This is a genomic window from Pseudocolwellia sp. AS88, from assembly GCF_030551755.1.
Taxonomy (GTDB): Bacteria; Pseudomonadota; Gammaproteobacteria; order Enterobacterales; family Alteromonadaceae; genus Pseudocolwellia.
Genome location: NZ_JAUPEC010000019.1, coordinates 1 through 82,390 on the forward strand (window position 1 = coordinate 1; position 82,390 = coordinate 82,390).

The 82,390-nt window shown below is 34.9% G+C and carries 62 protein-coding genes and 1 CRISPR repeat array; of the genes, 29 read left to right on the forward strand and 33 right to left on the reverse strand.

The features are described 5' to 3' along the window. The first annotated feature begins 49 nt into the window (after positions 1–49). Positions 50–917: direct repeats of the CRISPR family, unit length 28 nt; unit sequence GTTCACTGCCGCACAGGCAGCTTAGAAA. Between the two features lie 267 nt (positions 918–1,184). Then, the gene (locus Q5N69_RS13140; RefSeq protein ID WP_304369432.1) at positions 1,185–2,057 is read left to right on the forward strand and encodes a DMT family transporter; all 873 of its coding nucleotides are present in this window, start codon (positions 1,185–1,187) and stop codon (positions 2,055–2,057) included. A 9-nt stretch (positions 2,058–2,066) separates the two neighbouring features. On the opposite strand, the gene Q5N69_RS13145 is transcribed toward Q5N69_RS13140, so the two are convergent. After that, on the reverse strand, positions 2,067–2,969 hold the full coding sequence (locus Q5N69_RS13145) for a LysR family transcriptional regulator (protein ID WP_304369434.1): 903 nt from the start codon (positions 2,967–2,969) through the stop codon (positions 2,067–2,069). A 693-nt stretch (positions 2,970–3,662) separates the two neighbouring features. On the opposite strand from Q5N69_RS13145, the gene Q5N69_RS13150 reads away from it, so the two are divergent. Beyond that, a complete protein-coding gene (locus Q5N69_RS13150; RefSeq protein WP_304369435.1) occupies positions 3,663–5,588 on the forward strand; it encodes a GGDEF domain-containing protein in 1,926 nt (641 codons plus the stop codon). Positions 5,589–5,707: 119 nt separating this feature from the next. On the opposite strand, the gene Q5N69_RS13155 is transcribed toward Q5N69_RS13150, so the two are convergent. The 5 genes from Q5N69_RS13155 to manD all read right to left on the reverse strand — a co-directional run bounded on the left by Q5N69_RS13155 (position 5,708) and on the right by manD (position 12,380). Continuing rightward, on the reverse strand, positions 5,708–7,108 hold the full coding sequence (locus Q5N69_RS13155) for an MATE family efflux transporter (protein ID WP_304369436.1): 1,401 nt from the start codon (positions 7,106–7,108) through the stop codon (positions 5,708–5,710). Between the two features lie 151 nt (positions 7,109–7,259). Continuing rightward, positions 7,260–8,060 carry a hypothetical protein gene (locus tag Q5N69_RS13160; RefSeq protein WP_304369492.1) on the reverse strand — a complete coding sequence of 267 codons (801 nt, stop codon included), beginning with the start codon at positions 8,058–8,060 and terminating at the stop codon, positions 7,260–7,262. A gap of 169 nt (positions 8,061–8,229) precedes the next feature. Next, positions 8,230–9,975 (reverse strand): transporter, encoded by a 1,746-nt coding sequence (locus Q5N69_RS13165; protein ID WP_304369437.1) that lies wholly within the window; start codon positions 9,973–9,975, stop codon positions 8,230–8,232. Positions 9,976–9,985: 10 nt separating this feature from the next. Continuing rightward, entirely contained in the window at positions 9,986–11,125 is a 1,140-nt protein-coding gene (locus tag Q5N69_RS13170) for a Gfo/Idh/MocA family protein (protein ID WP_304369438.1), read from the reverse strand. A 37-nt stretch (positions 11,126–11,162) separates the two neighbouring features. Continuing rightward, the gene (manD, locus tag Q5N69_RS13175; protein WP_304369439.1) at positions 11,163–12,380 is read right to left on the reverse strand and encodes a D-mannonate dehydratase ManD; all 1,218 of its coding nucleotides are present in this window, start codon (positions 12,378–12,380) and stop codon (positions 11,163–11,165) included. Positions 12,381–12,516: 136 nt separating this feature from the next. On the opposite strand from manD, the gene Q5N69_RS13180 reads away from it, so the two are divergent. Together Q5N69_RS13180 and Q5N69_RS13185 are read left to right on the forward strand one after the other, a co-directional pair. Continuing rightward, the gene (locus Q5N69_RS13180) at positions 12,517–13,524 is read left to right on the forward strand and encodes a LacI family DNA-binding transcriptional regulator (protein WP_304369440.1); all 1,008 of its coding nucleotides are present in this window, start codon (positions 12,517–12,519) and stop codon (positions 13,522–13,524) included. 471 nt (positions 13,525–13,995) lie between these two features. Beyond that, on the forward strand, positions 13,996–16,848 hold the full coding sequence (locus tag Q5N69_RS13185) for a TonB-dependent receptor (protein WP_304369441.1): 2,853 nt from the start codon (positions 13,996–13,998) through the stop codon (positions 16,846–16,848). Positions 16,849–16,953: 105 nt separating this feature from the next. On the opposite strand, the gene Q5N69_RS13190 is transcribed toward Q5N69_RS13185, so the two are convergent. From Q5N69_RS13190 to ettA, 5 genes are all read right to left on the reverse strand, one after another. Continuing rightward, entirely contained in the window at positions 16,954–18,474 is a 1,521-nt protein-coding gene (locus Q5N69_RS13190; protein WP_304369442.1) for a Ppx/GppA phosphatase family protein, read from the reverse strand. Positions 18,475–18,489: 15 nt separating this feature from the next. Beyond that, the gene (gene ppk1, locus Q5N69_RS13195) at positions 18,490–20,607 is read right to left on the reverse strand and encodes a polyphosphate kinase 1 (RefSeq protein WP_304369443.1); all 2,118 of its coding nucleotides are present in this window, start codon (positions 20,605–20,607) and stop codon (positions 18,490–18,492) included. 120 nt (positions 20,608–20,727) lie between these two features. Then, positions 20,728–21,225, reverse strand: coding sequence for a glycine cleavage system protein R (locus Q5N69_RS13200; protein ID WP_304369444.1), 498 nt, complete (start codon positions 21,223–21,225; stop codon positions 20,728–20,730). Positions 21,226–21,288: 63 nt separating this feature from the next. Further along, complete coding sequence (locus tag Q5N69_RS13205) at positions 21,289–21,663, reverse strand: PilZ domain-containing protein (RefSeq protein WP_304369445.1); 375 nt, start codon at positions 21,661–21,663, stop codon at positions 21,289–21,291. Positions 21,664–22,062: 399 nt separating this feature from the next. Then, positions 22,063–23,736, reverse strand: a complete 1,674-nt coding sequence (ettA, locus tag Q5N69_RS13210) for an energy-dependent translational throttle protein EttA (protein ID WP_304369446.1) — start codon at positions 23,734–23,736, stop codon at positions 22,063–22,065. 508 nt (positions 23,737–24,244) lie between these two features. Here ettA and Q5N69_RS13215 point away from each other — a divergent pair. Continuing rightward, a complete protein-coding gene (locus tag Q5N69_RS13215; RefSeq protein ID WP_304369447.1) occupies positions 24,245–25,570 on the forward strand; it encodes an NAD(P)/FAD-dependent oxidoreductase in 1,326 nt (441 codons plus the stop codon). A 44-nt stretch (positions 25,571–25,614) separates the two neighbouring features. After that, entirely contained in the window at positions 25,615–28,356 is a 2,742-nt protein-coding gene (locus Q5N69_RS13220; protein WP_304369448.1) for a nitrate reductase, read from the forward strand. A gap of 87 nt (positions 28,357–28,443) precedes the next feature. On the opposite strand, the gene Q5N69_RS13225 is transcribed toward Q5N69_RS13220, so the two are convergent. After that, positions 28,444–28,869 (reverse strand): CBS domain-containing protein, encoded by a 426-nt coding sequence (locus Q5N69_RS13225; RefSeq protein ID WP_304369449.1) that lies wholly within the window; start codon positions 28,867–28,869, stop codon positions 28,444–28,446. 213 nt (positions 28,870–29,082) lie between these two features. On the opposite strand from Q5N69_RS13225, the gene Q5N69_RS13230 reads away from it, so the two are divergent. The 7 genes from Q5N69_RS13230 to Q5N69_RS13260 all read left to right on the forward strand — a co-directional run bounded on the left by Q5N69_RS13230 (position 29,083) and on the right by Q5N69_RS13260 (position 37,584). Then, entirely contained in the window at positions 29,083–29,445 is a 363-nt protein-coding gene (locus Q5N69_RS13230) for a DUF2750 domain-containing protein (protein ID WP_304369450.1), read from the forward strand. Positions 29,446–29,955: 510 nt separating this feature from the next. Beyond that, on the forward strand, positions 29,956–32,064 hold the full coding sequence (locus Q5N69_RS13235) for an ABC transporter permease subunit (RefSeq protein ID WP_304369493.1): 2,109 nt from the start codon (positions 29,956–29,958) through the stop codon (positions 32,062–32,064). 53 nt (positions 32,065–32,117) lie between these two features. Continuing rightward, entirely contained in the window at positions 32,118–33,755 is a 1,638-nt protein-coding gene (pstA, locus tag Q5N69_RS13240; protein ID WP_304369494.1) for a phosphate ABC transporter permease PstA, read from the forward strand. A gap of 89 nt (positions 33,756–33,844) precedes the next feature. Next, positions 33,845–34,669: a phosphate ABC transporter ATP-binding protein PstB gene (gene pstB, locus Q5N69_RS13245; RefSeq protein WP_304369451.1), complete on the forward strand. Its 825-nt coding sequence runs from the start codon at positions 33,845–33,847 to the stop codon at positions 34,667–34,669. An 84-nt stretch (positions 34,670–34,753) separates the two neighbouring features. Then, a complete protein-coding gene (phoU, locus tag Q5N69_RS13250; protein WP_304369452.1) occupies positions 34,754–35,455 on the forward strand; it encodes a phosphate signaling complex protein PhoU in 702 nt (233 codons plus the stop codon). 173 nt (positions 35,456–35,628) lie between these two features. Then, positions 35,629–36,309 (forward strand): TIGR00153 family protein, encoded by a 681-nt coding sequence (locus Q5N69_RS13255; RefSeq protein ID WP_304369453.1) that lies wholly within the window; start codon positions 35,629–35,631, stop codon positions 36,307–36,309. 9 nt (positions 36,310–36,318) lie between these two features. After that, positions 36,319–37,584 carry an inorganic phosphate transporter gene (locus Q5N69_RS13260; protein ID WP_304369454.1) on the forward strand — a complete coding sequence of 422 codons (1,266 nt, stop codon included), beginning with the start codon at positions 36,319–36,321 and terminating at the stop codon, positions 37,582–37,584. Between the two features lie 202 nt (positions 37,585–37,786). On the opposite strand, the gene Q5N69_RS13265 is transcribed toward Q5N69_RS13260, so the two are convergent. From Q5N69_RS13265 to tkt, 10 genes are all read right to left on the reverse strand, one after another. After that, the gene (locus Q5N69_RS13265) at positions 37,787–38,065 is read right to left on the reverse strand and encodes a peptidylprolyl isomerase (RefSeq protein ID WP_304369455.1); all 279 of its coding nucleotides are present in this window, start codon (positions 38,063–38,065) and stop codon (positions 37,787–37,789) included. Positions 38,066–38,905: 840 nt separating this feature from the next. Then, positions 38,906–39,346, reverse strand: a complete 441-nt coding sequence (locus Q5N69_RS13270; protein ID WP_304369456.1) for a hypothetical protein — start codon at positions 39,344–39,346, stop codon at positions 38,906–38,908. 632 nt (positions 39,347–39,978) lie between these two features. Then, positions 39,979–40,698, reverse strand: a complete 720-nt coding sequence (locus Q5N69_RS13275; protein WP_304369457.1) for an LrgB family protein — start codon at positions 40,696–40,698, stop codon at positions 39,979–39,981. A gap of 8 nt (positions 40,699–40,706) precedes the next feature. After that, positions 40,707–41,084: a CidA/LrgA family protein gene (locus Q5N69_RS13280; RefSeq protein ID WP_304369458.1), complete on the reverse strand. Its 378-nt coding sequence runs from the start codon at positions 41,082–41,084 to the stop codon at positions 40,707–40,709. Positions 41,085–41,103: 19 nt separating this feature from the next. Next, complete coding sequence (locus Q5N69_RS13285; RefSeq protein ID WP_304369459.1) at positions 41,104–42,039, reverse strand: LysR family transcriptional regulator; 936 nt, start codon at positions 42,037–42,039, stop codon at positions 41,104–41,106. A gap of 312 nt (positions 42,040–42,351) precedes the next feature. Next, entirely contained in the window at positions 42,352–43,122 is a 771-nt protein-coding gene (locus Q5N69_RS13290) for a YdiY family protein (protein ID WP_304369460.1), read from the reverse strand. Between the two features lies 1 nt (position 43,123). After that, positions 43,124–43,942 carry a mechanosensitive ion channel family protein gene (locus Q5N69_RS13295; protein ID WP_304369461.1) on the reverse strand — a complete coding sequence of 273 codons (819 nt, stop codon included), beginning with the start codon at positions 43,940–43,942 and terminating at the stop codon, positions 43,124–43,126. Positions 43,943–44,490: 548 nt separating this feature from the next. Then, positions 44,491–45,663, reverse strand: a complete 1,173-nt coding sequence (locus Q5N69_RS13300) for a phosphoglycerate kinase (protein WP_304369462.1) — start codon at positions 45,661–45,663, stop codon at positions 44,491–44,493. Between the two features lie 38 nt (positions 45,664–45,701). Continuing rightward, entirely contained in the window at positions 45,702–46,727 is a 1,026-nt protein-coding gene (gene epd, locus Q5N69_RS13305; protein ID WP_304369495.1) for an erythrose-4-phosphate dehydrogenase, read from the reverse strand. Positions 46,728–46,785: 58 nt separating this feature from the next. Continuing rightward, positions 46,786–48,765: a transketolase gene (gene tkt / locus Q5N69_RS13310; RefSeq protein ID WP_304369463.1), complete on the reverse strand. Its 1,980-nt coding sequence runs from the start codon at positions 48,763–48,765 to the stop codon at positions 46,786–46,788. A 210-nt stretch (positions 48,766–48,975) separates the two neighbouring features. On the opposite strand from tkt, the gene Q5N69_RS13315 reads away from it, so the two are divergent. After that, positions 48,976–51,669, forward strand: a complete 2,694-nt coding sequence (locus Q5N69_RS13315) for a CHASE domain-containing protein (RefSeq protein ID WP_304369464.1) — start codon at positions 48,976–48,978, stop codon at positions 51,667–51,669. Positions 51,670–51,957: 288 nt separating this feature from the next. On the opposite strand, the gene Q5N69_RS13320 is transcribed toward Q5N69_RS13315, so the two are convergent. The 8 genes from Q5N69_RS13320 to Q5N69_RS13355 all read right to left on the reverse strand — a co-directional run bounded on the left by Q5N69_RS13320 (position 51,958) and on the right by Q5N69_RS13355 (position 61,715). Beyond that, a complete protein-coding gene (locus Q5N69_RS13320; RefSeq protein WP_304369465.1) occupies positions 51,958–53,259 on the reverse strand; it encodes a response regulator in 1,302 nt (433 codons plus the stop codon). Next, positions 53,249–53,596: an Hpt domain-containing protein gene (locus Q5N69_RS13325; RefSeq protein ID WP_304369466.1), complete on the reverse strand. Its 348-nt coding sequence runs from the start codon at positions 53,594–53,596 to the stop codon at positions 53,249–53,251. Before Q5N69_RS13325 ends, Q5N69_RS13320 begins: the two co-directional genes overlap by 11 nt. Then, positions 53,589–56,402: a PAS domain-containing hybrid sensor histidine kinase/response regulator gene (locus Q5N69_RS13330; RefSeq protein WP_304369467.1), complete on the reverse strand. Its 2,814-nt coding sequence runs from the start codon at positions 56,400–56,402 to the stop codon at positions 53,589–53,591. The genes Q5N69_RS13325 and Q5N69_RS13330 overlap by 8 nt, the downstream gene beginning before the upstream one ends. 479 nt (positions 56,403–56,881) lie before the next feature. Next, on the reverse strand, positions 56,882–58,480 hold the full coding sequence (locus tag Q5N69_RS13335; protein WP_304369468.1) for an MFS transporter permease: 1,599 nt from the start codon (positions 58,478–58,480) through the stop codon (positions 56,882–56,884). A gap of 109 nt (positions 58,481–58,589) precedes the next feature. Beyond that, the gene (locus Q5N69_RS13340; protein WP_304369469.1) at positions 58,590–58,919 is read right to left on the reverse strand and encodes a hypothetical protein; all 330 of its coding nucleotides are present in this window, start codon (positions 58,917–58,919) and stop codon (positions 58,590–58,592) included. A gap of 401 nt (positions 58,920–59,320) precedes the next feature. Continuing rightward, a complete protein-coding gene (locus Q5N69_RS13345; protein ID WP_304369470.1) occupies positions 59,321–59,917 on the reverse strand; it encodes a peptidylprolyl isomerase in 597 nt (198 codons plus the stop codon). 53 nt (positions 59,918–59,970) lie between these two features. Continuing rightward, positions 59,971–60,552, reverse strand: coding sequence for a YajG family lipoprotein (locus Q5N69_RS13350; RefSeq protein ID WP_304369471.1), 582 nt, complete (start codon positions 60,550–60,552; stop codon positions 59,971–59,973). Next, entirely contained in the window at positions 60,549–61,715 is a 1,167-nt protein-coding gene (locus Q5N69_RS13355; RefSeq protein WP_304369472.1) for a methyltransferase, read from the reverse strand. The genes Q5N69_RS13350 and Q5N69_RS13355 overlap by 4 nt, the downstream gene beginning before the upstream one ends. Before the next feature lie 222 nt (positions 61,716–61,937). On the opposite strand from Q5N69_RS13355, the gene Q5N69_RS13360 reads away from it, so the two are divergent. The 14 genes from Q5N69_RS13360 to alaS all read left to right on the forward strand — a co-directional run bounded on the left by Q5N69_RS13360 (position 61,938) and on the right by alaS (position 77,705). After that, positions 61,938–62,258, forward strand: a complete 321-nt coding sequence (locus Q5N69_RS13360; RefSeq protein ID WP_304369473.1) for a BolA/IbaG family iron-sulfur metabolism protein — start codon at positions 61,938–61,940, stop codon at positions 62,256–62,258. A 679-nt stretch (positions 62,259–62,937) separates the two neighbouring features. Further along, positions 62,938–64,128, forward strand: coding sequence for an enoyl-ACP reductase FabV (fabV, locus tag Q5N69_RS13365; protein ID WP_304369474.1), 1,191 nt, complete (start codon positions 62,938–62,940; stop codon positions 64,126–64,128). A gap of 338 nt (positions 64,129–64,466) precedes the next feature. Continuing rightward, the gene (locus tag Q5N69_RS13370; RefSeq protein WP_304369475.1) at positions 64,467–65,804 is read left to right on the forward strand and encodes a Na(+)-translocating NADH-quinone reductase subunit A; all 1,338 of its coding nucleotides are present in this window, start codon (positions 64,467–64,469) and stop codon (positions 65,802–65,804) included. A gap of 2 nt (positions 65,805–65,806) precedes the next feature. Continuing rightward, a complete protein-coding gene (locus Q5N69_RS13375) occupies positions 65,807–67,018 on the forward strand; it encodes an NADH:ubiquinone reductase (Na(+)-transporting) subunit B (RefSeq protein WP_304369476.1) in 1,212 nt (403 codons plus the stop codon). Then, on the forward strand, positions 67,011–67,793 hold the full coding sequence (locus tag Q5N69_RS13380; protein WP_304369477.1) for a Na(+)-translocating NADH-quinone reductase subunit C: 783 nt from the start codon (positions 67,011–67,013) through the stop codon (positions 67,791–67,793). Before Q5N69_RS13375 ends, Q5N69_RS13380 begins: the two co-directional genes overlap by 8 nt. Next, positions 67,793–68,416: an NADH:ubiquinone reductase (Na(+)-transporting) subunit D gene (locus Q5N69_RS13385; RefSeq protein ID WP_304369478.1), complete on the forward strand. Its 624-nt coding sequence runs from the start codon at positions 67,793–67,795 to the stop codon at positions 68,414–68,416. Before Q5N69_RS13380 ends, Q5N69_RS13385 begins: the two co-directional genes overlap by 1 nt. Before the next feature lie 5 nt (positions 68,417–68,421). Further along, complete coding sequence (gene nqrE, locus Q5N69_RS13390; protein ID WP_304369479.1) at positions 68,422–69,045, forward strand: NADH:ubiquinone reductase (Na(+)-transporting) subunit E; 624 nt, start codon at positions 68,422–68,424, stop codon at positions 69,043–69,045. A gap of 63 nt (positions 69,046–69,108) precedes the next feature. Next, a complete protein-coding gene (gene nqrF, locus Q5N69_RS13395) occupies positions 69,109–70,332 on the forward strand; it encodes an NADH:ubiquinone reductase (Na(+)-transporting) subunit F (protein ID WP_304369480.1) in 1,224 nt (407 codons plus the stop codon). Positions 70,333–70,578: 246 nt separating this feature from the next. Further along, positions 70,579–71,592 carry an FAD:protein FMN transferase gene (locus Q5N69_RS13400; RefSeq protein WP_304369481.1) on the forward strand — a complete coding sequence of 338 codons (1,014 nt, stop codon included), beginning with the start codon at positions 70,579–70,581 and terminating at the stop codon, positions 71,590–71,592. Positions 71,593–71,764: 172 nt separating this feature from the next. Beyond that, positions 71,765–71,986, forward strand: a complete 222-nt coding sequence (gene nqrM / locus Q5N69_RS13405) for a (Na+)-NQR maturation NqrM (protein ID WP_304369482.1) — start codon at positions 71,765–71,767, stop codon at positions 71,984–71,986. A 26-nt stretch (positions 71,987–72,012) separates the two neighbouring features. Continuing rightward, complete coding sequence (mgrA, locus tag Q5N69_RS13410) at positions 72,013–73,029, forward strand: L-glyceraldehyde 3-phosphate reductase (protein WP_304369483.1); 1,017 nt, start codon at positions 72,013–72,015, stop codon at positions 73,027–73,029. 162 nt (positions 73,030–73,191) lie between these two features. Then, positions 73,192–74,253: a DNA polymerase IV gene (dinB, locus tag Q5N69_RS13415; RefSeq protein WP_304369484.1), complete on the forward strand. Its 1,062-nt coding sequence runs from the start codon at positions 73,192–73,194 to the stop codon at positions 74,251–74,253. Positions 74,254–74,803: 550 nt separating this feature from the next. Further along, positions 74,804–75,028, forward strand: a complete 225-nt coding sequence (locus tag Q5N69_RS13420) for a regulatory protein RecX (protein WP_304369485.1) — start codon at positions 74,804–74,806, stop codon at positions 75,026–75,028. A gap of 52 nt (positions 75,029–75,080) precedes the next feature. Continuing rightward, positions 75,081–77,705, forward strand: a complete 2,625-nt coding sequence (gene alaS / locus Q5N69_RS13425) for an alanine--tRNA ligase (protein WP_304369486.1) — start codon at positions 75,081–75,083, stop codon at positions 77,703–77,705. Between the two features lie 228 nt (positions 77,706–77,933). Here alaS and Q5N69_RS13430 read toward each other — a convergent pair whose 3' ends face one another. Continuing rightward, the gene (locus Q5N69_RS13430) at positions 77,934–78,299 is read right to left on the reverse strand and encodes a ribosome recycling factor family protein (protein ID WP_304369487.1); all 366 of its coding nucleotides are present in this window, start codon (positions 78,297–78,299) and stop codon (positions 77,934–77,936) included. A 235-nt stretch (positions 78,300–78,534) separates the two neighbouring features. Further along, positions 78,535–79,296, reverse strand: a complete 762-nt coding sequence (locus Q5N69_RS13435) for a hypothetical protein (RefSeq protein WP_304369488.1) — start codon at positions 79,294–79,296, stop codon at positions 78,535–78,537. A gap of 263 nt (positions 79,297–79,559) precedes the next feature. On the opposite strand from Q5N69_RS13435, the gene cysB reads away from it, so the two are divergent. Further along, positions 79,560–80,534, forward strand: a complete 975-nt coding sequence (gene cysB / locus Q5N69_RS13440) for an HTH-type transcriptional regulator CysB (RefSeq protein ID WP_304369490.1) — start codon at positions 79,560–79,562, stop codon at positions 80,532–80,534. A 145-nt stretch (positions 80,535–80,679) separates the two neighbouring features. Here cysB and Q5N69_RS13445 read toward each other — a convergent pair whose 3' ends face one another. Further along, on the reverse strand, positions 80,680–82,059 hold the full coding sequence (locus Q5N69_RS13445) for an L-serine ammonia-lyase (RefSeq protein WP_304369491.1): 1,380 nt from the start codon (positions 82,057–82,059) through the stop codon (positions 80,680–80,682). Between the last annotated feature and the right edge of the window lie 331 nt (positions 82,060–82,390).

Genomic DNA, 82,390 nt, shown 5'->3' on the forward strand with positions numbered 1-82,390 from the left:
CACAGGCAGCTTAGAAAATATCTCTACATGTAAAGTAGTCATATAAATTGTTCACTGCCGCACAGGCAGCTTAGAAAAGTATCTACAATGTTGGCGCGGCGATAATGGAGTTCACTGCCGCACAGGCAGCTTAGAAAATATCTCTACATGTAAAGTAGTCATATAAATTGTTCACTGCCGCACAGGCAGCTTAGAAAGTTACAGGTACTTATTTGGCTATTACAGGTTCGTTCACTGCCGCACAGGCAGCTTAGAAATTTGTTAAAGCTTATTTGCTTAATGGTGGCAAGTTCACTGCCGCACAGGCAGCTTAGAAATAAAGGCTCATTACAGCATATACATAGCTCGTGTTCACTGCCGCACAGGCAGCTTAGAAAATCTAAAAGTTAAGCGACCGAAGCCGCTGGTTGTTCACTGCCGCACAGGCAGCTTAGAAAGCACGCCTTCAGTACGGTGCAAGGCGCAGACAGTTCACTGCCGCACAGGCAGCTTAGAAAAACAGGCTCTAAAATATATGTTGTTGCATCATGTTCACTGCCGCACAGGCAGCTTAGAAAAACCAACACTTCAGCACTATGCAAAACATAATGTTCACTGCCGCACAGGCAGCTTAGAAAATTGAGAAACAACAACGTTAATGCCTAATTTAGTTCACTGCCGCACAGGCAGCTTAGAAATAACGAATATGTTCCGTCGTTCAACTCTTTCCGTTCACTGCCGCACAGGCAGCTTAGAAATGCTTGGTCATCTCAGTACGGGGCTGGTGTAGGTTCACTGCCGCACAGGCAGCTTAGAAAGTAAAAGCGTCAACGGGTCAAGACGTAATGCAGTTCACTGCCGCACAGGCAGCTTAGAAATTGAAATATCGGGATCTGAATATCTCTGATCAGTTCACTGCCGCACAGGCAGCTTAGAAAACTTATAAATACCATTTATGAAATGTATTATGCCATTTTCGCTTATATATAATATCTAAAAAGTAGATATACTTACGCTTGTAATTTCACATGAAGTTTCTCAACGGTTATTAAAACCATAAAACTCATTTAATCATTTATTTCTTAATTGGATGTATTTATCAGTTTTAATTCATTAACTATCTTAATTACTTTCCTTTATGGTTTTATGATTACAATCTCAGGTAAGTGATAATTCGCTCTAATTTTTAAAGGTATCAATTTATTATGTGGATAATTTTTGCATTATTCGCCACAGTATTTTTCGGTGTACGAGGGATATTGTATCAATGGACATCGCAGAAAAGAGTTAATCGTAACTTATTATTATTCGGTGTTTTTTTTGTAGGCTTCATGGTCAGTGTATCAGGTGTGATCTTGTTTGATCATCAATGGTATGAATGGCGTGATATTGTAGTTGGTTTAGCTTTGGGTTTTGGTTCTTTTGCTGCCAATGCTTTTTTGCATAAAGGCTTTTCAATAGGGAAAGCTTCTCTAATTAGTATTTTGTCAGGATTAACTCCTTTATTTGTGCTGATATTTGCTTTTCTCTTATGGCAAGAAACTTTAACAATGCTTCAGTTAGTTGGCTTTTTTATTATCTTTGGCGGTCTTTATATTATCCGTTATTCCAATGATATTTCATTAACCAATTTACAGGGTGCTCAATGGGGCTTGCTTGCGGCATTATTCTTTTCGTTTAATGATTTATTAAGTAAACAATCAACGCTTCTAGAGGCTGACACATTTGCAACGTTAACATCGATGTTTGGTTTTGGTAGTTTTCTTTTTGCTATGAGTTGGTTAGCAAAGGGAAACTCCAGTGTAGACGATGAAAACGATGTTCGACCTAAATGGTCTGGGGTAAAAACCTTTTCTTGTGGTTTAATGATTGGGTTAACTAACGTTGCTGGTATGGTTGCGATAATTTCTGCGTTTGCTATTGGCAACACCGGATTGGTTTCTGCTATTTCTGGAATGAACATTTTAATTATTCTGTTGTACTCTCGTATTATTTTAAAAGAGTCTTTTACGCGCCAAGAACTTTTAGGATTAACGACTGCTTTTGTTGGTGTTATTGTGCTGAGGTTGAGTTATTAACAGAGCAATTTATACGTTATTTAATTTTGAGAAGTGTTGTAGCGTATATTCTATGAGTAATCTTACTCGATAAGGAATTTGCTTTCGATCGCGATAAAGCATAGAAAAGGGCTGAGTTTCACTTTGCCAGTCAGGGAGAATACGTGTTAGTTTTCCTGAATCTATTAGCGGTAATGCTATGTAATCAGGCATGTAACTAATACCAATGCCTGATTCAACTGCATCTTTCATCATTTGAATTTCATCTACTTGTAATCGAATTTGGTGATTCGGCTGAAACTGAAACTCTTCACTTGTTATCTGATTTTTCAACTTCCATGGGACTAAACCAACGCAAGTTACTTTAGGTTGGTCTTCTAATTGTTCAGGATGAGTAATGCAATGATAAGCTTGGCTTGGGTGTCCGCATAACACATTTTTTGTAAGTTTAAGTTCTCTAATAACCCATTTATCAATGGCAGGATCTCTCACTCGAAAGGCAATGTCGATACCTTGTTTTTCAACATCTATTAAGTCATTCGAGAAGCGTAAATCTAGTTGAATTTCTGGGTATTGCTGCAAAAAATCACAAAATATACTACTTAAGAAGTGTTTACCCATGTAAATGGGGGCAGAAATTCTTATTTTTCCTTTTGGCTGATCTATCTCTTCAGAAAGTTCTTGTTCTATACAATCAACTTCCTCAAATAGTTTACGATAGCGCTCGTAATATAACTCTCCGGTATGGGTTAATGTAACACGGTGAGCATCTCGATTAAGTAAGGTTAATTGTAAGGTTTGCTCTAATAAACGTATTCTTCGACTCAAAGTGGATAAAGACATATTGAGACTTTCGGATGCTTTTTTAAAGCTACCAAGTTTCACTATGGCGCAAAAATAACGTAAATCGTCGAGGGAGTAATTAGCTGCCATTAGAGTCGCTTAGTTTATCCAATGTTAATTGTTGTTCGGTGAATTTTAATGATAACAGTGGGCTGTGCAAATTTCATTAGTCGTATAGTGTTGCCTTTCAATAAAATATTTAAATAACCCACACCCGGTTCAAGATGTTTTTAATTTATTGAAATTATTACTATTAACATAACCACTTATACTCTAGTTTGATAACTTTTCTTTCTTCGAGGTAAATTTAACGGTGAATTAAGGAAAACAACTGCTAGATAAAAATCTATGAAACGAGCTCAGTTGAAATGAATAACAAAATAAGGCTGACTTTTAAATCGTGCTTTGGCAATTAAGTTACTCTATTAAATAAGGACTTAGGCTGTATAAGGAGATAAACCTATTATCTCTACATTCGTTAAGGTGAATATCAAACTATACTCAAGTTATGTCATAAGAATTATGTGTTTTTTGATAAGTAGTTATTTAGTTTACATACATATAAATTGAAATCATTTTGTTATCTTTTTGGTTGTTTAATAAACAAATTAAGGGCTGTTTAGCATTTATCTAGTTAAAAACAATAGACTTTATTAAATTTTTAACTAATATGACCAGTGGCGGTTTAAACAGCAAAATAGGTATTGATGTTTTGAGTTGGTTTATATTTAATGGATGAATTGTCAGAATGTTTCACTTTGTTTTTTTAGGGGGAAGATGTAGTTGTTTATAGTTAAAAAAACATTAGCTTATTTATGTTTGCCTTTTAAACTGAGTACATTTTATGTTTTGCTGTTTTTGATTTTTTCATTTAGTAGTAACGCTAAACAAAATATCGCGATGCTTAATGCATTTGAAGAGCCATACCAAACTTATTATTTATCTTTAACTTCAGCTCCAACTAAAACATTGGCTCAACTTGAAGGTATGTCTATTCCAGACAACGCTTCTAATATCCAAAAAGCTCAATATTATGGTGTATTAAGTCAGGCATATTACACTCTTATATATCCTCAAAAATCATTAGATTTTGTGCAGCTTGCCCTAACTTTGGTTAATGAAAGCGATCAACCTTGGCTTTATCATAATTTACGTTTGTTTGAATCTCTTGCTTTTGAACTTGCAGGTAAAATGACACAAGGGGTTGATGGGGTAAAAAATGCTTTGCAGTGGGCTGAAACTCATGATGCTACTTCTACTTATTTATTAGCGCTGTACACGCAATCTATTTATCACACCAGTTTAGAAGATTACCTTAGTGCTTTAAAGACTGCCCAAAAAGGATACTCTATAGCACCTATTCGGAACGAAGTTTATAAACGCGCTGATTTTGCTATATTGCTTGCGCAAATTTATGAAGCCAGAAAAGACTATATGTTAGCTATTCCTTATTATGAAGAAGCTGAAATAGATTTTCGTGCTAACAACCAGTTGAATACCTTAAGTTTAATATTATATGGCCTTGGCAGAGCTAATTATTCAGTGGGTAATATAGATTTAGGCAAAAAAGACTTAGAAGAATCCCTTGCTATATCTAAGGAGATTGATGATGTTCAAGGCGAAGCTTATACCTTGTTGCAGCTAGCAAATATCAATATTAAACAAGAAAACTTCACCCTCGCCAAAATGCAATTACTCAGCGCTAAAGATATATTTATCAAAGCAAATAATCGTAAAGTGAATATTATTACCGGAAGTTCATTAGCCACGGTTGCACTGCAACAACAAGATACTGAATTAGCAGAGTATTATATTCAAGAAGTTGAAAAAGAATTGGATAGGGTAGATATGCCAGATATTGCTCTTATCTTTGATGAAACACGTTCAACCTTATTGTACCAACAAGAAAAATATAAAGAATCTTATGAGTTACTTCAATCAGTTTATAACGATTATAAACGTCACCGTAACCAACAAAGTTCTGATCAATTACATCAGATGCGTGTTGACTATGATCTTAAGTCTCAAGAACTAGAGAATGATATTCTTACAGAACAAAATTTAAGACAGTTAAACGAGATTAAAGGGCAGAGAAGCAGAAATGTATTTTTGTTAGTTATAGCCATTTTAGCTGTGGCATTTGGTGTGTTGATGGTGATCTTAATATATCGCAGTATGGATCACCGCCGTAGTTTAGAAATTTTAGCAACAACAGATGAATTAACCGGGTTATATAACAGACGATATGTTTTAGCGCACTTGAAAAAACAAATATCTCAATCAGAGCGTTATAAAAGCGATTTATGTGTAGCTATGATCGATTTAGATTGGTTTAAACAAATTAATGATCGCTTTGGTCATTTAACTGGAGATAAAGTACTACGTTTATTTTCTAAATACTGTTTAAAAAACTTACGTTCTTCTGATGTTATCGGCCGAATTGGGGGGGAAGAGTTTTTAATTATTTTACCTCATACAAATAGTAGTGATGCATATGCTGTTATGGATAAAGTTCGTTCGAATATGGAGAATTTAACTAAAGAAATTAATATATCAGACTTAAAAGTCACTATTTCTATAGGCTTATGTAAATGGGTGGACGGTGATTTACCAGAAGACGTGATGCTGTTTGCTGATAAAGCTTTGTATCAAATTAAAGGTAGCGGACGAGATCAAGTGTTACTTTGGGATCGTGATAAAGAGTTATAAAAATGTCATTTCATATGTTCCCGTCGGATTATTCTTACTTTTATTAACATCTCTAGCTTCAACCAGTTTAAACAAAGTTTCAATATTCTGTTTTAGCTTGCATTAATATCCTTAACACTTTAATTGTGATGACGAATATCTTCTAATATTTTTGGTGTTTTCTTTAACATAAAATATAAAGGAATGGCTTTTAAGGCTTCTTCAAAAGGCAATAATGCAAAGGCCCAAAATATAGGAAGTTCAAGATATAAAATAAACACAGCACATAAAGGTAAAGTTATAAGCCATTGGGTAATAAAGTGGATTTTAAGTACATAAGCACTTTTACCAATGGCACGTAAACAATTACCCGAAACTGTGTTGTAAGTTCGGATTAAAGGCAAAGCTACATATAAAGGCATAATTGTCGCTAAGGCAATTAAAACATTTTGCTCTACTTTCGGATAAATATTATTAATACCTAAACTTAAGCAATAAAGGGCAAATGCAACAATACATGCGAGAATCCCCCCTAGTTTAATTGAATTATTAATAATAGGTTTTATGTGAGACAGCTTTGCCTGTCCAATGGCTTGCGTAATAGTAATAGCGTTAGCTTGTGCCCAAGCTACAATAAGTTGTGTGGCAATTCTAAGCCAAGGAAATACTAATGTTATTGCAACATAAGAGCTTAACGCTAACTGAGAGAAAAGTAGCTGATAAACGGTATTTCCTACCGACAATACGAGAAAGTTAGCTGCTATTGGAATTATCTCATTAAAATGTTTGATAACAGACTGAACATCAAACATATGCTTAATGTTCAATGACGTCCATAGGCTTTGAGAGCGAATATGTGAAAAGAGTAAGGTTAATCTTAAGCATATTGCCGATAAACTCCCGTAAGCTGCGCCAATTACACCAAAACCTTCAAATGTAAAACTGTTATCTAAAGCAAAGCCTGCTAAGTCAAAATCAGATATACCAAACACTAAAAAGTAACTAATAATTGCGTTAAAAGGTACTTCGATTAAATATATTTTGAAAGGTGTTTTTGTATTACCTTGACCGTTTAAAAATACCGTTATAATTTGTGTAATTGAATTGAAAAATAAGATGTATTGCGCAATGGTTAAATACTTATGTACATATTCCCCCATGACAACATCTGTTGTTAATACCGAAATTAAAGCATCGCTCCAAATGTTTATGCCAATAAAAAACAATAGAGTCGCGAATAGGTTGATGAATAAGCCAGAGTATACTGATTGAATTAAACCTTGGGTGTTATTGGCGCCAAACATTTTACCCACAATAAGCTGGGTGCCATTACCTAAGGCAAATTGTAATCCCATAAAAAAGGCAATAATGGTTGTTGCTATACCCATAGCAGCTAAAGCAACTTCGCCTAGAGGAGATACAATAAGTACGTCTATAATTAGCATGGCTTGCATTAACAAAGCGTTAAGGGCTAATGGCCATGCTAACGAGAAGTTTTTACGTAAGTAAAGTGCACTAATGTCTTTTGGGTTTGAGCTCATTAAGGGATCTTTATGGCTAGGTTGCTGTTATACCAAGCTGGCAATTATAAATTATTCAGCTTGGTATTATTTTTAGAGTATCACCTTAGACGTTAACCTGAGGTTTTAACTTTAAGCATTGCTATTAGATATTTATTATAACAAACGCCCTCTAATGGAGAACTTTTTTTACTGCTTCTTCAACCTTTGCATATTCTGTTGATTCAACAAAACCAATTGAAAATGTTTGTGGTGTATCAAGAAACTTTTCTTTATTGCTACGACCAAAACCAAACACTGTCATATAAGGGCGGCTCACATAATTATCAGGATATTCATCATCTTCATGATGCAGTAAATAAAGCATCCGCGATTGTTCTTTATCACCAAAAGCAATCCATTCAGGGGAGGGAAGATCACCTAAAAAGGGTTCATTAATCGGTTGTGGTGTTGGATTTTTTGAAGCAAACCAAAAGTCTGTTTTATCCATTTTACCACCTGGTACGCCTTCGTATTGTATCCAGTAGTGGTAACCCGCACTCACTTTGCTCATGGTAAAGTCTAGACGTTTAGGATAAAAATCCCATTGTCCTTGCCACTTACCATTACCTGAAGTGAAAGTAATGCGTACATGCTGTTTCGTTTCTATTTCAACAACAGAGGTAGAAACATCGGTACCTGCATTCATTGCATGGAAGTAGTTACCGTCTTGCTTGTGTATCGCATTAGGAAAACCTCTATATTCACCTTTCCATCCGCTGCCTTTTTCGTTAGTAAAACCGATCCAGTCAATACCATCTTTATCAATCATACTTGATAAGCCACCACCTTCTTTTTCAAGATGATAAGTGGCGTTGCTTGTAGTAATAATATAAGTAGAAACATTACCAGCCGATTGGTCGATACCATGACTTAATGAAACAAGTTCTTTTTGCGTTGCTATAGAACAACCAACACTTAATAAAATAAGCATAGATGTTGTTACCGCGGCTACTTTTTTATTCAATGTGTTTTTAAACATATATTCCCTATAAAAATTTCAACTTGTGAAGTGCAAGTGATGAAGTTCAGAATAATATGAAGTAAATGTTAAGTCTGAAACTGAGCTAAAGGCTTAGCACTCACTTCGTTATATTTATTACTTAAACTTTAGCTTTAGCACCTTTTTTCAGTAATATGCCAACCGTTAAGATAGATAATGAACATAATAAAAAGACTAATCTGCCCCACAGTTCATTTGGAATAAGCATCATTAAACTTACACCTACACCCATTAATATCACCATAGAGCCTAACTTCTCTCTTTGTTGGCGGTCATAGTCGTCTTGCTCGTCGTCAGCAATAACCGGAGTTACAATATCTTTAAAGAATAGTTCTGTTTCTTGTTTATGCTCGTCTTCCTCTTCTTTGTAAAAGAAGGTTGTTGAACAGAAGAAGCCAGCAGTTATTACTAAGTGTGCAGCTATAGTCATCATTAAATTCATATCGATTATTTCTCGACGAGTTAATGTGTCTAGCCCTAACCAACTGGCCAGTACTTCAGGTGTAAATACATACAACATAAACCATGAAATAGCTAAGCCTAAAGCAACTGTTACCCAAGGAGCCCATTTTGGTGTTTTCTTAATAAATAAACCAAAAATCAAAGGGATAAGTAAAGGGACTTGTATCATGGTAGATACCGACATCATTAGCTCAAACAAACTTAGTTCTTTTAACGATTTAAAGAACAAGGCAACAGCAATAACTAATAAACCACTGATAAAGCTAACTAAACGACTCACTTTTAGTAGGTGTTCATCATCAACTATTTTGCCTTTCTTTTTTAGCAACGGCTGATAAAGGCTACGAACAAAAATACCTGAGTTTTTATTAAGTGCAGAATCCATAGACGACATAGAAGCTGCAAATAATCCGGCTAATAACAAACCTACGGTGCCAACAGGCATTGCATTACGTGTAAAGACTAAATACACAGCGTCAGAGGCTTTATTGCCAAGTGCTGAATAGGCCGATGCTGCATCAGGATACAAAATGGCAGAAGCCCAAGGTGGTATAAACCAAATAATACTGCCTACGCCCATAAGTACCATGGCAAGGAGAGCTGCTTTTCTGGCGTTGTCAGAATCTTTAGCGTTTAGAAATCGGAAAGAATCGTTTAGGTTCATTATGGTGATGAGTTGTTTAGCCAAAAAGAAGACAAAGGTGCCGACTAGTAACAAACCATAATTCATATCTGGACCCATAACGAATCCGCCAGGGAAGTTAGTAATTAACTCTCCAGGACCACCTACCTTAACTAAGGCAACTACCGCACAAGCTATAGAAACTACAACCACAACTAAGGTTTGTACAAAGTCTGAAGCGACTACGCCCCAAGCACCAGAAAGCACAGAAACAAATAATACTGTGAGTCCTGTAAGTACAATAGTTAACCCAATATCGGCATCAAAAACAGCACTAGAAAACACACCAAGAGCATTTAACCAAACACCTGCATTGATGAAGCTAAATACAATAAGCGCCCATGAAAAGAACTGCTCATTTTGACGACCAAAGCGTCTTTTTATACCTTCTGTTGGAGTATCTACACGCATTTGACGAAAGCGATGCGAGAAATAAGCCCAACCACAAAAGTAAGCAAAGGTATTAGCAAAAAATACTAAGCTAATGGCAAAGCCATCAGTAAAGGCTTTACCTGCTGCGCCAGTGAAGGTCCATGCTGAAAACTGGGCCATGAAAGCTGTGGAGCCAACCATCCACCACAACATTCTTCCCCCACCGCGAAAATAATCGCTAGTGGAGTTTTTTGCCATGTTTTTAAAAGCAAACCCAATTCCAACAATAAGTAAGAAATACCCCGCAATAACTAAATAATCATAAAACATAGTATTACCTTTAATTTAGGTGAGTTACGTCTGTCCAATTATCGTTTTCACGAATTAAATCAATTACTTGTTGGTATTGACTACCTTCTTTAAAGGTTAAGTAAGGTTGAACTTCTTCACCTTTAATATCGTTAACTAATTCACGAATAAGGTAGCGCCAGTTTTGTTCTGTATCGCCTTCAACATCAGGTACACTAGCCACTATGTCAGTAGGCAATGGCACTTCTTGCCATTCTTTATTATCACCATAAAGGTATAGAGGACCGCTGCCATAATGCCCTTTAATATAGATAGCGCCTTTGCTGCCATAAAATACAATGTGATCTTCATTAAATCGAGGATGTAACCCACCATGTTTAAACATGACGGATACCGGCTTTTTAGCAAACTCACAATTAAGTTTCGCTAATACGGTGTATGACCATTCAACATTCGACTCGCCCCATTCTAAAGATGGATCGTCAAGATCTTCAGGGATAAAATCACGTCTATTTTTAAAGTTGTGAACGCCTTCAACAATCGGTGCTTTACCTAAATCGTCACGTACTTCTCCCATAAGTGACACTATTTCTTCACCAATAACAGAAGTAACAATCGATAATTTATGGGTAAAATTGTTATTTAAACGTCCGCCACCATCTTCTTTTCGGTGTGACCAACCAAAAGGAATGTCGCGCTCTAGATTGAAGTGAGAAATACATTCAACTTCTAAGGGCTCGCCAATAACACCTTCGGCAACGAGTTGTTTTGCGTGTCTGATGTGTGGCATATAGCGGAAGCTAGCAGCGAATGCTGTTTTAACATTTTTAGCTATGGCTAAGTCTTGAAGCTCTTTAGCTGTTTCGCCACTTTGAGTAAGAGGTTTATCACAAAATACATGGCAGCCAAATTCAATGGCTTGTTTGATTGGCTCAACGTGTGCACCGCCTGGTGTGGCGATTGATACTATATCTGGCTTACAATCTTTTAGAGCTTGTTGCCAATCTGTTCCTGCATAAGGAATATTTAAATCTTTAGCAACTTGTTGTACAACGCTTGCTGTTCTCCCCACAATACCTACAACTTCGGCTCCAGCATATCTAAACGATTCTGCATGACCTTGTCCGGCAAAACCTGTTCCGCAAATTAATACTTTTATGTTATTTGTCATTTTTATTCCTTGTAATATTTAAGGCTAAGTTATGTTTTTACCAATTCCACAAAGTTCCATCTTCTAAACGGCTTACTGGTAGGTAAGAACGTTTATATGGATATTTAAGTGCGGCTTCTTCATCAAACTCTATACCTAACCCCGGAGCTTCACTCATATAAGCCATGCCGTTTTCAACGGTAAAGTTATGTTTAAATATTTCTTTAGATTTATCATTGCCAAACCCAACAAACTCTTGAATACCAAAGTTTGGAGCCCAAATGTTTAAATGCATATGCGCAGCAAAACAAACAGGGGAGAGATCAGGAGCACCATGAGGAGCTATTTTTACATTGTAGATACTAGCGAAATCAGCAATACGTCTTAATGCTGTAATACCACCAGCGTGAGTTGCAGCGACTCGAATATAATCTATTAATTGATTTTGTATTAAGTCTTTACAGTCCCAAATGGTGTTGTATGTTTCGCCAATAGCCAGTGGGGTGGTTGTGTGTTGTCTAATAACTTTGTAGCTATCTTGATTTTCAGCGATGGAAGCATCTTCTAAAAAGAGTAAATTAAATTCTTCCATTAATTTACCTAATCTTGCTGATTCAATAGGCGTTAAACGGCTATGAACGTCGTGTAAAAACTCCACTTCGTTACCAAACCTTGCTCGTGCTTGTCGCATAAGGTCAACAATTGAATTGAAGTACTTTTGCGTAGACCATTCTTCTTCAGGCGGTAAAGGACGGTTGCCTTGTAATTCAAAATAATCTTTTTTGTCACCTAAAACACCGTAGGTAACTTTTAAGCCAGGAATAGCTGATTGTAATCTTACGGCTTTAAAACCTTGGTCAATATGTTCTTGCACTTTATCTAAGGTGTCGTTAATACTTTCACCATTAGCATGCGCGTACAAGGTAACGCCTCTACGGCTCTTTCCTCCTAGTAGTTGATAAACTGGTAAACCTGCTATTTTACCTTTTATGTCCCATAACGCCATATCAATTGCCGCAATAGATGCCATAGTGATAGGGCCTTTACGCCAATAAACGCCTTTGTATAAGTATTGCCAAATGTCTTCAATTTCATTTGGATCTCTACCAATCAAACAAGGTACAACGTGTTCTTCTAAATACGCTACAACTGCCATTTCACGACCATTTAGCGTAGCATCGCCGATCCCGTAAGTGCCTTCGTCAGTAATTACTTTTACGGTAACAAAGTTCCTTCCTGGACTGCATACAATGACTTTAATCTCTTTAATTTTCAACTTGCTGCCTCACTTTTAAAATAAAGAACACAAATATAGGTAAATCGTTTTAGTTGAATAACTTATCATAATGCTTCACTATGTCAACATCCTCACTTTTAATGATTATCTAACAATCTGAACATGGTAAATAAACGTGATAAAAATAAAAATAACTGATGTTGCACAACGTGCTGGCGTTTCAAAAAGTACAGTGTCTCAATACTTAAACGGTCGTTTTGAGTATATGTCTAAAGAGACAAAAAAGCGTGTAAAAGCAGCCGTTGATGATTTAAATTATATTCCGAACCCAATTGCAAGAAGCCTAAAAACTGATAAAACCAAAATGATTGGTGTGATTGTGCGAGATATAACCGGTTACGATACAAGCCGTTTTATTCGCGGCATACATGATTATTGTAAAAACAGCGAATACAACGCATTAATTTACAACACAGACTTCGATCCTGAAATTGAAGCTAAATCATTACATGCTTTAAATCAGTTAAGAGTTGAAGGTATGCTGATAGCCTCTTCAGGTAAAAACACTTCAATTATCACCGGCTTTATTGAAGCGGGTATGCAGATTGTTCAATTTCAGATTGAGCATGACGGTAATGAAAAAAATATTGTTATTTGTGACTACAGGCAAGCAGCATTCGAAGCAACAGAATACCTAATTAAACTTGGTCATAAAAGAATCGGTTTTGTTACTCAAGACTTTCAAGATATTAAATCACGAAGAGAACGTTATTTAGGCTACGTTGAAGCTCATGAGAAATACAACATTCCTCTTGATAAGCAGTTAACTAAATACTGGGACAGAGAAGCAGGCTTTGAAGACTCGTTTATGGATATTTTAGATCCTAGTGTTTTACCAACAGCATTCTTTACTCAACAATTAGATATTTCCACCGAGCTGTTAACTATTTTTAAAGATAAGAATATTTCAATCCCTGATGATGTTTCATTATTAGCTTTTGAAGAAATCCCTAATGCGGAGTTTTTCCAAGTACCTATTTCTGTGGTAAAACAAGAATCTCATAAATTAGGTTATGAAGCAGCAAAGTTACTTATAAGTAACATTAAAACTAAGAGTAAGGCGGCAAACCGAATTACTATCCCTTGTACTTTAGCGACAAGAGACTCGTGTATAAAAGTATAAAAGTATAAAAGTATAAAAGTATAAAAGTATAAATTAACCCGAGCTGAGGTTAAATTAATACGGATTTAGAAAATCAATTTCTGTTGGTTTTCTAAATCTTCCCCTAAGTAATAATTCCAATTTGTCATTATTCTTTTGATCTTAAATTCATAAAGTGTCATGTTTAGATAACCCGAACGCGGTTTAAGATGTTTTTAATCCATTGAAAAAATTACTAATAAAATTTAACGATGAAGCAAGTAAAAGTAGCGGTTAGAGAAAAATATATTAATCCGAGCTCAGGTTAGATAGATTAAATTACCAACCTATTAAATTTTTATTATCTTTTAATCAACATAGTTAACTTAATAATTTATAATAAAATTGATGATGTCGATTACCTATGTGTAACTAGCTTTACTTCATTATGTTTAGGAAATAATAAAATTATTTCTAAGTTAAAACAGCAGTTTAATTAATTTGCGGGATAGAATGAAATTAACATTTATAAATCAGCTTTTAAGAATGCGTTTACCTATGCAAAGCAGCGTAACCTTAATAGCACTGTTAAGTACTTCAACTTTTGCCGCAGATGAAATCAGCTTAGAAGATAAAGAGCGCATAATTGAAATAATTTCAGTAAGTGGTATTCGTCAAAGCTTACAAACGGGTATTGATCTTAAGCGAGCTGATTCTCGCATTATTGATGCCGTTGTTGCAGAAGATATAGGTAAATTACCTGATAATAATATTGCTGAAGCACTCCAACGTATTACCGGTGTATCAATCAACCGAGAATTTGGTGTAGGTTCAGAAGTGTCGATCAGAGGCCTTTCTCAAAACCGTGTTGAGCTAAATGGTCGTTCAACCATGGGTGATGGACGAAAGGGCGTTAACTTTCAAGATTTTCCATCCTACTTTTTATCTGAAGTAGAAGTCATTAAATCGCCAACTCCTGAAATGATAGAAGGTGCGTTAGGCGGAACCATTAATCTTAAAACTCAACAACCTCTCGAACTAAGAAAGTATTTTGGATTAATTTCTTTAAAAGGTGAATATACCGATAACTCTGAAAATGTAGGTCCTATTTTTCATGCAACTTTTGGTGATAAGTGGAAACTAGATGCTGGAGGTAATATTGGTATTTTGGGAAGTTTTACTTACCAAGATCGCGATTTAATTCAACATGAAACGCGTGTTGGTATGAACGCTGAAAGGTTAAACATTAACAACCCTAATGTAGACCCTAGTGCTATTTATACTGTGCCTGTTGATTTTACTTATTTTCCAAAAGTTGACCGCCGTGAACGCTCAGCGGGAAATATGATGTTTCAGTGGGAACCTGAATCTAAAAATGTTGAAATATATTTAGATGCAACATTTACCAAACGTGAAGGAAACAACCAAGGTTACTCACCAACAACCTTACTTCATTCTCCTTTCAGTAATGACGCTGAAAAAAATGCTGATTTTGCTATTGATGAAAATAACCAATTAAATAGCTACTACGATTCTGATTTGGTATTTGAAAACAGTACAACCTCATCGTTTAGAGCTACAGATTCATTAGGCTTTGCATTTGGTGGTCGTTGGATCATGACCAATAACATTGATATCGCGGGAGAAGTAAATTATGTTTCTTCAACATCTTCTGAGCCTTATTATGACATGCGCTTTTTTGCCATAGATCCTCTAGCAGAAGCAGCTAATCCATCTGCAACTAATTACCTGTTAAATGGCGCAACTTATTTCAGTGATAATGCTAATGCTCCATCAATACTACTTGATGACCTTGATACGTTTACCAACCGAGATTATTGGGCGCTGAGTAGTTATGACGTAAGAGACAATGCAATTGAAAATGAAGAAACGGCAACCCGATTTGATTTAACCTATTACGAACCTTTTTTAGAAATGGAAGAAGTTACCTCTTTAGATACAGGATTGCGTTTCACTTCTAGCCGATATAAGAAAACCCAAGATAGTCTTAAGCTTGCTAATTTACACTCATCGTTAACGCAAGATGGTGAAAGTGTATTAGTGACCATGAACGACTTTCCTGAAGCGAGTATTAAAGATTATAACTTTGACGCATTTCCGGGAAATAACCAACCCTTAGATTTATCTCGTTTTGCAATGTTTGATAACGCTATTCTTCAAAAGTCAGGTAAAGCCACAGCAATAATAAACAACTTGTTAGCAGGTACAAATATAGGTTCAGATAATGAACTGAGCTTTAACTACGATGAATATGCAGTTGTAGATGAAGAGACTTTAGCTGCTTACCTGCAATTTAATATAGACACTAAAATAGCGGGTTATCCCTTAAGATCAATTGTTGGTGGCCGTTACGTTTACACAAACCTGAGTGTTGAAGCTTACGAGACAGACGAAGAAGGCAATAATGTTTTAGTTCGTACGGAAAAAGATTATAGCGATTTTTTACCTAGCGTTAATATAACCTTAGAACTGAGTAAACAAACCTTAGTGAGATTTGCCGCAGCTAATGTAATGCGCAGAGCTGAATTTTTAGAGCTAAGTCCTTCTCATGTTGTAAGTGTAGATAGCACAACAGCGTCGCGTGGTAATCCTAATTTAAACCCTTATAGAGCAACCCAGCTTGATGTTTCTGTAGAGCAATATTGGGGCAAAGGTAATATGTTATCAGGGGCTATTTTTTATAAAGACGTTAAATCTTTTTTAAAAACCGAAGAAGAATGTTGGGATAACCCCGACTATGTAGCGCTATCAAACGAAGTAAACCGTGCAGATTTGTGTTATTTAGACGGTCGAATAGAAGAGCCAACAGCAACATCTAATTTAGCTGAACTTGGGCTTACAACAACTTATGAAAGTAATGGCGAAAGCGGTAAAGTACAAGGTATTGAATTAGGTTATCAGCAAATGCTCAAATATGGTTTAGGTACGTCACTTAATTATACCTACGCCCATAGTGAAGACCCAAACAATATACCCTTGTTAGATATTTCGAAAGATACTGTTAATGCCGCTATTTTCTATGAAAAAAATGGGATTAGTACACGTTTTGCCTATACCTACAGAAGTAGATTTTTAGAAGACGATAATGAATATCGGCTACAACGAGTTAGCCAACTAGACACTCTTAATGGAGAAAATGATTTAAGTGCTAGACAATCGTTCAGAGAACCTATTAAACAACTTGATTGGTCTGCTTCATACGATTTTAGCGAAGGTGTTCGTTTACAAATGGACATTGTAAATCTATTAAAAGAGCCTACACGAGATTCAACATATCTAGGTTCTGTTTATCAAGTACGTCAGGCAGATCGCCGATTCTCAATTGGTGTACGTTATATGTATTAATGACTTTATTTTTATAAATAAAGTCTGTTCTTTCCGCTCTTTAACTAAAACCCTCATACCTTTGGGGATATATGAGGGGTAGTATTATTTTGTTTTGACATCTCTTTAAGACTTAATAATCAACTCTGTACTCAACCCTCTTAAATGCTCAGCCTCATAAAATAGTTCGGTATCTACAATAGGGTGTTCAACTAACCATTCATTATCAAGAAACAGTGTTAATGTGTACTCAGATGCTTCTACAAGTAATGTATACGATTCGTTAATATGGCGTTGTTGTGTTAGTAAAATACTTAAACGCACAATGATACACAGTTTCTCTAGTTTCTTTGGATCGAGTAAATACCATTGAAAGTTGCTTATATCGTTTATCTTTTTACGTTGACTGTCCACTAACCAAGCTAAAGCTTGTTGCTGTTCTTGGTTGAAGCCAGGTAAGTCGGCATGTGCAAGTATATAAGCACCATGTTTATGATAGCCTGAAGGGTTTATATCTAAGCCAATTTCATGCAAGCGCATGGTGGCTCTAAGCAATTCTTTGTAAATGTTTTTATTTATATTCCAAGGTGCTTTAACTTGTTCAAAAATATTAAGGGCTTGCTCTTTTGCCGTATCTGTATAGCTTTCATCAATATTAAAACGTTTCATTAAACTATTGATTGTTCTATTACGAGTATTACCTGTTTCGTTTGAATCGTCGAGTTGCTCTAATAGAACACCTTCTCGAAGGGCATATTCACAATGGCCGAACTCTTTTATTTGTAAGGTTTCCATAAGAGCAAGGGTAATGGCTACACCAGCACAAATAACAGGAACTCGGCTGTCTTTTAAGGCTTTAATATCGATGCTTTCAATGGTTTTATATTGAATAAGCTCTTTCTTAAGGTCATTAACTTGTTTTAATGTAACAGGTTGAGGAATATGCTCGTTTTGGTTTATGACTTTGTAAATCGCTTTTAATGTACCTGATGTACCTACAACTTCTTGCCATGGATGCTTTTTGAAACGTTTAACAATAGAGTCTATTTCACGTTTTGCGCCTTTAATGGCTTTTTTGAATGAGGCTTCGGTAATTAATCCGTCAGAGAAATAGTGTTGTGTAAAGCTTACACAACCCATATTTAAACTTGCTAATGCTGAGATTTCATTATCTTTACCAATAATACATTCTGTACTTCCACCACCAATATCAATGACCAAACGGGTATTTTTAGAATGTGTAAAGTTACTTACTGCCTGATAAATAAGACGCGCTTCTTCATGACCTGAAATTATTTCTATGTCGAAAGGGAATACTTTGGCGGCTTCTTTCAAGAATTGTGCGGCATTGTTAGCCTCACGTAGAGTAAAAGTTGCTACGGCTCTAAAGTTTTCTTTGGTTAAATGTTCAGTTGCTGAGGCAAGGTTGGCTAAAATGTTTACACCTCGCTCGATAGCCTCGACAGACAATGTTTTGTCTTGAGAAAGGCCATCAGCGAGTCTAGCTTGGTATTTTTCTGTATGAAGTATTTGAATATGATTATCAATGCTTCGAGCAAGCACAAAGTGAAAGCTATTAGAACCAATGTCTAATGCCGCTAAATAGTTATCGGCCGAATTATTTAACGTCGGTTCGGTTGTCGTCATAGTGTATAAATTAACTTAAGTGGATTTCATGTCTTCTATCATCATAATATCATTTTTTTCTTCTGCAACTAAATATTCATGAATAGCTAATTGAGATCTTATTTTAGTTTTATTGCTGTTGGTTACATACTTGTTACTGTTATTTTTATCAATAACACGAGCTTTTACATTATCTTTAAAATGTAGCTCAATAATGTGCATGATGCGGTTTTTTAAAGTTTCATCATAAATAGGGCAACCCACTTCAACTCGGTGGTCTATGTTTCTTTCCATCCAATCGCCTGAGGTAATAAAAACCAGTTTATCGCCTTGATTATGAAAGATCATAACGCGTGGATGTTCTAAGTAAGAGTCGACAATAGAAATAACTTTAATATTGCTACTTTGATCTTTAACACCTGGAATTAATGAACACATACCGCGAACGATCAATCTTATTTTTACGCCTGATTGACTTGCTGAATAAAGCTTGTTAATTAAACTTTTATCAACAAGATTGTTAAGTTTTAGCGTGATTTCGGCTTTTTTGTTATCTTTAGCTGCTTGTATTTCATTCTCAATTAATTGATTTAATCGTCTTCTTGAGGTTAAAGGAGAAACAATAAGGTGGTTAAAGCGAAAGCGCTTATAACTGTGAGAAATAAATGAAAATACGTTGTCTACTTCTTGGCAGATTTCTTTATGTTTAGTAAATAAAGCAAAGTCAGTATAAATTCTCGCATTGCTTTCATGGAAGTTACCTGTGCCTATGTGAGCATATTTTACTAATTTTTCGTTTTCTAATCGGGTAATAATACAAAGTTTAGAGTGGACTTTAAGGGTTTCGATGCCAAACTCGACATGAATACCTGCGTCTTTCATTAATTTTGCCCAGCCGATATTGGCTTCTTCATCAAAACGCGCTTTTAACTCAACAACAACCGTTACTTTTTTACCATTTTTAACTGCTTCGATAAGTGATTGAATAATTCTTGAGTTTTTAGCGACTCGATAAATATTAATTTTAACTTCACGCACTAATGGATCGTAAGACGCTTGGCGAACAAACTCGGTAAAATGTCTGAACTTATGATACGGATAATAAAGTAAAATATCGTTCTGGGTTATCGCATCAAATACAGATGGGAATGCGCTGAATCGTTGCGAGTCTAATGCTTTAAGTTTTTCTCTTTCTAATTCTTTGTCACCAAGGTTTGGAAACTTAATAAAGTCTTTAAAATGGCGATAACGAACACCTGGTACTAGGTTATCTAATTCTCTTATTTTTAGCGATTTACGTAAAAAGTGCAGCATATAAGCAGGCATTTTTTCGTCGTGAACTAGCCGGACTAAATCTGCTTTTAAACGTTGCTTTATGCCTTTAGACATTTGGTCAAGTAGGCTTTCATCTAGTTCATCTGTAAGATTGTATTCTGCATCTCGTGTAAGTTTCATTGAATAAGCATCAATACTGTCGTATTCAAATACACCATTAAACAGACGGTCTATAAAGAAAAGTACAATGTCATCTAATAATACAACTTGTTTATCTTGGTTTTCAGGTTCAGTAGGTAAAATAATAAAACGATCAATATCGTAACGAGGGATTTCTACTAAACAGAATTGATTGTCTTCACCTTTATTTAGGGACACTAAAAAGTAGATTGCATCATCATCTATACATGAAGATAACTGAGTTTTATTATTAATAATAATAGGCGTGATGTGGCGAATAATACGATTATCAAAATATTCGTTTAACCAGTCTTTTTGAGCTGATGATAACTTGTTTTTAAAAACACTATTGGTTGGATCATTAAAGATTATATTGATACGTTTCTTTTTGATCTCGTCAAATATTTTATCGGCTTCACTCTTAAATCGCGCCGTTAATGCATTAACTTTATTAATGATATTACTATGTAAAGTATTCCATTCATTAGTTGGGCTTTCTTGAGCGGTTTCTAAAATAGCGCTGCGACGAATATTGGCGACACGTACTCGGAAAAATTCATCTAAGTTGGCTGAATATATTCCTAAAAATCGTATTCTATCAACAATAGGTACTGTTTCGTCTGCGGCTTCTTGTAGTACTCTTTCGTTGAAAGATAGCCAGCTTAGCTCTTTATCAAAATATGTCGTCATATTGCTCATTTCTACCCTAATAACAAATCATGAGTATAGGGAGTTCTTGTTACTGATTTATTACGATATTTACTCAAAATATGTTGTGGGGAATTCAATCACCATAAAGTAAATTATGGTGTTTTATATTTAGCGAGTTACATCAACCATCAGATCGTCAGCTAGACTTTCTATCGTATCTATTAGGTCATGGATTTGTTGCGAGTCGATAGTTACTGTAACTTTTGCTTTAAATAATTCTTGTCCGCTATGTGGGGCTATTTCTGTTTCACTTACCACTTTTATTAAGTTACCGCCTTGTTTATGAATAATAGATGACACTTCTTGGATAATGCCTTCTCGATCATTTGCTGTGATCTCTAAAACAATACTCGGTTGAATTTGATCCCGCCCGTTATCACTTATTTTTATGTTACTTTCTAAACCTTCAATGTCATTTAAGGCATCGATTAACCCTTGGCTTTTAGCTGCTTCAACAGCCACTTCAATAGCACCTGTAAAGTAGCCTGACATATGGTTTAAGCTACTACTTTGCCAATTACCATTGTGCTGACGAACAACATTTGAAATTGTGTCTACTAATCCGGGACGGTCTAAGCTAATAAAAGAAATGATTAAATTTTTCATGTTGTTTCCTTGTTATTCAGGATTATTTTTAGGGGAAAACTAAGTTATGTTTATAAAGTTAAGTTATTCGTTTGAATAACTTAACTCAGATAATTCTTTATTGAGTTGTTTACTATCGCCTAGGTTTAACTCTATTAAACGACGTAAAATTGAAATGCTTTCAAGGTCGATTGCATTGCAGTCTAATCCTATTTCTCTATTTGCTTCATCGGAATTCACATGCACAACAGTAACTTGCATTGTGATTTTTGAATCAGCATCAAGTGAGAACTCTAATAAACCTGTTTGGTTTACTTGTGGGGGAATATCTACATTGCACTTTATTAATGCACCAGATATCGAAATGTCATGAAGTGATACAGGATATTCTGTTTTATCGATTGTTAACTTAGCATCGAGTGAAAACAATATACGTGTGAATGTTCTTCTATTTTCCATAGCGTTACTCAAAAGAATTTCTTAGTAACTTTAGCATAGACTTTTTGTTTGAATTTTGAAATAGAATAAGAAAATATAAATTAAGGATGAAATCTAACCGTTATATAGGCTAATTTGTTGATTTGAAATATTAAAAATTAAAGAAAAACTGAAAACTTGAAAGCGCTTCTTTGATATTAATAAATGATGAGAGATAGTTATTTTGTGGCCAGATATGGCTGAACTAGAGCACCATTTATTATGCTAGGAAGAACAAAACATTAATAATGTGTAGGCAATAAAAAAGGCACATAACTATGTGCCTTGTTAGGATCTGATGTAGCTTGAATAGGATAGGGTCTATTGATCTTTGATCTTTAAATTTTATTCAATTTAAAACAGATTTAATGACCTTAGTGATTAGCCTATTTTTTTGTACTTAATTCTATGAGGTTCAATTGCCGCAGAACCCAATGTTTTCTTCAACCATGCATCGTATTCAGTAAAGTTACCTTCGAAGAAGTTAACTTGTCCTTCATCACGGTAATCAAGAATATGTGTTGCGATTCTATCTAGGAACCAACGGTCATGGGAAATAACCATAGCACAACCAGGGAATTCTAAAATAGCTTCTTCTAAAGCACGTAATGTTTCAACATCTAGATCATTGGTTGGTTCATCAAGTAGCAATAAGTTACCACCAGTTTTAACTAATTTAGCTAAATGAACGCGGTTACGTTCACCACCAGATAAGTCTTTAATAAACTTCTGTTGGTCGTTACCTTTAAAGTTAAAACGGCTACAGTAGGCACGTGCTGGAATTTCATAAGTACCGATTTCTATAATGTCGTTACCTTCTGAAATTTCTTGGAAAACTGTGTTGTTTTCGCCCATGTTGTCTCTGAATTGATCAACACTTGCTAGTTTAACTGTTTCGCCTAATTCAGCTGAACCACCATTTGCTTCTTCAGCACCTGATAGTATTTTGAATAAGGTGGATTTACCTGCACCGTTAGCACCAATAATCCCAACAATAGCACCTTTAGGAACACTAAAGCTTAAGTCGTCAATTAAAACTCTATCACCAAACGATTTAGTTAAGTTCTTAACTTCTAAAACTTTATCACCTAAACGTGGTCCAGGTGGAATGTAAAGCTCATTCGTTTCGTTACGTTTTTGATGATCTTGATTGTTAAGCTCTTCAAATCTTGCCATACGCGCTTTGCTTTTAGCTTGACGTGCTTTTGGATTTGAACGAACCCATTCTAATTCTTGCTTAATGGTTTTTTGTAGAGCATTTTCGCTCTTAGATTCTTGTTGTAAACGAGCATCTTTTTGTTCTAACCAAGAAGAGTAGTTACCTTCCCATGGAATACCGTGGCCTCTATCAAGTTCTAGAATCCAACCAGCAACATTATCTAAGAAGTATCTATCATGGGTAATTGCCACAACAGTACCAGGGTATTCATGTAAGAAACGCTCTAACCAAGCTACAGATTCTGCATCTAAATGGTTGGTTGGTTCATCAAGTAATAACATGTCTGGTTTTTGTAGAAGCAAGTGACATAAAGCTACACGACGACGTTCACCACCACTTAGTACAGCAATTTTTTGATCCCACTCAGGTAATCTAAGTGCATCTGCTGCACGCTCTAAAACGTTATCAATGTTATGTCCATCTTGACTGTTAATGATGTCTTCTAGTTGACCTTGCTCTTTAGCTAATGCGTCAAAGTCTGCGCCTTCTTCAGCGTATTCGTTATACACCTGATCTAAACGCGCTATTGCATTTTTTACTTCTGAAACAGCTTCTTCAACGACTTCACGAACTGTTTTGCTTTCATCTAATTGTGGCTCTTGTGGTAAGTAACCAATGTTAGTTCCAGCAAGTGCGCTCGCTTCACCTTCAAACTCTTTATCTATACCTGCCATAATTCGAAGTAAAGTTGATTTACCAGAACCGTTCAAACCTAAAACACCAATTTTAGCGCCAGGGAAAAATGATAAAGAAATGTCTTTTAAAATAGTACGCTTAGGAGGAACCACTTTAGAAACGCGGTTCATCGAGAAAATAAACTTATCTGGTAATGCCATGAAAAACCTTTTATTGGGTTAAAAGTGAGTGAAACAAACATCAACTCATTTTCACGAGTTTTGTTAATAATATTAAGTAGGCTTATTTTAGGTTAATACGCCTGTATTTAGCAAATAGGTTTGAGTGCCTTATTGCTTAATTTTTCTTTTATTGACCAGGTTAAGTTATTGGGGGCTTTGGGGGATTTATCAATATGGATTCTCTAGATAAGGAACCATCTTTATCCTCAAGTGTGTTTATATCTGCGCCCTTAAATGGTGCGTTTTTATGGTGCATTGTTTAAATAGCTCTCGTAAATATCTCTCGTTATTACTTAATAAATTGGTTGTTTATTACTTACTGAACTTAATATTTACACTCATAAATCCTTTTAATTCAATAGCTTTTTAGGTTTTTGTGCTTTTATCTAACAGTATTCATATCGTGTTACAGATAATGGCATATATAGTGCTATTACCTTGATAGAAATTAAAGTTATTAGTTCGTCATATCGATTCAAGGTTTACTATGAATATAAATCACAGCGCATCAACGTTTAGAAAGCCCATCTTAGTTATCATCGGAAACGGGATGGCTACTGGGCGTTTATTAGACGAAATATTGAGTCGCACGCCTGATAAATTCGATATTAAAGTAATAGGTAAAGAACCTTTTGGTAGCTATAACCGAATTATGTTGTCGTCGGTATTAGCGGGTGAAACAAATGTAGATGGCATCATTCAAAAAACACCACAATGGTATGAAGATAATTCAATTGAGTTTTTAAGCGATACCATTGTTTCTTATATTGATAGTGATAACAAAAATCTTGCTTTACAAAATAATCAAACGCCTGATGTAGAACTGTTAATGCCATACGATAAATTGGTTATTGCTGTAGGTTCTCGATCGGCAAAAATTCCAGCAAAAAATCAAAACATAGAAGGTATTTTCAATTTTAGAGATATAAAAGATACCGAAAAAATTCAGGCATTTACAACACAAAAGCCTGATGCACTACATCAAGAAAAAAATGCTCTCGTGATAGGTGGTGGTCTACTAGGTTTAGAGGCTGCTTATGGCTTGGCTGTTAGCGGCGTAAATGTAACGTTAGTGCATCGCAATAAATGGTTGCTAAACCGTCAGTTGGATGAAGTATCTGGCACTATGCTGCGAGATGTTATGGCAGCTAAAAATATTAACTTTGTTTTAGGTTGTGAGGTTGTTGAATTTACCCATTCAATAAATGCTGCTGGCGAAAAGGTTATATCTGGCGCTTTACTAACAAGCGGGCAAGTATTGAATGCACAGCTTTGTGTTATCGCCACAGGAATTACTCCTAATAAAGAATTAGCTGCCAGTGCTGATATTGAGATGGAACGAGCGATTATTGTAAACGACTACATGCAAACCAGTAATGAACACATTAGTGCGCTAGGAGAATGTTGTCAGCACAGAAACTCAACCTTTGGTTTGGTTGATCCTATCTGGAGCCAATGTAAAACCTTAGCCGAACGTTTATGTAATGGGCACTTGTCTGCTTTTGCTAATACTCCTGTACCAACCAAATTAAAAGTATCAGGGATTCAGTTGTTTTCTGCTGGTGTGGTTGAGTCATCTGAAACAACACAAACCTACGTCCTTACAGACAAGAAATCATTTATTTATAGAAAAATTATTGTTGAGAATGATGTAATTGTTGGCGTTCTACTTTTTGGAAATGTGAGTTCAGGCATGGCTTATTTCGACATGATGTTGAACAGGAAGAAAGTCTCGCACGCTATGCCTAACTTAGTTATGGGGCATGAGTTTATGCCTGCTGAAGTGAAAGACTCACTTATTATTGCAGCTTAATTTTTTATAAAGCCTTCGCAGAGACTTAGATTTTAGAGAGTGAAATGAATTCAAATATTATTTTTACCGATAAACAAGAACCAGCAAGTTTATCAAACGCTACCTTTCATAAAACAACTTGCCCATATTGTGGCGTAGGTTGTGGTGTATCAACAACTGTTGTAAATAACAAAATAGTTGCGGTAACAGGAGATGAAGAACATCCTTCTAATTTCGGCAGACTCTGCGTAAAAGGTTCTTCACTCCACGAAACAGTTGCTGATAAAGGACGAATTTTAACACCAAGCGTTTTTGGAAAACCAGCTTCATGGGATGAGGCTACAACCGTTGTAGCTGAGCAGTTTAAACAAACCATTGCTGAACATGGCCCTGATTCTGTAGCTTTTTATGTGTCTGGGCAAATACTTACTGAAGATTACTACATCGTTAATAAGCTAATGAAAGGCTTTATTGGTTCTGCTAACGTTGATACTAACTCAAGACTTTGTATGGCTTCTGCTAGTGTTGCTCATAAAAGAGCGTTTGGTGAAGATGTTGTCCCAGGCTGTTATGAAGACTTAGAGCAAGCTGATGTTATTTTTATTGTAGGCTCAAACCCAGCTTATGCACATCCTATTGTTTATCAACGCATTGTTAAAGCTAAAGAAGATAATCCAAACCTTAAAGTAGTCGTTATTGATCCTCGTGCAACGGCTACCAGTAAAAATGCCGATCTACATATTCAATTAAAACCAGGTACAGATGCCTTCTATTTTAATGGTTTACTGGCTTATTTAGCTAATAATAATGGGCTTGATGAAGAGTACATTAAGGAGCATTGCCTAGGTTTTGATGAAACTCTTGCGGCTGCTAAAGCACAATTACCTACCTTAGACAGTGTTGCAAAAGCTTGCGATGTTGAACTGAAAACCTTATTCCAAAGTTATGAGTTATTCGCACAAAATAAAAACGTGGTTAGCATGTTTTCAATGGGGATTAATCAATCCTCTTCAGGTGTAGATAAAGGTAATGCGCTGATCAATTGTCATTTGGCTTCAGGAAAAATTGGCTATCCGGGCGCAGGGCCTTTTTCTATTACTGGACAGCCAAATGCGATGGGTGGCCGAGAAGTTGGTGGCTTAGCGAATCAATTAGCGGGGCACATGCACTTTGAAAACCCTAACGAAATTGAACTTGTAAAACGCTTTTGGAATGCACCTAAAATGGCTCATAAGCAAGGTTTAAAAGCCGTTGACATGTTTGATGCAGTGGAAAGGGGGGAAATTAAAGCTATCTGGATAATTGCAACAAATCCTGTTGTGAGTATGCCTAATGCAAATGTAGTAAAAGAAGCCTTAACAAAGTGTCCTTTGGTTGTAGTCAGTGAAAGCTACGAAAGTGCAGAAACTATTAATTACGCTGATGTTGTATTACCTGCAACTACATGGGGCGAAAAAGAAGGTATGGTGACAAGCTCTGAGCGAACTATTTCTTTGCAAAAGTCATTAGTTAGTGCTCCAGGTTTGGCAAAAAATGATTGGGAAATTGTGACTTTAGTCGCACAGAAAATGGGTTTTAAAGACGCATTTGATTATAAAGACCCACATGAAATATTTACTGAACATGCTGCATTATCAGGTTTTGACAATTTATCAGCAGAAGAAAATATTGTAAGAAGTGAAGATGAATATAGAGTTCATCGTGCTTTTGATATTTCAGGATTAGCGAGTATTTCACTTGATGAATATCGTAATTTTACTCCTACGCCATGGCCAATAAACAAAGAAAACCCTTATGGAGTTAAGCGTTTATTTACCCAAGGTGTTTTTGCAACGCCAACAGGTAAAGCTAACCTGATCCCGATAACTGCTAAGTTACCTCAAGTGGCGCCAACCTCTAGTCAAATGATCATGAACACGGGGCGTATTCGAGATCAATGGCATACGATGACGCGTACGGGTCGTGTCCCCAAGTTAATGACGCATTTTGCTGAACCTTTTATTCAAGTTAATGCTGAAGATGCCAAACGTCTAAATGTAAAAGATAAAGAATTACTGCAATTAGATAATTTAGGTTCTACTTATATTGGTAGAGCACTTATAACGGATGAACAAAGAGTTGGGGAGATTTTTGTTCCTATTCATTGGAACGATAGCTTTTCGAAATCAGCTAAAGTATCAGCACTTATTAACCCAATAACAGATGCTTTATCAGGGCAGCCTGAATTTAAGCAATGTCCAGTGGAGATAACTGCATTTAACGCAAAATGGGCAGGTTATTTAGTGAGTACTGTTCCTGTGAGTTTGAATACAGATTATTGGACGGTAGCGACTATTGAGCAAGGGGTGAAATACGTTTTAGCAGATAAAAACGAGTTACCTTTTACAAAAAATAACAGTGAAGCTTTATTGCAAGCTTACTACCCTGATATTTCTGATTGGGTTGTACTGGAAGACGACAAAAATCACTTTTTAAGGATTGCTGGCTTTCATGAAGATGAATTGATTTGTTTCTTCTCTGCTTGTGCTGATGCACCTATTAAGTACAGCACGCAGTTTATAGAAAAACAAATTGGGCTGAAGCATGATGTTAAATCTCGATTCAAATTATTATCCGCATTAGATTCTGATGGTTCTTTAGATGTTGGTGAGATTATTTGTTCATGTTTTCAAGTGGGCGAAAAAACAATTAAAGATGCGATTGTTTCAGGTGACTGTTCTTCTGTAAAAGCCTTAGGAGAAAAACTTCAATGTGGTACTAATTGTGGTTCATGTATTCCTGAGTTAAAAGAATATTTCAAAGTATAGACACATCTTTCATTGTTGGGTGAGCATTAATCAATAACTTGGTTAGACATGATAAATAATGTTAACCAAATTATTGTTTTAACGAATTTATGAAGCTCTTTTTTTACGGTAATTATGAGCAACAATTTTAAGAATATCACGCCAACTAATAATACCTATCGGTGCGCCTGCATTATTGACCACAGGTAAACATGAAATATGATTATCGTGAAAGAGTAATACGGCTTCATTCAATGAAATAGATGCTTTAGCTGTTACCAAATCCCTACACATAATTAAGTGAATTCTTTTGTGTAATAATAATAAATCTTTCGCTGTTTCTCTTTGAGTACCTACAGAAGGGCTTAAATGCTTAAATACATCTCTATCGGTGATTATGCCAACTAGTTTTTTATTATCCGTAATAAGAATATGATGAATGTTGGTTTCATCAAATACTCCCTTAGCTTTTTCTAAATCGTCATCTATGTCTAAAATAATTAAATCACGCGACATTATAGCTTCTACACTCATAGGCTCCTCTCTTTTTAATACCTATCAAATTTATAAACTGTTTTTATCAGCCATACCATCTTATTAACCCTTAAAAACCTAATGGTTAGATAAATAATTTGTGTATGAGATCATTCTTTTTGCTTAAAACCAACTAATGTCATAAACAATCCATATTATTCCTTTTATTTTAGTATACTAAACAACAAAAGATTATTTATTTAAAGGATCGTTATGACAGATCAACAAAATACTATTAAAACCTTCATCGCTGATGTTAAAACATCGCAAACTTTGTGGGCATTACAAGAGCCAGAGTCAGAGAATTATGTGGTATTAGATTCAGTTAATTTTGAAGAGTCAGAGGTTATGCCATTATGGTCTACTGCTGAACTAGCACAAAGCCATTGTATTGAAGAATGGGCAGCATATCAGCCGATTGAGATTTCAGTTGCTGAATGGATGGAGTTCTGGATTGAAGACTTAAACGAAGATAATATTATTATTGGACTTAACTGGCCTGAAGAGGGCGCTTGTGTCGAGATAGAGCTGGCTGAGTTTACTCAATTACTTTCTGAAGTTGAGATCTATAAGTAATTAAAAATTCATAAAATAATAGATGTATAAATCGCGCTAGATTAATTTAAATCTAATTGGTATAGCGTGATTTTATTTATGAATGCCTAATTTCACCGCTAAGCATAATCACTTGTAGTAAAAATTTTAAGAATATGACACTTTTCTGTCTTATTTCTGACTTAAAAATATCTTTTTTATTTAATATAAATTCAAAAGCGTTAACGAGAATTTACAACAAGCTCAACTCGCTATAAATATTAATTGATTTAAAATCAATGGTTTGGTTTTGATTTTTTTTAAATGATATATATTTCATCTTCTTTCCCACCCTCAACCACTGCATGTCACAAAACTGTAATATTAATGACATATAATTCAATCTGTTCTTAATATCAATAGCAAATAAAGGCAGATTTAGTGGCTCTAGCATTTAAATCAACTGGCACACGTCAGCTTAAAAACTCTTTAGCAAAGTGGTTAATTACACTCGGTGGTATCAGTGTGTTATTTACTCTTGTGCTAATATTTATGTATCTACTCTACGTGATCAAACCTGTATTTGATTCAGCTACAGTAGAACAAACCTCACATATCGCACTGAGCTCAGAAGGTCGTACATTAAGTACAGGCGTGGATGAGTTAAAAGAAGTGGCTTATGAAATAAATACTCGTGGTGAAATTGTTTTTTATCGGTTAACTGATAAAAACAACCATGAATTAGGCAGCCAAATTTCATCTCAACATTTAATTTCTGATGACGCTGAAATCACACATATTGTTGACTCAGGTATCCATTACAAATTATTAGTAGATTCAGATAATAATAACCTTGTTATTGCTCCTAAGTTTCAAGCGGTTTATACCGCTGATACCCGTGAGATAATGGCAAGAATTGATTATCCATTAGGTGAAGAGTCTTTAGAAATAGATGAAAACAATGAGCAATTAAAGAAAGTTGCTTTTGCCATGAATTCTGAAAAAGTGGTTTTTGTTGCCAAAACAACTGACGGTCGTTTAATTAAAACTTCTTTACTTGCTGAAGATGACTTTGACTACGATCCTGCCTTTGAAGCTATTTATCAAGAAATTGACTTTTATTCAAAAAAAGTTGATGAAATACTTATCACGCCAGATTTATCATTAGCCTTTGTTCAAAGTGGAAATACAGTATCTGTTTTTGATCTAACAGATGAAGATGTTGTTACTTTAAAAGCAGAGATAAAACCAAAAACTAATATTACGTCAATGGCATTGTTATCGGGCAGTAGCTCGGTATTAATTGGTGACGACAAAGGTAATATTAGCCAATGGTTTGAAGTGGCTAGTGACAGTGGAAGAGACTTTCAAAAAATTCGCTCGTTTAATAACGCTTCAGGCGAAAGCGTTGCTAAGATTTATACGGAACAATTTCGTAAGAGTTTTTACACCGTAAGTTCTTCAGGTGCTGCAGATATCTTTTACACCACAAGTGAAGCTCAGTTGTGGAATGGTAAAATTGCTGAAACTGCACCACAAGCGTTTGCAATTTCACCACGTGCTGATGCTATTGTTACAGTCAGTAATAATGAATTGAAAATATTCACAGTTCATAACGAACATCCTGAAGTTACATGGTCTGCGCTATGGAACGAAGTTTGGTATGAAGGTTATGCTGAACCAGATTATATTTGGCAATCAACATCAGGTACTGATGATTTTGAAGCGAAATTTTCATTAGTTCCTATTTCATTTGGTACATTAAAAGCGGCATTTTATGCCATGCTATTTGCTGTGCCTATCGCATTAACTGCAGCTATATATACTGCTTATTTTATGACGCCAGGTTTACGTAAAAAAGTAAAACCTACCATCGAATTAATGGAAGCATTACCAACGGTTATTTTAGGTTTCTTAGCGGGTTTATGGTTAGCACCCATTATTGAAATTTATTTACCTGCGATTTTCTTAATGGTGATTTTCTTACCACTATCAACATTAATCGCTGCTTTCGCTTGGTATAAATTACCAAAAGATATCAAATTAAAAATACCTGAAACATTAGCGCCAGTAATTCTAATACCTGTAATTTTAATTTCTGTTTATTGTGCTTTTGCTTTATCTCCAATTCTTGAAACTCATATGTTTGGTGGAGATGTACGTCAATACATTACCAATGAGTTAGGTATTAACTTTGACCAACGTAATGCGTTAGTTGTTGGTATCGCTATGGGCTTTGCTGTTATTCCTACCATATTTACTATGGCTGAAGATGCAATTTTTAGTGTACCTCGTCATTTAACAAGTGGTTCTTTGGCTTTAGGTGCTACTCAATGGCAAACATTAATTAAAGTGGTTTTATTAACGGCTAGCCCTGGGATTTTCTCTGCACTAATGATGGGTCTTGGTCGTGCTGTTGGTGAAACTATGATTGTATTAATGGCAACAGGTAACACACCAATACTTGATTGGAGTATTTTCCAAGGTATGAGAACGCTTGCGGCTAACATTGCGGTAGAAATGCCTGAGTCAGAAGTGGGAAGTTCACATTATAGAATTCTATTCTTAGCTGCATTTGTTTTATTTGTGTTTACTTTTGTAGTTAATACACTTGCAGAGTTTGTTCGTCAGCGTTTACGCGACAAATATAGCTCACTATAAAGGCAAGACTTTAGGTAAATATGATGAAAAACAGTAATAAAGAGCAACAAAATATGAATAAATGGTTTAGTTCAGGATCTCCTTGGATTTGGTTATCAGCTGGTGGTGTAAGTATCAGCTTAATATCCGTACTTGGTTTGTTATGGTTAATTGCTTCTAAAGGTTTATCTTACTTTTGGCCTGCAGATATTTACGAGTTTAAATCAATTAACGACCAAGGCATTCATGGTACGGTTATTGGTGAAATATACGATCGTGAGTTTATTCCTGCATCACAATTAGCACATACCGATATTAAGTTGGCGCCTGGCGAAGAAACAGTTGAACGTTTGTTGGTAAAAACAGGTAACCGCGAGTTAGTCAGTTTAGATTTTAGATGGTTATTGGTGCCAGAAATTCAAACAACTACAAAACCTGAAGATGTTGTTGTTATTGAGCGCAGAACCAATGGTAATTTCTACGGCTATATTGAATCAGTTATTCTTGACGGTACTGTAGTTGATATTTCTAAATTACCAGAGCTACTTGAGCGTGTTGATAATTTTCAGGAAGAAATTGATACGCTGCAAAACTCTTATATCGGTGCTATAAACTATAAGATTGAACGCACACGTTTAAAAGAACGTAAGTATAAACTTGATAATGAATTAACCGATGAATTAGTTAAAGAGCTAAATACTGAAGTTGCTGATTTAGAAGCTGAATATCAAGTGCTAGAAGCTGAGTTAATGGGCTTACGTAAGCAAGTTGCACGTGACCAAATAGTTGTAAGAGCGATGGACGGTCAAAAGGTTACCATTAACTTTGAACATATTCTTAAAGTAACTTACAACAACAGACTTAACTTTATTGATAAATTCTTAACATTCTTACAGCAAATAAGCGCATTTTTAGTAGATGACCCACGAGAAGCAAATACAGAAGGTGGCGTATTCCCAGCTATTTTTGGTACTGTTTTAATGGTGTTATTAATGACGGTAATTGTTTCACCTTTTGGTGTGATAGCCGCGATTTATTTACATGAATATGCAGGTAAAAATGCATTTACCAAGTTATTACGTATCGCTGTTATTAACTTAGCTGGTGTGCCATCTATAGTTTATGGGGTATTCGGCTTAGGCTTCTTTGTTTATATGGTTGGTGGCAGTTTAGATCAACTGTTTTACCCTGAAACATTACCAAGTCCAACTTTTGGTACACCAGGTGTTATGTGGTCAGCGATCACTTTAGCAATACTAACGCTACCTGTTGTTATTGTTTCAACAGAAGAAGGTTTATCTCGTATACCGTCAGCTATGAGACATGGTAGTTTAGCTTTAGGTGCAACAAAAGCAGAAACCTTATGGCGTATTATTTTACCTATTGCTAGCCCTGCAATTATGACAGGTATTATATTGGCTATTGCACGTGCAGCTGGCGAAGTAGCTCCGCTAATGCTTGTTGGTGTTGTTAAAATGGCGCCTAATTTACCATTAGATGGTAACTTCCCATTTTTACATTTAGACCGAAAGTTTATGCATTTAGGCTTCCATATATACGATGTTGGCTTCCAAAGCCCTAACGTAGAAGCAGCAAGACCATTAGTGTATGCAACGGCTTTATTACTAGTAACGATTATTGTTGGTTTGAATATGACAGCAGTTTCTGTACGTAACAAATTACGTGAGAAATATAGAATGTTAGAGCACTAAGCTATTAACTTCGACAACGCATAAAACATTATTTAAACAACTTATTTATATGAACAATGGAGGGAAACCTCCAACAATGAGAGAAAAATATGATCTCTGTAACACCAACAGCTGTAGCTGATAGTCCAAACAAAATAGACTTAAACAATTTAACGCCAGAGCAAGTAGCGTTAGACATTAAAAACCTGAACTTGTATTACGGTGAGAAACAAGCTTTACAAAATATATCTATGGCTATACCAAAAGGCCAAGTAACAGCTTTCATCGGCCCAAGTGGTTGTGGTAAATCAACGTTATTACGCTGTATTAACCGTATGAACGATTTAGTTGATATTTGTAAAATTACAGGTGAAATTAATCTTCATGGTGAAAATATATATGGTCGTCATGTTGATGTAGCTGAATTACGTCGTTCTGTTGGTATGGTATTTCAGCGTCCAAATCCATTTCCAAAAAGCATTTATGAAAATGTTGTTTATGGTTTACGTATTAAAGGTGAAAACAACCGTAGAGTTTTAGATGAAGCGGTAGAGCAAGCATTAAAAAGTGCAGCACTTTGGAACGAAGTTAAAGACAGGTTACACGAAAGTGCGCTAGGCTTATCGGGTGGTCAGCAACAACGTTTAGTTATTGCGCGTGCCATAGCTATTCAACCAGAAGTTTTATTATTAGATGAACCTACTTCTGCACTTGATCCTATATCAACATTAACGATTGAAGAGCTTATCAATGATTTAAAACAACAGTTTACCGTTGTTATTGTTACTCATAATATGCAACAAGCAGCACGTGTTTCAGATCAAACTGCCTTTATGTATATGGGTGACTTAATTGAATATAACGATACCAATACGTTATTTACAACCCCAAGTAAAAAGAAAACAGAAGACTATATTACTGGTCGTTACGGTTAATAATCTGTGATTCGTTTCTAAGTAAATAATCATATATTGTTGTGATTAAACGAGATTAACTCAAATAAATATAATAGGTGAGGCATGGACAGTTTAAATATTAGCCGTCATATATCAGGTCAGTTTAACGAAGATTTAGAACGCATTATTAATTTAGTAATGCAAATGGGCGGCTTGGTTGAGACGCAATTAAAAGAAGCATTAGAGTCTGTAAGTCAAGGTGATGAAGACTTGGCGAAAAAAGTCTTATCGAACGATTATCAAGTAAATAACCTTGAAATTGTTATTGATGACGAATGTACGCGTGTTATTGCCAAAAGGCAGCCTGCTGCAGGCGATTTACGTTTAGTGATGGCAATTATAAAAACCATCGCTGATTTAGAGCGTATTGGCGATGAGGCAACTAAAATAGCTAAAGTGACTTTAGAAAGCCTAACAAGCAAACATAAAGAGCTTTTACTTAATTTAGATAACTTAGGTCGAAGAGTTTTAGAATGCTTACAATTAACTCTTGATGCGTTTACACGCATGGACGTAGATGCTGCATTTAAGATCCATCAAATTGATGAAAAAATAGATCGTGAATATGAAGCGTTAATGCGTCAATTAATGACTTATATGATGGAAGATCCACGTTCAATACCACAAGTAATGAGTGTTATATGGTCTGCTAGAGCATTGGAACGAATTGGTGATCGTTGCCAAAATATATGTGAGTACATTATTTATTTTGTTGAAGGTAAAGTTGTACGACACACCAGTGTTGAAGATATGAAAAAGCTATAAATTTAATCTGCTTATTTAATAAATCGGTAACTTATATTAATTAAATTACCACGAGTTTTTAAAGAAAAGACTTATATTTTATAAGTAATCGTCGACAAAGCGTTTGCTAATTGTAACAAATCAGTTAATATCCGCGGCGAATAACAATAATGTGAACCTTACTGGAAATTAATATGACCAGAAATACAATAATAGGTGTCTTTGCTAAGTCTCCTATCAAACCTCTAGAAAAACACATTAGGTTGGTTGCTAAGTGCAGTAAACAACTTATTCCATTTTTCAATGCTTGTACCTCTTCAGATTGGGATACAGCAACTAAAATCCGCAAAAAAATCTCAACTCACGAAAAAGAAGCAGACGCGCTTAAACGTAAACTCAGATTAGAGCTCCCAAGTGGTTTATTTATGCCTGTTGAACGAACAGACTTACTTGAACTTCTGTCAGAACAAGACAAAATAGCTAACAAAAGTAAAGACATTGCTGGACGTGTTTTAGGCCGTAAAATTGTCATTCCTGACAGTTTACAAGTTTCTTTCCTTGCCTATTTAGAACGTAACTTAGATGCGATACAAAAAGCAACTGAAGCAATTAATGAGTTAGATGACTTATTAGAAACTGGTTTTCGAGGGATCGAAGTAGAGTTGGTCGAAAAAATGATCAACGAATTAGATTTAATAGAAAATGACACAGACACTATGCAAATAAAAATAAGACAAGATTTATTAGATATTGAAGCAGATTTAAATCCTGTAGATGTAATATTTTTATATCAAATTATAGATTGGGTTGGCGAACTTGCCGATATTGCTGAGCGTGTAGGTGCTCGTTTAGAAATAATGCTAGCGAGAAAATAAGGGCTAATTATGGATATTTTAATTTCAAGTGGCTCTACGCTAATCATCATGGCTGCACTCGTTGGCTTTTTTATGGCCTGGGGTATTGGTGCAAATGATGTAGCAAATGCTATGGGTACATCGGTTGGCTCTAAAGCATTAACAATAAAACAAGCAATTATCATTGCGATGATATTTGAATTTGCAGGTGCATATTTAGCGGGTGGTGAAGTTACCTCAACTATCCGTAAAGGTATTATTGATGCAAGTTATTTTGTAGATTCTCCTGAACTACTAGTATTTGGTATGATCTCAGCGCTATTTGCGGCAGCAACTTGGTTATTAGTTGCTTCAGTACTAGGTTGGCCTGTTTCTACTACCCATTCGATTGTTGGTGCAATTATTGGTTTTGCTGCTATTGGGGTGAGCCCGGATACAGTAGCTTGGGGTAAAGTAGGGGGCATTGTTGGTAGTTGGGTTGTAACACCACTAATATCAGGTGTTATCGCTTTTGCCATCTTTAATAGTGCACAAAAACTTATTTTTGATACTGAAAACCCTTTAAAACAAGCTAAACGCTATGTTCCATTTTATATGTTCCTTGCCGGTTTTGTTTTAGCGCTTGTAACAATAAAGAAAGGTTTAAAGCATATTGGTTTAGATATTGGCAGTACTGAAGGTTACATTTACGCGATTATTGTTGCATTAGTTGTAGCTGTTATAGGTAAAGTCTTTATCTCTCGTCTTAAGTTCGATGAGAAAGCGGCTAAAAAAACTCACTATGCTAACGTTGAAAAAGTATTTGCTATCTTAATGATTGTTACTGCTTGTTGTATGGCATTTGCACATGGTTCAAATGATGTTGCAAACGCTATTGGTCCATTAGCTGCTGTAGAGAGTATTATTAGCAACGAAGGTCAAATTGCTAAGAAAGCTGCTATTGCATGGTGGATATTACCTCTAGGTGGTTTTGGTATTGTTGCAGGTCTAGCATTATTTGGACATAAAGTTATTGCAACCATTGGTAATGGTATTACACATTTAACTCCTAGTAGAGGTTTCGCAGCAGAATTAGCTGCAGCTTGTACTGTTGTTATCGCTTCTGGTACAGGTCTTCCTATCTCGACAACACAAACGCTTGTTGGTGCTGTTTTAGGTGTGGGAATGGCACGAGGTATCGCTGCAATCAACCTAGGTGTTGTTCGTAATATTGTTATTTCGTGGGTAATAACATTACCTATAGGTGCAGGTCTTTCAATTATATTCTTCTGGATTTTGAAAGCATCTTTTACCTAAAATTAACATTTAGTGTTTGTGGTTAACTCTTTGCGAATTAACCACAAAAACAGAAGTTAAAAATAAAGCCCCGATAATGCGAATTATCGGGGCTTTTTTTTGTTACTTTTCAGTTGAAACGTTAAAGACCACTACATTAAATGTTAACGATTAATGATCATGAATAAAGCTAACTAAGTTACTTAAGCTAAACAGTAAGCTATTAAGTACGAGAAGTAACTTCTAATAAATGATAACCAAATTGTGTTTTAACAGGACCTTGAACTGTATTTAGGTCAGCACTAAAAACAACTTTATCAAATTCTGGAACCATTTGGCCTGGACCGAATGTACCTAAGTCACCACCTTGTGCTTTTGATGGGCAGTTAGAGTGTGCTTTAGCTACTTCAGCAAAGTCTTTACCTGCTTCAATTTCTGCTTTAAGTGCTAAACATTGTTCTTCAGTATCTACTAATAAATGGCGTGCTGCTGCTTGACTCATAATTTATCCTTATGTTTTGTCATATAATTAAGCGCACAATAACGTAATTGATGACTAATTTAAATAAGCGCGCTTTAGTTAATACATTTTTATTGAGTTAGAGTATGTTAAATGAACTATTTAGTTTTAATTGACACTTTTAATGATGTGTGGATGCCGTTCAGGTGATAAATCTATTATGTCGAGGTTAGTTAACTTCAGTTCGGGGATGATATTTTACTCAAGAATGCTATTTAGGCGCCTATCTGCGTTACCTGCATGGATGCAGGTACTTGGTTTTATCAGGAATAAAAATATCTTGGTCATCACATAAATTTAATCATTGAGAGAGAATTAAGGGCTTTTATGTTCTTAACCTTGATAAAGATAAAATATACTCTAATAAATCAATTGGTTATTGAATCCATCAACCCGAGTTAAGGTTAATTAGGGCGGCTGTTTAGGTATAAAGCAGGTGAAAGGCTTCTTCGTATTAATCTACAAATAATGACTTCGGATGTTAAATGAGCTGGATTAACTAACCTCTATCCATGGTGGAAAATACCATAAGATTCAATAAAATTAATTTTTTATCAATGGCTTATTGAGTGCCATGTTTATCCCTAGCTGAAGTTAACTAGACCAATATTATGATGTTTAGTAGATATGAGCATAGAAAGAGAAGATAAGCTTTATAGAGGGTTTTAATTTATCTAGTGAGGATTATGTTTGTCGAAAAAAGTGTAAGCTGCAAGGTGCTTCTATAACTCTCACAGCTTTATCTTAGGTGGTATCGCGATTTTATCTAATGGATTGCTATATAAATATTAACTACGGCTTAACATTATTATCTCTAAAGAATTATTTTTTAACTTCGCAGTTGATTGCATTTTTGTCTTCAGGCATATCGCCGCTCATAGAGTGACTTCTATATTGAGGCGAATCATTATATGAAAACTTAGCTAATATTTGCTGTAACTTATCGTTAAATATAGTCGCTAATTCAAATATTTTATTTTTCTTTGTAAAGTCTTGTGCAGGAATGTAACTTCCAGATACTGAGGTTGAAAGACTTAATAAAGGTCTGTTAATTAATCCATCATAATTATTAGCTTTTAAAGTACTAATTTGCTTTGAGCTTTGACTTACAAGTTTATTTACTTGTTTAGCAGCTAAATCTGATGTGCTATAAGTTACAGCCGTAATAATAGTTTGTTTATCATTTGCATGAGAAATTGTAGAACATAAACCAATTGTACCCAATGTTATGGCGATAATTGTTGATATGATTTTAGATTTCATTGTTTATTCCACTAGGTTTATTATCTTTAGAATACACTGTAGTTACAATACAGTAGATAAATTGTAACTAATTCTATCTTATTAGCAACATAAGATCTACGGTAAAAAGAAGTAACCTCAACTCTAGTTAATGGATTTAATAACTCATTGATTTATTGAAGTATCGTTTAGCTTTATCTGTATTAACGAGATAAAAACCTTTAATTCTCTCTCAATCATGAAATTTAGGTGATTATCAAGGCTTTTCTATAAACCAATAACAGACTGTTGGCCGTAAAAAGATGTTTTTTATTCCTAAGAAAAACCAAATACCTACTGATAACATAGATAGTCTCTTAAATAGCATTATTGAGTAAAATAGCTTAACTCGAGTTGAAGTTACTCATATAAGATATGAACGAAGTTTTTATAAAAAAATCCCAATTTTTTATATATTAAATGAGAGTTGTATTTAAATAAGTAATTATTGAGTCAAAATAAACGTTTTGTAACATAGTTTACGGGGGCGTTAGTGGCTTTAATTGTAGATATAAGCTCTATATTTTATTTTTATTAGACAATGAATTTAGAACAGAGGGTAACAATGTTTTTTTTAACCTAGATATTATTAAAGTTTTATACGTTTTTAACGGTTAACTCAAACAATAAAACATAAATGGGATTAAAAATGGGCTCACAATGGCTGTAATTATCGCTGATAAAATAAGTGCCAAAGAACCATAAGCAGAGTGTTGATAACTAATTTTATTGATAGTAGCAGTGCCCAAACTATGACTTGCCGCACCAATTGCTGAACCTTGAGCTTCAGCTGACCTGACATTAATAAAATTTAACCAGGCAGGGCCAAACATTGCACCAAAGAAACCAGCTAAGATAATTGCAAAAGCAGTGATAGAAGCATTTCCATTTAAAGCATCCGCAAGAGAAAGTGCAATAGGCGTGGTTACAGATTTTAACGATAAAGATACTGCAACCTCAGGGATAGCTATCAGCCATACGGTTAGTATCATACTAACCGATATAACGATAAATACGCCTAATGTAAATAATAACAGTAAGGTGCTGAGTTGGCGTTTTATCGTATTTAAATGTTGATATAGTGGGAATCCTAATGCGACTACAGCGGGTTCTATAAGTGAAGTTAATAATTGAGTATGACCAAAATACTCTTTAAATGGCATTTTTAGATAGATTACACCAGCAGAAATAACGATTATTGAGAACAGTAAAGGGTTAAGCCATATAGCTTTTACCTTAGATTGCATTAATGCAAAAAACTGATAAATACCTAAGGTACAAACGATAAGTAAGGTCGACATGCCTACTGAAAGTAATTGATCTGTGTAGGCCATTTGCTATTTCACTCGCTCAGATTTTCTGTAGTTTGCGTGCTATTTTGTCTTCTGATTTTTAATTCAAATAACACACCAATAACAGTAATAAGAAGAAATGTAGTGATAAATATAATAAAAACAATAGCAAAGCCGTGTTGTTTAATTAAGTCAAAATGCTCAATAATCCCTACACCTGCCGGCACAAAACAAACAATCATATTTTTCATTATCCATTCGATGCTTGATTTGATTTTATCTGCTGATAAAACTTTAAAATGTAATAATAGCGTGAAGCAAATTAAGCCATACAAACTTGAAGGTAAGCCTCCAAGAGTATAAGCAATAAATTTACCAATTAAAACGCAACCAGCAATAGCTAGAATGCTATAAATTACATCTTTCAATTAACTTACCTAACTGTGTTTAGCATTCTGAAGCGGCTTCTATCACTAATTGTCTAAACCATATATGGCTAGCATCATGATGAAGAAGAGGGCTCCAGATCATTTTTAATTCAATATCTGGAATATCGAAAGGTGGATCTATTATTGTGTATTTATCTTCACTCTTATGAATCATTGCTGCTTTAGTTGGAAGTGTTGCCACTAATCCATCTTCATAAGCTAATTGCATTGCTACATTGTAGTTACGGGTGAATACTTTAATATCGCGTTTTTTACCGAGTCGGGCTAGAGCTTCATCAACCCATCCTAATTTTTGTACGTCTTTAGGATTCATTCCCACACCAACACCAAAACCAGTTTTCGAAACCCAAACGTGTTTAGATGATAAATAGGTACTCAAATTAAAATCCGCTGCAATAGGATTATCAGCGCTAATTAAGCATGAAAAACTGTCTTTCCAAACGGTTTTTTGATGAAATGACTGTGGAAGTTCATCAAAACGATTGATAGCCATATCAATTTTTCCTGCTTCAACATCATGAAATGTTACGTCGCTAGGTGTCATAATATCAATAGTTACATTAGGCGCTATTTTATTAATCTTTCTTAAAAGATTAGGTAATAAGGTGGAAGCTGCATAGTCACTTGCCATAATTCTAAAGACACGTTGACTGTTTTCTTCGTTAAACTCTTCTTCACCTTGCAGAGCTTCTTCAAGTTCTAACAAAATCTTTCTTATAGTAGGTGCTAATGCTCTAGAGCGTTCAGTAGGAACCATACCATCAGAAGTTCTTACAAGAATGGGGTCATTGAATAACACTCTTAATCTTTTTAAACCATTGCTCATGGCTGGTTGTGTAATATTAAGTTGGCCAGCAGCACGGGTGACATTTTTTTCTCTTAATAAAACGTCTAAATAAATGAGGAGATTTAAATCGATTTTTGAAATATTCATGAGATCAATAATACTTTGTATAGTTATAACTTAAGTATATAACTTTTATAGTTAATTATCTCAAGTGATTTCTATATCACAGTTAAGGTATGGCATATATCCTCCTATTTTGAGAAGGTTAATACATTAACTTTTATCAATTAAATTGTATTTTTTTATTAAAAATAAATAATAAATTACAAGTGGTTAAGTTAGTTAAAGCAATACTAAGATTGGATGGTTGTTATTTGGGAAGCTATTCAAAGATATACAAAAATAAAAAACCGCATAACATGTATGCGGTTTTATTAGATCGAAATGTTTTAATATTAATTAAAAACTATATACCAACGTAATCGCTGTTTGTGTATCAAGTTTCTTAATATCATCATCAACTTCAGTATTGTAATCAAGTTTGATTGATACTTTTAATTGTAGAGTTTCAATTAACTTAGTTGTTAATGAAGACTCAGCATTAAAAACACTATTCTTACCTGATTTTGGTGCATATTTAGCACTTGCTGATTGCTTAAATTCAACATGCTCATTGATTTGTCTTATATAAAGCGCTTGAGCTTGAACAATAAAAGCAGTGTTAACTTCTGATGTATCTTTAATTACATCTCGTTTGTAACCAGGACCGATATCGGCAAAAAATGATGATGTTTCACTTTTATACCATTCACGACCTAAACCAAGTGAAAAAGAGCTTTGGTTGTCGAAGTTACCCGTAATACTGTTGTCTTCATAAGACACATCACTATAAACATAGCTTTTGTTAGACTTGTTTAGAATGTAATTTGTCTTTGAAACTATTGACCACTTTCTGTCTGTTGTTTCGAATTCATCAGTACCATCATCTTGTTCTTGATCAGCTTTTTTAACTAAGATGTCAAAAGCAAGAGTACTACGCCAAAGATCCTTCTCGTATTTAAAATCGTAACCGCCTTTTAAATCAACACTTTTCGTGTTACCCGTCTTAAAAAGCATACCTAATTCAGCAGAAGAAGAAATTGCCGATTTTTCAGCTGGCTCAGCAGCTAACGCTACCGAGCTAGATAATGTTAAGCCAAGAGCAGCGGCTACAATTAATTTTTGGTCCATATTAGTCTTCTTTATTCATGTGCAAACCCATTTGTGGGTAAGGGATTTCAATACCAGCTTCGTCAAGAGAAACCTTGATTGTTTCTAATAAATCAAAGTATACAGGCCAGTAGTTTGCTGATTTAACCCAAGGACGAAGCACTAAATTAACAGAACTATCAGCTAATTCGCTTACACCGATAGTTACAGCTTGATCTTTTAATACTAATTCATGTTCGTTAGCAATTTTTGCTAAGATTTCTTTAGTTTTAGCAAGATCTGCGTCATAGCTTACACCAATAACTAAGTCGATTCTACGAGTAGGTTTAGTTGAGTAGTTAGTGATTGTACCGCTTGTAATAGCTGAGTTAGGGATAATAAGAGTTTTGTTATCGCCAGACTTTAATTGAGTTGAGAAAATATGAATTTCTTCAACTACACCCGCACTGCCTGCTACTTCAACAAAGTCGCCGCTTTTGAAAGGTTTTAAAACAATAAGTAAAACACCAGAAGCAAAGTTAGATAAAGAACCTTGTAGTGCTAAACCTACAGCTAAACCTGCAGCACCAATAATTGCAACAAGAGATGTTGTATTGAAGCCCATGTGTGAAATCGCAGCGATAATCGATACGAAGAATATTAAGCTAAATAAAATACTACCAACAAAGCTTGCAACAGCTTTATCAATGTTCTTAGCAAGTAATACTTTGATAACGGTGTTGCTAACAACTCTAGCAACCCATTTACCAATAATAATGATCGCGATAGCGATAGCAAAATCTATAACATATTGTACGAGTTGATCTTGGTTAGCAGAAAACCATTCAGTAATCATTTCCATTTTCATATCCTTTATTTTAAGTTGGTAATATTTTGAAACAAATTGATTATATATGATGTTTTTTATTATAAAAAGAGATCTTGTTAAAAAGTGTTAATTTTTTGTTAATTTTTTGTTTTTTAGTGGGCTGTAGCTTTATATTTTGTTTAACAAGATAGGTATATTAAGAGGGGATTTATAGGTAATTGATATGTAAAAGTGATTTGAAAGCATTAAATTGACTTTGTGTTTATTGATTTATTTTATTACCAAAAGACAAAATAGAACTTATTGAAAATAATTTTCTGACTTAAATTGAGTTTTAAAAGTAGAAAATATAGTTACTGAATAACTATAGTTGAAATTATCAAAAAGGGAGGTTTTAAAGATAAATAAATTAAGGGAATAAAAAAGGTATTTAATAACGTAACTTTCATTATTAAATACCCGAGTTTTTGGATAGATTTAATTAGATAACCTCAACTCGTTATAATGAATGTCACAACATTCCCTAAAATAGCTTATTGAGTAACTTTGCTATTTTGAGCTGAGGTTAGATAAGTAAGAAATTATTTTCCGCGTTGTTCTAAAATTTCTACTGCGGGTAATACTTTTCCTTCAACAAACTCTAAAAATGCACCACCACCCGTCGAGATGTATGACACTTGATCGGCTAAATCAAATTTATCAATAGCAGCTAACGTATCTCCGCCACCAGCAATTGAGAAAGCTTCACTTTCTGCAATAGCTCGAGCTATAACTTCAGTACCTTTAGCAAAAGCATCGATTTCAAATACACCACATGGACCATTCCAAAGAATTGTTTTCGCATTTTTTAATATGTCTGCTGCTTTTGCTGCAGATCGTGGTCCGTAATCAATAATATCATCGTCACTACTGATATCTGATAATTCTTTTATTTCAGTAGCTGCGTCATGAGTCCAGTCACTAAAGCCTACTTTAGTTGTTGTTACATCTTGAGCAAAGATAACTTCAGTTTCTTTACATAAACGTTGAGCTTCTGGGATCAAATCTTTTTCATATAAAGAGTTACCCACTTCATTTCCTGCTGCTGCAACGAAAGTGTTTGAAATGCCACCACCAACAACAAGTACATCAGCAATTTTAGATAATGCATCTAAAACAGTTAATTTAGTCGAAACTTTTGAACCACCAACAACGGCAACTAATGGGCGAGCAGGGTTATCAAGTGCTTTACCTAATGCTTCTAATTCAGCTGATAATAAAGGACCTGATGCTGCGATAGGTGCAAATTTAGCAACACCGTGTGTAGAAGCATGTGCGCGATGAGCTGTACCAAAAGCGTCCATTACAAAAACATCACATAATGCGGCTAACTTTTTAGATAGCGCTTCGTCATTGGCTTTTTCGCCAACATTAAAACGTATATTTTCAAATACAACCAACTCACCAGCAACAGACTCAACACCATTTAAGTAGTCTTTTTCTAATCTAACAGGGAAGTTTAATGCTGCTGCTAGATAATCAACAACAGGTTGCAATGAAAGCTCATCATTAGCTTCACCTTCAGTAGGGCGACCTAAATGAGACATAACCATTACTTTAGCACCCGCTTCTAAAGCAAGTTTTAATGTTGGTAATGCAGCTCTTAATCGAGCGTCTGAAGTGATTTTTCCATCTTGAACAGGTACGTTCAAGTCTTCTCTGATAAGTACACGTTTTTGTGATAAATCTAGATCTGTCATTTTAATAATAGACATTTTGGATCCTTATAATTTTATAAAATAAATTTTTACTGTTATTTGTTTAGTGTGTCTGCCATAACTTTAGCGGTATCTAACATTCTGTTAGCAAAGCCCCATTCGTTGTCGCACCATATTAATAGTTTAACAAGGCGTTTGTGACTGACACGTGTTTGATTTCCGTCGACGATACATGAATGAGGATCATGATTAAAATCAACAGAAACTAAAGGTTCTTCGGTATAACCTAATATACCTTGTAGGCCATTTTTTTGGCTGTTCTGTATTGCTTGATTAATGGCTTTAATATCTACATCTTTAGACACTGTTAAGCTTAAATCCATTGCCGTTACGTTTATGGTTGGTACGCGCACAGCAATTGCTTCAAAACGGCCTGAAAACTTAGGTAATATACGTTCAATACCAATAGCAAGCTTGGTATCTACAGGAATAATAGAGTGACTTGCGGCTCTAGATCTTCTTAAATCAGGGTGGTAAGCATCAATAACTTGCTGATCATGCATTGAAGAATGAATGGTGGTTATTGTTCCACTTTCCACACCAAATGCATCATCAATGGCATTAATAACAGGGACTACACAATTTGTTGTGCAAGAACCATTAGACACTATGTTGTGTTCATTAGACAAAATATGGTGATTAACACCATAAATAATAGTGGCATCAACTTCTGCATCACTTGAGGCAGGATGTGAATATAATACTTTTTTCGCACCTTGCTTTAAGTGTTGCTCACCTTGATCGTATTGATCAAATTTACCTGTACATTCAAGTACTATATCTACTTGGTGTTTAGCCCAAGGAAGAGTTGATAGCTGTTTTTCGTGAGATAAGTGAGTAAGTTTACCATTAATCAGTAAGTGCTCATTGTGAAGCTCAACAGGGAAAGGGAAGCGCCCGTGAGTTGAGTCGTATTTCAACAAGTGTGCAATGCCTTCAGGCTCTGCTATCTCATTGATAGCGACTAAATTAAATTCATCAGATCTGTTCGTTTCGAATAAGGCTCGAGCAACGTTACGACCAATTCTTCCAAAACCATTTATGGCGATATTTATAGGCATATTAACTACAAAATAAAAAAGAACCTGCATAACAGGTTCTTTTGTTTAAGGCTTAAAATTAAAGACTTTTAACTGTTTCAACAATATTGTCTACTGTGAAACCAAAGTGTTCTAATAATACATTGCCAGGAGCTGATTCACCGAATGTTGTCATACCGATGATTTTTCCAGAGAAACCAACATACTTGTACCAGAAGTCAGTATGAGCGGCTTCAATAGCAACGCGCTTAATAACACTAGCTGGTAAAACTGATTCTTTGTATGCAGCGTCTTGCTCATCAAAAATACTTGTTGATGGCATAGATACTACGCGAACAGTATCACCTAGTTGCTCAGCTGCTTGCATCGCTATACCGACTTCAGAACCTGTAGCAATTAAAATAACATCAGGTGTACCAACACTATCTTTTAAGATGTATGCCCCTTTAGCTATATTGTTTACTTGCTCAGTTGTTCTTGATTGAGCAGGTAGGCCTTGGCGAGAGAATATTAATGACGTTGGAGCACTTTGACGTTGAATAGCGTTTTTCCATGCTACTGCAGACTCAGTTGCATCAGCTGGACGCCATGTCACCATATTTGGAGTATTACGTAAGTTAGCTAATTGCTCGATAGGTTGATGCGTTGGACCATCTTCACCCTGACCAATTGAGTCATGTGTATACACAAAAATGTTTTGAATCCCCATTAGTGCAGACATGCGTACTGCGTTTCTAGCGTATTCCATGAACATCATGAAAGTTGCACCGTAGTTAATAAAGCCACCGTGCAAAGAAATACCGTTCATAATACCGCTCATACCAAATTCACGTACACCGTAAAAGATGTAGTTACCGGCAGCATCTTCTTGAATGCCTTTTGAACCCGACCATAATGTTAGGTTTGAACCGGCTAAATCAGCAGAACCACCTAATAATTCAGGTAAAATTTGTCCGAAAGCTTCAATTGAGTTTTGAGATGCTTTACGAGACGCTATGTTTTCTGCTTTTTCTTGGCATTGCGAAATATATTCATTCGCTTTTTGTTCGAATTCAGCAGGTAGGTCACCTTTAATTACACGTCGTTCATATTCAGCAGCTAATTCTGGGTAAGCAGCTTGGTATGCTGAAAAGGCATCATTCCATTGTGCTTGTTTACTTTGACCTTGTTCTTGTTGGTTCCACTGAGCAACAATATCGTCTGGAATTTCAAACGGTGCATATGGCCAGTTTAAAAATTTACGTGTTGCTGCAATTTCTTCATCACCTAAAGGTGCACCATGACAGTCATGTGTACCTGACTTGTTTGGCGAGCCAAAACCGATGATTGTTTTACAACAAATCATAGTTGGTTTATCAGTTACTGCTTTAGCCGCTGTAATTGCAGCTGAAATTTCTTCTGGGTTATGGCCATCTACGTTAATAACATGCCAGCCGTATGATTCAAATCTTGCTGGTGTGTTATCTGTAAACCAGCCTTCAACTTCACCATCAATTGAAATACCATTGTCATCCCAAAAAGCAATTAACTTACCTAAACCTAAAGTACCAGCTAGTGAACATACTTCATGAGAAATACCTTCCATTAAACAACCGTCACCTAAGAAACAATAAGTAAAGTGATCAACAATATCATGACCTTCACGGTTGAATTGTGCTGCTAGAGTTTTTTCAGCAATTGCCATACCTACAGCATTTGATATACCAGCACCTAAAGGGCCTGTTGTAGTTTCTACACCTGGCGTATAACCGTATTCAGGATGACCTGGGGTTTTAGAATGTAGTTGACGAAAGTTTTTCAAATCATCTCTAGATACGTCATAACCCGTTAAATGCAATAGTGAATAAATAAGCATTGAACCGTGACCGTTAGATAAAACGAATCGATCTCGGTTTACCCATTTTGGATCAGACGGATTATGATTTAAAAAATCGCGCCATAAAACTTCAGCGATATCTGCCATGCCCATAGGGGCCCCCGGATGGCCTGATTTTGCTTTTTGAACTGCATCCATACTTAATACACGTATTGCATTAGCTAGATCTTGACGAGATGTCATATTTACTCCGCTTAGAAATGTTAGAATTTTAATAGGCTTATTCTCACCTGAATAACCCCATAACTGCAAATGTTATTCTGCTATTTGTTATACTTTATTTGTTATGTATCGAGTTCACAGAAAATGTAATTGAAAAACCCCTATAAATTTTAGACGATCATCAGTATATTGAACCATTATCCTGATATTTTTTAGTTAATTACCTCTCTTATGAAAAAACAAATTTATCTTTCGTTATTTACTATGTTTTTGTATTTGACGGTATGCTTATTAACATCAATGATATTCAAGCCAATATCTATTATTCTTTTATTAGGGGTTTCCGCAGGTATTTCAAGTGTAGTGATTATTTTGTGGGGAAGACTTCAAATAATTCCACTCGTTTTAAGCAGTATTATCTTACATACATTATTATATTATTCTTTTTCTATTGAATTTGAAGCTTCTATTCCTCTTATTTTTACCTTAGCTTCTTGTGCACAAGGTCTTTGGGCAAAAAAACTTACCGATAAATTAGTCACTAACACTCAATGGTTAGATAGTCGTAAAAAGCTATCCTCATTCATATATAAAGTTGGTCCTTTAGCCTCTCTTATTTCTGCTTTTTCTTGCATTTTGATTACTATTCTTTCAGCTCAGTCTTTTGATGTTAACTGGTTTTATGTATTTTGTCAGACATGGTCTTTGAGTGTACTTGTTTCAATTTTTGGTATTCCTATTTTGTTATTTGTGAATACAGGAAACAATGTTAATAAAGGTAAAAAACTTTTTGTTATTATTTCTTCTATTATTGGTGGGCTTTCAATCGCCTTGCTTTTCAAAATCGGTCAAGATCAAAATCAACATTATCGTAATGATGACTTTTTCAAAGTGCAATCGAATATCGAAGTTAAGTTAGAACAAGAGTTACAACAAATAGAGCAACAATTAAACTCACTAAAAGCCTATTTTGAAGCAAGTCGTTTGGTTAATGTTGAATCTTTTTATGAATTTTCTGCTTATATTCTTAACGAACGTTCTAAAATAGAATCGTTTGAATGGGCTCCTTTTGTTGAAGATGTTCATCGAAGTACCTATGAACGTTATATGTCGGAAGTATTAGATATTCATTATGTAATTAGTCAGCAAACTATTATGGGGAATAATATTAAGTCAAAAAAATCTGACCTCTATTTACCTGTTCAATATGTTTTTCCACGTTACCAAAATGAGCAAATATTAAGTGTTGATCTGTTTAGTCATTTAGATAAGAAGAATGCTATAACACAGGCAATAACGACTGGTAGAGCATCAGCAACTTTACCAATAAATCTGATAGAAGGTGACTTCTCTAACCCTGTTATTTTAGTTGCACTACCTGTCTTTAATCATAATCTAAAACCTTTATTTGGCCAGTACAAACAGCAGGGTAGTTTACCTGTTTCTGGTATAGTGATTGCTGTTGTAAGAGTGTCATCTTTTTTCCAAAACATGATGAATTATGTTGATGAAGAAAATATAAACTTAATTATTTCTGATGTTGATAAGGGAAACAACTTTACTATTATTGGAGGTAAACTAGACTCGCCAGAGCGATTGTCCATAAGAAAAACAATGAATGTGTTTTCACGTGAGTGGGCTTTTGAGCTTTCAGAAAAGAACACTTGGCTTTTGCAAAATAAATCATGGCAGAACTGGGCTACATTATTAGGTGGTACGTTCGGTGGTATTGTTTTTCAATTATTGATTTTAATGATGGCAGCTTATTCTACAGAACTGAGCAATCGTGTAACGCAAAAAACACGTGAATTGATTATATCGAAAGAAAAATCAGATAAGGAGAATCAAGCCAAAACAGGTTTTTTACAATCATTAAGTGTTGAATTACGTACTCCTTTAAGTGTTATTAAACGTCTAATTGAGGTATTCCCTCAAAATAATCTACCAGAGAAAGAAAAAGCTTATATAAACAATATATCTAGTGCGGCGCTTAATTTAGAACAACTGGTTGATACTTTAAATGAGTTGTCGAGCATTGAGTCTGGCCGATTAACGCTTAATATCCAGTCTTTTGATTTTATCTCGTTTCTTAGAAGGATGGATGAAGTTGTTGAGGCGAAAACTAAAGATATTAAGTTTATGATCCAAGAGGATGTTCCTCAGTTTATAGAATCTGACGAATTACGTTTGCAGCAAGTTTTTATCGCATGCACTGAAAACGCTAAAGAAATCCTTGATAGTAAAAATATTTGTGTTTCTGTGAAGGTACATTTTCACCATAAAAATAATGCCACGATTGTTTTTGTTCTACATGTATTAAAAACCAATCAATTTATTAATCAGGCAGATATGAAGCTTGATATAACGCCCGTAAATAAGAAATTTAATCTAAGAATGGAGATGGCGAAAGAGCTGTGTAACAAGCTAGGAGGGGATATTAACTTAGCTCAGTTACCATCGGGTGAGTCGATGATACACGCTTCAGTTAAAGTTAAAATATCACAAGAACAAGAATTAGGGCTTGGTCGCTTCAATGTACCTTCAATTGAAGATATAGCGGTATTAGATGTTAAGCGTATATTATTCATTGAAGGGCAAAACAAACAGAATAAAAACTTATATAGACAGTTATTATCTTTAAAACATTATGTAGATGTTATTAGTGATATGAATCAAATTGAAGAAACACTATTACTCAAAAAGTATCACTTAATTATTTTTGATTGCTCTGAAGGTACGCGAGATATAAAAACTATACCAACACCATTAAAAGGTCAGTTTTCTAATATACCTACACTTGCTTTATTGAATGATATTCTTGAAGATAATATGCTTTCTTTGGTTAATTATAAATTTACAGCTTATGTTGTTTTACCTATTACTACAGAAAACTTAAGGTCACTTATTCATAGTTACTTTAAATAACTATGAATAATTAAGAAGTGGTTATATTTAATATTTGTTATTAGCAGGCTAGGATTTATTTTGTATCTAGACAGATTAGTTGGTTATAAAAATCATTTAAGAAAAAATAATTAACCTGAACTCGAAATAAGCGATTAAATTCCAGCATTATAAGATGAATTTAGCTCTGTTGAGAGTAACTATCTTGATACTTACTCTCTTGCTTTATAAATTAATAAGTTACAAAAAATATTATCCCGAATTCAGCTTAACTAACAGCTAAAGGTGTTTAATTTGATAGGGTGGAGGCTAAGCATCAAGCTTTTCCTGAGATAACTCTAAATTTTTCTTAACAACAGATAAAATCTCAGTCTTAGTAGAAGGTTTTATAATATATCCTTTCAAGCCATAGTTAGCCCACTTTTTAACAAGTTCTTTATTTTTATTGCCCGTTAGTGCAATAACAGGGGTATCTATCCCTTTGGAAAGTTGGCGGATCTTTTTAGTGGCGTTTAAACCATCTAAATTAGGCATAAATAAATCCATAAGAATTAGGTCATAACGGTTTTCTTTAATCTTCTCTAACGCACATAATCCATCTTCAGCTTCATCTACTCTGTAGTTTTCTTTTGAAAGCACGCTAGATATCATATCTCGATATAACTTATTATCTTCAACAACTAAGATTGAATGAGTTAATGACGTTTCTTCTTTAGGCTGTTTAACTTCTGCAGAACGCTTTTCTGTTTCAGCTAATTTTTCACTAAGCAGTTCGTCACTAATAAGATCATCGGGTCCTATTTCTAAATCATTGTTTCTTTTTTTAATGGACGGGACATGTGTTATGAGTCCTTTAGTTTTCTGTTTCTTAACTGGAAGTGATTCTTTTATCGTGCCGCGCTGATTCAATAATTGAGCAATTATCTTATCAAGGCTTGTGCGTATATCCTCTTCAAGTAAGTGAAGTAAAGGGTGTACATGATCTTCATTAATATTATTTAACAATTTTTGAGGAGAGTCTAAGTCTTTAATGTCCTTAATTAAATCAGTGGATGGAACTTTAGAAATATCTTCACGACTTTGTGATATTTTTTTCAATAAACTTTGCTTACATCTACTGCCTTCATCAATTAAAGCTGATAGTTCATCATCTATTTTTTCACTCAGTTCTTCGCTATCTGTTTGTACTTGGCTATCAGCTTGAGTTTCAGTTAGACCACTCTGAACAACCATAAGCAATCTTAAACGTTCATAAAGTGGTTGATATACAAAATAGTTATCAAAAAGGCCTTTCATACAGCATCTAAAAGCAAGTGATGATTCTTTGTTATTACAAAGCACAATACTATAATGTATATGATTTAATTCGGACTCTTCTACCAGAAATGTATAATATTCAACACATTTCTCGATGCTTGATAACGCAAATAAAATTACAGCTGGTGCGGTTTGATGAATATATTCTGTTGTTTTGTCATCTAGAAGGATGGTTCTATATTCATCTATATGGCTTGCCAAGATATTAGCTGCGCCAGATGTATCTTCACCATTATCAACTATCATCACAACTTTTGGATGACGACTGCCTACCGATAAAGGGTTAGATTTCATTTTTTATGACTCCGTAAACTTGCTTAATAGAGTTATTGATTAAAATAATAAGTTCCTTACATTTATTTTTATCATTGAGCTCGGAGATATCTTCTAATTGTTGTAAATAATCGCCGGTTTGTTCTGCTCCAATAGCTTTTGCCGATGTTTTTAAAAAATGCGCCTCTTCTTTCAATGTTGTAAAGTCAGATTGTCCATAAGCATCGCTTAGTTTAGCGATCGACTGTTTAGCTTGCTGAAGAAATTCTATTTGAAATTTTTTAATTAATTCTTTGTCATCGCCAACAAGATCGAACATGGCGCTGTTATTAAATATTTTTAATTGATTATTAGTCATGTATGTACCACTTTTTTAACATAGCTCTTAAGTCGGATAACTGAATAGGTTTACTGAGAAAATCATTCATACCAGATTCTATGCAATACTCAGCATCACCGCTCATTGCAGCCCCAGTTACAGCAATAATATTAATTGCTTTAGCATTTTTAGCTTTTTCAATTTCTCTGATTTGTTTAGTCATTTCATAGCCGTCTATATTAGGCATGTGACAATCAGTTAATATAAGTTGATAAGTACCTTCTTCCCACATTACGCGGCCTTGTAAACCGTCGTCAGCAAGTTCACAACTATATCCAAGTCTTTCAAGTTGCTTAACAATAAGCTTTTGATTTAAGGGGTTGTCTTCAACAACCAAAATATCAATGTTTTGAGCTTTTTTATCTGCTGGTGCAGCGTCAATCTCGAAATCAAAATCAAGCTCTTCTAATCCTAAAGAGTCTTCATCTTCTTGCAGATCAAGTTCTAAAGAGCTTAAATCTAGATCATCTAGGTTTAGTTCGAAGCCGCTTTGCCAAGTGTGTTGTATACATTGAACAAGTTGTATCCTTGTCATAGGTTCAGAACAACTAACACGGACACCTTTGAAAAACTGTCTAGCTTCATCGATATATTTTCTGTTTACAGCAATAGTGATACGGCTAGTACTGGTCATTTCATTTAGCAGTTTGGATACTCTTTGTTTATTTTCTTCATCTTGATTTAACAAAATGAAAAGTACATCAAAACTTGTTTGTGCTGTTAAATATTCATCAAGTGAATATGAGTTAACATTCGCGCCTTCATATTCTAGGTAATCTTTAAAGCTATCTGATTTGTTTTTAGTGTCTTTATTGCAGTTGATGATAGAAACACGAATATTGGAAAGTGATTCTATATCCATAGCTCGTGTTTCTTGGGAATTTAAGAAAGGAATTTCAGTATCAAAACATGAACCTTTGCCTTTTTCACTGGTAAGAGTAATTTTACCACCCATTATTTCAGTGAGCTTTCCACATATGGCTAAACCTAACCCCGTTCCTCCATATTTTCTGGTGGTAGAACGTTCCGCTTGAATAAATGGGTTAAACAGTTTGGCTTGTGTCTCTTTGTCTATCCCAATACCATTATCTATAACTTTTAAACTAATAACGTTTGTTGAGTTATTTTTTCTAGTAACTTTGGTAACTAAACTTACTTTGCCAGGTTTTTTTATTGATGAGCTAGTAAATTTTAAGGCATTTCCGATGAGGTTAAATAGAATTTGTCTTACCCGCATTGGGTCGCCTTTGATAAACATTGGTGTTTTCGGATCTTCATCAACCTGTAAAGTGATATCTCGTTTAATTGCCACAGGAATAAACACTTTAATAACGTTATCAATAATTTCTGATATTGAGAAAACACGATCTTCTAAAACAAGTTTACCTGCCTCTATTTTGTTAATATCGAGTATATCATTTAATATAAATACTAAGTTTTCGGCAGAGGTTTTTGCTGTATCTATTAAGTCTTTTGATTCGTGAGTTTGCTTAGTACCTGTTAGTAGGTCTAATGATCCAATAACGCCATTCATCGGTGTTCTCAGCTCATGACTCATCATAGATAAGAAATCAGACTTTATTTGACTGGCATTTTCGGCATGCTCTTTTGCCTTAATAAGTTCTTTTGTTCGATCTGCTACACTTTCTTCAAGCTTAGTGTTCATCTCTTTCAGCTTCAATTCAGCATTATGTATTTCAGTCTCATCAATACATATACCATCAATACGATAAATATTACCTATATCATCGTAAACAGCACGTCCAATACTTTGAAAATACTTAATTGTTTTGTCTTTTAGAATCACGCGGAACTTGTTGCTAACATCTTCACCAGTTTCAAGTGTATGTTGCGTAATTCGCTTCATTTCATCTACGTCATCAGGGTGAATAGATGCCATCCACTTGCCAATATCACCTACATCTTCATTCGCTAAACCCACCATTTCATTAGCGTAAAGATCCCAGGTGAAATCTAATTTGTCATCAATACTTTTAATACACCATGTACCAATTTTTCCTGCTTTCATGGTGATATTTTTACTTTCTATAGCATTATTTAATTCGTTAAGTATTTGCTTATTTAAAGTGTAGTCAGTAAGGGTACCTATAATTGTTTTTGGCTCACCATTTTCAAAAAAGAGTTTGCCTTTAATATTGAACCAATAAGTTTGATCCTTAATGACCATTCTAAATTCAAAATCTAGTGGGGAGTTAGATTGGATATGAGATTTGAAAAATATCTCAAATAGTAATAAATCTTCATGATAAATAGATTGTTGAAACATATCCCAAGTGAAACTTTCATTTGGGTTGATTTGCAATAATTCTTTAAATTTTTGTGAGAATACAGCGACATCAGATTTTATATCTAATTCCCAGATACCGATATTACTGCTTTCAATTGAATTAATTAATCTTGATAGGTAAATGTTTTCTTGTTGGTACTTATGTTGAGAACTTTCATCAGCTGTAAGTATTATTATTTGAAATTGATTATCAATTATCGGACTAATATTCGCTTTGTAGATATTAGATGTATTTGCTTGGTTAATAGATAGGAACATGGAAGACAGCTCATCAGTGTTATTGATGATTTTATCTTGGGATATACGTGTACCCACTAAAGAAAAAAGATCAAATAAAGAGCTGTTGTCTTTTGGCTGTGTATTTAAATCTAATAGTTTTAACGCCAATTCATTGAAGGCAATTATCTGAAGGTTGTCAGTAACAGCTATCGACGGAAAAGGGATGTTTTGTATTTGTTTATTTGCTTCTTTTTTCATTAACATACCTAATTAAATGATTTTTTTAATTAAAATTTATTTAATGGTTATGTTAAAAATATAGCAGTAAAACTGAATATATCTATTAATGGGCTAAATATATTTCGATGTGCTTTTTAGAAGAGGGTATCTTGTGAATAGTAAATAGTTGTAACACTTTCCATGTGTTAATGAGTGAGATACATCATAACGATAAAAAATAAAATAATGACAGTATTAAAAGCAATAATGTAAGCAAAGCCTTTCCAGGCTGATTTAATAGAATACCCTTTAGAGTTTATATAACTCCACCAAATAAGGCACATAATTATAGGTAGTAAAAAAAATAATTTGATCATAGTTATCATTAATAATTAATTTGCATATCAATATCATAGCGTACTTGCTTGCTTTACACACTTCAAGTTCTTTAACTAGCTCAATTTGTCTAAGTTATTTAATAAATGCTTTGCTAGAGAAGGTTTACTCCATTTCACAATTTATTTAACGGATTCATTTTTGTTAATTAGCGCGGTTAAAGGTTTTCTTATCATGTATAAAAATAACAAACTAGGGATAACCATCACTGCTGTTAACACAAAGAATAGCGCCCAATTACCATCTAGCCAATCAACCACGATCCCAGAATAAGAACCGAGCATTACTCGACCAAATGTACCTAAAGATACCATAAGTGCATATTGGCTAGCGGTAAACGTTTTATTACACAGAACTGAAATTAATGCGACAAAAGCAACAGAACCCCATGCAGAAGTAAAACCATCAACAAATACTGTACCAGCAAACAATAATTTATTAGGACCTACTAGTGCCATAACGGCAAATAGTAAGTTACTAGCACCCATAGCTATCCCACCAATAAATAAGCCCTTTAAAATTCCGTACCTAATAGTGAAAACACTGCCAATTAATGAAAATACTATGGTAGTTGCCCAATTAAGCATTTTGGAATAGTAAGCAATATCACTATTTGAGAATCCTACCTCACGATAAAATACGATAGACATACGACCTAAATATGCTTCACCAAGCTTAAATAAGAAAATAAATAATAAAATCGAGAGGGCGAGTTTTACTCCATTTCTATCAAAAAACTCTTGGATTGGTGCGACTAATGTTGTTAGTAACCAAGCTGTAATTCTATGAATCACGTTAGGAGCTTGATGAGTATCTAAGGGATGCATATTTCTAATCGTTAGATTTAAATGACCTAACTGTTGAATGAATATTACGAGTAGAAATACAATAAAAAGAGTTATAAAAGTAAAGCTAAAGTTATTAGGTATTAAGTTATCAGGCCAAGCAGGGTAGCCAATATTTGCGTAAATAATAGAGCCAAAAATAGCGGGTAGTATTAATAAAATATATAAAGGTTTAAGCCCTTGCTTAGGTAGTACTTTTAAGTAATTCGTTTGAATTAGATCAAGTTCAACTTCTCTATTATTACTCGGTTCTTTAACGATAAAGGTGGTTACCATCAATAGAGCCATAATACCTGAAAGAACTAAGAATGCGTCAGACCAATCCCAATTTGGGCTATCAACTAAGAGGAATGGAATACTCCCCAAACCAGCAAACCCTGTCCACCAACCAGCTGTAGCCATTGCTGAGCCAGCCGACATATAGTTGTTATGATCATCTGCCAGAATATCTATTCGATAAGCATCAATAGCGATATCTTGACTTGAGCCAAAGAAAGCAATAGTTAAACCTAAAAGAGCGACTAAACTTAGTTGTTCAGATACATTAACTTGGCTTAGTTGGTAGGTAGCTATAACCATAAATAATTGGGTGAACATTATCCAACTTCGACGTTGGCCAAATTTTGAAGTAAGAAAAGGGATTTTTACTCTGTCAACAAAGGGGGACCATAAAAAATTGATACTGTAGGTCACAAAGATAAGACCAAAGAGTCCGATACTGGAGCGACTAAGCCCTTCGTCTTTTAGCCAGCCACTCATAGCTGACCCTGTCATCACCCAAGGGAAACCACTAGCGATCCCAAAACAAAAAATACTGAGTAAACGTTTATCTTTAAAATAGCGAATTGTGTCAAAAAGAGAGTTGGAACTTGGCATTCAGAAAATTCAAATAATATTAAGTGGCACAAGCCTATCAGAGTGTTTGATATGAAAGAAGTGAATTATGATGATTGTTTATTTTCATTTGTTTTACTTACTTTAACTTTTAAGGAAGTGGTCTCCATCCTATACAATCCACAGGATAGCTTCCAGTGCCTCTAAAAAAGTCTATGCAGGTGGTAATTTCACTTTTAAAGTATAAATTATCATTAAGTGAATGAGCTCCATGTAAACTTACCTCATGAATGACATGCCAAAATACTCTTTCTTTAGCATTATTTGGCGCTTCTTCTTTTATTTTAAGTAAAGTCCATTCATCCATAGTATTTGATATAAATTCATCTAATTCTGTTGGATGTAATACATGGTTTAAAACCGCATTTATGTAATAAATCGATTGTGATATTTTCTCATCGATAAATCTCTCAATTACCATTTTGATTCTCTTTTTTATATTTTGTTTATTATTTTTTCGAATCTTATTGATTAAAGCGTATTTATATACTGAGTATTACTTTATAACAATAAGACATAGTGATATGTATGGTTGAAAATATAGTAAAAGTCAAAAAAACACTGTTGTAAATAAGTCTTATTTGAATAATAGCATACCGTTTGGTATAAAAAAGAGTTTCTTTGTTATTTAATTGAACAGATAGGAAGTAAAGGGAGAATTAGATTGTTTTACTAATTAATTTAATATTAGTAGGAGAATATTAAAAATAAAGCTTAAACAATCTGTAATTTATTATTATAAAGAGAAGGCTAAATTTTTATTAGCCTGAGAATAATCTTAAAAGGATTGCAAACTCAGACTAATAACATCTATAACTGATCTCATTCAGCAGCTAGTAGAGTCGCTTTAATTAATATTATTGGTTTTACAGGTACATCACTCCATGACATTTCAGCATTAAAATCTGTTTCAACTTTTGCCATAGATTCAATTACCTCTAATCCCTCTGTAATATTACCAAATACAGCATAACCCCAACGTCTACCTGGATCTAAATTAGTATTGTCTTTTACATTAAAAAAGAATTGACGATTGGCTGTATGCGGCTTGGATTCTTTAGCCATCGCTATGGTACCCATTTCATTTTTTAGGCCATTTCCTGACTCATTAATTATATTATTATTCACTTTTTTTATAGTGAAGTTAGGATCATAACCACCACCTTGCACAATAAAATCAGCTAAAACACGATGAAAAATAGTATTGTCATATTCACCATTAACAACATAAGTTAAAAAGTTATTTACCGTGATAGGGGCTTTGGTGCGATCTAATTCAACAATAATATTTCCCATAGAGGTTTCAAGTTTTACTTTTGGAAAAATATTGTAGGGATCTATCTCTGTTTCTTTAGCTTGTGAGGCGTTAGAGCATAAAATGATTAAGCTCATAAGGAATATTAAAATTTTTTTATTCATAAAAAATGTGTGCCTGAGTTATTAAAATATTTTATAAACATCTTCAGATGACTTTAAAAAGTGTTACCTGGAGTTTTAATTGCACTTTGTATTTCAACGTTATTCGTTATTTTAACTAAAGTAGCCGCAAGTTGATTATTAAAGTCTCTCTCTAAAACTGCGATATCTGCTTTTAAAGGTCCATTACTACTTCCAGATATATTAAAGTTTTTAGTTAAAACGGTATCACCATTTCTTACGAGCACTTTTAGCGCTATGGTATTTTGAGCCTTGTAACTTACTAAACTTTGTTGAACATTAATAAGGGCGTTATCAATAATAATATCGACTTGTACATTAGAAAATGTGTCTATACCCAACCCCTGCTGACGAAATACAGGGCTAATTGTTTCTTTTATAATGCTCGTTAAGCTACTTTGGCTTGATAATAATTTAGCAGGTTCATCATCTTTTATTATTTGAACTATATAATTACTGCTACGTTGATCTGAAACATTAAGTTGTATTTTGTTATCAAAATATACACCTTTTGAATAACCTATAAGTTCGGGTGAAACAACAACGTATTTTGGTGCCGTTGAACAAGCACTGATCATGCTCATTAAACCTAGTGTTAATAATAATCTTAATTTCATCGTTTTATTGCCGCCGTAGTTACAAATTTATCGTTGCTAGCTATCAATTTTTCATTACCGAAAATTCGTTGTAATTTAATATGATAAGCCAATTGACGGTTACCTATAATACGTAACTCGCCACCTTTCTTTAAAACTCTATAGCTATCTTTAAACATTTGCCAAGCTATATGATCTGTTGTTGCTGTTTGTTGATGAAAAGGAGGATTACACAAAACAATATCCACGCTATTACTTTCAACATTACTAAGACAATCATTTACGTTAAAGGTGCAGTTTTCAGCTAAATTTGGAAAATTAGCTACTATATTGTTTTCTGCAGATTTGATTGCCATAAATGATTCATCATAAAAATGAATTTTACATTCAGGCTGCTGATCTAAAACAGATAAACCGATAACTCCATTACCGCAACCTAAATCTACAACAGTTGAGCCTGTTGGAACTAAAGGTAGATTCTCAATAAAATAGCGACCACCTATATCAAGTTTCTCTCTTGAATAAACATTTGAGTAATTTGAGATAGTAAAGTTTTTCTCTTTATTTTGAACAGAAGGCATTTCCCAAATTGTTGGGAAAGGCGATTTAGTTTGAGTTTTATGATCAATTTCAGAGAAAACTAAACGTGCTTTTTTAACGGCCAAAGAGGTTTTGGTTGCGCCTAAATATTTTTCAAATAATTTTAACGTAGAACTATGTATTTCTTTAGCTCTGTCTGCAGCAATAAAAACTGTTGTTTCAGAAAAAGTGTTATTTATTTGAATAAGTTGGTCAATCAAAAATGATTTTGTTTTAGGTATTTTATAAAGGATTAAATCAATATTTTTAGGTAGCTCATCTGTGCTTGTTAGATAATTAATGTTGTTGGTATTAATTGAGTTTTTCTCAATATTTAATTTTATGCCTTGTTGGCTTATGTAAGAGTCATTTACACAATAAACATTATGTTCAGATAAATTACATGTTAAAGCGCCAAAAGCATCATTAAAAATAACAATGTTTTTAGGTGAATCGCTAAGCTTAATGTCGTCAAAGTCGCTGTTTAAATAATTAATTATATATTCATCAGCAGCATCCCAAGCTTGCAAACTCCGGTTAACTTGCCCTAAAGGAAAACGTTCTAAAAAAAGGTTTTTATCATTAAAAATGAAAGGGCTAATCATATTAAAAACTTACAACGAAAGGCAAAAATATAAGAGGTGACTATTGTGTCAAAAATTCAGGTTTGCTGCCAGTTGAATCTAAGATAAAAAATTTAAACTATTTATCTATGTTAAACACATATTTAGTAAATAACTGGCGTTTTTATTTTTTATTTTATGGTGAAATTAGGTTTTTGAACTAACCTTAATTACAAACATATAAAAATAGATCTGAGGGAAAATATGACTATTGAATTGCTAATAGAAAAAAAGCTTATTAATGCATTTTCTCCGCTGCATATAGATATAACGAAAGAAGATTTATTGTTTGAATTACCCAATACGGAGCAATTTCATTTTAACGTTGTTATTATTTCAACGCAATTTGAGGGGCTTAGGATAAAGGAAAGGCATGAGGCCATTAATCGTATTTTAGTTAAAGAGTTAATTGAAAATATACCTGTATTAACACTCCACACCTACACAGAAAAAGAGTGGATTTATAAATACTCTTCGTTACCTTTGTTTATGCACTCAACTTATACAAGTCGAGAAATAGCATAGAACATGTACTTTAGTCTTAATTAAACGTTATGTTGTTGGTGAAAAACTTAAGACTTTTTCATGATAATAGCTATGGTATTAATTCATTTCATTTTAATTTTTTGAAGCTCAATTATATTTAGTCATTTGAAATAAAAATAAGCAGCATTGCCATAACATTTTGATTTCTATTTACTTACTTCAAACATTGATTCATTTCACACTACTCAATTATAATCACTTACTTAAATCTTCAGTAAAGAGTCGATTATTGTGCCATCACATTTGAAATCTCATTAAAGTGTTTCAAAAGTAGTTGAAGTGACTATTTTTAAGAATGAGTGTGATTATTGAAAGGCACTTTTAAAAGGTGTTAACTTCATAAGTTTAATTGTTAATGTACTTTTTAGTTTGACTAAACTTTTTAGCAAATGCTCGCGATAATAAAGACTTAACATTAAAAAATATTTACGATATAGATAAATATAATCAGCAAAGTGTCACACTTTTCGTTACACTTCGCCTAATTGCCAATAGAAGTCATGAATTTATTGATTTTGATGAAGTAAATAGTTCATTTTTTGTTGGTTTAGCTAACTGCTCGTACCTCTTATTTTATTTAGCGGAGTAAACTATGCTCCATAAAATGAAGAGTAATTATCGAGCTCATTAATCGATAACATATATATAAGGTTTTTTTATGGTTATTAAGCCAAAGATTCGTGGTTTTATCTGTACTAATGCACATCCTGTTGGTTGTGACGCTCACGTAAATGAGCAAATCGCTTATGTTAAACAGCACGAGCAATCTGCGACTAAACCAAAAAATGTACTCGTTATTGGTGCGTCTACTGGTTATGGATTAGCTTCAAGAATTACGGCTGCATTTGGTAATAATGCAAAAACGTTAGGTATTTTCTTCGAAAAGCCACCAACAGAAAAGAAAACAGCTTCAGCAGGTTGGTACAATACTGCTGCTTTCCAAAAAGCGGCTGACGAAGCCGGTATTTGGTCTAAAAATATTAATGGCGATGCTTTTTCTCATGAGATTAAAGCGAAAGCAATTAACACCATTAAAGAAGAATTAGGTCAAATAGACTTAGTGGTATACAGCTTAGCTTCTCCTCGTAGAACAGATCCTGATACAGGTGAAGTTTACTCGTCAACGCTTAAGCCGATTGGTCAAAGTGTTACGACTAAAAACTTAAATACATCAAAACGTATTATTGACTCAGTGTCTGTTGAAGCGGCTTCAGAAGAAGAAATTCAAGGTACAATTGACGTAATGGGCGGAGCTGATTGGGAGCTTTGGATCAAAGCTCTTAACGAAGCTGGTGTTTTATCTGAAGGTTTTAAAACCGTTGCATATACATACATTGGCAAAGAACTTACCTGGCCAATATACGGTAAAGCAACTATAGGTAAAGCGAAAGAAGATTTAGACCGTGCTTCATCTGCAATTAAAGCTTCTACTCAAAACATTAAAGGCGAAGCATACGTAACGTCTCTTAATGCTGTTGTAACTCAAGCAAGTTCAGCTATTCCTATCATGCCTTTATATATTTCAGCCATGTTTAAAGTAATGAAGGCAGACGGGACTTATGAAGGTTGTATTGAGCAAATTCAAAACTTATTCGTTGAAAATATTTATGGTGATACACCACGTTTAGATGAAGAAGGACGTTTACGTCAAAACTACAAAGAACTTGAAGATAGTGTTCAACAACGTGTTACAGATATTTGGAACACCGTAGATACAGATACAATTGACGAATTAACTGATTATGAAGGTTATCATCAAGAGTTCTTAAAGTTATTTGGTTTCGGCGTGAAAGATGTAGATTACGATGCTGATGTAAACCCTGTAGTAGAAATTAATCACTTAGATTAATTTTAAAGCAAGTTTTACAACAAGTATTAAAGCCGGTATCTGAAAATATCGGCTTTTTGGGTTTTAAATGTAAATATATGTGTGATTTTTGAGCTAAAATTCATTATTTAGTCTAAATTATAATGAAATGTAGAAGCGACCGTAGAATGATATCTAATGATTGTGCTAAAATCGCGCCAGAAATTTTTTAACCTAAAGCCAGTGGAAACTAGTTTTGCTATGTTTCTTGCTGAAATACACTGAAATCATATTTTATTCAATTCAATAAGGTTTATACCTAATTTGGGGAAGATAAAATTTTGGTTTTGATACTCCCATCAAAAGTAGTGCAAGTGTTTATGATTACAATAAAAAAAGGTCTGGATGTTCCTGTAGTTGGTTCGCCCCAACAGGTAATCCATGATGGCAATGCCATTAAAACCGTTGCGACACTAGGTGAAGAGTTTGTGGGCATGCGACCTACCATGTTTGTAAAAGTGGAAGATCGTGTCAAAAAAGGCCAGGTTCTTTTTGAAGATAAGAAGAACCCAGGCGTTAAGTTCACAGCTCAAGCATCAGGTGTTGTAAAAGAAATCAATCGTGGTGAAAAACGTGTTTTACAATCTGTTGTTATCGAAATCGATGGCGATGAGAAAGAAACGTTTACAAGCTACAGTGCAAGTGAATTGTCTACTATCGATCGTCAAGATGTAGTTAATAACCTAGTTAACTCAGGGTTATGGACTGCGTTGCGTACTCGTCCATATAGTAAAATTCCTGCAATTGATTCAACACCAAATGCAATTTTCGTTAGCGCAATGGATACCAACCCAAATGCAGCTGATCCTGAAGTTATTATTAACGAACAGGCTGAAGCATTTAAGCAGGGCTTGATAGTTCTTTCTCGCTTAACTGAAGGTGAAGTGTTTGTTAGTAAGGCGCCAGGGGCTAATATTCCTGTTGAAGCCAACGTTAACGTAAATGAGTTTGCAGGTAAGCATCCTGCTGGCCTTGTTGGAACCCATATACACTTCTTAAAACCTGTAAGTGCTGATAAGTTTGTTTGGCATATTGGTTACCAAGATGTAATTGCTGTAGGCAAGTTATTCATTACCGGTGAGCTTGATTCTACACGTGTGATTTCTTTAGCTGGTCCTGCCGCTAAGAACCCACGTTTAGTGAGAACAGTTTTAGGTGCTTCAACAGCTGAGTTAGTTGCTAACGAAGTAGAGTCAGGTGAATTACGTGTAGTTTCAGGCTCGTTATTATCAGGTTCAACCGCTAAAGGTGTTCATGGTTATTTAGGTCGTTACCACGTTCAACTTTCTTTAATTTTAGAAGGTCGTGAGAAAGAATTTATTGGTTATATGTACCCAGGACCAAACAAATTCTCAGTGACGCGTGCATATATGTCTCATTTCTTCCCTAAGAAATTATTCAATATGACGACTACGACTAACGGAAGTTCTCGTGCAATGGTTCCAATTGGAAACTATGAGCGTGTAATGCCTTTAGATATTTTACCAACGTTGTTCTTACGTGATTTAGCTGCCGGTGATACTGACAGCGCACAACAACTTGGTGCTTTAGAGCTAGATGAAGAAGATTTAGCGCTATGTACATTTGTTTGTCCAGGCAAAACAGATTACGGCGTTCTGCTTCGTGATTGCCTAACCATAATTGAGAAGGAAGGTTAGTCATGGGTGTCAAAAAGTTTATTGAAGATATAGAACCGCATTTTGAAAAGGGCGGTAAACATGAGAAGTGGTTTGCGCTTTACGAAGCGGTAGCGACTGGCTTATTTACTCCAGGTTATGTTAACAAAGGCAAAACTCACATTCGTGATAGTATTGACCTTAAACGTATCATGATCACTGTTTGGTTAGCTGTTTTCCCTGCCATGTTTTTTGGTATGTACAACATCGGTTTCCAAGCAACTGAAGCATTAGCTGCTGGCTATGCTTTACCTGATACATGGCAAGTTGGCTTGTTTGAAATGTTAGGTGGAAGCCTAGCTGCAGATACAGGCACATTTGGCATGATGCTCTACGGAGCCGTGTTCTTTCTACCTATTTACGCCGTAACATTTATTGTGGGTGGTTTCTGGGAAGTTCTTTTTGCTGCAGTACGTAAGCATGAAGTTAACGAAGGTTTCTTCGTAAGTTCAATCTTATTTGCGTTAATTGTTCCTGCTTCTATTCCTTTATGGCAAGTAGCTATCGGTATTACTTTTGGTGTTGTTGTAGCTAAAGAAATATTTGGTGGAACAGGTAAAAACTTCTTAAACCCTGCATTAGCGGGTCGTGCATTTTTATTCTTTGCTTACCCAGCTCAAATTTCTGGTGACTCTGTATGGGTTGCTGTTGATGGGTTCTCTGGTGCTACAGCTTTAGCTGCAGGTGCTGCTGCAAACGTTGGTGAAATTACTTACTCAATGAATGCTGACTGGTGGAATGCGTTCTGGGGCTTTATTCCTGGTTCTGTTGGTGAAGTATCAACATTTGCAATTCTATTAGGTGGTGCTTACATCCTTTATAAAGGTATTGCTTCATGGCGCATCGTTTTAGGTGTATTTGCAGGTATGGTTCTAACGGCTACGCTGTTTAACTTTATTGGCAGCGACACTAATGCAATGTTTGACATGCCTTGGTACTGGCACTTTGTAGTAGGTGGTTTTGCTTTTGGTATGATCTTTATGGCGACGGACCCTGTTACAGCTTCTTTCACTAATACTGCTAAATATTGGTATGGTGCATTAATTGGTGTGATGGTTATTCTTGTTCGTGTTGTAAACCCAGCATTCCCAGAAGGTATGATGTTAGCAATTTTATTCGCTAACTTATTTGCACCTTTATTCGATTACTTTGTAGTACAAGGTAACATCAAAAGGAGGCTTGCTCGTAATGTCTAGTAATAAAGAAACTCCTATCAAAACGATTGGTTTTGTATTAATTGTTTGTTTAGTGTGTGCTGCATTAGTATCTATTTCTGCAGTTCAACTTAAGCCTTTGCAGGTTGCAAACAAGTTACTTGATCAACAAACTAAGATCTTAGAAACAGCTGGTCTACTTGACGTGGCTGGTGATGACATCGTTGCTACGTTTAACAAATATGTTGACGCTAAAATGATTGACCTAGATTCAGGTGAATTTATTGAAGGTGATCCATTATTATTTGATGAACGTCGTAATTCACGTGATGCAACTAAATCTGAAAAACCTGAGAATGACATTGCAGGTATCAACCGTCGTTCAAATGACGCAGTTGTTTACTTAGTACGTAACGACGAAGGTGAAGTTAACACTATTGTTCTTCCTATCGTTGGTTCAGGCTTATGGGATTTAATGTACGGTTACGTTGGATTAGAATCTGATTTAAATACTGTGCGTAGTGTTGTTTACTCTGATCATAAAGAAACTCCGGGCCTTGGCGCTGAAGTAATGAACCCTAAGTGGAAAGCATTATGGCCAGGTAAGAAAATTTATGATGACAAAGGTGAACCTAAAGTTCACTTAGTTAAAGGTGGCGCAAAAGCTAACGACATCCATGGTGTTGATGCTTTATCTGGTGCAACTTTAACAAGTAACGGTGTTACTCGTACATTACAGTTTTGGTTTGGCGAAGAAGGTTACAAACCTTTTATTGCTAAGTATCGCTCTTCATTAGGTAAGGGAGGTGTTAACTAATGGCTTCAGAAACAAATAAGGTTTTAACTAAACCTATTTTTGACAACAACCCTATTGCGTTACAAATACTTGGTATTTGTTCAGCTTTAGCAGTAACAAGTTCAATGGCAAATGCATTAGTAATGACATTAGCTGTTGTTGTTGTAACGGCATTTTCTAACTTGTTTATTTCGATTATTCGTAATCAAATACCTTCAAGTGTTCGTATTATTGTTCAAATGGCAATTATTGCGTCATTAGTAATTGTAGTTGACCAAGTACTTAAAGCCTTCTCTTATCAATTATCGAAAGAGCTTTCTGTATTTGTTGGCTTAATTATTACTAACTGTATCGTAATGGGACGTGCTGAAGCTTTTGCTATGAAAGAAAAGCCAGGTGTTAGTTTCATGGATGGTATTGGTAATGGCCTAGGTTATGGTTTTATCTTAATGAGTGTTGCATTTGTTCGTGAATTATTAGGATTCGGAACAATATTTGGTATCGAAATCTTACCATTGATTCAAAATGGTGGCTGGTATCAAGCAAACGGTTTATTAGTATTACCATTTAGCTCATTCTTCCTTATTGGTTTCCTAATTTGGGCAATTCGCCAATGGAAACCAGAACAAGTTGAGAAGGATTAGAACTCATGGAACATTATATTAGTTTATTAGTTAAAACGATTTTCATTGAAAACATCGCTTTAAGCTTTTTCTTAGGTATGTGTACTTTCTTAGCTGTGTCTAAGAAAGTAAGTACTGCTATGGGTTTAGGTGTAGCTGTTATCGTAGTACTTGGTATTGCGGTTCCTGCTAACCAAATAATCTACCAAGCAATATTATCGCCTGGTGCTTTAGATTCATTGATGGGTATTACAAACCCTAAAGAAACAATAGATTTAAGTTTCTTATCATTTATAACGTTCATTGGTGTTATTGCTGCATTAGTTCAGATCCTTGAAATGGTGTTAGATAAATACTTCCCTGCGTTATATCAAGCATTAGGTATCTTTTTGCCGTTAATTACAGTTAACTGTGCGATTTTTGGTGCGGTATCATTTATGGTATCTAAAAACTTAACGCTAGGTGAGTCTGTTGTTTATGGTATTGGCTCTGGTATCGGTTGGGCATTAGCTATTGTATTGCTTGCTGGTATTCGCGAAAAGATGAAATATTCTGACGTTCCAGATGGCCTTAAAGGTTTGGGTATTACGTTTATTACTGCAGGATTGATGGCATTTGGCTTTCTTTCTTTCGGTGGTATTTCGTTATAATAAGATTAACAAGGAATACGAGTATTAACTTGTATTCCCCTAGAGAAGTATAAGGAAAAGTCGATGGAAATCATTCTCGGCGTAGGCATGTTCACTGCGATCGTTATAGCTTTGGTTCTAGTAATCTTATTTGCTAAATCGAAGTTAGTTGCAGAAGGTGACGTGACTATCAGTATAAATGGCGATCCAGCTAAAGCAGTTACTACTAGTGCTGGCGGAAAGCTATTAGGCGCACTTGCTGACCAAGGTATTTTTATTCCTTCAGCATGTGGTGGCGGTGGTACTTGTGGACAGTGTCGTGTACACGTTCATTCAGGCGGTGGAGATATTTTACCAACTGAGCAAGGGCATATCACTAAGCGTGAAGCTAAAGAAGGTTGTCGTCTTTCATGTCAGGTTGCTGTTAAGCAAGACATGGATATCGAAGTAGAAGACGAAATCTTTGGTGTTCAACAATGGGAATGTGAAGTTATCTCTAACGATAACAAAGCAACTTTCATTAAAGAACTTAAGCTACAAATACCGAATGGTGAATCAGTTCCGTTTAGAGCGGGTGGTTACATTCAAATTGAAGCTCCAGCTCATCACGTGAAATACAGCGATTTTGATATTGATGATCAATATCGTGGCGATTGGAATCATTTTGGCTTTTTTGATGTTGAATCAAAAGTTGATGAACCAACGTTACGTGCATACTCAATGGCTAACTATCCTGAAGAAGAAGGCATTATCATGCTTAACGTGCGTATTGCTACGCCTCCTCCAGGAAGATTACATTTACCAGCCGGTAAAATGTCGTCTTACATCTTTAGCTTAAAAGCAGGTGATAAAGTAACTATTTCAGGTCCATTCGGTGAATTCTTCGCGAAAGAAACTGATGCAGAAATGGTATTTATTGGTGGTGGTGCTGGTATGGCGCCGATGCGTTCACATATATTCGATCAACTTAAACGTTTAAATTCTAAACGTAAAATGTCGTTCTGGTATGGTGCTCGTTCACTACGTGAAATGTTCTATGAAGATGACTATAACGGCTTAGCGGCTGATAATGACAACTTCGAATGGCATGTTGCACTTTCAGATCCGCAACCAGAAGATAACTGGGATGGTTTAACAGGTTTTATTCATAATGTACTACATGAACAATACTTGAAAGATCATGAAGCGCCTGAAGATTGTGAGTACTACATGTGTGGTCCTCCAATGATGAATGCAGCTGTTATTCATATGCTTAAAGACTTAGGCGTAGAAGACGAGAATATCATGTTAGATGATTTCGGTGGCTAATATTTTTCTTTAAGTTTGCCTATTGACGCTATTTCAGCGTTGGATGTACTCATTGACTAACGTCAACTCCGTGCATCCGTCTTGAAATAGCACCAATATTCTTCGCTTAAGATAAAAATATAATTCATTAGAATGATGAACATTAAAGACGACTTAGGTCGTCTTTTATTATTTATATAAGAACACTTTATTTTTAGAACTATCTGAGCAGTGTATTTACATAAATAATAATTTTTTGGAAGTTGTATGAAAAACTTAATTTTAATAGCAGCATTGTTAACATTACTGACAGGATGTTTCCCAAGTAAAAATTTAGATAAACAAGAAGTTTTACTGCAAGGTAAAACGATGGGGACCACCTACAATATCAAAGTTATTGTAGAAAATGATTCAGTCGATACTGAGTTATTACAAGAAGATATAGATGCCGCTCTAGTAAATCTGAACCAAGAAATGTCAACTTACATTAAGGATTCAGAACTATCTCGCTTTAATCAGTTACGTTCATCAGAGCCTGTAACTTTATCTAAAGGTTTAGCTCGCGTTATTAAAGAAGCTATTCGCTTAGGTGAACTTAGCGAAGGTAGTTTAGATGTTACAGTAGGGCCTTTAGTTAATTTATGGGGGTTTGGACCTGAATTTCATCTTGATAATGTTCCTTCTGATGAGTTACTTCAGCAAACAAAAGCTAAAGTAGGTATTGAAAATATTACTTTAAATGGTAACCAATTAAGTAAAAAAATTGATGAGCTTTACATCGACCTTTCTACTATCGCTAAAGGTTATGGCGTAGATCTTATTGCAGAGTTAGTTGAAAGCAAAGGTATAGATAATTACCTGGTAGAAATAGGTGGTGAGTTACGCTTAAAAGGTTTTAAAGACACCGGTGAGTTATGGCATGTTGCGATTGAAAAACCGGTTAATGATGAAAGAGTTGTTCAACAAGTTATAGTACCTAAAGATAATGCGGTGGCAACATCAGGTGATTATAGAATTTATTTTGAATCTAACGGCGAGCGCTTTTCTCACATAATAAATCCAAAAACCGGTAAACCTATTAAACATAAGCTAGTGTCTGTAACTGTTATTCATCCTTCTTCTATGACAGCCGACGGGCTATCAACAGCCATGATGGTGATGGGTGAAGAAAGAGCGCTCAAATTTGCTCAAGACAACGATATAGCTGCTTACTTTATTAGTAAGTCGGATAATGGCTTTGTTGAACAAAGCACGGTAAAATTCAGTCAGTATCTAAAATAATATCAGCGCTATTAATTATGATGGTAAAGCATTAGAAAAATAGCGCATGAAGTGAGATTAGCGATTAGCCTGAGAATTTAATATTAAAACTCTCGGTCTATCTCACAGTCACAATAAACGTGAAGTCAGCGTTATACATTTATTATATTTTAACGAATATTAAGGCTATATTATGAGCATCTTTTTAATTACATTTGGCTTTTTTCTTGTTGTAGTTGCTGCAATGGCTGTGGGTTATATTTTTCAGAATAAGACCCTTGCTGGTTCGTGTGGTGGTTTATCCTCAATGGGCATTGAAAAAGCCTGTGATTGTGAAAACCCTTGTGAGAAAAGAATCGCACGAGAAAAAGCAGCAGCAAATAACGAAAACTCTATTGATATAAAAAATATTTAATACTAAAAAATAAGAACCTACTATTAATGATCACACATGAACCTAACCCTCTGTATTTAGCAAACACAGCTAGATATGAAACTATGCAATATAGTCGTTGTGGTAACAGCGGACTTTTACTGCCAAAGTTATCGTTAGGTTTATGGCAAAATTTTGGTGGCGTTGATTCTTTGTCTAATGCGCAAGAGCTTTTATTTACTGCTTTTGATTCAGGTATTACCCATTTCGACTTAGCTAACAACTATGGCCCTCCATTTGGTTCAGCAGAGTCAACATTCGGTAGTGTTTTAAAGCAACACCTTAAGCCTTATCGAGACGAACTTATTATATCGAGTAAAGCGGGCTATGATATGTGGCCTGGTCCTTATGGGATTGGCGGTTCAAGAAAGTATCTTATAGCAAGTTGTGATCAAAGCTTAAAACGTACAGGTTTAGAATATTTTGATATTTTTTATCATCACTGTATGGATAATGAAACTCCGCTAGAAGAATCAATGCAAGCGCTAGATCACTTAGTTAAATCTGGTAAAGCTTTATATGTTGGTATTTCTAGTTACGATCCTGAACAAACTACTAAAGCGGTAAATATTCTTAAAAGTTTAGGCACGCCATTACTTATTCATCAGCCACGTTATAATATTTTTGATCGTTGGATTGAAGATGGCTTAACAGACGTATTGTTAGATCAAGGTGTAGGTTCTATTGTATTCTCACCTCTAGCTCAAGGCTTACTAACAGATAAGTATTTACAGGGAATTCCTGAGGGTTCTAGAGCTTCAAGATCTGAACTTATTTATCTTAATAATAGCGATATTACAGAAAGTAAAATCGTAAAAATAGAACAACTAAATAACTTAGCTAAAAGTCGTGAGCAAACCTTAGCTCAAATGTCGATTGCATGGACCTTAAATAATAAAGCAGTAACTTCGTGCTTAATTGGTGCAAGTAAAAAAGAACAAATTCTTGATTCAGTAAAAGCATTAAACAATTTAAGCTTTAGTGAAGACGAATTAGCCAACATTAACAAGATAGCAAATAGCTAATTATTGGTTTAATTGATTTATTATTAAGCAAATATTAAGTAAGTAATACTGACTGTTGCACTTACTTCTTTCATAACCTCTCCTAATATTACTCATTTCCTTGATTGAACATATACCTTACTTCGCTTAAACTGTTTTAATATACAGTGTTTTGGGCTTTTCATGGTTAAAAAATTTATTCACATTGATATGGATGCATTTTTTGTATCGGTAGAGATCAGAGATAACTCAACATTAGCTAATAAGGCGGTAGCTGTTGGAGGTAAGTCTGACAGGCGTGGTGTACTTTCTACATGCAACTATATCGCCAGACAGTTCGGTGTTCACTCAGCAATGGCAACCTCAATAGCTTTACAAAAATGTCCCCAGCTGATTGTTGTTCCTGGGCGAATGGATGTATATAAAGAAATATCGGTACAAATAAGAGCAATCTTTGAAAAATATACTCAGCTAATTGAGCCTTTATCTTTAGACGAAGCTTTTTTAGATGTTACTGACTGCAAACTATGCAATGGCAGCGCGACACTTATTGCAGAACAAATCAGGCAAGAAATTTTCGAAGAACTTAATCTCACAGCTTCAGCCGGTATAGCACCTAATAAGTTTTTAGCCAAAATAGCCAGCGATGAAAATAAGCCTAATGGTCAATGTGTTATCACGCCAGAACAAGTAGCTGCTTTTATTGAAAAAATGCCTCTTAATAAAATACCTGGTGTAGGTAAAGTTACCTTCGAAAAATTAAAAGCTAACGGTTTAGAGTTTGGACGAGACGTTATCGCTCGTGATAAATCAGAACTAATGCATAAATTTGGTAAGTTAGGCGTGTCTTTATGGGATAAATGCCAAGGCATAGATAATCGTGAAGTGGTTACTAGTCGAGTACGAAAATCTGTAGGCGTTGAAAGAACTTTCGCACAAGATATTCATACCAAAGAAGAGTTGAGCGACTATATGATTGGTAACTTAATTCCTGAGTTAAAAAAGCGCTCCGAACTCTACTTAAAAACACGGGAGATAAGTAAATTGGGGGTAAAAGTAAAATTTAAAGATTTTCATCAAACGACAAAAGAATTCAAATATCATAGTTTTGATGAAAGTGTTTTTAACGAACTTTTGAATGATGCATTAATAAGAGGAGAGGGAAAGGCAGTTCGTTTACTTGGGGTTCATATTGGCCTTTGCGATGAACCTGATGAACATCACCAGTTTGAACTTGCTCTTTAGTTTAAATAGGGAATAAAATTTATTGCCTGATCGTTAACGCTTCATTTTCTGTGTAGTCGAATATAAAGATCTAACTTATAACATTCTTTATTGAAAATAATGACATAACTGGTTTAATTGCGCTCAATAATCAGTAAAATAAGATGGTATCGATAAATTTGATATTTTTACTAACATACTCGAAAGCTCAACAGGCCCTAGCTTAAAATTAATCTTGCTTAGGTTTCTATCATATTAATTTAATTGAATTTTTAAGTTATATGATTTTTAAACTGTTAGCGTATAAATTGCTGTTGTAATCTTTAATACGTTTATCGATTCGTATGTCCAAAGAAAAGGTTTAGTTACTTGAATAAAAGCATTTTACATTAAGCCATTGGTTTACTCTCTAGTACACAACATTCTACTAAAGAGTTAACGAATAATTTGTTGTTAAGAAAATTTGAACTTGAAGAGACAAATCCTGTTATCGGGTTCCTAATTGCTGAAGATTATTTGAGTAACGAACGCTTCGCTGAAAGCGTATTTAGAACATGTATTAATCGAGAATATGATTGGTTATATATATAATGAACTTAGCCAAAAAGGTGTAAGCTCATCAATCATCTCAGAATTAAACAATAATCAGCAAATTGATTGGTATCTTCAAGCAGAGCTCGCGTATAATAAACGCTTTGGTACAGCAGCTGTTATTGATCAAAAAGATAAAGCAAAGCGTGCACGATTTTTACAGAGTAGAGGCTTCGCCTCCGATGAAATTTTCTCCATTTTGTAATTACACAAAAGTCGAAAATAAATAATTAAATGTTAACGAATTGGATTTTCCCATGATTAAAACGAGTGCTGAATTACGTCAAGCATTTTTAGGTTTTTACGAATCTAAGCAACATCAAATTGTACCTAGTAGCTCATTAGTTCCAGGTAATGATGCAACCTTACTTTTTACTAATGCCGGTATGGTGCCATTTAAAGATGTATTTTTAGGAACCGAGCAACGTAGCTATACCCGTGCTACTTCTTCGCAACGTTGTGTAAGAGCCGGTGGTAAACATAACGATTTAGAAAATGTTGGCTATACAGCGCGTCATCATACTTTCTTCGAAATGTTAGGTAACTTCAGTTTTGGTGATTACTTTAAAATTGAAGCTATTCAATACGCGTGGGAATTTCTTACTGAAGTACTACAACTTCCTAAAGACAAATTATTAGTCACTGTATACAAAGACGATGATGAGGCATTTAATTTTTGGGCTGAAAAAATAGGTGTGCCAGTAGAAAAAATTATTCGTATTGGTGATAAATCTCCAGATAAGAAGTATGAATCAGACAACTTTTGGTCAATGGGTGATACTGGCCCATGTGGACCATGTTCTGAAATATTTTATGATCATGGCGAAGATATTTTTGGTGGACCTCCTGGCTCTCCAGATGAAGATGGTGACAGATTTATTGAAATTTGGAATATCGTTTTCATGCAATACAATCGTCAAGCTAACGGTGACATGGACTTACTTCCTAAACCGTCAGTTGATACAGGTATGGGCTTAGAGCGTATTTCAGCTATTTTACAAGGTGTTCACAGCAACTACGAAATTGATATTTTCCAAAACTTAATTTCCGATATTGCTAATTTACTCGACTGTAAAGATTTAGAGCACAAATCATTGCGTGTAATTGCTGATCATATACGTTCATGTAGCTTCCTTATTATTGATGGTGTAATTCCATCAAACGAAGGTCGCGGCTATGTACTAAGACGTATTATTCGTCGTGCTGTGCGTCACGGTAATAAATTAGAAGCTAAAACAGAATTCTTTTATAAAATTGTAGCCTCGCTAGCTAAGCAAATGGGCGATGCCTACCCAGAACTTATTGAACAACAAGTAACGATTGAAAAATTATTACGTATCGAAGAAGAACAGTTTGGCCGAACTTTAGATAGAGGTATTGCATTACTTGATAACATGCTAGCTGAAATGGAAGGCGATGTGATTTCAGGTGAAGATGTATTCAAACTTTACGATACTTATGGTTTTCCAGCTGATTTAACAGCAGACATTGCACGTGAACGTGACTTAACAATTGACCAAGACGGCTTTGATCAAGCAATGACTCGTCAGCGAGAAAGAGCCCAACAAGCGAGTCAATTCGGCACCGATTACAATCAACAGTTAAAATCTGAAAAGGTAAGTGAGTTTGTTGGTTACACTCAACATGCATTAGATTCTACTGTTGTTGAATTGTTTGCGAATGGCGAGTCAGTTCAACGTTTGAAGACTGGTGATAAAGGTGTTGTTGTTTTAGACCAAACTCCATTTTACGCTGAATCGGGTGGACAAGTTGGTGATACAGGTGTTCTTCGTACTTCTTCAGGAATATTTGAAGTTAAAGACACAGTTAAGTTAGGTAATGCTTTTGCCCATCACGGTGTTGCACAAAGTGATATCAGCTTGAACGATAAAGTCGAAGCTGAAATTGATTTAGAAAGTCGTCAAAATATCATCAAAAACCATACAGCTACTCATTTACTTCATGCTGCTTTACGTAAAGTTTTGGGTGATCATGTTACTCAAAAAGGTTCTTTATGTGATGCAGAAAAACTACGTTTCGATTTCTCACATTTTGAAGCGGTAACTGCTGAAGAATTACATACCGTTGAACGTATGGTAAATGAAGAAATTCGTGCTAACCATAAGCGTAATACTGAATTAATGAACATCGAACAAGCCAAAGAAAAAGGTGCTATGGCATTATTTGGTGAGAAGTATGATGAAGAAGTTCGTGTTGTCACTTTAGGTGGTTTTTCTACTGAGTTATGTGGCGGTGTTCATATTAACCAAACAGGTGACATTGGATTATTCAAAATAGGCTCTGAATCAGGTATTGCTGCTGGTGTTAGACGTATTGAAGCTTATACTGGTGACGGTGCTTTAGGCTTTATTGATGAACAAGCAGGCTCACTGACACAAATTGCTTCTCTGGTTAAATCTGATGTAAACAGTGCTGCAGGTAAAGTAGAGCAGTTAATTGGTAAGAGTAAATTACTTGAAAAAGAAATTGCTCAATTGAAGCAGAAATTGGCAGCCTTAGCAGGTTCTGATCTAGTGAGTCAGGCAATAGAAATTAATGGTATTAAAGTACTTATTGCTAATCTCGAAAATGCTGAAGCTAAATCTTTACGTGGCATGGTAGACGACCTTAAGAACAAAATGGGTTCAGCCATTATTTTCTTAGCGACTGCCAATGACGATAAAGTGAGTCTAATTGCAGGTGTAACGAAAGACTTAACGAGCTCTGTTAAAGCAGGTGAGCTAGTTAACGTGGTTGCCCAGCAAGTAGGTGGTAAAGGTGGTGGTCGTCCTGATATGGCACAAGCAGGTGGTAGCCAACCTGAAAATCTTGTAGCTGCACTTGAAACAGTTAAACCTTGGTTAGAAGAAAAACTAACTTAATGAGGGTTTAACTCACAAATAAAAAACCAGCTAATTTAGTTGGTTTTTTATTGTCTAAAATTAAATTGATTAAACTGTTATTGAATTAGACCAAATTGATTAATTGACCACTTAGCGAGAATCAAAAGGCTTATATACAAGGCATTGATTGAAGAGAATAGTTGACCAATAACGAAGCTAATAAGCCTTTTAAACTCTAAGTTGAGTAATTTATTAATCAAATTGGTATTATAAGTCTTCCAATTCATCAATCACTAAGCGTGCTTCAGCAATTGTACAGTCTGTTTTAGCCATTAGCTGGTTGATTGATATACCAGATTGTTTTGCCGCTATATTTACAAGCTCTTGGTGGCTTAAGTTTGTTTTGTGTTCACTTAAATGTTTAGCTAGCCATTGCCAAGATGGTTCTTCAGATTGGTGGATAAATTTGATGATTGTTTCTAGTTGTTCAAAGTTTGCTGAAAGTAGCCAATTCCTAGATCTTCCTTTGCGTGAAAGGGAGCAACCAATCGCTCGAATCTCTGCTTTTAGCGCATAAGCTTTTAATACTCTTCTTAAGAATGAAGGGAGGGCGATTTCAAATAACTTGGACACAAATAATAAATCTTATAGGGTGTAAACACCTGACAAGCTTACCGTAGTTAAACACTTAATTTAAGTGTTGAAATGTTTTCTTTTTTTGGAAGAAATGAAAGGTGAAAATTTGAGAATAATAACTCAGGAAGTTCTTGGTGAGAGTGAATAAACTAGTAAATATAGTTTTGTAAAAATCAAATATAAAAAAACCAGCTTATAAGCTGGTTTATTCGATTAATATGATACGACTAAGTTACCATTTCTTTTTTGGTTGAAAGAGCATATCTAAATCGTCTTCCTCATCTTTAGCCTTTTTAGCTGCGTCTTGTGCGTTCGTCACTTTAAGAGCTGTTGTGATTTCCTCTAGTTTATCTTCAATTTCAGTGCGCTTTGTTGTTGTATATTCAGATTGATGTGGATGGCTTGTTAATGTTTGTAATGCTTTTTCAAAATATTGACGTGCCGAACCAAGCATTTCTTTTGAATAAGCTTTTTGCCCTCTATTTATAATGCTTTCAACGCCAATTTTAAGCTGCATAGCATCTAAACGTAGATCTTGCTGACTATACACCTGAGCTTCAATACTACCCTTTGATTGCTCCGATTTAAGCATTATTCGTAACTTTTTAATGGTTTGTAAAATACCAACAAGTTGCTGTTCGTTATCAGGTAAAGTGAAGTTTTCATCACTTCCTTGCGTTGTATCTTTAGTGCTACTTATAGCTGCTTCTAGCTCTTGTATTTTTTGTTTCGTCGCTTTTGCTGATGGTGAAAGTTGTAACATAGCTTTAGCAGCGTTAAGGCTTCTAGTATTTATAATATTAACCAAAACAGGACTAGCAGGTAAATGAGTTAAGTTGGCTATAAGCTGTTCAGACTCATCAATTATAGCTTTGAATTTTGCTGTTTTAGCACGTCTTTCTTGTTCTTGTTTAGCTTTGTGTTGTTGCACGCCATTAACGACAACTACACCTACTATCAACAAAACTATTAATCCGATAATGATTATAATCATATTTTACTTCAACTCGACGTTACATGAAAAGATACTGTGTGAGTCTACAAAAAATGCCAGACTCTTCATAGTTTTAAATTGATTTACAACTATAAATAATAGCTAAGTATAATAATAATACAAAGTTGAATGACCTAATAAGGCAATGAAATGATAATTTCCTTATAATCTTTTGATAAAAATTACGTTAAATAAAAATTAATATGGAATAAATGTTAAATTAAGTATATATTTTTGGAATAAGAAACTTTGAAGCAGCCAAAATGAAACTACAACAACTCCGTTACATTGTTGAAGTACTCAACAATAATTTAAATGTTTCCGCTACAGCGGAAAGCTTATTTACTTCTCAACCGGGTATCAGTAAACAAGTAAGGATGCTTGAAGATGAATTAGGTATTCAAATTTTTGGTCGCAGTGGTAAACATTTAACTCATGTAACTCCAGCAGGTAATGAAGTTATTAATATTGCCACAGAGATACTTTCTAAAGTTGAAGCTATTAAAGCTGTAGCACGTGAACATACTCAACCTGATGAAGGTAAGCTTCGTATAGCTACTACACATACACAGGCACGTTATGCATTGCCTGAAGTTATTCAAGGTTTTATGAAGCGATATAGCAAAGTTTCTTTGCACATGTATCAGGGGACTCCAGCTCAAATTAGTGAATCTGCTTCAAAAGGTGATACTGATTTCGCGATTGCCACCGAATCTCTGCATTTATACAACGACTTAATTATGTTGCCATGTTATCACTGGAACAGAAGTATTATTGTTAAGGCTGATCATCCTTTAGCTAAGAAACGTGATATCACGATTCAAGATATCGCTAAGTATTCTTTGGTTACTTATGTTTTTGGTTTTACTGGACGTTCTGAACTCGATAAAGCATTCACTAATGCCGGTTGTGAACCTAAGATAGCCTTTACAGCAACAGATGCTGATGTAATTAAAACTTATGTACGAATGGGCGTTGGTATCGGTGTTATTGCTTCTATGGCAATGGACCCTAAAATTGATAGTGATTTAGTCACTATTGATGCGAGCCATTTGTTTACAAGAAGCACCACTAAGATTGGCTTTAGAAGAGGCACATTCTTAAGAGGTTACATGTTTGATTTTATTGAACGTTTTGCTCCTCATCTTAATAGAGATTTAGTAACACGTGCAGTATTACTGAAAAACAATAATGATATTGATGAGCTATTTTCGAATATTGAATTGCCTGTTCGTTAAGTTTTGTTTTATTTAAAGAAGAAAGAGAGCATCAGCTCTCTTTTTTTATGTGTGATTTATTTTTAAGGTTTAGATAATAATATTATTTTAATACTGATAATGAACCAGTACTTATTCTCAACCAGATTAATTCAAAACGAATCCATTAACATTCAATAATATTTACGGCTAAACCACCACGTGATGTTTCTTTATATTTGGTTTTCATGTCGTTGCCTGTTTCCCACATCGTTTTTATGACTTTATCTAAAGTGACTTTTTGAGTACCTGAACCCCGTAGGGCTAGTCTAGAAGCATTAATAGCTTTAACTGAACCCATGGCATTACGTTCTATACAAGGCACCTGTACTAAACCGCCAACAGGATCACAGGTTAAACCTAAATTATGCTCCATACCTATTTCAGCGGCATTTTCCACTTGTTGAGGGTTACCCCCCATAATTTCAGTTAAAGCTCCAGCAGCCATAGAACAAGCCACGCCAACTTCGCCTTGGCAGCCTACTTCAGCACCAGATATTGAGGCATTGGTTTTATATAAAATACCGATAGCTGCAGCAGTAAGTAGGTATTTAATGCAATCATCATCACTTACCGGCTTAACAAATTTATTGTAGTAACACAGTACAGCAGGAATGATCCCTGCAGCTCCATTGGTTGGCGCAGTCACAACTCTCCCGCCAGCAGCATTTTCCTCATTAACAGCAAGTGCAAATAAGTTAACCCAGTCCATCGCAACAAGTGGGTCACTATTCTTTTCAACTGTTAATGTTCGATATAAAGCGGGCGCTCTGCGTGTAACTTTTAAACCGCCAGGTAATATACCTTCAGTTCTAATACCTCTGTCCACACAATCTTGCATAGCTTGCCATATATTAAGAAGTTGAATTCTTATGGTTTTTTCATCATTTAAGCACTTTTCATTATTCATCATAATTGTACTAACGTTTATATGATTTTCTTTAGCGATATTAAATAGCTCAGTACCGTTAGTGAATCGATGTGGGCGTTTAATATTGCTATGTAATGAAAGGGCTTTGTCTTTTTCTTTTTCAAAATCGCAGTCTTGAACAATAAAGCCACCACCAATAGAGAAATAGGTTTCTTCTAATATAAGCTCATCACTTTCATCAAAAGCGAATAATGTCATACCATTTGAATGGGCACTTAAGGTCTTCTTTCTGTGATAAATAATGGCGTCTTTTTTTGGGAAAGAAACATTATGGGTTTTATTTAGAGTAATGGTTTGAGTGTTAACAACTTGTTCAAGTATGTTATCAATAAAATCTACAGGGATAGTTTCAGGCTGCTCGCCACAAAGTCCTAATATTACAGCTTTACCTGTTCCATGACCGATACCTGTTTGTCCTAACGAACCGAACAATTCGCATTTAACGCGTTTAACCTGATCCATATGATCGGCTTCAGATAAATGCTGAACAAATAAATGGGCGGCTTTCATTGGCCCCACAGTATGTGAACTTGATGGGCCAATGCCAATCGAGAACATATCAAATACACTAATCATTTCTAATTCCGAATTTAAGTTTGTTTTGCTTTTGTTTTGTGAAATTATATTTCGAAATGTGATATTATATTAAAACTATTACACATAACAATAAAAGTTATACGAAGGTATAACTTTTAAAAACATCCTGCAAAGCTAGCAGCACCCATCGTTACTTTAATTTAGGATGTTTAAATGAATAATAACTTATGATTTTAGCAGAGTATAAAAATAGTGAGAGAGAATAGGGGGCTTTATTATATTAAAAATATACCTATGACCCGTCCTAATATAGGTTGACAGTCATTTAATTAAAACGCCTGATGTACTTCATTGGGCGTTTTATATTTTA

What these genes read in the sequence shown, in the direction of transcription:
- nqrF (WP_304369480.1), top strand. Translation starts at nt 69,109, where the DNA reads ATGGAAATCATTCTCGGCGTAGGCATGTTCACTGCGATCGTTATAGCT.
- Q5N69_RS13205 (WP_304369445.1), bottom strand. Translation starts at nt 21,663, where the DNA reads ATGGAAAATAGAAGAACATTCACACGTATATTGTTTTCACTCGATGCT.
- Q5N69_RS13270 (WP_304369456.1), bottom strand. Translation starts at nt 39,346, where the DNA reads ATGAAATCTAAAATCATATCAACAATTATCGCCATAACATTGGGTACA.
- Q5N69_RS13385 (WP_304369478.1), top strand. Translation starts at nt 67,793, where the DNA reads ATGGCTTCAGAAACAAATAAGGTTTTAACTAAACCTATTTTTGACAAC.
- Q5N69_RS13235 (WP_304369493.1), top strand. Translation starts at nt 29,956, where the DNA reads ATGTATCTACTCTACGTGATCAAACCTGTATTTGATTCAGCTACAGTA.
- Q5N69_RS13380 (WP_304369477.1), top strand. Translation starts at nt 67,011, where the DNA reads ATGTCTAGTAATAAAGAAACTCCTATCAAAACGATTGGTTTTGTATTA.
- Q5N69_RS13255 (WP_304369453.1), top strand. Translation starts at nt 35,629, where the DNA reads ATGACCAGAAATACAATAATAGGTGTCTTTGCTAAGTCTCCTATCAAA.
- Q5N69_RS13230 (WP_304369450.1), top strand. Translation starts at nt 29,083, where the DNA reads ATGACAGATCAACAAAATACTATTAAAACCTTCATCGCTGATGTTAAA.
- Q5N69_RS13360 (WP_304369473.1), top strand. Translation starts at nt 61,938, where the DNA reads ATGACTATTGAATTGCTAATAGAAAAAAAGCTTATTAATGCATTTTCT.
- Q5N69_RS13445 (WP_304369491.1), bottom strand. Translation starts at nt 82,059, where the DNA reads ATGATTAGTGTATTTGATATGTTCTCGATTGGCATTGGCCCATCAAGT.
- Q5N69_RS13160 (WP_304369492.1), bottom strand. Translation starts at nt 8,060, where the DNA reads ATGCTTATTTTATTAAGTGTTGGTTGTTCTATAGCAACGCAAAAAGAA.
- Q5N69_RS13335 (WP_304369468.1), bottom strand. Translation starts at nt 58,480, where the DNA reads ATGCCAAGTTCCAACTCTCTTTTTGACACAATTCGCTATTTTAAAGAT.
- Q5N69_RS13275 (WP_304369457.1), bottom strand. Translation starts at nt 40,698, where the DNA reads ATGGCCTACACAGATCAATTACTTTCAGTAGGCATGTCGACCTTACTT.
- Q5N69_RS13300 (WP_304369462.1), bottom strand. Translation starts at nt 45,663, where the DNA reads ATGTCTATTATTAAAATGACAGATCTAGATTTATCACAAAAACGTGTA.
- Q5N69_RS13200 (WP_304369444.1), bottom strand. Translation starts at nt 21,225, where the DNA reads ATGAAAAATTTAATCATTTCTTTTATTAGCTTAGACCGTCCCGGATTA.
- Q5N69_RS13220 (WP_304369448.1), top strand. Translation starts at nt 25,615, where the DNA reads ATGAATTCAAATATTATTTTTACCGATAAACAAGAACCAGCAAGTTTA.
- pstA (WP_304369494.1), top strand. Translation starts at nt 32,118, where the DNA reads ATGAATAAATGGTTTAGTTCAGGATCTCCTTGGATTTGGTTATCAGCT.
- Q5N69_RS13375 (WP_304369476.1), top strand. Translation starts at nt 65,807, where the DNA reads ATGGGTGTCAAAAAGTTTATTGAAGATATAGAACCGCATTTTGAAAAG.
- alaS (WP_304369486.1), top strand. Translation starts at nt 75,081, where the DNA reads ATGATTAAAACGAGTGCTGAATTACGTCAAGCATTTTTAGGTTTTTAC.
- Q5N69_RS13285 (WP_304369459.1), bottom strand. Translation starts at nt 42,039, where the DNA reads ATGAATATTTCAAAAATCGATTTAAATCTCCTCATTTATTTAGACGTT.
- Q5N69_RS13265 (WP_304369455.1), bottom strand. Translation starts at nt 38,065, where the DNA reads ATGAGTCAAGCAGCAGCACGCCATTTATTAGTAGATACTGAAGAACAA.
- Q5N69_RS13435 (WP_304369488.1), bottom strand. Translation starts at nt 79,296, where the DNA reads ATGATTATAATCATTATCGGATTAATAGTTTTGTTGATAGTAGGTGTA.
- epd (WP_304369495.1), bottom strand. Translation starts at nt 46,727, where the DNA reads ATGCCTATAAATATCGCCATAAATGGTTTTGGAAGAATTGGTCGTAAC.
- pstB (WP_304369451.1), top strand. Translation starts at nt 33,845, where the DNA reads ATGATCTCTGTAACACCAACAGCTGTAGCTGATAGTCCAAACAAAATA.
- Q5N69_RS13145 (WP_304369434.1), bottom strand. Translation starts at nt 2,969, where the DNA reads ATGGCAGCTAATTACTCCCTCGACGATTTACGTTATTTTTGCGCCATA.
- Q5N69_RS13155 (WP_304369436.1), bottom strand. Translation starts at nt 7,108, where the DNA reads ATGAGCTCAAACCCAAAAGACATTAGTGCACTTTACTTACGTAAAAAC.
- Q5N69_RS13315 (WP_304369464.1), top strand. Translation starts at nt 48,976, where the DNA reads ATGAAAAAACAAATTTATCTTTCGTTATTTACTATGTTTTTGTATTTG.
- Q5N69_RS13340 (WP_304369469.1), bottom strand. Translation starts at nt 58,919, where the DNA reads ATGGTAATTGAGAGATTTATCGATGAGAAAATATCACAATCGATTTAT.
- Q5N69_RS13140 (WP_304369432.1), top strand. Translation starts at nt 1,185, where the DNA reads ATGTGGATAATTTTTGCATTATTCGCCACAGTATTTTTCGGTGTACGA.
- Q5N69_RS13400 (WP_304369481.1), top strand. Translation starts at nt 70,579, where the DNA reads ATGAAAAACTTAATTTTAATAGCAGCATTGTTAACATTACTGACAGGA.
- cysB (WP_304369490.1), top strand. Translation starts at nt 79,560, where the DNA reads ATGAAACTACAACAACTCCGTTACATTGTTGAAGTACTCAACAATAAT.
- phoU (WP_304369452.1), top strand. Translation starts at nt 34,754, where the DNA reads ATGGACAGTTTAAATATTAGCCGTCATATATCAGGTCAGTTTAACGAA.
- Q5N69_RS13320 (WP_304369465.1), bottom strand. Translation starts at nt 53,259, where the DNA reads ATGAAATCTAACCCTTTATCGGTAGGCAGTCGTCATCCAAAAGTTGTG.
- mgrA (WP_304369483.1), top strand. Translation starts at nt 72,013, where the DNA reads ATGATCACACATGAACCTAACCCTCTGTATTTAGCAAACACAGCTAGA.
- Q5N69_RS13225 (WP_304369449.1), bottom strand. Translation starts at nt 28,869, where the DNA reads ATGAGTGTAGAAGCTATAATGTCGCGTGATTTAATTATTTTAGACATA.
- Q5N69_RS13420 (WP_304369485.1), top strand. Translation starts at nt 74,804, where the DNA reads ATGATTGGTTATATATATAATGAACTTAGCCAAAAAGGTGTAAGCTCA.
- Q5N69_RS13190 (WP_304369442.1), bottom strand. Translation starts at nt 18,474, where the DNA reads ATGACGACAACCGAACCGACGTTAAATAATTCGGCCGATAACTATTTA.
- Q5N69_RS13170 (WP_304369438.1), bottom strand. Translation starts at nt 11,125, where the DNA reads ATGACAAATAACATAAAAGTATTAATTTGCGGAACAGGTTTTGCCGGA.
- Q5N69_RS13345 (WP_304369470.1), bottom strand. Translation starts at nt 59,917, where the DNA reads ATGAATAAAAAAATTTTAATATTCCTTATGAGCTTAATCATTTTATGC.
- dinB (WP_304369484.1), top strand. Translation starts at nt 73,192, where the DNA reads ATGGTTAAAAAATTTATTCACATTGATATGGATGCATTTTTTGTATCG.
- ppk1 (WP_304369443.1), bottom strand. Translation starts at nt 20,607, where the DNA reads ATGAGCAATATGACGACATATTTTGATAAAGAGCTAAGCTGGCTATCT.
- fabV (WP_304369474.1), top strand. Translation starts at nt 62,938, where the DNA reads ATGGTTATTAAGCCAAAGATTCGTGGTTTTATCTGTACTAATGCACAT.
- ettA (WP_304369446.1), bottom strand. Translation starts at nt 23,736, where the DNA reads ATGGCATTACCAGATAAGTTTATTTTCTCGATGAACCGCGTTTCTAAA.
- Q5N69_RS13260 (WP_304369454.1), top strand. Translation starts at nt 36,319, where the DNA reads ATGGATATTTTAATTTCAAGTGGCTCTACGCTAATCATCATGGCTGCA.
- Q5N69_RS13330 (WP_304369467.1), bottom strand. Translation starts at nt 56,402, where the DNA reads ATGAAAAAAGAAGCAAATAAACAAATACAAAACATCCCTTTTCCGTCG.
- nqrM (WP_304369482.1), top strand. Translation starts at nt 71,765, where the DNA reads ATGAGCATCTTTTTAATTACATTTGGCTTTTTTCTTGTTGTAGTTGCT.
- tkt (WP_304369463.1), bottom strand. Translation starts at nt 48,765, where the DNA reads ATGACATCTCGTCAAGATCTAGCTAATGCAATACGTGTATTAAGTATG.
- Q5N69_RS13350 (WP_304369471.1), bottom strand. Translation starts at nt 60,552, where the DNA reads ATGAAATTAAGATTATTATTAACACTAGGTTTAATGAGCATGATCAGT.
- nqrE (WP_304369479.1), top strand. Translation starts at nt 68,422, where the DNA reads ATGGAACATTATATTAGTTTATTAGTTAAAACGATTTTCATTGAAAAC.
- Q5N69_RS13325 (WP_304369466.1), bottom strand. Translation starts at nt 53,596, where the DNA reads ATGACTAATAATCAATTAAAAATATTTAATAACAGCGCCATGTTCGAT.
- Q5N69_RS13165 (WP_304369437.1), bottom strand. Translation starts at nt 9,975, where the DNA reads ATGTTTTATGATTATTTAGTTATTGCGGGGTATTTCTTACTTATTGTT.
- Q5N69_RS13185 (WP_304369441.1), top strand. Translation starts at nt 13,996, where the DNA reads ATGAAATTAACATTTATAAATCAGCTTTTAAGAATGCGTTTACCTATG.
- Q5N69_RS13355 (WP_304369472.1), bottom strand. Translation starts at nt 61,715, where the DNA reads ATGATTAGCCCTTTCATTTTTAATGATAAAAACCTTTTTTTAGAACGT.
- Q5N69_RS13370 (WP_304369475.1), top strand. Translation starts at nt 64,467, where the DNA reads ATGATTACAATAAAAAAAGGTCTGGATGTTCCTGTAGTTGGTTCGCCC.
- Q5N69_RS13215 (WP_304369447.1), top strand. Translation starts at nt 24,245, where the DNA reads ATGAATATAAATCACAGCGCATCAACGTTTAGAAAGCCCATCTTAGTT.
- Q5N69_RS13295 (WP_304369461.1), bottom strand. Translation starts at nt 43,942, where the DNA reads ATGGAAATGATTACTGAATGGTTTTCTGCTAACCAAGATCAACTCGTA.
- Q5N69_RS13290 (WP_304369460.1), bottom strand. Translation starts at nt 43,122, where the DNA reads ATGGACCAAAAATTAATTGTAGCCGCTGCTCTTGGCTTAACATTATCT.